Source organism: Flavobacterium resistens (assembly GCF_900182645.1).
Taxonomy (GTDB): Bacteria; Bacteroidota; Bacteroidia; order Flavobacteriales; family Flavobacteriaceae; genus Flavobacterium; species Flavobacterium resistens.
The window spans coordinates 1-115,343 of record NZ_FXTA01000001.1 but is presented as its reverse complement, the minus strand read 5'-3'; the positions used below and the strand labels follow the sequence as shown (position 1 = coordinate 115,343).

Here is a 115,343-nt window from a genome sequence, read left to right as displayed (position 1 = left end):
AAATATTAATTCCAGTCGGAAAGCCTACTGCGTAATAATCCCTGAAATTTACAGTCGTTTCATCTTTACTAAATGTAACTATTGGATGCATTATCCCAAAATATCCTGTTATTTTTGGATATGTTGTTTGAGATGAAACATTGATACTAAATAGTAATATTGCAAAAAGAAAGATTGATTTTGAGTACATTGGTTTTGTTTTAGTTATAAAAACAAAATTAAAAACCATGTACAGCTTAAAATAGAATCTTATTTACCTTTTGTATCAGGATTACTTTTTGCACTTTTTTTTCGATAAGCCGATGGATTTTTGCCCGTATGTGCTTTGAAAATCCTGGTAAAATGACTTTGGTCTGAAAATCCAGTCATATAGGCAATTTCGGTTAAGGAATGAGAGGAATTTGAAATAAGGCTGATTGCTTTTTCGATTCGGAGCTTTCTAACATATTCTCCAAAATTCAGATCTTCAAAATGTTTAGAAAATTCTCGCGATAAATAGGACGGATTTAGGTCTAATTCATTAGAAATTTTCTTTAAATCAAATGCGAATTGAGCATCAATCTGATCCTGAATTATTTCTTTTAAATCTTTTACCCAAGTTGGTGTTTTGGCTGAAGATTTTTTGTCTTTCAGAAATTTATTGTAAACTTCATGAAGCAAATTCTCAAAAGGGCTATTTTGCAAATGATTTTGTTTGTATAGATGAGTTGCCCAACTATACAAAGCATCGTAGAGAATCATTCCTGTTTCCAGCAATTTATAATCATCCGTAATATTATAAGAAAGTCCAGCTGAAATCGCCCAAAGTCCAGCTGATTCTTTTGCAATATCATGACGATCTGTATCTGCTCCTCTTACAATACCCGCGATAATTGAAATTGCGGGATCATCAATCTCATATTTTTTAATGATATAATCAAAAGTGCTTTGATCTTCATAATGCGTAAATTCAACATCTGGAATATCAAACGGAATTGCATTTAGTTCTTTTGCTTTTTGCAAAACGATATTAAACGGCACATAAATGAACTCAGCCTCAGCGTCAACAAATTTTCGAATTAGCCAAGGGCATGCAATTCTGTCTATTTTTGGACGTTCTCTGGTAATCCATTTCATTTGATAAAATTTTATAATTTCGGATGTTCAAATCTAATAAAATCATTTGGTTACAAATTATGCAGATTCTTCTTTTTACGAATCAATCTGAATAATAAAAACAGAAACCTATACAAAAGTAAATGAAAAATACCCAGATGGAAATGTTGTAATTGACTCAAATACCTGAATAATTTATGGTGAGAAATAAAAAAAACTCCTTGAGAAATCAGGGAGTTTTTTTTGATGCTATTTCATTATCTAATAATTTTTATAAATGCACTATAAACATCATCTTTAATTGAGGTTCGCATATACATCATGTTTTCGTCTTGTTCCTTTAAATCGTATGAAATAAGGCCGGCATCGCAATAATAAAGCAGTAGATTGTCATCAACTGGAAACTCGATATTTGAAATCGGCATGGTTGTTAACTTTTTGTCTAATACGATTTCTCCATTGTCTAAAAGTATTTGAAAAAGTTTCTTCTTTTGGGTATATCCCCATAAATTATCATTTTCCTGAGTGATGTATTCAATATTATCGTCTTTAAAATCAGTTTTCCATAACTGAGTTCCAGTTTTTGAATCAACAGCATATACAGAAGTCACATTTGAACCTTGGGCTGCAAAATATATTTTTTTATCCTTGCAAAAGATTCGATTCTTGATATTATTCTGGTTTTCATCAAATTTAAATTCCCATAAAATATCTGCTTTATTCGGACTTAAAGCAAAAAGTGTATTTTTTTCAGTTGCAACAAACACATTTTCTCCATCTGTAACAGGTTTTCCGGTTATAGCTTCATCAAAAGTTTTTTGATAAATGATTTTTCCTGTATTGGCATCAAAACAATAAAAAGTTGATCCGCTTTGAGTAAATACTTTATTATCAAAACTAAGAACCGGAGCATGATTCTGTAAAGCATCTAGTTTGCAACTCCATGCTAAACTTCCGTTTTTGATATCAAGAGCATAAATGCTGCTGTTTTGGGTTTGAGTTGTAATATACAGTTTTCCATTATTTATAGTTGGAGCCTGGTCTTTTAGTACAATTTGATCTGTTATATTGCCGATTCTTGATTTCCAAAAAAGAGTACCTGTTTGATTATCAATTGCGAAAATTTCGCCATTTACAAACGGTACATATACAACGCCATCCTGCAGCGTTACAGCATTTGCACACATTTCGGTATGCGAATCTGAAGCTTTTACAGTCCAAACAATCGTTTCAGATTCTAAATCAAAGGAAAAAAGAGTACCATCGTAATCATAAAGCAAGATTGAAGCTTCGTCTAATGGAACTTTTTTTAGTGGGCTTATCGATTTGTTAGAGACAGCGTCAGTGAGTGTTGACGCATTATTCTCAGCTGGTTTTGAATTGGTTGTCGTTTGTGCAAAAATATTTATAACACTAAATACAAACAAAAGAGTTATTAGATTTTTTTTCATTTTAAGATTTGGTTTGATGATTTGATTTATTTGTTCAGCAATAAATTTGCCAAAAAAATAAATTTCCATGTCAAATATAATTAAAATGTTCTAGAGGTTATTAGTTCTTTTTTTGTGAATTAGAATATCTACAGGTGCTGGCTTGTATTCCTAGTTCAAAGCAATAAAATGTTATAATTTTTTTTGAATTGCTATGTATTTTCTTTTTTATTAGATAACTGGAGTACTTTGTTTTGGATCAAAAAGCATCGCGGTACATAAGCAATTTTTTCTTTCCTTACTAATTAATATTGGACAGTTTACACATGATTTGCAGCTCTCCCAAAACATTTCATCTGAAGTTAATTCTGCAAAAGTAACCGGTTCAAAACCTAGTTCATGATTCATTTTCATAACGGCTAGACCTGAAGTTAAGCTGAATATACGAGCCTCGGGATACATTTCACGGCTTAGCTCAAAAATCTTTCTTTTAATTTTTTTTGCAAGTCCGGTATGTCTGAATTCAGGCGCTACAATTAGTCCGGAATTAGAAACAAATTTTCCATTCTCCCAAGAAGTAATAAAAGAGAACCCAGCCCATCTCCCGTCTGAGGCAAAAGCGATTACAGCTTCACCTTTATTTATTTTTGTTTCAAGAAATTCAGGAGAACGACCAGAAATTCCAGTGCCTCGGGCTACCGCAGAAGAAAATGTCACATCGCAGATTTCTTTGATCCAAAAAGTATGAGTAGATCTGGCTTTTTCAATAGTAAATTCAACTAATTCTTCTGTCTCTTCAGCAACTGAAAATGTTGTTCTGTTGCGAAATGAGCTTGAAAAAAAGAGATTTTTATTTGTTAGATTTATTTTAGGATCTATTATGGGGTTTACAATTTTCATGATAGTTTTAGATATTAAGATGCTGAAATACAAATTGAAAGTTTCAAGTTATATGAGTTAGACAATTTGAGAAATCAACAAAACAGCTGTAAAGAAAACTATGGCAAAGACCATTAAATTGATAAACCTATCTTTATTTTGCAAAGATTTATTTGATACATATAGTTTTGTAATCTCCTTGCTTCTTGTTTTATTTGTTTTCATATTTTTTTAATTTATATCCTGTTTTGGTGTTAATTTAAATTGATTTATCGAGTAAAAACAAAGGGCATGCCAGAATAAAAAAAAGAAAATAAGTGTTTAAATATCAATGTATTGCAAAATACAAAAGACCTATGTGTTTTAAAAAGCTATCAAAATGATAAGATTGGCCTTTCAAAATGAAAGGAATATTTTTATATCGTAACACTCGGCTTGGCTGGAGTAGTTCAAAATGCTTTTTCGCGATAGGACTAAGCGTAAAAAGACAAAATCTTTTTTATAAAATTAGGGATAAGGAAATTCAGTGTCAAAGTATTAATTTTAGAAATTTAACGTTATGAAAATAAACATAAAGCAGATATGAAGTCAAACCTTATTCTAACAACACTTTTTATTATTTTTTCTAATTTTATTTGTGCGCAAACTAATTTCTCTGACAATCCTTTAGATGCTGTTTTTGAAACAAAAGATTCAAAGAATTTTTGGGAAGCATTTGACAAAATGGGCAAATCAAAAGAAAATCCGTTTATTGAATACATGCAAAAAGGTTCTCAAGGTGTTAAAGGATTTACAGAAAACAGAATAATCAATGCCGATTCTCTTTTTACAGTTGTAAAAAAAAGAAAAGCAGATTATGAACTTTCAAGAAATGTTTTGGACGGTATTTCATCCAAAGAAAAGAGAGTTAGAGCCATTTATAGTGCTTTAAAATATTGGTATCCAAAGGCAAAATTTCCTCCAATTTATTTTGTTTATGGAAGATTTAATTCAGGCGGAACTTCTTCTCCTGATGGAATTATTATTGGAACTGAAAAACTTAAAAATCTGGATGGTGTTTCAGGTTTAATTGCACACGAACTTATTCATTATCAGCAAAAAATTGAAGGTAAAGATATGTTGTTGAAATGGTGTTTACTTGAAGGAGGCGCTGATTTTATTGGTGAACTTATTTCGGGAGAATCCATAAATAAGTTTGAATATAAATATGGAGACCAAAACCTAGATAAATTATGCGATGAATTTGTAACGAGATTAAAAAATCCTGAATATAAAGATTGGTTATATGAAACGACTAAGAAAGATGACAGGCCAAATGATTTAGGATATTGGATTGGCTATAAAATAATTGAATCTTATTTTAATAAACAGAAAGACAAACAAAAAGCAGTTGAAGAAATACTAAATATAAAAGATCCAATACAGTTTTTGAAACAAAGTGGTTTTTTAGATGTGTATATTGAAAGATATCAAAAATCAAAAAAAGAAAGTTTTGATGCGTTTTTTTAATAAAATGGTAAAAAAACTCCTTAAGAAATTAAGGAGTTTTTTTGTAAGCCTATCAAACCATTTTGGTTAAATATCTTTTTTAACTATTAATAAAATAGCTTATTTATTTTTCTCAATCAATTCAATAATTTTTAAAGCAACACTTTTTGAGGATTGAAAATTTTGTCCTGTAACAATTCGGCCGTCTTGTTCAACATAATCTTCATTTCTCTTTGAGAATTTAAAATCCCCTCCTCTTTCTTCAATTGTCTTCTGAATTAAAAACGGAAAGTGTTTAAAATATTCACCATCTTGTTTTTCAAAAGAGTCAGGATAACCGCTTATTTTTTTTCCTTCAACTAAGAATTTGCCATTTTTAGTTTTTAAGTTAGCAATCCCCGCCGTTCCATGACATACCGAAGAAATAATACCGTTATTATCTTCATAAATTTGCATAGTAATGTGCTGAATGTCCGAGTTTTCAGGAACATCATACATTGCGCTTCCGCCTCCAATATAATGAACGGCTTTATAAGTTTTATAATCAATTTCTTTTGGGTTTACAGTATGTTTTATCGCATACATAAAGTCTTCATTATATAAATATTGTTTTTGCAAGCTATCAGAGGTATCAATATAAGCTAAAGGAATAGCTCCACCTTTTGGACTCACAAAATCAACAATATAACCTGAATTTATAAAAGTGTTATAAGCGTTTACAATTTCGGCAAAACTATTACCAGTTGAAATTGTAGAATTTCCGTAATAATGTGCATTAGAAACAATGAATAATATTTTTTTACCTGATTTATTACTTGCTTTACTGCTTGCGGATTTACTAATTATTTTCCATTCACCTTCAATTTTTTTCAGTAAGAACAGATCCATAAATTCTTGTTTTCTTTCAGGAATAAGAATTTCGGCTTTTGCTACAGCGATATCATTAAAATATTCTATAGAGATGATTCTGCCTATACGACCGTTAAATTCTCCTTTGTTGCCTTTTTGAAACCAGGTTACATATTCTGAACTCGGAACTATCCATAAAGGTTTTTCTTTGTGGCTTAAAAAAAGATTGGCTTCAGAATAAAAAGCCTTACTAATACTGTCTGGTTTGTTATAAGATGTGCCTTCAATATAATTTTGAATGCAGTTCTCAATTAGAGACTGTTCTGATTGTGAAAAAGATAAATTTGATAGTAGAACAAGTAAGATTGCGGAAAAGATTTTTTTCATAAACTTTGGATTATAGATTTAAAAATGTTTCTCAAAACTATATTGATTAATTTTTAAATCATTCCATATTTATAATATCAGGAGTACGGATTTATAACTTCGGAGTAGTTTTTCTTGCAATTCAGAAACACAATGCCCACAATATATCTCGTGTTCATCTAATGTGTTTCTATCTGCAGTAATATTATGAAAATGTAAGACCTGAAATTCTTGAAACATATATAAAGTAAAAACCTCCAAAATCAAAAAACTTTGGAGGTTTTTAAATTCTGTGGTCTTTACAAACCTATTCATCGTAAAAAAAAGCCTATCACTAATATTAAGAATAAGCTTTAATTATAATATTTAATTAAAAATCAAGATTTCAGATCAATGGTAACTTTTTCAATTTTACCTTGAAAAGTAAACGGTGCATCGTAAGTTCTGTCTACCGGAGTACCAAAATCTTCTCCCACATCTAAAGTTTCATCGGCAGAGAATCTACTTGGGACCGTTTTAGGAATATCTCCGCTTGCCACTTTTTTGCCATCAACCAATATAGTCGCCTTTGCCGCTTTTCCGACACCACCGCCAGCATAATCGAAATTCACAACAATGGTATGTTTTCCTGCTGTTAAAGCTGTTGGCGATTGTATTCTCCATTTATGGTTAGGATAGTGAGAAAATGCATAAGCGAAAGTTGGTTTTCCTTTTTGAAGCATTAAAGCTAAACCGGCAAAATAACCACCTTGTGTGATAATCATTCCTTCTTGTCCGGCTTTTACATCAACTTCGGCAGTAATACTGAATGAAGTATTTTTCATATTTGGCGCCATTCCTTCTGTAATACGTGATGTACCTTGATGATAGGTAAATCGTGTTCTGCCTTTATTTAAATTCGGACGATTTTCAGGATTTACTCGATCAATATAGCGATCGTCAAAAGGAAAAACTTTATATTTTTCAGCTTCTTCCATAAAGGCTTTTTGCATTTCTTTTAGCTTCTCTGGATTTTTTGCTGCAATATCATTGGCCTGACTAAAATCTTTTGTAAGATCGTATAATTCCCATTTATAATCTTTTACAGGATCTTCAGATGGCACGGGATGACCTTGCCATGGAAGATTTTTTGGTGTAGTACTAGCCAACCAGCCATCTTTATAAAAAGCTCTATTAGCAATTACTTCAAAATATTGGGTTTTGTGTGTTTCAGGCGCGTTTGCATTGTCAAATGAATAGACAAGACTTTTTCCTGCCATCGGAGTTTGATCAAAACCGTCTACTTTCTTTGGCTGAGGAATATTTGCTGCTTCGAGAATGGTGGGTACAATATCTGTAATATGAGCAAATTGACTTCTAATCTGACCAGTTTGTTTAATTCTTGCCGGCCAGGAAATGACCATTCCGGTACGGCTTCCTCCTAAGTGAGAAGCAATTTTCTTATCCCACTGAAAAGGCGTATTCATGGCGTGTGCCCAACTTTGAGAATAATGTTCTGCCATCCAGGGACCGCCAAAATCATCCAAATGTTTTAGCATGAACTCTTCAGTATCAACTTCTCCATTGACCATAATACCAATTTCACTTGTCAGCCCCTGACCTGTCGGGTCTTCGGCACTCGCACCATTATCACCCATTATAAAAATAATCATGGTATTGTCCAGTTCTCCTAAATCTTTGATAGATTGTATTACTCTTCCAATCTGATTGTCGCAATAAGCCAACATTCCAGCGTAAACTTCCATTTCTCTTGCGGCTACTTTTTTCATGCCGGGAGACAGTGCATCCCATTTTTGATATTCTGGTGGAGTAGCGGCTAATAATGCATCAGGTGGGATAATACCTAGTTTCTTCTGATTTTCGTATGTCGCAATACGTTGTTTATCAAAACCCTGATCAAATTTCCCTTTGAATTTTGCAATCCATTCTTTTGGAGCCTGATGTGGCGCATGCGCTGTTCCAGGTGTATAGTAGGCAAAGAATGGTTTATTTGGTGAAACATTTTTTTGTGTTTGAATCCAATGAATGGCGTGATCTGCCAAATCGCGATCCAGAATATAATCCGGATCTACTTTTTCTTCTTTAAAGTACGGATCAACTGGCTTTGTTCCTTCAAAAAGCGCTGGTCTAAATTGATGTGCGTCGGCACCAAGGAAACCGTAAAAATATTCAAATCCTAAACCTGTTGGCCATAAATTAAAAGGTCCGGCTGGAGTGGATTGCCAGTCTGGAACGTTATGATTTTTTCCGAACCATGAAGTGCCATAACCATTATCAGTCAAAATTTTACCGATCGTGGCAACACTGCGCGGTACTAAACTGTTGTAACCAGGATATGGAGTCGAAAATTCCATAATAATACCGGTTGCTGCAGTGTGATGATTTCTACCTGTAATAAGAGCTGCTCTTGATGGAGAACATACTGCTGTTGTATGAAAACGATTGTATTTTAGTCCATTTTTAGCCAAAGCATCAAAGTTGGGAGTTGGAACAGGGCCTCCGAAAGTAGAACTTGCACCAAATCCAACATCGTCAATCATGATCAATAATACGTTTGGAGCTCCTTCTGGCGCACTTATTTCTTTTGGCCAATCTATTGGATCAGAATCTTTAATTGTAGGCGCTACTTTGCCTACCTTTTGATAGGGTTCAATCGGTAAAACAGTTCTGTCTGGCCAATTTTGTTGTGAAGAATTTTCCTGAGCATTTCCTGAACTAAATGCCAGTATTGCCAGGAGTGCTGTAAATAAAAAGCTTTTTTTCATGATCTTTTTTAGTTAAATTAGATTATTAGAAAAACAAAGGGAAGTAAGTCTTAATTGTTGAAATTCAGCAATTTGACGTATAAATTTACATTTTTTTTCTTAGATACAGCAAGTTTGATTTATAAAGTTATACTCAGATTGAGATAAGGAGAAAATAGAAATGATAGATAGTCCTAAATTTCACAAAATCTAACTAAATGTTTTCGAATCAAAAAAAAAACTCCAAAATCAATTGACTTTGGAGTTTTGGAATTTTTGGTAGTTTTTATTAACCTGTTTAGGAATTATTTTTTACAGCAGTTAAAAAGAATTTCAAATTAAGTTATCTTGGGAAAATTCTCTTTCTATTTGTTTTAATAAAAAAATAATGTAAAATATAACAATAAAAAAACTCCTTAATTTCTTAAGGAGTTTCTTGGTGGGCGATGAGGGGTTCGAACCCCCGACCCCCTCGGTGTAAACGAGGTGCTCTGAACCAGCTGAGCTAATCGCCCTATTTTATTAGGCTGCTATCATTTCGTGATTGCGAGTGCAAATATACAGCTAGATTTTGTATTTGCAAGTGTTTTTTAGAAAAAAATGAAAAATAATTTCAATAAAATATTTAGAAAGCTATTTATCAGTGTTTTAAAAAACTAAAAAAATCTTCATTTTCTTAAATTTAGTTAAAAACAGAAAACACAAACTCTAAATCATAATATTCTTTTGTATTCACTTGCTATAATCATACATTTGCATATCTTAATAGTATATTCAAATGGCTAGATTTCAAGAAAACGATTTACCGAAAGCTAAATTAGACTCTAACTCCCTTCAAAAAGCACTCCGAATTTTTAAATATGCCAAGAATCACAAATGGAAATTTTTCCTTGGCTTGATTTTCCTTTTATTGACCAGCGCCACTGCCCTCGCCTTCCCTAAATTAATGGGAATGCTTGTAGATTGTGTTACAAATAAAGATCTTGATAAAGCAAATGAAATTGCCATTGCATTAATGGGAATTTTGACATTACAAGCGATTTTTTCTTTTTTCAGAATTTCGCTGTTTGTCAATTTTACTGAAAATTCATTATCGAATATTCGTTTTGCATTGTATGAAAACTTGGTAAAATTGCCAATGTCATTCTATTCTCAAAAGCGTGTTGGAGAACTAAACAGTAGAATCAGCGCTGATATTTCGCAATTACAAGACACTTTTACAACAACAATTGCTGAATTTCTGCGTCAATTTATTCTAATCATCGGTGGATTTGTAATTCTAGGAAGCATCAGTCCAAAATTGACTTTAATGATGTTAGCGATTGTTCCAGTTGTTGCCGTTGCTGCTGTAATATTTGGAAGATTTATTCGTAAATACGGAAAAAAGACACAAGATAAAGTAGCCGAAAGCCAGGTAATTGTTGAAGAAACATTACAAGGAATAAGCAATGTTAAAGCTTTTGCAAACGAATGGTACGAAATTCAGCGTTATAAAAACAAGATCAAAGAAATCGTAAAAATTGCAATTAAAGGCGGGCAATACAGAGGTTATTTTGCATCGTTTATTATTTTATGCCTTTTCGGATGTGTTGTTGCTGTAGTTTGGTACGGAATTACACTAACTATAAAAGGTGAAGTTGAAGGCGTTGGAGATTTGATCTCGTTTGTTCTTTACACCACTTTTATTGGAGCTTCTTTTGGAGGAATTGCTGAAATGTATGCACAGATCCAAAAAGCCGTTGGGGCAACAGAACGTGTTTTTGAATTATTAGAAGAAACTCCTGAAGCAATCAATGCAAATCCTCATGCATCTTCTGTAGAAAAAATCAAAGGAAATGTAGTGTTTAAAAATGTTGCTTTCCATTATCCATCCCGAAAAGAAGTTCAAGTTTTGAAAGACGTTAATTTCTCAGCTGAATTTGGTCAAAAAATAGCGATTGTAGGACCAAGTGGCGCGGGGAAATCTACTATTTCTTCTTTATTATTGCGTTTTTATGATATTACAGACGGAGAAATTTTAGTTGATGGGAAAAATATTCACGACTATGATTTAGAAAATCTACGTGGCAATATGAGTATTGTGCCTCAGGATGTGATTTTATTTGGAGGAACAATCAGAGAAAATATTGCATATGGAAAACCAGATGCTTCTGAAGATGAAATTATAGCTGCTGCAAAACAGGCAAATGCATTCAATTTTATAGAAGGTTTTCCTGAAAAATTTGAAACTTTAGTTGGAGAGCGTGGAGTAAAATTATCTGGCGGGCAACGTCAGCGTATTGCGATAGCAAGAGCATTACTTAAAAATCCGAGTATATTAATTTTGGATGAAGCAACATCATCATTAGACAGCGAAAGCGAAAAACTGGTTCAGGAAGCGTTAGAAGTTTTAATGGAAGGAAGAACCAGCATCATAATAGCACACCGACTTTCTACTATTAGAAATGCAGATAAAATCCTTGTTTTGGACAATGGAAAAATTTCGGAAGAAGGAACGCATCAGGAATTGATAAATCTTGAAAACGGAATTTATAAAAACCTGAGTAATCTTCAGTTTAGTAATTCATAAGAGAAATTTAAATAAAATAAAAAAGCTCCAATTTACATTGGAGCTTTTTTTATATCTGTAAAACCTGATACAGAAAACGGAAAACTAAAATTATTTACCTTTTCTTCTGTTTCTTTCTGCTTTAATCATTGATAATTCACGGCTTGTTTGTCCTGCTACAGAAGTATTTTCTTCTGCACGACGAATCAAGTAAGGCATAACATCTTTTACAGGTCCAAATGGCAAGTATTTTGCAACATTATATCCATTTTCAGCTAAGTTGTAGCTAATGTTATCGCTCATTCCGTATAATTGACCAAACCAAATTCTGTTGTCGTTTTTAGCAATTCCTTTTTGAGCCATCATTTCCATTAGTTTGTATGAACTCAATTCGTTGTGCGTTCCTGCAAAAATCGCCATAGTATCTAAATGTTCCAACATATATTGAACAGCTGCATCATAATTTACATCTGTTGCTTCTTTAGAAACACAAATTGGAGAAACATATCCTTTTTCCTCAGCTCTTTTATGTTCTTTTTCCATATAAGCACCACGAACCAGTTTCATTCCAATATAAAAACCTTCTGTTTTTGCTACATCGTGCAATTTTTTCAAATAATCCAAACGATCCCAACGGTACATTTGTAATGTATTGAATACAATAGCTTTTTCTTTATTGTATTTGCGCATCATATCTGTCACTAAATCGTCAGCGGCGTCTTGCATCCAGCTTTCTTCACCATCAATCAATAACGCAACATCTTTTTTGTGTGCTTCACTGCAAATTTTGTCAAAACGAGCTACTACTCTATCCCATTCTGCTTGTTCTACCGGAGACAAAGTTTGTTTTTCTCCTAATTTCTCATACAATTCAAAACGACCTAAACCTGTTGGCTTAAAAACCGCAAACGGAATAGCAAGACGTTCTTTAGCAAACTCTACTGTCCTTAAAGTCATTTCTAAAGCGGCATCAAACTGCTCTTCTTCCTCTTTTCCTTCAACAGAATAATCAAGTACAGACGATACACCTTTTGTAAACATTTTATCTACTACAGTAAGGCAGTCATTCTCGTTTACACCACCACAAAAGTGATCAAAAACAGTTGCTCTAATTAATCCTTCAACAGGAAGATGCGCTTTAATTGCAAAATTTGTTACAGCTGTTCCAATTCTTACAAGCGGTTCACTGTCAATCATTTTAAAAAGAAAGTAAGCTCTATCAAGTTCTGTATCACTCTTTAGCGAAAATGCAACCTGAGTGTTATCGAATATTTTTTCCATTAAGTTTAGTTTTTATGCAAAGATATAGAGTGTTTTGAATATTCTTTACGAAATCGTGTGAAATTTTTCTAAATCATCAATGTAGAGAAAAGGAATATTAAATTATGAAGTAAAATTTTACTGCTTCTTTAGAATTATGCTTTAAATCCAGAAACATAGTAATGTTGCGCAATTTAGAATGATTCATTTTAAAACAAATTAGAGGTAAAGTTTGAATATTATTTAGCTTAAAATGCCTTATTTTTGCGCTTTCAAATAACCAAAGAAATTATGAAGTCTATACAAGCGAATAACTATCTGGTGCATTTCAACCAAAATGCATACGAAGCCTTAAATAAACACTTAAAAGAAAATAAATATTCAAACATCTTCATAATCGTTGATGATCAGACAAATGAACATTGTCTTCCTAAATTTATTCCAATGCTGGAAACAGATTTAGCAATTGAAATTATTGAATTTGAAGCAGGAGAAGCCAATAAAAATATTGAAACCTGTATTGAAATATGGAATATTTTAACAGAACTAGGAGCTGATAGAAAATCGCTTGTGATTAATGTCGGTGGTGGTGTCGTGACTGATTTGGGCGGATTTGTTGCTTCTACCTTTAAAAGAGGAGTTGATTTTATAAATGTTCCAACTACTTTATTATCGATGGTTGATGCTTCTGTTGGTGGAAAAACAGGCGTTGATTTAGGAAATCTTAAAAATCAGATTGGTGTAATTAATGTTCCGCAGATGGTACTTATCGATACCGAATATTTAGAAACTTTGCCACAAAACGAAATGCGTTCCGGTTTAGCTGAAATGTTAAAACACGGTTTAATTTATGATGCGCCTTATTGGAGACAATTCTCAGATTTAAAATCAATCGTTTTTGATGAACTAGATCAATTAATTTATCGTTCAGTTGAAATTAAGAATGAAATTGTTATTCAGGATCCCACAGAGAAAAACATTCGTAAAGCTTTAAACTTTGGTCATACTTTAGGGCATGCAATTGAAGGCTATTTTTTAGAAAGCGAAGAAAAAACAACTTTATTACACGGAGAAGCGATTGCTGCAGGAATGATTTTAGAAGGTTATATTTCATTAAAGAAGAATTTAATTTCTGAAGAAGAATATCGAGAAATCAAAACCGTAATTAAAGGAATTTATGATGACATTATTTTTAATGAAAATGACATCGATCCAATATTAGAATTGCTGATTCATGACAAAAAAAATGAATACGGTTTAATTCAATTTGCATTAATTGAAGGAATCGGAAAGATAAAAATTAACCAATCAGTTGAAAATAAATTAATTCTAGAAGCGTTTCAAGATTATAAATCTTAAATATTTTTTAATCAAAAGCATTGCTTTAGGTATATATTATTTTTTACATTTGCCTCGATGAAAACAAACAGAAAACAAAGACATTTCAGCTCTTACAGAAACAGACTCAACAGTTCTTTATTGAGAATGCTGAACCGTTTTTATAATAGTAAAAGTCCGTTTTGTTTTGATGTTTTCCTATGTTCAAAAGCCGAGCACGAAAAACTGCCGATTATTTTTGCCAATATTAGGGTTTGAATTTTAAATTTAGCGTCGTTTTTACTAAATTTAAATACAAATTAAAATATTGAAAATTAAATGAATACAAAATATTCTGATCTAATAAACCAAACATACTATTTCCCACAAGAGGAATTTAAACTTAACAAGGACAACCTTCAGTTTCATAATATCGATTTGATGAAATTGGTTGAACAATATGGTACACCTTTAAAGTTTACATATTTACCTCAAATTTCTGAAAACATCAACAAGGCAAAGTCTTGGTTCAGAAAAGCAATGGAAAAGAATAAATACGAAGCAAAATATTACTATTGCTATTGTACAAAAAGCTCTCATTTTGAATATATTATGAATGAAGCTTTTAAAAATAACATTCATATTGAAACTTCGTCTGCATTTGACGTTAATATTGTTGAGAATTTGTTGGAAAACGGAAAAATCAACAAAAGTACATACGTTATTTGCAATGGTTTTAAAAGAGACGAGTACATCAGCAATATTGCACGATTAATTAATAACGGACATAAAAATACTATTCCGATTATTGACAATTATGAAGAACTTGATTTGCTTCAGGGCGAAATCAAAGGAAAATTCAAAATTGGAATTCGTATTGCTGCTGAGGAAGAGCCTAAATTTGAGTTTTATACTTCAAGATTAGGTATTGGATATAAAAATATTGTTTCGTTCTATAAAAAACAAATTCAGGAAAATGACAAATTAGAGCTTAAAATGCTTCACTTTTTCATTAATACCGGAATTAACGATACTTCATATTACTGGAATGAGCTTGTAAAATGTATTAAAGTATACATTGCACTTAAAAAGGAATGCCCTACTCTGGATGGTTTGAACATTGGAGGTGGTTTCCCAATTAAAAATTCGCTTGCTTTTGAATATGATTATCAATATATGATTGATGAAATTATCAATCAAATTAAAATTGCTTGTGAAGAAGCTGAAGTGGATGTTCCAAATATTTTTACAGAATTTGGTTCGTTTACAGTTGGTGAAAGCGGCGGTGCAATCTATCAGATTTTGTATCAAAAACAACAAAATGATAGAGAAAAATGGAATATGATTGATTCGTCTTTCATTACAACTTTGCCAGATACTTGGGCTATAAATAAACGTTTTATTATGCTGGCAATCAATCGCTGGAATGATACTTACGAACGGGTTTTATTAGGTGGTCTGACTTGCGATAGTGACGATTATTACAACTCAGAACAAAATATGAACGCCATTTATTTGCCTAAATACAACAAAGAAAAGCCATTGTATATTGGTTTCTTTAATACTGGTGCGTATCAAGAAACAATTGGAGGCTACGGAGGTTTACATCACTGTTTGATTCCACAGCCAAAACACATTTTAATTGATCGTGATGAAAACGGAATTCTGGCAACAGAAGTTTTCTCAGAACAACAAACTTCTGATGATGTATTGAAGATTTTAGGATACAAGAAAAAAATGTAAAAAAATAATTGCAAATTAAATGTTAATATTTGAAAAATGATTAATTTGCATACAGCAGAAAGAGGTTAAAATCTTTAATTCAAAAAAAAACAAAAAAAAAGAGGAAATGAAAGGACCAATCAGTCAGTTTATTGAAAAACATTATTTACACTTTAATTCTGCTTCTCTTGTAGATGCAGCTAAAGAGTACGAGCAACAATTAGCTAATGGTGCTAAAATGCTTGTAAGTATGGCTGGAGCTATGAGTACAGCAGAAATTGGTAAAATTTTCGCTGAAATAATTAGACAAGATAAAGTACAAATTATTTCATGTACTGGAGCCAATCTAGAAGAAGATATCATGAATTTAGTAGCTCATTCTCACTATGAGAGAGTTCCAAATTACCGTGATTTGACACCAGAAGACGAATGGGCATTGCTTGAAAGAGGATTAAACCGTGTAACAGATACTTGCATCCCAGAACATGAAGCTTTCAGACGTTTGCAAAAGCACATCTATAAAATTTGGAAAGATGCGGATGATAAAGGAGAACGTTATTTTCCACATGAATTCATGTACAAAATGTTGCTATCAGGTGTTCTTGAGGAATATTACGAAATTGATTTAAAAGACAGCTGGATGTATGCAGCAGCTGAAAAAAATCTTCCAATCATCGTTCCAGGATGGGAAGACAGTACAATGGGTAACATTTTTGCTTCATATGTAATTAAAGGTGAATTAAAAGCGTCAACAATGAAATCAGGTATTGAATACATGACTTTCCTTGCTGACTGGTATTCAAAAAACAGCAGTAATGGTATCGGATTCTTCCAAATTGGTGGTGGTATCGCTGGAGACTTCCCTATTTGTGTTGTACCAATGTTATACCAAGATATGGAAATGCATGATGTTCCGTTCTGGAGTTATTTCTGCCAAATTTCTGATTCAACAACTAGTTATGGATCATATTCGGGAGCAGTTCCAAATGAGAAAATCACTTGGGGTAAATTAGATATCAAAACCCCTAAATTTATTATCGAATCGGATGCTACAATTGTTGCTCCGTTAATTTTTGCATATTTATTAGATTTATAGGATATTTTATGAAAAGAGTTATAGTAGACTACGCCAAACTGACAAACGAAATTTTAAACCTTTTGGTTGAAAAATTTCCTGATGGTTATGATGATTCGGATGTTATCCGTTTTAGAAACGCTAAAAACGAATTGGTAGAAGCTGTTGAAGTTCGTACCGAAGACACTATTTATTTAGTAAAAATCAGTACAAAACTTGCTGACAGAATTGAAAATTACGACGAAGATGACGATATTGATTTAGATGTTGATACAATCGAACCAGTAAAAGGACTTGATCTTGATGATGATGCAGCTGATGATGACGATGATGATGACAACCAAGATAAACCAGATACTGACGGTGCTGACGACGATGAAGATGACGAAGATAAAGATGATATCGCAGACGACGACGACGATGAAGATGATGAAGATTAATCTATATCTTTTAAAATAAATTTAAGGAACTCAGATTTGAGTTCCTTTTTTTATTACTCTAAATAATCTTTTCTTTAAATAATAATTTAAAAAACAATCAAAATTTGAAAGAAAATTCTTTAATTTTATTATTTAAAATATAATTGCAATATGACTAACGAATTACTACACGCCAAATTAAAAGAAAATTTTGGATTTGAAAAGTTTCGACCAAACCAGGAAACAATAATCAACACAGTACTTTCTGGTCAGGATACACTTGCAATTATGCCAACCGGTGGTGGAAAATCAATATGTTTTCAATTGCCAGCCCTCATTTTGCCAGGGATTACAATTGTAATTTCTCCTTTAATTGCTTTAATGAAAGATCAGGTTGATAGTTTGAAAACAAACGGAATTTCTGCTTGCTATATTAATAGTAGTCAATCTTCTCAGGAACAGCAATTTTATATAGATAATTTAAAATCAAATACATTTAAACTTGTTTATATTGCTCCGGAAAGTTTGTCTTATCTAGATGTTATTTTTAATGAACTAACAATCAGTTTAATTGCAATTGATGAAGCACATTGCATTTCTTCATGGGGACATGACTTTAGACCTGCTTATACAAATTTAGGGTATTTGAAAAACCGCTTCCCTTCTACTCCAATTCTTGCTTTGACAGCAACTGCAGATAAAGCTACTCGTACCGATATTACAAAACAGCTGAATTTAAAAAATCCTAAAACATTTGTTGCTTCATTCGATAGAAAAAATTTAAGTCTAGAAGTTCGACCAGCTTTAGATCGCGTAAAACAGATTATTGATTTTGTAGAGAACAAACCAAACGAATCTGGAATTATTTATTGTTTGAGTCGAAAGACAACAGAAGAACTCGCTGAAAAACTAGTCAAAAACGGAATTACCGCAAAAGCTTATCATGCAGGTTTAGATAATGTAATACGAGCAAAAACTCAAGATGAATTTATAAACGATGATTGTCAGGTGGTTTGCGCTACGATCGCATTCGGAATGGGAATTGATAAATCAAATGTTCGCTGGGTGATTCATTATAATCTTCCGAAAAACATTGAAGGTTATTATCAGGAAATTGGACGTGCAGGTCGTGACGGTTTACCTGCTGAAACCGTGATGTTTGAAAGTTATGCAGATGTAATTCAGCTTCAAAAATTTGCATCTGAAGGATTGAATTCTGATATTCAGCTTGCGAAACTAGATCGTATGAAGCAGTATGCAGACGCTGTAAGTTGCCGTAGAAAAATTTTGCTTTCTTATTTTGGTGAATTAGTAACTGAAAATTGCGGAAACTGCGATATTTGCAAAAATCCGCCAACTTTTTTCGATGGGACGATTCTCGCGCAAAAAGCATTGTCTGCAATTACACGTTTACAGGAATCTGAGCCATTGGCGGTAATTGTCGATTTTTTAAGGGGCTCGAGAAACGCGTATATCTACGAAAAAAATTATCAAACGCTAAAAACGTATGGAATTGGCGCTGATATATCTTGGTACGATTGGAATCAATATTTAATTCAATTGATAAATTTAGGTTATTGTGAAATTGCATTTCATCAACACAATAAAATTCTCCTTACTCCTTTTGCTAAAAAAGTTTTATTTGATGGTGAAAAAGTAAAACTGACAACTGTTGTCAAAAAAGTAATTGACAAAAATGAAATAAAACAAGAGAAAGCAAAAGCAGTTAAAAATTCTCTTTTTGAAACACTTCGGAAACTACGTTATGAAATTGCAAAAGAAGAAGAAGTTCCTGCTTATGTAATTTTCAGTGATGCTGCTTTAAGACAAATGGAACTCTTACGGCCAATGAGTGAAGATGAATTCCTTGCTATTGAAGGAGTTGGAAAGGTAAAACTTGAAAAATATGGCTCGGAATTTATTAATGTAATAGTGCAATTTCAAAGAAATAAGTCGGTTGTCAAAAAAGAAAAAAAAGACAGCACTTATAAAAAAACTTTAGAATTATTTGAAAACGGAATTTCTATTGAAGAAATCGCAGAAAGAAGAAATATCAGCCAAACCACTGTAATTTCACATTTAGCAAAATTATATGTTGATGGGCACAATTTAGATTTAAGCCAATTCGTTTCTGAAAAAGAAATAAATAAAATTCAAAAAGCTCAAATAGAATTAGAGAAACCAAATGCGTTAAAACCTTATTTCGATTATTTTGAAGAAAAAATGTCTTATGATAAAATTCGTTTTGGTTTGGCTATCATAGAGCGAAAAAATCAAACGCAACAAGTTTAAATAAAAAATCCTGTGAAAATTTTCTTCACAGGATTTTAGTTTTATAACGTTTAGACCTTTATAAATATCTTTCTTCAAAAACTTTTTGATGATGTTTTTGATGTCCGATTATTGCAAAACCTAAAGCACGTACTGAAATTGGATTGTTTGAAGCTGTTCCAATTCTCTTAAGTTGTTCTTCAGATAAACTTTTGTAGAACAATAAATTTGAATGTCTTAAGGCTGATAGCTCGGTCAATAATTCCTGGATACTTCTTCCGTTTGCATTTGTACTTTCTGCATAATCATTTTCTTCAAAACTTGGCAAAGGTGTTTTGTCGTTTCTTGAAAAACGTAATGCTCGATAAGCAAAAATACGCTCACAATCTATAATATGCTGAATAATATCTTTGATTGTCCACTTTCCTTCAGCATATCGATAGTCAAATTTATCCATTGGAATGTTTTGTACAAATCGGATGAAATCATGTAAAGAAATTTCCAATTCTTCAATCAAATTTACATTTCCAGCTTCACGAATATAAGTAGCAAATCCGCCCGAATATTCATTATCTAATAATTGATCTGCATTCATGTTTTAAATTTTTAAGCTGAGTTTCTACTTGCATTTGTATTTCCGAAAAGTGATCGAGTAACGATTTTTTCATAAACTTTAATCAAATCCTCGTTGCCTTCTTCTTTGTTCAATTCATTAATTCTTAACAATGCATATTGTTGTATTGTCAACAATGGCAATACAATACGCTCTCTTATCTGAATTGAAGCTATACCATCAGGATAATTTTCCATCAATGTTTTATGGCCGGCAATTTTCAGCAAAAGACGTTTTGTTTCTGAAAATTCATCGTAGATAATTTGCCAGAATTCACCAAATTCAGGATCTTTTCTCATATATGCTGTCAATGGTAAAAATGATTTTGCCAATGACATCATACTATTTTCAAGTAAAGTTTTAAAGAATAACGAATTATGATATAGATCACTTACTTTTTCCCATTGTCCAGATTCTTCAAAGTATCTTAAAGCAGATCCAACTCCAAAAAATCCAGGGACATTTTGTTTTAATTGACTCCAAGAACCAACAAACGGAATCGCTCTTAAATCAGCAAAATCCAATGATTCAGATTTGCTTCTTTTTGATGGACGACTTCCAATATTAGTTTTTGAGTAATATTTCAACGTGCTCATTTTTTCCAAATATGGAATAAATTTCGGGTGATTTTTAAAACTCAAATATTTATCATATCCTAAAGTTGCTAATTGCGTTAGAATTTGTGTCTCTTCTGGACTTAGTTCGTTTTCTTCTTTTTTGAATACCTGATTAGTAACTCCGGCAGTCAATAAATTTTCAATATTATATCGACAAGAATCCAAAGTTCCAAAATTAGAACTAATCGTCTGACCTTGAACTGTAATCTGGATTTCGTTATTTTCAATTTTCGGCCCTAGAGATGCGTAGAATTTGTGCGTTTTTCCACCACCACGCGCAGGAGGTCCACCACGTCCGTCAAAGAAAATAGCTTTGATTCCGTATTTTCTTGAAATTTCAGTTAATGAAATTTTTGCTTGATAAATACTCCAGTTGGCCATTAAGTAACCACCATCTTTTGTTCCGTCTGAGAAACCAAGCATAATAGTCTGCTTATTTCCTCTTGCCTGTAAATGTTTAGAATATTCCGGATTTGTATACAATTGTTCCATTATTGAATGCGCATTCTGCAAATCATCAACCGATTCAAAAAGCGGAATAATATCAACCGATGGATTTTCCCAATTATTCAAACGAATCATTGCAAAAGTTTCCATTACGTTTAAAGCACTTTCGTTGTTGCTGATAATGTAACGATTGGCTCCTTCTTCTCCGTTATTTTGTTGAATCGTTTTGATTGCCTGAACAGATTCTAATGTTGATCTTGTAATTTCATCTTCGAAATCACTCGGATTCAAATTACCTTTTACTTTTGATAAAACATCAATTTTTTGATCTTCATTCAATTCGTAGTAATTTTTCGGAAAAATATCAGAACCAGAATTCAGGTAATAATTTACTACATCCTTGAAAACAGCGTTGTGAATTTTACTATTCTGACGAATATCTAAAGTAGCAAAATGAAATCCGAATAAATTAATTTTTACTAGCAGCGCTTCTAATTCATCTAAATATAAAGACTGATGTTTCTCAATAATAATAGTTCTGATTTTGTTTAATTGCGTCAACAATTCATCTAAAGTGATAAAAATTTCACCTTTAGAATAAAACACAGAACGATAAAGTTTATGTTCAAGTTCGGCTACTAAAGTATCTACTCCTGAGAAAGTTAGCTTTCTTTTTAAGTTTCTCATTTCAACATAATAACACTTTAAAATAGAAGTACGCAAGCGGTCAGCAACTTTTAAAGTAATATCTGTTGTAACAAAAGGATTTCCGTCACGATCTCCTCCAGGCCAGAATCCAAGTTTGATCAATTGATTTTGAATCGCATTTCCGCCGAGGATATTTTTCTGTAAATAATGAACGATTTCTCCAGAAGTTGCATAAAAAACATTCTCCAGATACCAGATCAAACTTACAGCTTCATCATATGGATTAGGCTTTACATTTTGAATAAATGGTGTTTTGCCCAATTGCGCCAATAATTGTTTGATTTGCAATAAATCGTTTTGACGAATAGCTTCTGTCAAATCATTTATAATTCCTAATACAGGACCAGGATAAAATTGAGTTGGATGCGCTGTTAAAACGGTACGTACATTGAAGTTTTCTAAAAATTCGATTAATTCATCGTCTTTTTCTTTTGCATCCGTTTTTTCTTTAATATCACGAAGAGAACCACGCCCTTCCATATTATTAACTTCAGGAAAAGCAGCGTCTTCAATAGCATCAAACAATACAATTTGACGTTCTATATATTGAATAAATCGAAACATTAAATCGATTTTTTCAGTTTCAGAAGCATTATTAAGGAACTTATTTGAAAAAAAATCAAAAATCTCTTTAGGTGTCTCTTGTTTTTTAAATCCTGTTTCGCAAGTTTCTGTAAATAATGGTAGCAAAACTCCTGTATTATCAATAGAATCAAACGGTAATGTTATAAAAACACTATTATAAATGTAGTATTTAGAGAGAACGTCCTGATTAAAACGTTCAATTTTTGGTAACGTGTACATAATTGTGTTGTGTAGTTGGTTGGTTAATAGGTCATAAAAAAACCCCAAGAATAAACTTGAGGTTATATTTTATAATATAGCATTCAAGAAAATATTACATATTTTTGAAAATAGTATGCATCAAACGCTTCTTATCGTTTATACTTTCCTCTAATGAAATCATTGTTTCTGTTCTGTAAACACCTTCGATATCATCAATCATGAAGATAACTTCTTTTGCGTGTTTAGTATCTTTTGCTCTAATTTTGCAAAAAATGTTGAATTTACCTGTCGTTACAGAAGCTACTGTTACGAATGGAATTTGATTGATTCGCTCTAATACAAATTTAGTTTGAGACGTATTATTAAGGAATACACCCACATAAGCAATAAATGAATACCCTAATTTATCATAATCTAAGGCTAGTGAAGATCCCATAATGATACCGGCATCCTCCATCTTTTTTACTCTAACATGTACTGTTCCAGCAGATATCAATAGTTTTTTTGCAATGTCAGTAAACGGAACTCTCGTATTGTCTATTAACATATCTAAAATCTGGTGATCTACTTCATCTAAACGAAATTTACTCATAATTCTTTAATTAATATTACTAATTGCTATTACAAAGTATAAAAATATATATAAAAAACAACAAATTCACATAAAAATTAACTTTTTATCAACCCGTTAACAAATTTAATATTTTTATTTAAATAAAAATCTGCTTTTTGATTCAATTTCGGAAAATTATCATATTCATCTGAATAAATTGCACCTTTTGCGTCATATTCATAATGTCCAAAATAATTTTCTAATTCTCCTGCTTCAACGATGTAAGCATTAAAATGAATCTTATTTTCAATCAATTCTTCTTTGTATTGTGCGACAAAATTCGTAATAATTTCGATACCATCATAATTTATTTTGATATTTTTATACATAAAATCATAAAAAACCACTTTATTTTGTGAAATATTCAAATAATCATTAATTCTATTATCAACTAAATCGTTTTCGGAGATGAGTTTAAACGCCGTAATTAGTGAGAAAAATATGAACTTTCGCGTGATTTCTCTATTGTAATCGCCTGCATAGTGTCCTGCTTCAAATAATATTGTTGGTGCACCTAAAAATTGAAAAGTGTCTCCGATACAATTAATATTAAACGAATCATCAAAACGTCCTATTTGTCCAGGAATGTATTTTTGCAATTCATCATTAATTCCTGCAATCAAATTTATAGCCGTTAATCTATTTTCATTTACTTCTCTTTCTTCATTATATGATGGTGCTAAAAATGACACTGTTGCTGGTTTTCCCGTTTCACCTGCGCCAAATATAGTACGCTGATCATGGAGATTAAAGCAGAAATCTGGCTTAAATGTTTCAAAAACTTCTCTTAAAACATTGCTTTCCGGCTGAGTCAAATTCTGTGAATCACGGTTCAAGTCAACTTTATTAGCATTTTCACGGGTATATAACTTCGCTCCGTCTGGATTTAGTATAGGAATGCTGTAAAAAGTAAAAGTACTAAGCATTTTTTGAGCAAACTCTGATCCGTTATTAAGTACATTAATAAAATCAAAAAGGGCTTTTGTCGTTGTGCTTTCATTTCCGTGCATTTGTGACCAAAGATAAACACGCGTGCTTCCTGTTCCGATTTGGTAACTATATATAGGTGCACCTAAAACTGATTTGCCTATTACTGAAACTTGATTATCTGTATTTAATTTATTCAATAAAGGCTCGATGTTATCTAAAGTTAAATAACGTCCTGAGATGGATTCTTCTTTGTTCTGGTTAAATAATTCTTCTAAATTCATTGTCTTTTGATTTGTTTACAAAAGTAAACATCTTTATTTTTACAATTGTAAACTTTAAATTTTACTAATAATTCAGAATTGTAAACAGCAATTAGCCTTATTTCAAATAAATTCTAAAGTCTTAAGTTAACAAATGTTATAATTTAAATACTTAAATTAATATGTACTTGTTTTCAATTGGTTATGTATTTTTATATAAAGTTATTGTCTAATATAAATAGTCCTAATTTTATATTTTACAACTGTGTAATTGTTTATGCAATTCTTTTTTGTTACATTTGTAAACTAGTTACTACTTTAAAATAATTTACAATGGTAAACATCGATGATTTTGTAAAAAGACTTGAAATTATATTGGATTATTATGGGGTAAACGCCTCTTCATTTGCTGATAAAATTGGTGTTCAGCGCTCAAGTATGTCTCATCTCCTATCTGGCAGAAACAAACCAAGCCTTGATTTTGTCATGAAAATTATTGAAGTTTTTCCAGATGTAGATATATATTGGTTGCTGAATGGGAAGGGAAATTTTCCAAAAACTAATGAAGATTCAACTTTACAATTTGAAGTAATTTCAGAAATTGAAAAAACTATCCCTCCTACTTCATCAAATGAAAATTTTAATACAATCGATTTATTTTCTGAAATCAATCCAGAAAAAGAAAAAGTAGAAACCCAAAATACATCTTCAATAAAAAATACAATTTTCAATCCGGATGAAGATGAAGTCGAAAAAATCATCTTTTTTTATAAAAACGGTAAATTCAAGACTTATGTACCGTAAGTTTAAAAATTTCGCGTATTTGAAAATTTTTAAAAATATTTTTCATTTAAGAGATTCTCACGCAATCAAAAAAAATACTAAAATTTTAGATTTGAATTCCATTTTCTGGAATCTTTCCTAATACTCCTTTATAATGTTGTTTTAAAATTGTCCAATCAGCTTCATAATTTCCTGTTGGATAAAAAGGCTTTCCTAAATTAACCTCTTTCTTTCCCCAATCAAAAGCAACGGGAACAATTGGAACATTTGCTTTAAGTGCAATATAATAAAAACCAGTTTTGAGTTCTGTAACACCTTTTCGGGTTCCTTCTGGAGCAACGGCCAAACGAAAAGTTTCTTTGCGATCAAAAATCGCCGCAATCGAATCAACTTTATTCAATCCGCCAGAACGATCAAGCGGTTCGCCTCCAACATTTCTAAAATAATAACCAAAAGGAAATTTGAATAATTCCTTTTTTCCAACCCAATTCATTTGCAGTCCAGAAATTCCGCGAGTAAAAAGCCCAATGTAAAAATCGTGATTACTGGTATGAGGCATAACCATCAGAATGCATTTTTTTACCTCTGCATTTTCGATTCCCTTGATTTTCCAGCCCATTAGCTTGTAAAAGATGAATTTGTATAGCTGTTTTTTCATTAAAATTTTATTATTTCTGCAAAAATAACAGATTTAAAATGTATTTTTGAGTAAAAGCCTTATAAAATGATTCAAAAATTATTCAGTTATCTAATTCCAATTAAAATATTCAAAAAAAAGTCAGCTCGTAGCAAAACAATTGAAGTTACCTGGGCAAATGGAGAATTGGTTTTAGACTCTGAAAACACAAATTATTCTTATGGAAGCCTTCAGCGTATATTAAGGTATGGCTTGAGAAATATTGGCTATGATACGATTTTAAAAATGGATCATATTCTAGTTTTAGGAGTTGCCGGCGGTAGTGTTATAAAGACTTTGGTAGACGAAATTGATTATAAAGGAAAAATTACCGGAGTTGAAATTGATTCCGAAATGATTCAGATTGCGAATCAATATTTTAATTTAAATAAAATCGAACAACTTGAACTGATTATCGACGATGCATTTGAATTTGTTTTAAAAACTAAAGATCAATACGATTTAATCATAATTGACATTTTTGAAGATATCAAAATGCCAAATTTCCTGTTTGAACGGTTTTTTAGTGAACGTGTTTGTTCTCTGTTAAAAGATGACGGTTTCGTGCTTTTCAATACCATGATTTTAGACGAAGCACATAATGTGAGAAATAGGAAGTACATTTCAGAAATAAACACTACATTGTTTTCCTCAAAAATGCTTCCCCGCATTGAGGTTCACAATGAGTTAATTATTATAAAAAAAGTAGCTTAATTTTTATTTTTATGAAACCCCTTTCTGCCATTTTAAACGCCTTGCCGCCTACTAAAATTATCGATTCTAGTATTGATTTTTCAAAGTATTTACCTTTGGATTTATCTGCCAATAATGAAGAATTAATGGATGTCCGGCCAGAAAATGCTGCCGAATTTGAAATTTTTATTTCAGATTATTTGTCAAGAAATAATGCTGAAGTTGCTTTTGGTGGTTATATTGAAGGTCGTACATTATATAAAAGGAGTACTATTTTTAGAAATGATTCTATTCCGGAACGGAATATTCACATTGGCCTTGATTTATGGACAAAAGTAGGAACAACTGTTTTGGCAGCGTTGGATGGAAAAGTTCATAGTTTTAAAAATAATGTTGGACTGGGCGATTATGGTCCGACTATTATTTTGGAACATGAAATTCAAAATGAAAAATTTTATACTTTATATGGACATTTATCGTTAGAAAGTTTAGACGATTTAAGTGTCGGGAAACCTTTTAAAAAAGGAGAACAAATTGCAACTCTTGGAAATGCAGCTGTAAATGGCGACTATGCACCACATGTCCACTTTCAGATTATCAAAGATATCGAAGATTTTTGGGGAGATTATCCTGGAGTCTGCAATTCAAATGATCTCAATTTTTATATAGAAAACTGCCCCGACCCTAACTTATTATTAAAAATAACATAAATAGTTATGAAGAAAGCAGGATTGATTATATGTTTGTTGTTACTTATTGGATGCAAATCAAAAACAGTTAGTAGAGATACTGATGATTTGAAAATTAAGAAAATTGCAGTTTCAGAAATTAATTCGAACCAGCAAAAAAAAGCGTACGAATTAGGCAAACGCGTATTGGAAACCTGCAATACTTCTAAATTTAAACCATTTAATGAAACAGAAGTCACCAAATCAGTTATGGAAAACACGACTGAGGAACGACTGACTAAAACCTGTACAAGATTTAGACAGTATTATGGTAGTTTTATTGATTTGAAATTAGACGGCGTTTATAAAACCAAGCAAGAAGTTATTTATCGCTATCATGCTTTGTACTCCAAAAAAGTAGCCAACAAAGAACTTAGGATTTTTGTTGATGAAAACAATTTGATTTCGGCCATAAAATCAATGGATTGGGATGAAAAATTTGATGCTAAAATAAACGAATAATAAAGGAAATATATGAATTTAAAATTACCGCTTTTTTTATTGCTTTTAATGGCAAGCTTTGCCAATGCTCAGGAAACTATCAGTATAAAAGGCTCAAAACCTTATCCAGCAACACAGAATTATATTTTTATTTGCGAAAAATATGCTTTCTCCGGTGAAACTAATGTTCAGGTTGCAAAAACAGAAAAAGGAGGTGTTTTAAAATTAACTATTAATACAGCAAATGATCAGGCCCGAATTTCTGGTGGCGTTTATGTTGACTTGGCGAATGGCGATGTAATCCCTTGTGTAGACAAAAATGTAAAAGAAAGCGCCGACGGAAAAACAACTGCCTATTACTACTTCACTCCGGCAGAAATGATCAAACTAAAAAAAACAGATATCCAAGCAATCCGCTTTATAATTACAGGTGGCTCGAATTCCTTTGGCAATCAAACTGGATATTTTACAGCTGTTAACAAAAGCTCTTATTTTTCAACGGCCTACGATAAATCGAAAAAGACTTTCGATACTGCTAAAGAAATTAGCGTTTTATAAAGAAAAGACTTAAAATAATAAATCTTATATTTATACTTTAATTAAAATCTACATGAACGCCAACGAAAACTTAATTGCAAAATTCTATACCGCTTTTGCAAACGCCGATGCCAAAACAATGAGCGAATGCTATCATCCAAAAGTTCATTTTATTGATCCTGCTTTCGGATTATTAAAGGAAGAGCAGGTTTCAAAAATGTGGGAAATGCTACTTTTAAAAAGTAAAGGCAATATTAAAATTGAATTTTCAAATATCAAAGCCGATGATTTTTCAGGATCTGCGCGATGGGTAGCAACTTATAATTTTAGTAAAACCAATAGAAAAGTGGTAAACAGCATTTTTGCAGAGTTTGTATTTCAAGACGGACTTATTATTAAACATACTGATAATTTCGACGTGTGGAAATGGTCTAAACAAGCCTTTGGTATTACTGGACTTTTATTAGGTTGGACAGGATTTTTTCATAAAAAAATTCAAGAGCAGGCTTTGCTATCGCTAAAAAAGTTTCAGCAAGCCAAATAATCTTCTTAAACTGAATATTCAAAATTCAGATTAACTGGATATTAATAAAGTTTCTAAAATTTCAGAAACTGCGATCAGATAAAGATTTTAATTATTTTGTTGCCATTTATTATAAAGTTAATCAGGTTATAATTTTGAATAATCATGAAAGAAATTGTACACAAAAAATTAAATCAATTACAGGCAACAGCCATTTGTGGCAACGACATTAGTTCTTCTTGTCTGTATGTTTCAGCGCTTACGATTTTATATGCCGGACAATACGCTTGGATTTCTCTACTAATTGTAGCAGTTGTTTTATTTTTGTTCCGAAAAATTTATGGTGAAGTCGTTGGTGCAATTCCTTTAAACGGTGGCGCTTACAACGTATTATTAAATACTTCAACAAAACGATTGGCATCAGTTGCCGCAACATTGACTGTTTTATCGTATATGGCAACTGCCGTAATTTCAGCTTCAGAAGGAATGCATTACTTGCACGGGATTTTTGAAGGACTAAATATTACCATTGCAACTGTTGTTATCTTAATTATATTTACTTGTCTGGCAATTTTAGGAATTGGCGAATCGGCGTTTGTTGCGGTCATCATTTTTGTTACTCATATTACGACTTTGACATTGCTAGTTCTCGCATCCGTTTGGTTTTTGCTTTATAATGGACTGGAAACTTTCCATGTAAATTGGCAAACTCCTCTTGCAACAGGAAGTATAAAAACAGCACTTTTTCTAGGATTTTCTGCCGCAATGCTTGGAATTTCAGGTTTTGAAAGTTCAGCCAATTTTGTAGAAGAACAAGAACAGGGAATTTTTCCGAAAACGCTTCGTAATATGTGGGCAATTGTCAGTTTCTTCAATCCAGTAATTGCCATTTTATTGATTAGTGTAATTCCGCTAACTGAAGTTGGCGAAAACAAAGAATCACTTTTGGCACATTTGGGAGAAACAACCGGCGGTTCGTGGTTAGCTTGGTTAATTTCTATCGACGCTGTTTTAGTTTTATGCGGAGCCGTATTAACCTCATTTGTAGGTGTTTCAGGGTTATTAAACCGAATGACATTAGACCGAATTCTACCAAATTATTTCCTAAAACAGAACAAAAGAGGTTCTCATTACCGAATCGTAATTAGCTTTTTAATTCTTTGTATTTCAGTACTTTTCGCTACAAAAGGGCATTTAGAATCACTGGCTGGAGTTTATACTTTTTCATTCTTAGCAGTAATGGCACTCTTCGGAATCGGGAATTTATTATTGAAATTCAAACGTCGAAAACTTCCTAGACCTGAGCGCGCACGTGGAATTGCAGTGGTAACAGCGGTTATTTTTGTGATTGCGGCCTTTATCGGAAACATGGAATTAAACATTAATTCGTTTTATACCTTTTTAAAATATATGATTCCGTCGTTACTTTTTATCGGAATCATGCTCAATCGCGTAATTCTGATTAAACTTTTAATCGAAGCGCTTGAATATTTTTATCAGCCATTGCGGCGTATGGTAATTTTGAGCAATCGTTATCTCCAAAATTTAAGCTTAAAGATTAATTCACAGGAATTTGTTTTTTTTACTAAAGGCGATGATATCGCAATTTTGAACAAAGTTTTGCAATATGTTGAAAATAACGAAACAACCAAAAAACTTAAAATTGTTCATGTAAAAAAAGACGAAGAAAGCAATAATGCTTTGAAAAAAGATCTTGAAGTTTTAGACCGAGCGTACGACGATATCGACATCGAATATCTGGAAATAAAAGGAGAATTTGGCCCCGAAATGATTGATGAACTTTCTAAAAAATGGAATATCCCGAAAAATTTTATGTTCATTGCCTCGCCTGGAAATAAATTTTCGTACCGAGTTTCAGATCTCGGCGGTGTCCGATTGATAATGTAATCATAATTTTAAGGAGCAGAAAAATCTATTTTCAATTCATGCGTAGTCCCGCTATCCGTTACAATCTTTTGTACTTCCCGATAGCCATCGGGACTAGTACAAAAGGATTTTCACTTCTATCGGGGCTAAACGAGAAATTTCATTTTCACGAGAAACAACAAACTCATTTATACAATAAAACCCGACAGGTTTTAAAAAACTATCGGGTTTACTTTATTAAACTTTGTCGACTTTGCAATCAAAAAATCTTAAGATTTAAACCAACTTTCTACTAATTCATCTTCAAACGAAGTCGCATTTTTATGAATAAATTCGTTTGTATTTTTATTATAAGAATAATCCAAAGCCCAATTCTCATGGTTTTCAGCTAATTCTTTAATGCTTTTGCATACATAAGCAATTTCTTCATCAGTCGTTGTCGGATGAATTGACATTCTGATCCATCCTGGTTTTTTAATCAAATCACCAATCGTAATTTCATTAACCAATTTGTTAGAAGTTTCCTGATCAACATGCAATAAAAAATGCCCATAAGTTCCAGCACAGCTACATCCTCCACGAGTTTGAATTCCGAAACGATCATTCAACAATTTTACGCCTAAATTAAAATGAAGATTTTCAATAAAAAATGAAACTACACCTAGCCTGTCTTTATGCTGTCCAGCTAAAATTTTGATATTTTCAACTGGCTCCAATTGGCTAAAAACATAATCAACAATTTCATGTTCGCGTTGCAAAATATTTTCAATTCCCATTTCTTCCTTCAGTTCAATTGCAAGAGCTATTTTTATAACTTGCAAAAATCCCGGAGTTCCACCGTCTTCACGATCTTCGATGTTATCAATATATTTATGTTCACCCCAAGGATTTGTCCAGCTTACAGTTCCTCCACCCGGACAATCAGGAATCATATTGTTGTATAATTTTTTGTTGAAAATCAAAACACCAGAAGTTCCAGGTCCGCCCAAAAATTTATGAGGTGAAAAGAAAACTGCATCTAAATACGCCTCAGAATCTGCAGGATGCATATCAATTTCTACATAAGGCCCTGAGCAAGCAAAATCTACAAAACACACACCATGATATTGGTGCATCAATTTTGCAGCTTCATGAAAAGGAGTTTTTAATCCCGTTACATTCGAGCATGAAGTAATCGAAGCAATTTTAATTGTTCTTTCTTTATATTTTTCTAAAAGTTGTTCTAAATGCTCAAGACTGAAAAGCCCTTTTTCGCAAGACGGAATAATTTCAACATCGGCAATTGTCTCTAACCAAGAAGTTTGATTAGAGTGATGTTCCATATGCGAAATAAAAACAATCGGTTTTTTCTCTGCAGGAACAGTCGTACAACTTTTAAGATTTTCTGGAATCTTCAATCCTAAAATACGCTGAAATTTATTGATAACGCCAGTCATTCCAGTTCCATCGGTAATTAAAACATCATCCTGATTAGCATTTGCATGACGCTTGATAATATGTCTGGCATGATGATATGCTTTTGTCATGGCAGTACCTGACACAGTAGTTTCAGTATGTGTATTCGCAACAAAAGGCCCAAATTGGTTCAAAAGTTTCTCTTCTATAGGGCGATATAGCCTTCCGCTGGCAGTCCAATCCGTATAAATGATTTGTTTTTTGCCATAAGGCGAAGTAAATTCTTGATTTATGCCAACAATATTTTTACGAAAATCCTGAAAATAAGTTTCTAGAGTGATGGTACTATTTTTGCTATTCATTACAGTGAGAGTTTGAATGCAAATATAAAGGCTTTTTTATAAAATTGCGAATTTATCAATTGTAAACTTCAAATATTACATAACCGTTTAGTATATTTAACTAAATACACATTATTTTAGTAATTTATCATAATATTCTATCGGATTAATGGGGCAATAGAAACTTAAACAATACAAATTCTATGGAAAATTTAGCAACAGCCACTTTTGGTGGAGGATGTTTTTGGTGTATTGAAGCTGTGATTCAGCGATTAAATGGAGTAAAATCTTTAAAATCAGGATATTCTGGTGGTTTTATTAAGAATCCACCCTATCGAGAAGTATGTACTGGCAGAACCGGACATGCTGAAGTAATACAAGTCACTTTTGATCCTGACATAATTTCATATCACGATTTGATTTTTATATTTATGACAAGCCACGATCCTACAACGCTGAATCGTCAAGGTGCAGATGTTGGAACTCAATATCGCTCAATTGTCTTGTATCATGATTTGGAACAAAAAGAAATTGCAGAAAAAGTTTTTCAGGAAGTAAAACCTTTTTATGAAGATCCAATTGTAACTGAATTGACTTCTTTTGAAGTATTTTATGAAGCCGAAGAAGATCATCAAAACTATTACAACAATAATCAGGATGCACGTTACTGTCAGATTGTAATTGATCCAAAAGTGCAGAAACTGAAAAAAATGTACGCCGACAGATTAATTTAATTTTTAGTTACAGATTATTAGGATTTCTCATTTTAAAACTAAATCACTTTAATCCTTGCAATCTGTAGCAAAATAAAACAACAATGAAAAATCTTAAAATAAATAATCGATTTACAACCGAATTACCTGCAGATCCTGATTTAACAAATGAAGTTCGTCAGGTAAAAAACACTTTGTTTTCGTTTGTAAATCCAACAAAACCTTCAAATCCAAAACTGATTCATGCTTCAAAAGAAGTAACTGAATTGGTTGGAATTTCTGAAGATGAAATTCAGTCTGAAAGCTTTTTAAATGTATTTTCGGGAAAAGAAATTCTTCCTGAAACACAGCCATTTGCGATGTGCTACGCAGGGCATCAATTTGGAAATTGGGCTGGGCAATTGGGCGACGGTCGCGCTATCAATTTGACTGAAATTGAAAACAACAATCAGTTTTACACACTTCAATTAAAAGGTGCCGGAAAAACGCCATATTCCAGAACTGCTGATGGTTTAGCTGTTTTGCGTTCTTCAATAAGAGAATATTTATGTGCCGAAGCAATGTACAATCTTGGCGTTCCCACTACCCGATCGCTTTCTCTGATTCTATCAGGAGATCAGGTTTTGCGCGATATTTTGTATAACGGAAATCCTGCGTATGAAAAAGGCGCTGTCGTTTGTCGCGTTGCGCCATCTTTTATTCGATTTGGAAGTTTTGAAATGCTTACAGCTCGAAATGAGTTGAAAAATTTAAAACAGTTTGTAGAATTTACAATCAAACATTATTTCCCGGAAATAACTGGTGAGCCAAAAGAACAATATTTACAATTTTTCAAAAAAGTTGCCGATACAACGCGTGAAATGATTTTACACTGGCAACGTGTAGGTTTTGTACACGGCGTAATGAACACAGACAACATGTCAATTCACGGAATCACGATTGATTACGGTCCTTACGGCTGGCTTGAAAATTATGATCCAAACTGGACACCAAATACAACCGACAGTCAAAACAGAAGATATCGTTTTGGCAATCAACCTGGCGTTGCACAATGGAATTTGTTTCAGTTAGCCAACGCACTTTATCCGTTGATTAATGAAGCAGCACCATTAGAAAAAATATTGGAATCATTTATAAATGATTTTAATTCTGATTATAAAACAATGTTTTTAAGTAAATTAGGGTTATTTACTTCAATAGAAAGTGATGATCAGTTAATTACAGATTTAGAAAATATTTTGCAATTGACCGAAACTGATATGACGATATTTTTTAGAAATTTAAATTCTGTTGTGAAATCAGATTTTGCTCCAGAAGCAATTGAAAAAATTAAATATTCATTTTATAAACCAGAAGAAGTTTCGGGAGAAATTTCGGAAATCTGGGCAAAATGGTTTTCTGATTATTTGGAAAGATTGAAAGCAGAAACATTTTCAGATGAAGAGCGTTCTCAAAAAATGAATTTAATTAATCCGAAATATGTACTTCGAAATTATATGGCACAACTTGCCATTGATGCCGCTGAAAAAGAGGATTATTCATTAATTGATGAATTTTATACTCTTTTACAAAAACCATATGATGAACAACCAGAACATGAAAAATGGTTTGCAAAACGTCCAGATTGGGCTAGATCTAAAGTAGGTTGTTCAATGCTTTCTTGTAGTTCTTAAGTTTTTGTAAGTCACAAATTTCCAATAAATTATTTTATTAGTTTGTCACATTGAGCGAAGTCGAAATGTTTTATGAAGTTCTCGACTCCGCTCAAACTGACAAACTTTTTTATTTTGAAGTAATGTGATCCACAATCATTTTAGCATGAATTCTTGAATTTTCAATAAACCATTTGTGCGTCTGCATTCCGCCACAAACAACGCCTGCAAGAAATAATCCTTCAACATTCGTTTCCATCGTTTCTGAATTATACGTTGGAATTTTTAGTTCATCGTCTGAGAGCTGAATCCCAATATTTTCAAGAAAATTCAAATCGGGTTTGTAACCGGTTAATGCCAAAACAAAGTCATTTTCGATTGTCACTTTTCCTTCTGGAGTTTCAATTTCAACTTCGTTTTCTTTTATTTCAGTAATATTCGATGCAAAATAAGCTTTGATGCTTCCTTCTGCAATTCGATTTTCAATATCGGGTTTAACCCAATATTTCACTCTGCTGTTGATTTCATTTTTTCGAATGACCATTGTTACATTTGCACCTTTACGCCAACATTCCAATGCCGCATCAACAGATGAATTATTAGCGCCAACTACCAAAACATTTCTAAAAGCGTATTCATGCGCTTCTTTGTAATAATGACGAACTTTTGGCAACTCCTCTCCTTTTACATTCATTGTAATTGGAATATCATAAAATCCTGTCGCAATAATTACATAATTAGATTTATAAGAATTCTTGTTTGTTGTAATTTCAAAAACAGCATTTTCATTTTTGCGAATCTCGGTTACTTCTTCGAACAGATTAATTGTAAAATTGAAATAACGATGAATATTTCTGTAATATTCCAAAGCTTCCTGACGACCTGGTTTCGGCGCAAGACAATTGAACGGAATGTCACCAATTTCTAATCTTTCAGCGGTTGAAAAAAACGTCATATAAAGCGGATAATTAAAAATACTATTTACAATTGCACCTTTTTCAATAATCAAATATCGTAAGTTTTCCTTTTGAGCTTCAATTGCGCAAGCAAGTCCGATTGGGCCACCTCCAACAATAATCAAATCATAATCTGTCATAAATAAATTATTTTTCCCAGTCTTTAAATGGATTTTTGCTCAAATAAGCATTGTAATATCTTTCATCATTGGTAACTTCTTCTCCCAGCCAATCTGGTTTTTCGTAAACCTCTGTCTCTGATTTTAGTTCGATTTCGGCCATAATCAAGCCTTCGTTTTCACCATAAAATTCATCAACTTCAAAAACATGGTCTCCAGATTTAATTTCGAAACGAGTTTTTTCGATTTTTCCCTTTTCGCATAATTTCAACAATTCCTGTGCTTCTTCCAGCGGAATTTCATTTTCCCACTCAAAACGAGTCATTCCTCCTTGATGTCCAATACCTTTTATTGTCAAAAATCCTCTTTCTCCTTTAATTCGCACACGAACTGTTCTTTCAGGAATTGAACTTAAATAACCCTGAGCAATTTTATTTTGAGTAAAAGCCTGTTCTTTAAAATCTTCCGATTTCACAAGAAACTTTCTTTCAATTTCAACCATTTTGATTCTTCAATTAATTTTACTGCAAGTTACTCAATTTAATTCAGTCCGAAATTGCAATAAGAAAGTATTAGCGTGTTTTTCATTTAACCAAAATCAAAACATACCCAGCAAATTAACTGATTGTTAATATATTACGCTTTTATTTTTTGCTAAATTTGATAGACCCTAATACTGTTGTTGATTTATCAAATACTTTGATTTTTCAGACGTTTCTAAAACTTCTTAAAAAAGTTTAAGCAGATAAATTCCGACGGCCAATCTAATCATTTTAAAAATAACAGATCATGGATATAATGTGTTTTATAATACCGGCATTAGTAGGTTTGATCTTTGGGATTTTCGGTTACCTACTGGGGAAAATGAGCTCAAAAAAAGATGTTTTGCTCGCCGTATCTTTGCAAGAAGATTTAGATGTATGTAAGTCCACGGTGAAGAATTTAAATCAAAAAATAAATGCTCTTGATGTTGAATTAGCTTCAAAAACAAAAAATAACCCCGCACCACAATCATCTATATCACAATTTATATTTGACAAAGAAATCGCTTTAAATATTTTAGGTAAAAAAGTAAAAGAAAATGACTTGAAAATTGTTGAAGGAATTGGCCCTAAAATCGAAGCTTTATTTAATGAAGCAGGAATTGCGACATGGCAAGATTTATCAAAAGCATCTACTGAAAAACTGCAGAATATTCTAGACGCAGCAGGCGAAAATTTTGCCATGCACAATCCAAGTACCTGGCCCAAACAAGCATTAATGGCTCATCAAGGAAAATGGCAAGAACTCAAAGACTGGCAAGCTAATTTGTTGGGAGGAAAAGAGTGAAAAAAAGTAACAAAGCGGCAAAGTAACAAAGGGACAAAGGTTTTATTTCTTTGCAACTTTGTTACTTTGTATCTATTTCAAAAAAATCCCATTTTTTTGAAACATTATACCATAATTGTCCTTTAGAAACTTCTAACGGACAATCAAAATTATTGGTGTAAAGCGCTCCAGTTCCTAATCCCTGAGGCATTTTTGAATTTTGCAGGAATGTCCATTGCGCGATGGCATTTAGACCAATATTACTTTCTAACGCTGATGTGATCCACCAACCAATTCCGTATTTATCTGCTAAATCAATCCATTCTTTTGTTCCTCTGAAACCTCCGATAAAACTTGGTTTCAAAATGATGTATTGCGGTTTGATTTCCTGCAATAGCTTCTCTTTATCTTCAAATGAAAATACACCTATCAATTCTTCATCTAATGCAATTGGAAATGGTGTTGCTTTGCATAAATCATGCATTGCTTGAATGTTACCTTTTTTAATAGGTTGTTCAATACTATGTAATTGAAATTCTTTTAGTTGATTTAGTTTATCTAAAGCTTCATTTAATGAGAAAGCTCCATTTGCATCAACTCTAATTTCTATTTGTTCAGCTGAAAAATGAGTTCTAATGAATTGCAATAAATCTAATTCTCGTTGAAAATCTATTGCGCCAATTTTAAGTTTTATACACTTAAAACCATCAGCTAATTTGTCTTCGATTTGCTCCTTCATGAAAGACGCTTCGCCCATCCAAACTAACCCATTTATCTCAATTGATTTTAAATTATTGGTAAAATCAGAAGGAAACAATAAATGAGGATTTTCACTTTTTAAAGATAAAAAAGCCATTTCCAGTCCAAATTGAATAGAAGGAAATTCTAATAAAGCTTCCCAAAGTGCTGTTTCACCCAAATGAATATTTTGGCAAACCCACTGCAGTTTTTCTTCATAATCGTCGCGGTCATCAGCGCTTAAACCGCGCAAAATACCACACTCGCCTATTCCTTTTTTGCCATTTTCTTCTAAAATGATAAACCAGGTTTCTTTCTCGGTCATAACCCCACGCGACGTTCCAGATGGGCGTTTAAACTCGAGCATGTATTTGTGGTAAGTAGCAGTCATTTTTTTAAGGTGCTAAAAAGCTAAGGTTCTATGGTGCTGAAGCAAATGATGCTAAAAAACTTAGTATCTTAGCACCTTAGTAGCTTAGAATCTTTAATTATAAAGCTTTAGTATTTTTTCAAAATCTTTTGAGGACAGACCTGCTTTTTCGAAAATAACAAAATCTGATTTTGTTTTGTCTTTCCAACTTAAACTATCTGTCACATTTTGATCCTGATATTTTTTGTAGATCGCTTTTGCATCACTATAATTGTTGCTCACCAAATACAAATGTGCCAGGTTTAATTTGACTAATAATTCAGTATTATCTAGTTTTTCACCTTCTTGTAAAAACTTTTGTGCTTTCTCATATTGTTTTGTCAAAATATAGCAATAACCAATTGAACTGTAATCTAATGCGGTGGCTTTTCCTTCACCAATTATAGTATTTAATTTAGGAATTGCTTCATTGTATTTTTGCTGTTTGATTAATAAAGAAGCCTGTTTTCTAAGGTCGTTAAAAACATTTTTAGAAATATCAGCATCTTTATAACAAGCGTTTCCAAAGTCTTTATAAACTTTATTTTTTTCTATTGGAAGCAGTTTTTGAAATTCACTATAGCGATATTGCTTCATGATTTTATCCAAAATGCAAACGCAAAAATCATCAGAATTAGCCATTTTTTGTGCCATTGTCGATGTTTTACACAAACTGATTATTTCATTTTTGTTATCCTGATTCCAGCCACGATTTAATTTTGTATCCACCCAAGGCACAACTTCTAAAACAACTTTTTGATTTAATAGCCAGTTTTTGCTATGAAATCCAAACCAAATTGTGCTTACATTTTGCCCTAAACAAGTCGATTTATCTAGCGATAATCTTTTGGCATCCTTGCTTAAAGGTTCTTCTTGAGCATAACAAGCTTTGTCTGTTTTTCCGTCGTCAATGTATTTTTTTGCATTTTCTGCAGATGTAAATAAGGCGTAAGTACAAGTATCATCTCCTGAAATCTTGGACATTATAAATACAGCTCCAGCTGAACCCTGACTCACCCCAGTTGGATCTGGAATTGATTTTAACACAGAAACCAAACTGTTTGCCATTTGTTGATTTTCATCCAAAAGTGTGATTCTGTATACAATTTCAGTGGTTCCAACGGGAAGATCTTCTGTTTTTATTGTGATTCGGTCACGGGCAGAAACAATTATTTCTTTTGTTGTTGCGCGTTCTTTATCCCAATAACCATCTTTTTGTGCAAAAGCGCTAAAAGAAAAAGTAATTAAAAGTGATAGAATTATTTTTTTGAAAGTCATATTGAATGATTGTTTTTTGCCAAGAATTACACCAATTTCTCTACTTTTTATTTGTAGTTAATTTCATGGATAATCAATAATCTTAGTAAAAATTATGCCAAAATATTTCTTATGAAACCGAGTGCCCTAGCCCCGATAGAGGCGGTATCCTTTTTTGGGCAATTTTTCATTGCCTAAAAAAGATATAGCCGAAAGCGGGATTGGCTCCTTCTTTCGGCTATATTTAAATTGATAATTATAGTTCGATTGACTCTCCGATTCCTAACAACATCAAATCTTTTCCTTTATCGAAAAACTTTTTGATTGCTTCTTCGTGATTGATTTCGATATAGCCAAAAGTATCAAAATGATAGCCTAAAACTTTGTCGCATTCTACAAAGTCTGAAGCGATAATAGCATCTTCGACATCCATTGTGAAGTTATTTCCGATTGGAAGAATTGCCAAATCTAATTCTGTTCGCATAGGAATCAATTTCATATCCATTGTAAGGGCAGTATCTCCGGCGATGTAAATATTCTTGTGCTCACCTTCAATTACAAATCCACCCGGATTTCCTCCGTTAGTGCCGTCAGGAAAAGTACTTGAATGAATAGCATTTACATATTTAACTTTCCCAAAGTCGAATTTCCAGCTTCCGCCGTGATTCATCGGATGTGAATTAAAACCTAATTTTGCGTAATAACTTGCAATTTCTGCATTTGAAACAATAACAGCATTTGTAAGTTTTGCAATAGCCTGAACATCTAAAACGTGATCAGCGTGTGCGTGTGTAAGTAAAATATAATCGGCCTTTAAATCTCTAAGGTCGATTGCTGCAGCAGCTGGGTTTCCGGTAATAAAAGGGTCAACAATAATATGTTTTCCTCCAACTTCGATTCCTAAAGAAGCGTGTCCGTAAAATGTTATTTTCATGATCTTATTTTTTAAAATTGAACTTGGTTATCTTCCTCCAAGAAAAAGGTTAACGATAATATCTGAAATCAGTGAAATCATGCAGATTGTCAGTAATAATGAAAGCAGAAAAGTGCTTAGCGCTACTTTTTTTAATTCGGGATCTAAAAGCTTAGGGTCCTGATTTTTAGAAACAGTAATTAAATGCTTTGTTAAAGGAATATAGGCTAGTAAAAATAAGTATTGGTCAAAATTATAATCGCTCAAAATAGCAAAAACAACTACCAAAATCATAGCTGTAATAATCAATGTAAAATGGTAAATTTTAGCTTTTGCTCCACCAATTTGAACCACAATTGTGTTTTTTCCTGATTTTCTGTCTGATTCTTCATCGCGCATATTATTTAGATTTAAAACACCAACGCTAAGCAAACCAATTGAAATTGCAGGAAGAATCAACAGCGGATCAACTTCTTTGGAATACAAAAAATTAACCCCCAAAGTACTTACCAATCCGAAGAATACAAAAACAAAAACATCTCCAAATCCTTTGTAACCGTAAGCTGAATTTCCAACAGTATAACGAATTGCTGAAACAATTGCTGCAATTCCTAATAATAAAAAGAAAATCGAATACCCAAAGTTATCTTTTCCAAATGCAAAATAAATCAATATTATAGCCGATAAAAGTGTTAATAATGAAGTAATTATTATTGCTTTTTTCATGGCCTGAGGTGTAATTTTTCCGCTCTGAATAGCGCGTTGTGGCCCTACTCTGTCAGCGTTATCTGTACCTTTTACTCCATCGCCATAATCATTGGCAAAATTGGATAAAACCTGTAAACCTAATGTTGTTAAAAGTGCAAAACCAAAAATTTTCCAGCTAAATACTTCTGTCGGCGTATTAATTGTTTCTGTTGGGTTTGATAAAGCATAAATACTTCCAACGATAATTCCAGAAACTGATAAAGGCAATGTGCGCAATCTTGCGGCTTCAATCCAATGTTTCATTTATATTTTAGTTTATTTGGTTTCAAGTTTCAAGTTTCAAGTTCCGGGTTTCACGTTTTCTACAGAACATGTAACATGAAACTTGAAACCTGAAACAATTTTATTAATTTATGGCAACCATTTATTTTCGCCAAAGTTTGGTTTTCTTTTTTCTAAAAATGCGTTTCGACCTTCTTTCGCTTCTTCTGTCATGTATGCCAGACGAGTTGCTTCTCCGGCAAAAACTTGCTGGCCAACCATTCCGTCGTCTGTTAAGTTCATGGCGAATTTCAGCATTTTGATAGAAGTTGGTGATTTTTGCAGAATTTCCTGTGCCCATTCATAAGCTGTTGCTTCAAGCTCATCATGCGGAATAACAGCATTTACCATTCCCATTTCGAAAGCTTCCTGCGCTGAATAATTTCTTCCTAAAAAGAAAATTTCACGTGCTTTTTTCTGTCCTACCATTTTAGCTAAATAAGCAGATCCGTAACCGCCGTCAAAACTTGTTACATCTGCATCTGTTTGTTTAAAAATGGCATGTTCTTTACTTGCCAGCGTCATATCGCAAACAACGTGCAAACTATGTCCGCCTCCAACTGCCCAACCTGGAACTACAGCAATAACTACTTTTGGCATAAAACGAATCAAACGCTGTACTTCAAGAATATTCAAACGGTGTTGTCCATCATCTCCCACATAACCTTGATGTCCGCGTGCATTTTGGTCGCCTCCGCTGCAAAAAGAATAAACTCCATCTTTAGTTGACGGACCTTCTGCTGAAAGCAAAACGACTCCAATTGAAGTATCTTCCTGTGCATCATAAAAGGCCTGGTATAATTCTGAAGTTGTTTTTGGACGAAAAGCATTTCTCACATTTGGTCTGTTGAAAGCAATTCTGGCAACTCCATTACATTTTTTATAGGTTATATCTTCAAATTCTCTGGCAGTAATCCAATCCATTTTTATCTGTTTGTTTTAATAATTATAGTGTAAAAATAAAGCATTTTTACATTTTTACCTACTCAATTTGATTTAAGTCTTACCACAAAACAGCACTCAATGTTAACAATTGGTATTTACTTACAAAAAATAACACTTTTTAACATTAGTTTTAAAAAATAATAAGTAATTTTACACCCTAGAAATCAACGAGATACATTTTATTTTGTTGATATTAGATTGATTTTCTTTCACTGATTTATTAACCTAAAAAATGATTTTTTTGAGAAAATTTAAAAAATTTGTCGCTCATTTTTTTACGGTTCTGATTAGTAAAAAAACCTTAAATAGTGAGCAAATGATTTATGCGTTTGTTAAAACTTCAAAAAGGAGATAGTAGCACCTACGGTTAAACAATAGAATTGTTGAATGTAATTAGTATAGAAAATTGATTACGAAAAGAGGAAAAAAATACTAACTGAAACTTTCTAAAAGTTATTTTATCAAACCAAATGGATTAGCCGTGAAATCGAGATTTTGCTAATAAAAATGAATGTATTGATTATTTAAAAGACATACCCATGATGAAAAGTAATTTCTAAAATTAATAAAGCTATTATTTTTTAAATGGATTCGAATTATTTTATTTCTGTTTTTTTTTAATTACAATTTTTTTTAAAACTAGAATAAAAAGAGAAAGGCTGCTTGTAATGAGCGGCCTTTCTTGTTATATTAAATTTTAGAATTCTAATTCTCTTTTACAAGATAAATTCCGTCTTCTTTTATTTCAATAAGTTTTTCCTTGTATAAAGCTCCTACAGCCTTTTTAAAAGTCTTTTTACTCATTTTCAATACCGTTTTTATATCTTCTGGATGCGAATTATCATTTAAACGTAAGAAACCGCGATTGGCTCTTAATTCATCTAGAATTTTCTCAGCATTTGGCTCAATACTCTGATAACCCTGAACTTGCAAAGCAACATCTATTTTATTATCAGGACGAATGTTTTTGATATAACCGCGCATTCTGTCTCCAGTTCGTATTGAATCATCATATACTTCATCTTTGTATAAAAGACCTTTGTGCTGTTCATTGATAATTACATTGATTCCGATTTCAGTGATATGAGAAACAATCAAATCAACTTCCTCACCTTTTTCAACCGTCAAATGATCATTGTTTAAAAACTGATTCGTTTTACTTGAAGCTACTAAACGTTTCGTTTTTTCGTCTAAATATAAATATACCAAGTAACGTTTTCCTTTTTCCATTGGGCGCGCCTGCTCTTTAAACGGAACAAGAATATCTTTTTCCATTCCCCAATCCATAAAAGCACCAACCTGATTAATGTAATTTACTCTCAAAAGTGCAAATTCATTCAACAAAATATAAGGTTCAAGTGTTGTTGCAACTGGTCGCTGTTCATGATCCAAATAAACGAAAACAACAAGTTCTTCGCCTATTTCAAATTCATTCGGAACATATTTATTTGGAAGTAAAACATCGTGAATTCCATCAGGATCTTTTTCAGGATTTCCCAAAAACAAACCCACTTTAGTATCACGTAATATAGTAAGTGTATTGTATTTTCCTATTTCAAGCATATTCTTAAATTTCTATGCTGCAAATGTACGAAGTTTGAGAATGGTAATCCGAAAAATGTTTTAGATAAAAAAAGAAGCATACATTATATTGTAGTTTATTCCTTTTGGTTAAATTTGGAAACCTATAATTAATCCCAAATCAATGAAAAAGACCATTATTTATTCTGCTTTTGCCTTTTTATTATTCACTCAGGTTTCTGTTTCTCAAGTCTCTGAAGATCCTGAAATAAAGAAAATGATTAGTGAAATCAAAGCTGAAAATCTTGAAGCAACAATTCATAAATTAGTTTCTTTTGGAACCCGCCATACTTTAAGTGATCCTAAAAATAAAACCAAGGGAATTGGTGCTGCGCAGCAATGGGTAAAATCGGAATTTGACAAATTTGCTTTGGAATCAAACGGAAGATTAACTTCTGAGATTGATTATTTCACCGTTAAAGCGGATGGAAAAAGAATTAATGTCGACAGTCAGATTGGAAATGTAATGGCTACTTTAAAAGGAACTGATCCAACAGATAATCGCGTTCTGATTATTAGCGGACATTTAGATTCCCGAGTTACAGATGTTATGAATATAAAGTCGAATGCGCCGGGAGCAAATGATGATGGTTCTGGTGTTGCTGCAGTTATTGAGTTGGCAAAAGTAATGAGCAAAAGATCTTTTCCAGCCACTATTATATTTGTTGCTGTAACCGGCGAGGAACAAGGTTTAATTGGAGCACGTCATCTTGCTGAAAAAGCGAAAGAACAAAACTGGAATATTGTAGCAATGCTTAATAATGATATGATTGGTAACAGTTTATCAAGCGGAACTAATTTAAGAGATAACACTCAAGTTCGTATTTTTAGTGAAACAATTCCGTATTTAGAAACGGAGGAAGAAGCTAAAATGCGTAAAGCCATAAGCCGTGACAATGATAGTCCTTCAAGACTTTTGGCTAGATACATTAAAACGGCTACGGAACAATATGTAGATCAATTGAAAGTAAAATTAGTATATAGAAATGATCGTTTTTTAAGAGGCGGCGACCATACACCATTTAGCCAAAATGGTTTTACAGCAGTTCGCTTTTGTGAAATGAATGAAAATTTTGATCATCAACACCAAGATTTAAGAACAGAGAACAATATTCAATATGGCGATTTGCCTGAATTTATGGATTTTGATTATTTAAGAAAAAATACTTGTGCTAATTTGGCAACCTTGGCTAATCTTGCTTCATCACCAAAAGCGCCAGAAAATGTTGGAATTGAAGTTAAAAAACTTTCAAATTCATCTACTCTGATTTGGTCAGCTCCAGAAGGAAAAGCGCAATATGGTTATCAGATTCTAATGAGAGAAACTTCATCGTCACATTGGGAAAAAACAATTTTTGTGAAAGATACACAGGCAGAAATTCCTTATTCTAAAGATAATTACTTTTTTGCTGTGCAGACTGTAGATGCTTTAGGCCATGCGAGTTTACCAGTTTTTCCAATTCCAATTAAATAAACAAACTAAAAAAATAAAAGCGCCAAATTGGCGCTTTTTCTTTTAATTCTTATTTGTAAACACTTTCTTTTTTAAAGTGAAGCGTCAATAAATAATAAATTACAGCTCTGTACTTGTGCTTATTAGCATGACCGTATTTCTCAATCACTGCCTTAATACCTGCATCTAAATCTGGACCGTCTTTCAATCCTAATTTTTTAATCAAAAAGTTTTTCTTTACAGTATCTAATTCAGATTGTTGTGAAGATGCAACTGTAGATGAATCTGCATTATAAATTGATGGCCCACAGCCAATCGTAACTTTAGTCAACAAATCCATGTTTGGTGTTACACCGCATTTTTCCTTTAAGTCTCCAGCGTACTTCTTAATTAATTCTTCTCTAGCGCTCATAATTTTAAATATTGGTTACAATTAATGCAGCCAAATTTAAAATTAAAAATGTTTGTTTTGTAAATTTTAACAAAATTTAACTTACAAAAAAAATTAATTCAATTCTTTAAAATATTGCTTCAGAATAATATCGTTTTGAGCTGTTGGAGTGAAAATTTCTAAGATAACCGGTGAATTATTATCAGCATATAAATCAGAAATACCTTTTTCCAGTGATTCGTTATCACAAGCTTGCACATAATTGAATTGATACATTTTCGCCAAATGTTCTGCTGTCAAATTGTGCGAGGTTTCAAAATAAGTATTAAAAACAGGTTTTTCTTCATGTCCAGGCAAAATTCTGAAGATTCCTCCTCCTCCATTATTAATCAAAATAATTTTGAAGTTTTTCGGAATGTACGAATTCCACAAAGCATTACTATCGTATAGAAAACTAATGTCACCAGTAATAAAAATTCCTTGTTTCTCACTTCCTACTGCCGCACCAATTGCTGTTGATGTACTTCCATCAATTCCACTCGTTCCTCTATTGCAAAAAACCTCAATAGAATCATCAATATCAATTAATTGTGCATAACGAATTGCCGAACTATTACTAATTTGTAATTGGATGTTCTTAGGAAGTGATTCAATTATTTTTTCAAAAACTTTAAAATCTGAAAATGGAATTTTCTTTAAATATTCTTCTTTTCTTTTATTTCTTAGACTATAAATTTTATCGATTTTCTTAAAGTAATTACTAACTACAAATTCTGTTTTTGGAAGCAGATCTTTAAAAAAATCATTTGGCTCCATTACAAAATGTTTACTTAAAGCATTAAATGTATTATATGCACGTAAAGTATCTATGTGCCAGTGATGTGCAGGTTTATACTTGCGTAAAAAAGCTTTAATACGTTTTGATACAATCATACCTCCAAAAGTGATTAAAACTTCTGCTTCCAACTCTTTAAAATCACAATCGTCAAATGGTGTAATTAAAGTATCTATGCTATTAATAAAACTCGGATGATGTAAGTTCGAAGTAGTTTCTGTAAGTACAACAATTGATGGATCGTTGGCGAAATTTTCCAAAATTTCCTGTTCTATAGAGTTTACTTCATTTATTCCTCCAATAAGAATTAGTTTTCTTTTAGCCGAATTCCAAATGGAAGCAGTTTCTTCGCTATTATCAATAATTTTGGTTGGAACTTCTTCTTCCAAAGTTGTTATTTTTGGCTGAACAGAAAGCGTTTCAACAGTTTCATACAAAGGCTCTTCAAAAGGCGCATTGATATGAACCGGACCTTTTTGAAGTATTGAAGTTTCAATCGCTTTATTGATTTTCAAATCATTTTCAACAGAAGCTTCTTCTGTTAAATTGGCATTAAAAACCGAATGATTTTCAAAAACATTTTGCTGACGAATCGTTTGCCCGTCTCCAATATCAATTTTGTTTTGAGGACGATCTGCAGAAATAACAATTAATGGAATTTGGCTGTAAAAAGCTTCAGCCACAGCGGGATAATAATTCAATAAAGCTGATCCTGAAGTACAAACAATTGCTGTTGGCATTTTAGTTTGTTGTGCAATTCCTAAGGCAAAAAATGCTGCACAACGCTCGTCGGCAATGCTATAACACTTAAAATTCGAATTTTGGGCAAATCCTATCGTCAAAGGCGCGTTTCTTGAACCTGGAGAAATAATGATATTAGTGATTCCTTTTGCTGAACAAATTTCGATAATGCTTTGTGCAAGCGGTATTTTGGGGTAAATCATTCCTGTAGCGTATTACTTTTTTAAAGAAAATCTAAAATTCAGCATTTTCTTTTACTATTACAAAGTTACAAACTTCGTATTTGATTTAACTTATAAATAGGAAGATATTAAGGCGCTTTTTAGAAAAAGGGAATATATTTGTAAAAGTGAATTTGTAATAAAAATATACTTCGTATGCGTTTCCTATATATTGCAGTACTTTTTCTTTCGTTGCAAACTGTAAAATCTCAAAATCAGTTTATTCCGGATGATACGCCGTATAAAACTGCATTGGAAAATGCGAAAAAAGAAGGGAAACCACTTTTTATAATGCTGTATGCAGATTGGTGTCCACATTGCAATCAAATGAAAAAGGAAGTTTTTAGTGATCCAAACGTGATGTCTTTTTTAAAAGAAAACTATATCTGCATCTGGAAAAACATTGAAAAAGAAGAAGGAATTGCGCTGAAAAACAAATACAACACCAAATCGCTTCCAACTTTTTTGTTTTTGGATGCCAATGAAACGCTTTTATATGCACTAAAAGGCGAAATGAAAACGCCAGAGTTTATGTCCGAAGTAAAATATGCACTGAATTCAAAAATGCAATTGCCGTATTTAGAAAAAGAATTCATGTCGGATCCAAGCAATTCAGATAAGTTTTTTACTTATTTAAACAGTTTAAAGAAAGGAAAAGACAGAACAGATTTGTCGCCGCCAACTCATGTTTACCTGAATACACAATCTGATGCACAATTAATCAGCGAAACAAATTGGAGAATTATTGCCAATGGCGTTACCGATATTAATTCGAGAGAATTTCAATTCGTTTTAAAACATCAAAAAGAATTTGCTGCTGTTGCATCTCAAAATCGTGTAGACCGCAAAATTGAAAGTATTGTAACCGAATTACTTCGCCCTTATGTAGATAATTTAGATACCGTAAATTATTATAAACAAAGAGAAGTTGCAAAATCAATCCGTCTTCAAAAAACTGATTCTTTGGTTTTTAAATTTGACCTGACATTAGCCGAAAGAACCGAAAAATGGCAGTTTTACAAAAAAACAACTTTGGAAAACACACAAAAATTAGTTTGGAACGACTCAAGTTTTTTGAAAGATATCGGACAAACGTATCTAAAACATATTAACGACACTGAAAGTTTAAAAAAATCAATTTTCTGGGTAAAACATTCGTTGGAAATTAATGATTCATACGACGGAAATTTATTGCTGGCCCGACTTTATAATAAAATTAAAGACAAAAAAATGGCGCTGCAATATGCCAAAGATGCCAAAGTTATTTGCACCGAAATGACTTGGAACCCAAAAGAAGTTGACACTTTATTAGCTGAATTAAACACAAAATAACCAATTAAAATTACCAATACATTTAACATGGAAGTACAATTAAGGCCAGCAACAGAAAATGATTTAGAAAAAATTCTAGCGATTGTAAATCATTCTATTTTGCATACGACGGCAAATTATAGTTATGACATTCAAACTCTTGAAGTGCAGACCAAATGGTTTGAAGATAAAAAAGCTAAAAATCTTCCTATTGTTGTTGCCGATATAAATGGTGAAGTTGTAGGTTTTGGAAGTTATGGTCAGTTTCGGGAAAAAATTGGTTATCAATATACGGTCGAACATTCTGTTTATGTAGTTGATAATGTTATCGGAAAAGGAATTGGGTCAAAATTATTGACTGAATTAATTCGTTTAGCAAAAGAACAAGGTTATCATGTTATGATAGGCGCAATTGATGCAGATAATGCTGGAAGTATTGCTTTTCATGAAAGATTTGGTTTTGTTGCAACAGGAACAATCCGCGAAGTAGGTTACAAATTTGATCACTGGTTGGATTTGGTTTTCATGCAGTTGATATTGGTTTAACCGCAATGAGCGCAAAGACTTACGCAAGGTTCGCAAAGATTAAAAAATAATTGCTTTTTTGTCAGGCTGATCGAAGTCGAAGTCCCGATTGCTAAATAACTTTGTGAGACTTCGACTTCGCTCAGTCTGACAGCTAAAAAAAATCCACAAACTTGAATTTCTCAAATTTGTGGATTTTTGGGTTTCGGTCTTATGATTAGCTTTTAATCCAATTGATAACTTCAGGATCTGTAACTAAAGTTTTAGGCTTAATTACTTTAACTAATTCTCCTTTTTCATTAATTAAATATTTTTGAAAATTCCATTCTACTTCAGAATCTTGCAAACCGTTTTTAGATTTTTGAGTCAAGAATTTGTACACTTCGCACATATCATCACCTTTTACAGAAACTTTGTCCATCATTGGAAAAGTTACACCATAATTCAGCTGACAAAAAGTAGCGATTTCTTCATTTGTTCCAGGTTCCTGCCCTGCAAAATTATTTGCTGGAAAACCTACAATTACAAAATTTTTGTCTTTGTATTCTTTATAAACTGCTTCAAGGTCTTTGTACTGAGGCGTTAAACCACATTTTGATGCTGTATTCACAATCAGTACTTTTTTTCCTTTTAAAGAAGCAAAATCAAAAGTTTTTCCTGATAAATCTTCAACCTTAAACTGATAAATGGTTTCTTTTGCCATAGCTTTCTCTGTTTTCGATTTTTTATTACTCGTTTGAGCCTGAACTTGTGAAGCGAATAAAAAAGCAACACTGCAAGCTATAAATACTATTTTTTTCATTGTTTAATTTTTTATAAAATTAGTTAAAATCTGATTTACAAAAAGGCTTTGGCAATTTTATTTTATATTAAAGATTCGTTAAAAAAATGAAGCCTAACGTTAATCAGACGTTAGGCTTCCCCCCATACAAACAAATCAAACCATGAATTAATTATTATGCCTTATTGCGTTTTCATAAATTAAAGTGAGACCTTGTAAAAGAGCTTTAATCTTTATTCGGGCTCGTATTGTATTTTATAGTATTTCATATTATAGTTGATGCCTCTCGGTTATGGTGAAAATTAATTTTAAACCCTAATTCGCATTTTCATCTGATTTTTCAATGGCGTATATATGTGGATAATTTTACTCGTTTTTAAATTGAAAATACTTGCTTATAAATAAATTTTCTATTTGGAAGTCCGAGGACACCAACTATTAAACTTTAATCATTAAATAATATTCTTCAAAACTTCAAAATGAATATTCTGAATATCTTTTTTTAAATCATTTTTACTGAAATTCATAAGTGCCAAAACATTCGTAAGAGCAACAATCAATATTTTTAAAATATTTATCTTATTCATCGTCATATTTTTTATTTATTGAGATTTTATTTACGTTTTCAACTTCAATGAAATTTATTTTTTCTTAATGATTATAGAACTTTCAGACAGCTAATTTTTAGATTTTCCCTGTTAAATCAAGGTTTTTTGCTATTATTCTGCATCTTAATTTTCTTATATAATAGCATTTACGTAATTGGATGAATTTTGGTTTTAAAAAATCGAAAAAAAATTAAAAAAAAGTTGATTTTTTTTCCAAACCCTTATGTTTCTTAGGTTTTTGGCTGTTAAAAAATTTATAATTTTCACAAAAAAATAAAGTATCTTTATCTCAGGTAATAAAATAATGTGATATTAATTATTGTTTAAGCTTTAAAATCCCAATCTATGAGTCAAGAAGAATTATTAGTTTTAATTTACAAAAAAGACGAAAGAGCTTTTACCCATTTGTACGACATGTACTCGAAAAGTTTATTCTCGGTCATTAATGTACTCATCAAAAATCGCGAAGAGGCCGAAGATGTTTTACAGGAAGTCTTTGTTAAAATCTGGAAAAACATCGATTCTTATAACGAAAGTAAAGGCCGATTTTACACCTGGATCCTTAATATTGCTAGAAATACTTCTATCGATACATTAAGATCCAAAAATTTTAATAACACTCAAAAAAACCTTTCATCCGATAATTTCGTAAATCTGTTAGATGACAGTAATAAATTAAGCAATAAGCTTGATGCAATTGGAATCCAAGAGTTCGTAAAGAAACTAAAACCAAAATGTATCGAAATTATTAATTTATTATTTTTCAAAGGATATACCCAACAAGAAGCTTCAGAAGAATTGGCAATGCCATTGGGGACTATCAAAACACAAAACAGAAACTGTATTAATGACTTAAGAAATTATCTAAAAATATAATGGAAGCACAAGAATATATTGAATCAGGGTTATTAGAACTGTATGTATATGGTTTATTAACCGAAAAGGAAAACATAGAAATTACCGAATTAGCTAAAAAGAATCCAGAGGTCGATGCTGAAATAATTTCGATAGAGAAAGCTATTGTTGCTTTATCGTCAAGCTTCGCTCCTTTCCATTCTGTAGCTAATTTTGAAAAAATCAAAGCAAGACTAGAACTTAAACATGGCAAAGTAGTCGACATGAAGCCAGCATCAAACTGGTCGCAATATGTTGGCTGGGCAGCTGCTGTACTTTTATTGTTAGGTTTAGGATATCAGACTTTAGAATTGACAAAAACGAAAGAAGCAATTTCTACTGTTGGAACTGAAAAAAACAAAATTGAAAGAGATTTTGCTTTTTTAAGTCAACAGAATAAAGAAACTGAAAAAAGTTTAAACATCGTAAGAGACATCAAAAATACTGGTGTAACACTTGGCGGTCAAGCAGTTTCTCCAACCTCTTTTGCAAAAGTGTATTGGAATAAAGAAACTAAAACAACTTATATTGATGCGGCTGGTTTGCCAAAACCTCCAAAAGGAATGGTTTATCAAGTTTGGGCATTGAAATTAAGTCCGGTTTTAACTCCAACAAGTATTGGTTTACTGAGCGATTTTGAAGGAAATTCAAATAAAATCTTCGCTGTAGATCGTACAAACGAAGCTGAGGCTTTCGGGATTACACTTGAGCCTGCTGGCGGAAGTTTAACACCAACAATGACACAATTGTACACTTTAGGAAAAGTTTAAAATTAAACGTTGCATAAAAACAAAAAGCGCATATTAATATGCGCTTTTTTATTATTTTTAATTGATTAATAACCAAATACCACATCATGAACGGAAATTTACTCTTAAGAATTGCAGTTTCAATTATTCTTCTCACGCATTCTGTTTTCGGAATGTTTAATAATGGCATTAATGATTTTGGAAATTTATATTTAAACCAAATTGGTTTTGCTCCTTTTGGCGTTTTTCTGGCTTGGAGTATTAAATTATCTCATGTTATTGCGGCTGTACTTCTACTTCTTAATAAATATATTAAGCTCGCAGGTTTTGTAACGATTTTTGTTTTAATAATGGGAATTGTATTAGTTCATTTTAAAGAAGGTTGGTTTGTTGTTGGCGGAGGAAGAAATGGTGTTGAATATAACTTTCTGCTGATTGTTGTTTTGCTGGCAATTATGTTCCCGAATGGTTTTAAGAAAGTACAATCTAATTAAATTATCATAATGGAAATAATCTGTAAAAATTGTCATCATGTTTTTAAAGGGCATTATTGCAGTAATTGCGGACAGCCTTCGGCAACTCATAAAATAAATATTCATTTTTTATGGCACGATATTCAACATGGTTTATTACATTTTGACAAAGGAATTACATATTCTTTAAAACAGCTTTTTACGAGACCAGGACATTCAGTACGTGAATTTATTGAAGGGAAACGCGTCAGGCATTTTAAGCCGCTTTCTTTGGTTGTTGTTTTGGCAACACTTTATGGAGTGCTCTATCATTATTTCGACATCAATACATTTCCCGATTCAGTTGATAAAACTTTAGATTATCATGAATTTAATGAATGGGTCGCAACGCATTTTTCGTGGGTAACGATTGCTACAATTCCCATTTACACAATTGGAACTTATATTGTTTTTAGAAAACAGGGATATAATTTTGTTGAATTTTTTGTCTTAAATACTTTTAAAGCATCTCAAAGACTCTTTGTACAAATTTTGACATTTCCAATATTGCTTTATTTAAATGGCACATCAGAAATTCAAAAATTTTCATCAGCAACTTATTTCATCGGATTGATATTGATATTCTGGACTAACATTCAGTTTTTTAATAAAATTTCAAAAATAAAAGCTTTCTTTTTAAGCATATTAAGCCATATTATCTTTCTAATTTGCTTTTTTATCGTCGCGGCGATTGTACTTGCAATTATGGGTAAATTACCGGTTTAAATATTTTATTCTGATATAAAAAAAGGTTCAGTGTTTACTGAACCTTTTTTATTTGAATTAAATAATTACCCCAATAAATTATTTCTTCTTTACTTTTTTAGTTTTATAATATTTACGATACTTCGGATACGTTACAGCACCAATTACTGCAATTGTAGCCATTGAGTAATAAATCCAATTTAGAGAATGCGCCTCTCCGCTTGCGTATGAATGCAGACCAACTAAATGAAAGTTTACTCCATAATACGTGAACAAAATCGAAATAAAGGCAAACATAGTCATTAAATTGAAAAACCATTTTCCGCGTAAAGCAGGAACAAAACGAGCATGAATTACAAACGCATAAACCATAATCGAGATTAAAGCCCATGTTTCTTTTGGATCCCATCCCCAGTAACGTCCCCAGCTTTCGTTTGCCCATTGTCCGCCTAAGAAATTTCCAATAGTCAGCATGATCAAACCGATAGTTATGGACATTTCGTTGATATAAGTGATCTCTTTAATATTCAGTTCCATTTTAGCTTTGTTTTTCTCCGTTGTAAAGAAAATCAATACTAATGATACAAAACCTAGAATCATTCCTAATGCAGTCGGGCCATAACTAGCTACAATAACAGCAACGTGAATCATTAACCAATATGAGTTAAGAACTGGCTGTAAGTTTGCAATTTCCGGATCAATCCAGTTCATGTAGGCAGCCATTAAAATCATCGAAGTAACAAAAGCAGATGAAGCAACGGTTAATTTTGATTTTCTATCAAAAGCCAAACCAAAGAACATTGTTGACCAAGCCACATATACAATAGCTTCGTACGCATTACTCCAAGGTGCGTGACCCGAAATATACCAACGTGCTATTAATGCTATTGTATGAATCACAAATAACAATCCAACTATAACATGGAAAGCGTTTACTGTTATACGAAGCCATTTTTTCTCAAAAAAGATATTAAGAATCGTAAAAGTAAGCATCAATATTGCTACAGTAATATACCAATAAGGCAATTTTTGAAGAACATCATATTTGTTATAAGCAATCTCAGCATCAATTTTTTGCTCGCTTGGACGAACTTTTGCGCCAAATTTCTTTTGAAAACCATTAATACTTTCTACCAATTGGTCAGCCGTATCCCAATTTTTAGAAATAGAACCGTTGTTTAAAGCACTAAAATATAACGGAAGAATTTGCTTTACATAAGTAGAATCCATTCCTTTAAAATTGCTGTTCTCACGTTCTAAGAAAGAAACCCATTTATTGTTTGGATCATTTGGAACAGGGAAAATTTTTAAAATGCTTCCGCTTAAAGCGGATTCCATTAAATTTACTTTTTTATCCGTTTCAATATAATCTTTCTCAAATTGATTTGGATTTCCTGCTTTATAAGCAGCATCTAAATAAGGTGACAATTTATAATTTCCATTTTCATCGAAAAATTTTACAAATGGAGCATATTGATCCTTCGAATCAATTCCGATAATTTTACGAATACTATCATTCCCCATCTTTATATAAATAATCGGGATCTGTATCCAAACCTGAGCATATTGCGTCATAGATAAAAATACCTGATCAGAATTCATTCCGTTGTATTTATCGTTATGGCTTACTTTTCTAAGCAATTCAGATGAAAAAGTATTAATTGGTTTCATTCTTCCTCCCGCGTCCTGAATAATCAAGCGGCCAAATTTAGCGGCATGAGCTTCTGGAGCTTTATAAATTGTCAATAACGAATCTAATTGCTTTTGACTTGGCGGTGCTACAACATGATTGGCGTGATCGTTTGGATCAGCAGTATGATTATGATCGTGATCATGCGAATGAACATGAGGATTTTGCTGGGCAAAACCGCTCAAACCAATCATTAAAACAAGAATAGTAATAAACTTTTCTTTTTTCTTTTTAACACTTTCAAGTTTACGTTTTAGATCTCCAAAACGAGAATGCTTTGTAAACATAATAGCCATCAAACCGATGTAAAGCAGAAAATATCCAAAATAAGTGATATTAGTTCCCCAGAAATCATGGTTTACAGATAAAACAGTTCCTTTTTCATCTGGGTCAAATGAAGACTGGAAAAAACGATATCCTTTATGATCCAAAACGTGATTCATAAAAATATCGGCATCAAAAGTTTCTGTAGAATCTTGAACTGTTACTTTACTTTTAAATGCCGAATAACTTTTCTCAGTTCCTGGATATTTATCAGCAATAAAATCATTCAATTTTACTTTAAAAGGTAAAATATAAGCTTTGCTTCCGTAAAATAAGCTGTATTCAATTTTACCAATTTTAACCGTTTGAGGCTCTCCTATGCTACCTTTAGAACCTAAAAGACGAACTTGTTTCTCTTGTCCATCAGCTTTTATTTTTACAAATAAAGCATCAGTATGTGATTTTGCTTTAAAGTCGTTACTTGATTCATAATCCACAACTCCTTTAACAGCTGGATCTGGAAATACAATTCTAATATCGCCTATGCTGTATAACGAACGCATCATTAAAGGTTGTACATTATCTTTTGTAACAGTTCCTTTCAATTTATCGGCCATTCTCATAAATTCACCTTCAAATGGTGTTTGAATTGTGTATTTATCTCCAGTTGTATTTATATTAATTGCACCATCAGTTTGTTTATTTAAAGCAAACAAAACGTTGTGGATATTTTGAACTTCACCTTCTTTCAAGAAATGCTCTTCACGTCCGCCAGCTCCAGCTTCGACTAATTTTAAATAAAGTGTTCCTTTTGGATCTGGTTTGATAGTTTCTTTAGCTCCCATGATGTAGTTTACATAACTCACTTCAAAAGGAGTTTCGTCAAACTTTCCAGAAAGTGTAAAATCATTATTAGTTACTGGCGACAATAAAAGGTTTTTGTCAAAAACTCTTCGTTTCATTTCACCTTTATATTCTCCGTCAGCAAAAACGGTTATAAATGTCTTATCTGAATAAATTTGATTTTCTGCAGCGCCTTCGCGAATTGGCATCATTCCTTCATAACTAATATAACGAGTAATAAAAGCCCCTAAAATGATAAAAACAAAAGCTAAGTGAAGTAATAAAGTAGCCCATTTTTCTTTTTTAAGCAATTGGTAACGTTTGATATTTCCAAAGAAATTTAGCATGAAAATTGCCATTATAGCTTCAAACCACCATGTATTGTAAATTAAAATTCGGGCAGTATCTGTGTTGTATTTACTTTCGATAAAAGTTCCAACACCCATTGCAATTGCGAATGTTAAAAAAAGAACGGCCATTAAGCGTGTAGAAAACAAAAAAGAGAATATTTTTTTATCCATTTTTGAGGAATTACATTGTATAAAAGTGCCACAAAAGTACTTAAAAATGTTGACTTCCAATATTTGTCATTTGTTAATAAAAACTAAAATATGGCATGTTTTTTTATTGAAACAAAGCTTTTGCGTAAATTAATTACTACAAAACCAAACAGTTTAATAATTTCTTTGAATATTGATATTTTTTCATAGATTTGTGTAATCGATTACATTTTAAATTTATCTGTTTTTTAAGTTCTTATTATGATTTTTCGCAAAAAAAGAACTTTTAATTAAATATTCGACTATTAACTATCTCTTTACAAAATAATTAAAAATGAAAACCAAAACTATCAACATTATCCTTTTTCTCGCACTTATTGTGTCTGGATGGTCTTCCAAAACACTTGCGCAGAATTCAAAATCAAGTACTATTTACTCTGATATTGAGTTTAAAATGCAAAAAGTAAAAGAACCTGTCATTCCAAAAAACACAGTTAATCTAAAAGATTTTGGTGCCGTAAGTGGCGGTTATGTTTTAAATTCAAAGGCTTTCGCCGATGCTATAGATGCTCTTTCAAAAAAGGGAGGCGGAAAATTAATTATTCCACCAGGAATCTGGCTTACAGGTCCGATTATTTTAAAAAGCAATATTGAACTTCATGCAGAAACTGGTGCTTTGATTAAATTTTCGACTGATAAAAGTTTGTATCCAATTATTGAAACCAGTTTTGAAGGTTTAAACACATGGCGCTGCATCTCCCCTATTTATGGCAAAAATCTGGAAAACGTAGCCTTTACAGGAAATGGCGTTTGGGACGGTTCTGGAGAAGTTTGGAGACAGGTTAAAAAGAGCAAATTAACTGAGAGTCAATGGAAGAAATTTGTAGCTTCTGGCGGTGTTTTAAATGATAAAAAAGAAAGTTGGTATCCATCTGAAACTTTTATGAAAGCTTCTGTTGGAGCAGATCAGAATGTTCGTTTAGACTTAAAAACGAAAGAACAATTTGAAGAAATCCATGATTTTCTTCGTCCTGTAATGGTAAGTATTCAAAATAGTAAAAGAGTTCTTTTTGATGGTCCGGTTTTTCAAAATTCACCAGCGTGGAATATTCATCCTTTAATGGTTGAAGATTTGATTATTAGAAATTTGACTGTTAGAAATCCTTGGTATTCTCAAAATGGCGACGGACTTGATGTTGAATCTTGCAAAAATGTTTTAATAGAAAATTCAAGTTTTGATGTTGGCGATGATGCCATTTGCATTAAATCCGGAAAGGATAAAGACGGTCGTGACCGCGGTGTTCCTTGCGAAAATATCATTGTTAAAAATAATATTGTATATCATGGTCACGGCGGTGTTACAGTAGGAAGCGAAATGTCAGGAGGCGTTAAAAACCTTCATGTTTCAAATTGCACTTTTATGGGAACTGACGTTGGATTACGTTTTAAAAGTACTCGCGGACGTGGTGGTATTGTTGAAAATGTCTTTATTTCTGATATTTATATGACTGATATTCCTTCTCAGGCCATTTCTTTCGATTTATATTATGGAGGAAAATCAATTGCTGAAACATTAGCTGAAGGCGGAACTAAAGTAGCCAACAAAATGATGCCAGTGAATGTAGAAACACCGCAATTCAAAAATATTTTGATTAAAAACATCACAATCGCCGGTGCATATCAAGCAGTATTTTTACAAGGATTGCCAGAAATGAATCTTGAAAATATCGAAATTTCAAACTTAACTGCAAAAGCAGAAAATGGTTTTTCAATAATTGATGCAAACGGAATTAAAATCAGCAATGTTAAATTAGATATTCAAAAACCAGAAATTTTCGAAATTTACAACGGGAAAAATATGTCGTTTAAAAATATTGAATTCAATTCAAAATCAGAGAAAGCAATCTCAATTAATGGCGAAGTGAGTCAGAATATAGAATTTATTTCAAATCCAAATTTTGATTTATCTAAAAAAATTACTGTTGATCAAACAGTTCCGAAAGGCGCTGTAAAATTTTAAAAACATTAAAACCAATTAACTAAACCCGCTTTTTTAATTACAAAAAAGCGGGTTTTTAATTTTATCAGAATTAAATTAATAATTGAAATTTGAAATTGACCTTAAACGAAATTAAACCGAACTACATTTCAAAAAAATAATGTTAATTTTGTGCTATGATTCGACTATCGATAATTGGCTCTGGGAATGTTGCACAACATTTAATAAAGGCTTTCACAAAAAGTGAAGCTGTCGAAATTGTGCAGGTATTTTCGAGAAAAAAGGAAGTTTTGGTTTCTCTTATTAATGAAGACAAAATCACAACTGATTTAATTAACTTAAAACCAGCAGATTTATATATCATTGCAGTTTCGGATAATGCAATTGGTGAAGTCTCACAACAATTATCTTTTCAAAATCAACTTGTAGTTCATACTTCTGGCGCCGCGCCTCTTGATACTCTAGAATCCAAAAACAGACGAGGAGTTTTTTATCCGCTTCAGTCTTTTTCTAAAAACAAAGCCGTAAATTTTTCAGTAATTCCAATGTGTTTGGAAGCAGAAAATAGTGCCGATTTTGATTTATTGGAAAAAACAGCAAAAACCATTTCAAATGCTGTTTTTGCTATTGATTCGGAACAACGAAAAGCATTACATGTCGCAGCCGTTTTTGTAAATAACTTTACGAATCATTTGTATCAAATTGGACAGGAAATCTGTGATGAACACCGTGTTCTTTTTGAAGTATTAAAACCTTTAATTCAGGAAACCGCTGAAAAAATCAATACATTGGATCCAATCGATGCGCAAACCGGACCAGCAAAGCGAAACGATTCTAATACTATAGAAGCGCATTTAGCGTTTTTAAACAACGAAAATCAAAAAAACATTTATAATATACTCACACAATCTATTCAAAATAATGGCAAAAAGTTATAAAGAAATAATGAATGACATCACAACATTTGTTTTTGATGTTGATGGCGTACTTACAGACAGTTCTGTTTTTGTAACCAATGAAGGCGAAATGCTTCGAACAATGAACATTCGTGACGGTTATGCAATGAAAGCTGCGATTGAAAGCGGTTATAATGTCTGTATTATTTCTGGCGGAAGCAATGAAGGCGTTCGTATTCGTTTAAACAATTTAGGTATTAAAGATGTTCATTTAGGAACTCCTGATAAAGTTCAGACTTTTAAAGATTATACAAATAGTAATAATATTAAACCAGAACAAGTGCTTTACATGGGAGACGATATTCCTGATTTTCATGTAATGAAATTAGTAGGATTACCAACTTGCCCACAAGACGCAAGCCCGGAAATCAAAAACATTTGCCGATATATCTCACACGTAAAAGGCGGACGCGGTGCAGCACGTGACGTTATTGAGCAAGTAATGAAAGTACAAGGAAAATGGATGGAATATTTTAATGGAAAACACGATTAAATAGTTATCAATTATATAAAAAACTTAGCAACTTAGCCCCAAGCTACTTAGAACCTTTGAAAAAATGAAATACTTAAAACTCGTTCGATATCAAAACTTATTGATGCTTGCTTTTATGCAGGTTTTATTTCGTTATGCTTTTTTAAAACAGCAAAATATTCCATTGGCTTTGGCCGACTGGCAATACGGATTATTGATTTTAAGCACTGTTTTATTAGCAGCTGCAGGTTATGTAATCAACGATATTTTTGATGTCGCAACAGATTCGATCAACAAGCCAAATAACGTTATTATTGGCAAAGGAATTTCTGAAGCCAGAGCCTATAATATTTATATCGGACTGAATATTACTGGTGTAGCTATTGGTTTTTATTTGTCAAATGTCATTTTGAGACCGAGTTTTGCAACAGTTTTTATTTTGATTGCGTCTTTGCTTTATTTTTATTCTACAAGTTTAAAGCAAATCATGATTTTAGGAAACTTTATCGTAGCTCTTTTATTGGCTTTAAGCGTTATTATCATCGGAATTTTTGATTTGTTTCCTGCAACAAATGCTGAGAATCAAGCGCAAATGGCGAGTCTTTTTTCGATTTTGATTGATTATGCTCTTTTTGCATTTATGATCAATTTTATTAGAGAAATAGTTAAAGATATTGAAGATGTAAATGGTGATTACAACCAAGGAATGAACACTTTGCCAATTGCAATTGGGATTAGCAGAGCCGCAAAAATCGCTTTAGGATTTGCTATAATTCCATTTGTATTGTCTTTGCTTTATATCAATACTTATTTCATGCAGAACAAACTTTATATTGCCACTTTATATAGTTTCGCCTTTGTTCTTGCTCCCCTATTATATTTTATTGTAAAAATTTATACAGCAAAAACTCAAAAAGAATTCCATCATTTGAGTACCGTTTTAAAGCTAATCTTGCTTTTCGGAATTTTATCAATTCTTGTAATTACATTAAACATCAAGTACAATGCTTAAAGAAAAACTAAAAAAATATACTTTGATTCTTGCTTCAGGATCACCAAGGAGACAGCAATTTTTTAAGGATTTGGATCTTGATTTCGAAATTCGATTAAAAGATATTGAAGAAGTTTATCCGCCTGAATTAGAAGCTGCTGAAATTACAGATTATCTTGCAGCATTAAAAGCCAGTGCATTTGATGGTGAATTAAAAGAAAATGAAATATTGGTCACTAGCGACACTATCGTTTGGCATCAAAATAAAGCTTTAGGAAAACCAAAAAATGCTGAAGAAGCTTTTGAAATGATTAAATCGATGTCTAATGCAACACATGAAGTATTTACATCTGTTTGTTTTAGAACAGAAAATACTTCTACCGTGATAAACGATGTAACAAAAGTAACATTTAACGATTTATCAGACGAAGCCATTTTGTATTATATTGAAAATTACAAACCTTATGACAAAGCTGGAGCTTATGGCATTCAGGAATGGTTTGGTTTTATGGCTGTTGCAAAAGTTGAAGGCTCTTACACCAATGTTATGGGGCTCCCGACTGCTAAAGTTTACGAATATTTGAGTACTTTAGTATAAAAATTATCTTATGTTTTCTTTTAAAGAATATAGCCAGGAAATATTTGCTACCCTTATTCTTCTATTAATTTTAGTTGCTTTAAGAATAATCGTTGCGAAACTAATCAGACGCTATGCCAGCAGCAGTCAATTATTAGAACACAGAACAAATCTGGTTATTAAATATGTTCACATTTTAATGAATATATTGGTTACTATTAGTCTGATTGTAATTTGGGGCGTCGACACTAAGGATATTTTTATCACTGTTTCTTCTATTGCAACTGTAATTGGCGTTGCTATGTTTGCGCAATGGTCTATTTTAAGCAATATAACTTCCGGAATGATTTTGTTTTTTTCATTTCCTTTTAGAATCGGAGATACTATAAAAATCCACGATAAAGATTTCCCTATTGAAGCTGAAATTGAAGACATCAGCGCTTTCCATGTGAACTTAAAAACCAAAGAAGGCGAGCGAATTATTTTTCCAAATAATCTTTTGCTTCAAAAAGGAATTTCGATAATGCCAGTACAATACGAGGAAAAAGAGTTTTTTGACTAAATTTTGAATGGAAATTTTATAACGTAAATTAAAAAACCTAAAACAGAATTACTGATTTTAAATGTAATATTTGTTTAGCCAATTTACTTTATTCAAAATTCACAAAAATGACTCAGCCTATAAAATTACCTTTTTATGCAAAGCTTGCCTGCATATTAATAAGTTTGATTTCGTTTGCCTATATTTTCTGCATTGCAAAAGATGTTATCACGCCTGTACTCATGGCATTTTTATTTGCTGTTTTATTACTGCCGATATTTACCTTTTTTAATGTAAGATTAAAATTTCCAAGACATCTTGCCGCAATTATCTGTGTTTTGACTTTTGCTGCTTTTATTATTGGGATTTTGGTTTTTATCTCCTACGAAGTAACAGATATGGCAAATGATTTTGATACCATCAAAAAAAATGCAAATGCTTTTATCGTCGACATTCATAAATTCATTAAAGACAATTTTAATGTCAGCATTGGGGAACAAAAAAAATATATAGATAATGTAACTAAAGATTCGGTCAAAAATGGAAATGCGACAATTGGTTCGGCACTGATTTCCATAACCGATTTGCTTTTAGACTGCACTATAATTCCAATTTATACTTTTCTGTTTTTAATTTATAAAGATCATTTTATTCTTTTTTTAGCCAAATTGATCAGCAAAGAAAACCATTCGGCTCTAAAAGATATTTTATCGCAAATCAAAGTTTCTATAAATAATTACATTGTTGGTCTTTTGTTAGAAATGACTACAGTAGCCGTTTTAACAAGTTTAGGACTTTGGATCATTGGAATAAAATATTTCATTTTATTGGGATTGATAACCGGAATTTTAAATCTTATTCCCTACATCGGAATATTTATTGCAGGAATAATTACAGTTTTGGCTTCATTAACCGGAACTGGAGAAACGTCAATTATATTGGGGATTTTAATCGTAAATATTATTGTTCAGCTAATTGACAACAACTTATTAGTTCCGTTAATTATAAATTCTAAAGTTGAAATTAATGCTTTTGTTTCCATCATAGGAATTATTATTGGTGGCGCTGCTGCAGGGATTTCGGGAATGTTTTTAGCGATTCCGCTTTTGGCAATGTTAAAAATAATTTTTGACCGAATAGAATCAATGGAAGCCTGGGGTTATTTGATGGGAAATCATGTGCCAAGAAAATTTACCTGGAGGGTTCGAAAAGCTAAAATTGAAAGCTAAAAAACAGTTAATTTTAAAAATAGCACTAATATTTAGCCTATATTCATATTATAAATCGTGTTTAAATAAGAGAAAAGAATCTGAATGTTTCTAAACAAAAAAATAATCGTTTTTCTATTGTTTTGCTTTTGTTTACAAAGCATTCATGGACAATCAGATAAAACAAAAAAAGATCCTACAGTAAAAAAAGATTCAACTCAGGTTTATGACCGAATCCGAAATTATTCGAAAAAGAACAATTTCACAAAAGCCATGCATAAACTCTTTTTTAGAACCAATAAGCCAAAAAAGAAAGAAGAACTCCTAATACCAAGCGATACATCAAATTATGATGGTAAAATCATTCGTAAAATAAATATCGTTACGTTAGATCCATTTGGACATTCTGTTGTAGATACAACGCAAACGCCAAAAAATTGGGGAGAACGAACAGGAAACCGACTTCATTTAAAAACCAAAAAAATTGCCATTTACAATTTACTTTTATTCAAAAGAAATAGTGTTTACGACAGTTATAAAGTACAAGAAACAGAACGTTTAATTCGATCTCAAAAGTATGTAACAGCAGTTCGGATTACACATCAATTAGCCGGAATGGCATCAGATTCTGTTGATGTTACTATCAGAGTTTTGGATTCTTGGAGCACGATTCCGCGATTTTCAATTTCCAGTAATCAAGTTTCTGTTGGATTTAAGGAAAAAGATTTCTTTGGATCTGGCCAGCAACTCGAATATCGCTTTACAAATCGTTTTAGTGATGGTGCAAATGGTAACGATGTCACATATACGGTTCCAAATATTAAAAATACTTATATCGGAACAACGTTGAATTATAAAATGGATCTTGATAACAATTACACCAAAAGCATCAATATCGAACGATTGTTTTATTCGCCTTTAACCAAATGGGCTGGCGGAATTTATGTTGGACAGAACTTCAGGAAAGATACTTTGCAGGCTCCCGATATGTCTTATGCGTATCAACCTTTCAAATATAATTTTCAGGATTTTTGGGCAGGAAAAGCTTCTAAAGTTTTTGAAGACGAAGACAAAGGAATTACCAATTTAATTGTTTCCGGCCGATTTCTGAATGTAAATTATAGCGAAAGTCCAACAGATTTATATGATCCAACTCATTTTTATTCTGATCAAAAACTTATTTTATCCGGAATTGGAATTAATACACGAAAATTTATTAAAGACAATTATATTTTTAGAAATGGCCAGACTGAAGACGTTCCTATTGGCCGAATTTATGGTGTTACTTTAGGCTATCAATATAAAAATCAAATGTGGAGACCTTATGTTGGCGGTCAGTTTTCATTTGGTAATTATTATAGATTAGGATTTTTGAGTGCTAATTTTGAAGGCGGAACCTTTTTTCATGACTCAAAAACTTATGAAACAGCATTTTCTGTAGAAACCAACTATTTTACGAAGCTTTACAGCATTGGAACTTGGAAATTAAGACAATTTGTGAATCCAAAAATGGTTATTGGCATTAACCGTGAGGATATTATTGGAGATCAATTGAATATAAATGAAGAAAATGGTTTAGCTGGATTCAACAGCGCCATTTACGGAACCAACAAGATGATTTTATCATTACAGACGCAAACTTATTCTCCGAATGCACTTCTTGGATTTCGTTTAAATCCATTTTTCAATTATTCAATAGCCGTTTTAGGAAGTCCGAATAATGCGATGGGCAGAAACAAGGCCTATTCAAAATTTACGCTCGGTGTAATAGTAAGTAACGATTATTTAGTATTCAGTTCTTTTCAATTATCCTTGTCATACTACCCTACTATTCCATTTGAAGGAGATAATGTTTTTAAAACCAATACTTTTGAAACAACAGATTTTGGATTAATGAATTTTGAGCTGTCAAAACCAAGAATTGTAGATTATAAATAAAAAGATTTTTTTTGCTTTTTTTATCTTTTTTTAAAGTTTATGAAACATTTTGAAAATCAAAACATTACCGTATATTTAGCGCTTTCACACTCGTTGAACTGCTAATTTTATCCGACGAAATGCATTAGGTTTTTATTTTTGGCACAGTATATGAATATTACTAAGCAAGAGTAACATTAAAACTTTAGAAAAAATGAAAACGTTAAAAATAGCAATCGCCGGATTATTTCTTTTGGTTGCAAATGCCACGCAAGCCCAAGTATCAATTAATGTAAATATAGGCACACCACCAGCTTGGGGACCTGCAGGATATGCTGAAATGGAGTATTATTATTTACCAGACATTGAAGCTTATTATGATGTTCGAGCTTCACAGTTTATTTATTTTGGAGGCGGAAGATGGGTTAGAACCACTTATTTGCCAAGACAATATAGAAATTATGATTTATACGGAGGTTATAAAGTAGTTTTAACTGATTACCACGGAAGAACTCCATATACTTATTTTGACCGTCACAGAGTAAAATATTACAGAGGGTATCATGGAGAACCTCAAAGACCATACAAACCAAGACCGGTTTATGGATACAATGATCGTCATGACCATAGAGATTACAAACATTATGACAAACACCATGATAAACATGATCGCCACGACCATGATGACCACGACGATCATCGCGGACACGGAAGAAGATAATTGCTAAATATCTAATTTTCAACACAAAAGAGTATCAAAAATATTGATACTCTTTTTTTATGCATGCATAGTATAATCTGAATTTGTTAATTTGTTATGTAATATTTAAAAATAATCTCAAAATCAATTATATTTATAATAATTGTCTTATTCTATTATAATTGTGACTTATATTTGCACAATATTTTAAATCCCAGTTAATTATGAGAAATAATTTCTATCTATTCGCCTTTTTAACTATGTCACTTTTTATTTCGTGTGACAATAATGATGACAACTCTAATAACCAATCTGCTGGAAATGGCATTACAATTAATTCCGACGCCACTTCTTTAAATCAAAGACTTGATTACACTAATTCTGGAGTTATCTCAATCACTAACACTTCAACGGCAAAAGGACTAGCAACTCAGTCAACAACCGATTTGCCAATGGTTCAAATTGCAGAAATTAATCCTCCAACAGACAGTAATGGTAGGACTTTACAAGCAAATCATGTTGCTGTAAATGGAAATTATGCTTATGTAGCCTATACAATGATGGGTGAAGCTTATTCTGGAGCGATTGATGTTATTGATGTTACAGATCCTTACAAGCCAAAATTGCTTACATCTGCATTAATTGCTAATACAGACATTACTTCTCTTACTTACTCTAACGGAAATTTAATTATCGCCGGAGCAAAAGATATTGACAAAGATGCAACTTTGACAAATCCTGCAATTGTAATCAATATGCAATTAAGCTCTGGAATGCTTACAGATAAATATACAGTAACAAAACTTGAAAGCCATGCAACAACTGATGTTGCTGCTAACTCATCTTCTTACTTTGCAGTAACTGGAGATACAGGAAGCTTGTTTAAAATCAGTAATTCTACTAAACAAGTAACTTCAAAAGTAGCTGTTCAGGATTTACGTACTGTGGCAATCAGCGGTGACAAAATTGTTACCTTAAGCGGTACAAAAGGTGTAAATATTTATAACGAATCAACTCTTGCCCTTCAAAAGTCTTTCACTACAAGCACTGATGTAAGTGCTGCAAAAAGAACAATTGATTTTGACGGAACAAAATTATTAGTTTCTGAAGGATACAATGGATTAGGAGTTTATGATATCAACAGCGGTTCTAAGCTTCAAACAATTGGATTGGCTTCTGCAGGAGGAGATAATGTAACCAATGCGGTTTCTGTAAACGACGGATATGCTTTTGTTGCAAACGGAGCTGCAGGATTAAATGTTTACAAATCTGGAACTTCATTAAGTCTGGTTGGAACTGTTGGAATTACTGGTTCATCTAATTATGTAAAATCTAGCGGAGACTATATTTATGTTGCTAGCGGAAAAGGTGGTTTGAAAATCATTAAGATGGAAAAACCAAATGCAACTTTCGCAAATTGTTCTTCTTACGGAGTTTACAATCAAGGAAAAGATTTGATTTTGAATTCTAACGAAGTAAAATCATATAATGGTTCAACAGCAATTAATTCTATAATCGTAAATTCTGGAGGTGTGTTAACACACTGTGGATCAATTTCTGTTCAAAATACTTTGATTTTAAACAGCGGAGGAACTTTTAATATGACTGGAACTTTGGCACAAGGAAAATACCAGCAATCAAACCCAACAGAACTTATTATCAATAGCAATGCTTTATTGCAAATTGAAGGTTCTGTAGTAATCTGGGGCGACCTAAGATTGAACAGTGGTGCAAAAATTAATTTTATTGGAAACAATTCGTCGATTACCATTTATGGTAAAGTGACTAAAAATAGTGGCGTTACCATTACTGGAACGTACAAAGACACAGAAAACAAATTGAAATAATTTTCTGTAATCCTAAGAAATACCACCTGATTTAATTTATTAAATCAATTCTTTAAAAAAAATGCTGTCGGAGACAATCTGATGGCATTTTTTTTGTGGAGTAGTTTTTCTTAAAAAAGGAAATCAATAACCAAACATTAACAATTCATTTAAATAGTCTTCAAAAATATAATTACTATTTTTGAAGCACTTTCAAAAACATCAAACTACGCTATGCGAAAAATTCAATTACTAATTCTTTCATTTTTTTTAACCGGGATTTCAATTTCTTTTGCACAACAGCCACAAAAACCGAGTTCTGTAGAAATTTATAATCAAATCAAAAAATTAAATTTTTTAGGTTCGGTCTTATATGTTGCCGCACATCCTGATGATGAAAACACTCGTTTGATTTCTTATATGGCAAACGAAATGAATGCAAGAACTGGGTATTTGTCTTTGACACGCGGTGATGGCGGGCAAAACTTAATTGGTCCGCAATTGCGTGAATTATTAGGTGTAATCAGAACTCAGGAATTAATTGAAGCCCGTAAAATTGACGGTGGTGAACAGTTTTTTTCACGCGCGAATGATTTCGGTTTTTCAAAAAATCCAAGCGAAACTTTAGAAATCTGGGATAAAGACAAAGTTCTTGCCGATGTTGTTTGGACTATCCGAAAATTTCAACCAGACGTAATCATAAACCGTTTTGATCATCGTTCACCAGGAACAACGCACGGACATCATACGTCATCGGCAATGTTGAGTGTTGAAAGTTATAAATTGACAAATGATCCAAAAATATATCCGGAACAATTAAAATATGTTGCACCATGGCAGGTAAAACGCCAGTTTTTTAATCCGTCTTGGTGGTTTTACGGAAGCCAGGAAAAATTTGATGCTGCTAATAAATCAAAATTCACCAAATTAGAAACTGGAGTTTATTACACCGGAATCGGAAAATCAAATCAGGAAATTGCTGCTTTAAGCCGAAGCCGCCATCAATCACAAGGTTTTGGAAGTACAGGAGCACGTGGAGAAGAAACTGAGTATTTGGAACTAATTAATGGAGAAACTCCAAAAGAAAGAGACAATTTATTTGATGGAATCGATACTTCCTGGAACCGAGTTAAAAACGGAAAACCAGTTGGCGAATTAATTTCTAAAATCATTTCAAAATACGATTTCAGCAATCCGTCGGCAAGTATTCCTGATTTGATAAAAGCATACACAATGATTGAAGCTTTAGAAGATGATCATTGGAAACCTTTAAAAGCCAATGCAATTAAAAACATTATAGCATCTTGCTCAGGTTTATATCTGGAAGCAGTAGCCACCGAACAAGAAGCTACTCCAGGAAGCACTATTAAATTAAATCTTGAAGCTATTAACAGATGTGCTGTTGAAATGCAATTAGTTAGCATAACAACATTGCCAGACAATAAAACAACGGCTCAAAATAGTGTTTTGAAGAATAACAATGATCAAAAATTGAGTATTCAATTACAACTTCCTGAAACAATTGAATATACACAGCCGTATTGGTTAAAAGAAAAAGCAACTGTTGGAATGTACACGGTTTCAAATCAGGAAAATATTGGAATTCCAGATATTATTAGAGAAGTGAAAGTTGTTTTTAACGTAAAAATAAATGGTGTTGAAATTCCGTTTGAGCGTACTGTTGTTTACAAATACAATGACGGAGTTAAAGGCGAAATGTATAATTTTCTTGATATAGTGCCTGAAGTTACAACTTCAATTCTTGAAAAAGTATTGATTTTTAAGGATACCAAAAGCAAAATGATTCCGGTAAAAGTTCGTGCCGGAAAAGACGGAATAAAAGGAAATCTTCAATTAGAATTACCAAAAAGCTGGGTAATTTCACCAAAACAGATTCCGTTTTCTTTGGATAAAAAAGGAAGTGAGCAAACTTTTTATTTTGAAGTTACACCTCCAGTAAACCCTGAAGAAGCGGTTGCAAAAGCGGTTGCTATTACGGAAAATAAACGTTTTGACAAAGATGAAACGATTATTGATTACAGTCATATTACGAAACAAATGGTTTTAAAATCGGCTGAGTCAAAATGTATTAGAATCGACTTAAAAACTTCTGGTGATGCTATTGCTTACATTATGGGCGCTGGCGATGAAGTTCCAGAAAGTTTAGCTCAAATGGGATACAAAGTAACGATTCTGAAGCCAGAAGAAATTACACCAGAACGTCTGGATTCTTTCAGTACAGTTATTACCGGAATTCGCGCTTACAATACTGTAAATGCTTTAGCACACAAACAAAAAATACTTTTTGATTTTGTAAAAAACGGTAAAAACATGATTGTACAATACAATACATATGGCAAAATGGTTACGGATCAAATTGCACCATATCCGTTAAAAGTTTCAAATGATCGCGTAACTGAGGAAAATGCTAAAATAACATTTTTAGCACCAAATCATCCGGTTTTAAATACTCCGAATAAAATTACTGAAAAAGATTTTCAAGGCTGGACTCAAGAACAAGGCTTATATTACCCAGATCAATACGACGCTGCCTTCACTCCTATTATATCATCGCATGACAAAGGTGAATCTCCAAAAGATGGCGCATTGTTAGTAGCACCATATGGAAAAGGATACTATATTTACACTGGGTTAAGCTTTTTTAGAGAATTGCCAGAAGGCGTAGCCGGCGCTTACCGATTGTTATCTAATATCATTTCGCTGAAACAGCCAATTGAAGCTCCTAAACAAGAATTAAAGCAATAATACATTTGTAAAATGGAAGCCAAAAAAACAAAAAAATGGAAAAAAAGCTACACCTATGTTTTGGTGGCTAATGCTATTTATATTCTTATTTTTCTCTTAATCATGCAATTATACTCATAACCTATGCAACTATTTGATTGGATCGTACTTATTGTTACACTTTTATTCATTGTTGGATATGGTTCATGGAAAACCAAAGGAAGCAAGAATGTTGAAGATTTCATTTTAGGGAACAACGAAACGCCGTGGTACACTGTTGGGCTTTCAGTAATGGCAACTCAGGCAAGTGCAATTACTTTCCTGTCAACGCCCGGACAAGCATATCATGATGGGATGGGATTTGTTCAGTTCTATTTTGGATTGCCAATTGCTATGATTGTCATTTGTGTGACTTTTATTCCGCTTTATCATAAAAATAAAGTTTTTACCGCTTACGAATTTCTTGAAAAACGATTTGATGTAAAAACACGTTCGCTTGCGGCAATCTTGTTTTTAGTACAGAGAGGATTAGGAACCGGACTAACAATTTATGCTCCTGCAATTATTTTGTCGGCCTTATTGGGCTGGAATCTTACTGTAATGAATATCATAATTGGTGTTATGGTAATTATTTACACATTTTCTGGTGGAACAAAAGCGGTGAATGTAACACAGAAACAACAAATGTTTGTGATTATTTCAGGTATGTTTATTACTTTTTTCCTGATTTTACATTATTTGCCAAACGATATGACTTTTACAAGTGCCATGCATATTGCAGGCGCAAATGACAAAATGAATATTGTCGATTTCTCTTTTGATCCCGAAGAAAAATATACTTTTTGGAGTGGAATTACTGGTGGATTTTTCCTTGCACTCTCCTATTTTGGTACAGATCAATCGCAAGTTGGACGTTATTTATCTGGAAAATCGGTTAAGGAAAGTCAGATGGGATTAATCATGAACGGACTTTTAAAAGTTCCGATGCAGTTTTTTATTTTATTGACTGGAGTTATGGTTTTTGTTTTCTTCCAATTCAATCCAGTTCCTTTAAATTTTAATCCGAATAATAAAATTGTTATTGAAAAATCGGCATTTAAAGAAGAATATCATGCTCTGGAGAAGAAATTAGATAAACTTTCTGAAGATAAAAAAGTAATAAACCTATTATATATCGATCAGCTGAATCAGGATTATGACAATCCGATTTTACGAAAAGAATTAGTTGCTTTATCAAACAAAGAAAAAGATTTGCGCGATAAAGCAAAAGAAATCATTTCGAAAGCTGACAGCAATAGTGAAACAAATGATAAGGATTATGTTTTCTTCCATTTCATTTTGCATTATTTACCAAAAGGGCTTATAGGTTTATTGCTTGCCGTTATTATTTCTGCAGCAATGTCGTCAACAGCTTCGGGACTGAATGCTTTGGCCTCGACAACGGCAATTGATATTTACAAACGAAATGTAAAAGGTGAAAAATCAGAAAAACATTTTTTAATGGCAACGAAGTTTTTCACGCTTTTTTGGGGAGTTGTAGCTATTCTTTTTGCTTGTGTAGGAACTTTGTTTGAGAATTTGATTCAGCTTGTAAATATTATTGGTTCTATATTTTACGGAACCGTTTTGGGAATTTTCCTTGTTGGATTTTACTTAAAACGAGTTCAGGCAAAGCCAATGTTCTACAGCGCAATCATAAGTCAGGTGACTATTTTTATCATTTATTATTTCATGATTTATATTTATCCGAGCGATCAGGAAAAATTGGGTTATTTATGGCTGAATTTCATTGGAGCGAATCTTACCGTTGCATTATCACTTATCCTTCAATTTTTATTTTTTAAAGGAAACCCGGATTCTGATAATGTAATTTTGGAATAAATTTCAAGTAAACAAAAGACTTCTTAGAACGAGGATGCCCTAACCCTAATGGAAGCGGCATCCTTTTTTATTGCTTTTTCTGCCATAAAAAAGATATTAATTCCGATAACTATCGGGACAGGAAATAGCTCTTAAAAATTACGAGCACTTTATTCCTAATTCAATTCTTCTACATTTGTAAGTAAAAAATGTTATTTTAGTAAGTTTAAAAGTCATCAAAAAACAAACTAAAAAACTGCGAATGAAAATTTCAGACGATATCCAAAAACTACTTCCTTTTGGTTACCTTTTTCTTGTTATAATGGGAATTGTAAAAGAGTGCTTTTTTCATTATCAATTAGGAATAAACATATTGAAATATTCTACAATCATGGACATATTAATTAGTCCAATTGCTACTTTTACTTCAAATCCAATAGTTTTAATTTTTATACTTTCACTATTTATATTTCACTATAATTTACCGTCGTTGATAGCAAAATATAGAGATAGGAAATTTATCATAAGAACATTTGAATTAAAAAATATTAAAGGTCTATCTCCGGCAGAAACTAAAAGTTATTTTAATAGTATTGCAATAAAAACACTTGCCGTGATACTTTGTTCATTTTTCTTTGGTTACGGGCTCGCAGGTGGTTATGGTACTTCAAAAAAAATTAGAGAACATAAAGAAAAGTATAATTATAAAATCAATTATAGTAGTGGCGAATCTGAAGAAATCTTTTTAATAAACACCAACAGTCTCTATTATTTTTATACTGCTAAAGGAAGCAAAACCATAAAAATAACGCCTTTGGGAGCTGTTAAAAGTATTGAACTTATAGATAATAAAATGGTAAACAAAGGATTATTTCTTTATAATACATCATTATGAGAGATTTGAAAAAATATAGCAACAAAACTAAAGCTGCATTTATTTTGCTGATTGTGATGCTGATTATTATTTTGAACAATTTCAACACGCTTCAAAATTCGAAAAAAGTGAATGAGAATATTAATGCAATCTACAATGATCGATTGGTTGTGGCACATTATATTTTTCAATATTCTAAAGAACTGCATTTTATAAAAGCGGAAGCTGAAAAACTGGATTTGAGTGATAATATTAAAAAAGATGAAATTATTCATACACTTGATATTATTCACAATATCGATGATCTTTATGCCAAAACAGTTTTGACAAATAAGGAAAAAGAGTATTTTGATGCTTTTCTGGCTTCCTGCAAAGAAATAAATAATCAGGTTGAGAATAAAAATTGGAGCAAAATCGCCTATGCGAGCGAACAGGCCTTGAAAACATTAGAATCTTTATCCCAAATTCAGATTAAAGAAGGAAAAGCAAAATTGGCAAGTGCAAATGCTATGTATAATGATAATAATAGTTTGGGACAGCTTGAAATAGCGCTTCTTATAATTCTGGGTGGAATTACGTTTTATTTGCTGATTGTAAAAAAAACAAAAAGAAACATCAAAATTCCTGAACCGCCTAGTATGAATTAAGTTGTTTCAGGTTTCAGGTTTCAGGTTTCAAGTTTCAGGTTAAATTAAACGTAAAAAAAATCCAAAACTATAAAGCTTTGGATTTTGAAATTTAAATATTTAAAATTTTAAAGACTTATCTGCTCCATTCAGCGATACTGTCTTTGTTCATTTTTACGTAATCTTGATTGTTAGCTGTTTCAGCCGCTGCCAATGAAGCTTTTGCTGTTTCAACTGCTCCTTTTTTATCTCCTTGTTTTGCCTGGATAATTGATTTAAGTCTCAAGATATAATAAGGTTTATCAGTTACCATATCTAAAGATTTGTCAACATATGTTCTTGCAGTTTCGATATTTCCATTTGATGAAAATAAATATTGAGCAGCTGCATAATAATCGTTTGATGTTGGTCCAGCCAAAGTTTTTTCGATACTTGCAGTTGCAACTTTTGCAGTTGGAACTTCAAATTTAAGTGCTACATGAGAATTTTCCCAAGCCATTTCCAAATAAGCGAAATTTGGATCTAAACCATTAATACCAATAGTGAAAGTTTCAACCGGAGTTGGCAATGCTTCTTCTTTTACTGTAGTTCTCAACGCAACATAAGCATCGCTCCAATTTTCTGGCAATCCCCAATTATCTGTAGATAAGTAAAAAATAATTTCCCAGCTTTCAATTTTAGGAATCGTATAAATTGAGTATTTTCCTTTTTTCAAAGTTTTTCCATCAATTACAACATCATCGCTAAAATTAATAATCGTATTTTCATTAGCTCCTGTTCTCCATAATTTACCAAACGGAACTAAATTTCCAAAAACTGCTCTTCCTCTTGCACCTGGTCGCGAGTATGTCACTTCAACATCAGTTAAACCAACAGTTTGTTTGATGTATGCTTTTGGACTTGCTTGTGGTGTTTTTATCTGTGCTTCAGAAGCAAAAGGCGCTAATAAAATAGCAAATGCAATAAGTATTTTTTTCATTTTAGTTTTTTATTTGTTTCTGTTCAAATTTACAAATTCAATTACCTAACAAATGTTAAATTTAACTTAATTCAGACTGTGATCTGTGATATTTTTTGCGCGTTTAATTCATTGAAATGATTAATTATTAAATCGGCATCTGAAAGATCTTGCAAATTAGAGTTCTCACTTCTATAACCAACACAATAAATTCCTGCTGCTTTAGCTGCTTTTACACCATTTGTACTGTCTTCAATAATAATACATTCCTCTTTTGGAGCAATTGACAAAGAAGCTGCGTGGATAAAAATTGCCGGATTTGGTTTTGACTGTGGAAAATCTTCGCCGCTCACGATATGCGAAAAATACTGATGCAAGTTGAACCTTGTAAAAACTCTTTCAATAGTAACTTTTGATGCAGATGAAGCCAAAATAATCTGAATTCCGTTAGCATGTAAATCTTTAATCAAATCTTCAACTCCCTCCAATAAAAATAAATCTTCTTTTGTATCAAAAGCATCATTAAAAATATTTCTTTTTCTCTGAATCAACTCTTCAACTTCTTGGTCGATTACAGGAAAAAAACCTTTCAGTGTCTGAAAAGTATTTCGAGTTGAAAATCCTGTAAACGAAGTATACATTTCTTCTGAAACTTCAATATTTAATTCCGAAAATTGTTTGTAATAAGCATAACGATGAACGGGTTCTGTATCTACAATTACGCCGTCCATATCAAAAATTACTGTTTTAATCATTTTTTTTAAAAGGTGCTAAGGTTCTGAGGGACTAAGGTTCTAAGGTTTTTTTTTAAGAGGCTAATCTTTTAAAGTTCTGTTTTTTTTTTTAATCTTAGAACCTTAGAAACTTAGCATCTTAGTACCTTTTTTATTCTTTTTTGTTTGCAATCAAATAGCGAATTACTGTTTCTGCTGCGTGAAGTCCAAATAAACCAGGCATGTAGCTGTTTGTTCCGTAGAAAGATTTTTTGAAATTTTTTCCGTCAGTTAGTTTTAAGCTTTTTTCATCCTGAATTTCAGATGAGAAAACCACTTTCAATTTATTGATTTTGGCTGCTTTTAATCGCTTACGGATTGTTTTTGAAAAATAACAGTTGATTGTTTTCGAAATATCTGCAACCTTTACTTTAGATGCCAACATCTTTCCTCCTGCACCCATGCTGCTTATAATTTTAACTCTTTTGCGTTTTGCCGCAATAATCAAATTCAATTTTGGAGTAATACTATCGATGCAATCTAAAACATAATCAAACTCTGTTGAAACGATTTCAAAAGCACGTTCCGGTGATAAAAATTCTTTTACACGAGTTAATTTCAATTCTGGATTAATATCCATCAAACGATCACCAACGATTGTAATTTTTGGTTCACCTACAGTAGAATGTAAAGCTGGTAATTGTCTGTTAATATTTGTAATATCAACCACATCGCCGTCAACAATTGTCATACTGCCTACTCCGGCTCTCGCTAAAAATTCAGCTGCAAATGATCCAACTCCGCCTAATCCAACTACTAATACATTTGCATTCTGCAAATTTTCTAATCCTTCTTTTGTAAATAAAAGCTCGGCTCTTTCTGTCCACTCTGCCATATTATATTTTTTATTTTTTGTTTTCTTTTGTTTCAGGTTTCAGGTTTCAGGTTTCAAGTTTGTCAGGCTGAGCGAAGTCGAAGCCCGTGTACTATTGGAGTGTGCCCTTCGACTTCGCTTAAGGTGACATATCTAAAAACCTTCTTACTTCTTACTTCTTACTTCTTACTTCTTACTCTTCACTTCTTCTCAAATATTCTTTTATAATTACTTGAAATAATACTTTGTAATTCCTTTAAATTTAAACCTTTATATTCTGCTGCTAAATCATAAACCTGTTGAATATTTTCTTCAATTGTATCCGTTTCCAACAGAAATTTTTCATTTGGAACATTCTGAAAAACTGTTTTTAATTCTGGATTTCTAAGCAAATATTTTCCAAATGAAATATAAAATGCTGCTGCAATTAGCTGATTCGCAAGCTGACTGTTTTTTGAAAATCCGTGAATAATCATTGGAACTGAAATTTTCAATTTCTTTTTGATTTCTATCACTTCTTGAAAAGCCGCAACGCAATGAATTACGACTGGCTTTTTATATTTTTCGGCCAAAACCAATTGTTTTTCAAATACTGAAATCTGAATTTCGAAAGGCTGTTCTATTCGTTTATCTAATCCGCATTCGCCAATTGCCAAACAATTTTCTGTTTGAAGTTTTTCTTCAATAATTTTCAAATCTGTTTCTAATCTTTCTTCAGAAATATACCAAGGATGAATGCCAATCGAATAAAACGGAATTGAAGCATCAAATTCATGTGGGTATTGATTAACCAATTCCAATACATTGGATTGATTCGTAAACTGATGTGTATGAAAGTTAAAGAATTCCATTAATGAAATGTTTTCACTCCCGCTTTGATTTCTACATTTAAATCATTCTCTAAAGGAACAAGTGGGCAAGAATATTTATGATTGTAAGCACAATATGGATTATAAGCCTGATTAAAATCGATTGCAATTGTGTTTCCTTTCGGAATTTTCAAATCAATATATCTTCCACCTATATAGCTTTCTTTTCCGCAGGTTAAGTCTGAAAAAGGCAAAAATAAATGATCCTTATATTGTTCTTGTTTCGAAAGATCAATACTTCTGTAAACATTCAGTTTCAGTGCTTTTCCTTCTAAAGTAAAAGACAGCGTTCCGTATTTTATATACTTTGGAGTTCTGGTTCCTGTAGTTTTCATTTCGAAAGCTTTTTCGTTTTTCGCTTTTTCAAATTTTGCAACTACAAAATATTTCCCATTAATCGGATAAAAATCTAAAGACTTAAAAGTCTTCAAATCCTCTTCCATTAATGGACTAGTCTTAGCGTCAGCATATTCAGAATTGATCGTAGTCTGGAAATTTGCAACATTTGCGTAACTGAATTTTTTTTGGCTATAACCAAAATTAAAAATCATCAACACAACAAGTACAATTACTTTTTTCATCTTAGAAATTTTACGCAAAAATAGTTCAAAAGTAACAAAGCAACAACGGTAAAACGTGACAAAGTTTCCTAACTTTGTTGCAAATAAGAATAATTCTACAATGCTTAAAACTGCCTTAGGTCGCTACATTAATAATTTTAAGGGTTTCACTCACGAAGTTTGGATTCTTGCATTAATTACTTTTATCAATAGAGCAGGAACAATGGTTTTGCCCTTTTTATCTAAATATTTAAAAGAAGATTTACAATTTACTTATGGCGAAGTGGGCTGGATTATGGTTTCCTTTGGATTAGGTTCTATGTTAGGTTCCTGGTTAGGAGGAAAATTGAGCGACAAAATCGGGTTTTACAAAATCATGATTTTCAGTCTTTTTACTAGCGGAATTCTATTTATCTTATTACAATTTGTCACAACATTTTGGGGATTATGTTTTGCCATGTTTATAATAATGGCAATTTCAGATATGTTTCGTCCTGCTATGTTTGTGTCACTAAGTGTATATGCAAAACCAGAAAACAGAGTTCGTGCATTGTCTTTAGTACGCTTAGCAGTAAATCTTGGCTTCACTGCTGGTCCGGCATTAGGCGGATTAATAATTATAGGAATGGGATATCAAGGCCTATTTTGGGTTGACGGTATTACTTGTATGATTGCGATTTCAATTTTCGCATTTTATATTAAGGAAAAAAAGAAAACATCAATAAATAAAGATAATATCGTTTTATCAGATTTGCCAAAATCCATCTATAAAGACAAACCTTTTTGGTTACTGCTTTTTATCAGTTTTGTTACATTTATGGTTTTTCTGCAAATATTTTCAACTTTGCCTTTATATCATAATGAGAAGTTTGGACTTAGTGAATTTCAAACTGGTATGCTTTTATCTATAAATGGTTTATTAGTATTTCTATTAGAAATGCCCATTGTAAGTACTCTGGAGCGAAAAGGAGTAAATAAAATTAAAAATATTGCTTACGGTTGCTTTTTTATTGCCGCTGGCTACTTTATTTTACTGTTTGATTCCTGGGTTGGAATTCTTGTCATCAGTATTGTATTACTCACATTTGGAGAGATTTTCTCTTTCCCGTTTGTGAATGCGGTAGCATTAAGTCGCGCACCAAAAGGTCAGGAAGGCCAATATATGGGTTTTTACACCATGAGTTTCAGTCTGGCTCATATTGTCAGTTCTAAAACGGGACTGGAAATTATTGCGCATTATAACTACCAAATCAATTGGTTGATTATGGGAACACTTGGTTTACTAGCATTACTTTGCTGTTTTTGGCTTAATGAATTGGTACATACCAAAAAAAAATCATAAAGTTTATTTTTTACCTAACTCATTTAAATTCAATTTATTAATTTTAAATTGAAATAATTTCACGCGCCTAAATGGTAATTCAAACTTAAAAAATAGTTAAATAACTAGTTTTATAGTTGTGTAACTAAAAAAATAGTTGTAGGTTTGAATTAAAATTAGGAGACATGCAGAAGTTAACAAATAAAGAAGAAGAAATTATGCAGATTTTATGGAAGCTTAAAAAAGCTTTTGTAAAAGAGATTCAGGCAGAAATTACTGAAGACCAACCGCATTACAATACACTTTCGACTATTGTTCGCAATCTTGAAGAAAAAGGTTTTGTTGCGCACAATGCTTTTGGAAACACGCATCAATATTACCCAACTGTAACTTTAGAAGCGTATAGTAAAAAGTATATGAAAACTGCTATTGATAATTACTTCAATAGTTCTTATAAAAATATGGTTTCGTTTTTTGCTAAAGAAGAAAAAATTTCAGCAGCAGAATTACGCGAAATCTTGGCTATGATAGAAAATCCGAAAGAAGAAAAATAGTCGTTTATGGAAGCACTTTTCATATATATAGCAAAATCAGCAGGTTTAGTTGTAATGTTTTATTGTGTTTATCATTTTTTACTTCGCAAAGAGACATTTTTCAATACCAATAGATGGTTTTTACTGGCAGGTTTAGGAACGTCAGCTTTATTGCCGTTTTTAGTTTATACCAAAACAATTTTGGTCAACCCTACTCCAGTTTCGAACTTTAATCTAAGTCAAATTGAAGTACCTCTTTCTCACAATATTCCAAATGAAACTTTTGAAATCAATTGGAATTACGTTATTCTAGCAATTTATGCCCTTGGTTTTTTAATCTTATTAATAAAATTTGCCTTAGATTTTTATAGTCTGCAATCTGTTTTAAAAGGAAAAAAAATCCAACAACAAGCTGATTTCAAATTCATCGATACCAATGAAAATATTGCTCCTTTCTCCTATTTTGAATATATAGTTTACAACTCATCAATGTACACTTCATCAGAATTAGAGAATATTATTGAGCATGAAAAAGTGCACAGCGATCAAAATCATACTGCAGATATTTTGGTGGCCCGCATTTTTTGTCTGCTATTTTGGTTCAATCCAGTTATCTGGCTTTACAAAAAAGCAATCGCTCAAAACCTGGAATTCATTGCCGACAAAGAAGCCGCAAAAAAATTATCAGACAAAAGAGCGTATCAATACACGCTTTTAAAAATCACAACTCACGAAAGCTGTATTGCAATCACCAATCATTTTTATCAATCATTAATCAAAAAACGAATTGTTATGTTAAACAAGAATCAATCACGAAAAAGGAATTCTTGGAAATACTATGTTGTAATTCCAGCACTTGCCGCTTTTGTTTTGTTATTTCAAGTCGAAGTAATTGCAAAAGAAAGGCAAGCCAGCAAAAAAGAAATTCTAAAGGAAAGCAAATCTGTAGACAATTATAAAATTACAAAAACATCTACAGATCAACAATTAAAAGAAATTGCAGAAAATTTAAAGAAGAAATATGATGTTGTAGCTTCTATTTCTGATGTTGAAAGAAACTCAAACAACGAAATTACTGCTATAACAATTGAAGTTAAAAAAGGCTCAGAACAAAACCAAACTTTTATGGTTAACGGAAGCAAAGCCATTAAAGATTGCCAAATTATTGTTACAACAGAAGATGACGGATCTATAAAAATTGATTTTGCTTCTGAAAATTCAGAAAATCAGATAAAAGTTGTCAATAAAGAAAGAAAAGTTAAAGTAAAAAGTGTTGAAAATTCTAAAATAAACTCTGATGTTAAAACTACTGATAATACTCATACAAGCGTTACTACAAGTAGTAGCACAAATACTAGCGATAATGTAAATGTAAATGTTAACGCTAATACATCTGTCAGCGTAAGCACAAATAGTGACGGTAAGTCAAATAGCAGTATTATGATTTTAAGAAATGGCACAAATGTTTCTAATAATTTGCCACCATTAGTAATTGTTGATGGAGTTATAACGAAAAACATAGTTACTGTTGATGATATGAATAAATTAAAGATGGAAACTGTAACAGTATTTACTGGAAAAGATGCCATAAAAAAATACGGAGAAGAAGCAAAAGACGGTGTTGTTATTATAGAAACAAAAAAATAAATACATCTAAACCATTAATTAACAGCCAAAACCAAAATAATGCAAAAACTAACCAACAAAGAAGAAGAAATAATGCACATTTTATGGAAGCTTAAAAAAGCTTTTGTAAAAGAAATTCAGGCTGAAATCACTGAAGAACAACCGCATTACAACACGCTTTCGACTATTGTGCGCAATCTTGAAGAAAAAGGATATGTGAGTCATAATGCTTTTGGAAATACGCATCAATATTATCCGATCGTGAGTATTGAAGAATACAGAAAAGGTTTTATGAGCACCGCAATTGATAATTATTTCAACAGCTCTTATAAAAGTATGGTTTCATTTTTTGCCAAAGAAGAAAAAATTTCGGCAAACGAATTACGAGAAATCTTAGCAATGATTGAAAATCCAAAAGAAGAAAAATAATCGTTATGGAAGCACTTTTCACCTTTATCATCAAATCAGGTAGTTTAATAGCTTTATTCTATTTTGCTTATTATTTTTTACTGCGTAAAGAAACTTTTTTCACCAGTAACAGGTATTTTTTATTGGCTGGATTAATCACTTCAGTTGTTTTGCCTTTTGTGATTTATACAAAAGTTGTTTGGGTTGATCCCGCTCCTATACTTTATTCACCTGTTGTTCAAACTGCAACTGCTTCTGTTAATCATAATTATGTTTCAACATATAATCAGTTGCCGATTGTTGAAGAAGAGCCTTTTGAAATAAACTGGAATCTGATTTCACTCGCGATTTACGCAATCGGATTTGCTGCTTTTATGCTAAAATTCGCAATTGATTTCTACAGTTTAAACTCTGTTTTAAAAGGAAAAAAAGTAAAACAGCAAGAAGATTTCAAGTTTGTTGATGTTACTGAAAACATTGCTCCTTTTTCTTATTTTGATTACATCGTTTACAACTCATCACTGTATAGCGAAACAGAATTGCAAAGTATTTTAGAACATGAAAAAGTGCACAGCGATCAGCATCATACTGTTGATGTAATAATTTCCAGAATTTTTTGTATTCTTTTTTGGTTCAATCCAATTATCTGGCTTTACAAAAAAGCAATTTTGCAAAATTTAGAATTTATTGCCGATAACGAAGCTTCAAAAAAATTATCAGACAAAAAAGCGTATCAATACACGCTTTTAAAAATAACAACACATGAAACTTGTGTTGCAATCACCAATCATTTTTATCAATCATTAATCAAAAAACGAATTGTCATGTTAAACAAAAATCAATCAAAAAAATGGAATTACTGGAAATATTATGCTGTAATTCCAGCGCTTGCAGCTTTTGTATTTTTATTCCAAATAAAAACGATTGCTCAGGAGAAAAAAGCTTTGGCAGAAAAAACTGCTCTAACAAAAAACGAGGACACTCAAGTTTTTAAAATTACTAAATCGACTACAGATCAGGAATTAAAAGACTTAACAGCAAAACTAAAATCAGAACACAATATTGATGTAGTAATTTCAGATTTAAAAAGAAACAGCAATAACGAAATTACAAGTATCAAAATTCAGATTGTAAAAGAAAACGGCAAAAAACAAATTATACAAGTAAACAGCACAAAAGCAATAAAAGATTGCAGTATTGTGTTAGACACTAATGATAATGGTGCTAAAAATGTCACTTTGACTACTGAAGAAAGTCCTGAAGCGCCAACAATGGTTAAAACTCAAAATGTAGTTATAACAGATTTTAAGAGTTCAGCCGATGCTCCCGAAGCTCCAGATGCGCCTGCTCCACCAAGTGCTCCAGGTATGGTTGCGCCAGTTCCTCCTACACCACCAGTATTCCCAGCAGGAGCACTTCCTCCAGCTCCAGCAATTGATATGTCAAAAATGCCAAAACCACCTAGAGCACCAAGAGATCCAAAAGATAAAGTTGCAATGGCTCAGTTTGAAAAAGATATGGCTGAATTTGAGAAAAAAATGGAAAAATTTCAACCTAACATCGATGCTATGTCTGCATATGGTGACGCAGTAGAAGAAATTATGTCTAAACGTGAAGCCATTTTTGAAAAACAAATGGAACAATATGAAATTGCCATGCAAAAATTCAATATGAATATGGATAAATTTAATATTGATATGAAAATGAAATTTGGCAATGACTCAGATTACGAAAATAACATGAAGCAATATGAGTTAGACATGAGACGATATGAGCTTGACATGAAACAGCATGAAAAAGATATGAAGGAACATGCAAAACAAATGAAACAGCATGCTAAGGATATGAAGATGCAAGAAAGAGACCGAAGAGCGGCAGAGAAAGCAGATAAGAAAGCTTAATATTTTCAAACAACAATGTAAAAACCAGTGCAAAAACACTGGTTTTTCTATTAATATTTAATTTTAAAACAGTAAAATGAAAAAATATTATTTAGTCCTGTTCTTACACTTTTCGCTATCCATTTTCGCACAACAAAAAAACGCTGAAAAGAGCATCTTTACAGCAATGGACAAAGCGGCTTCAGTTTTAATGCAAAAATCAAAAGCAAATTCTATTTCGATTGGAGTTGTAAAAAATGGTCAAACCTACACTCGTCATTATGGCGAAATTGATAAAGGAAAAGAGAATATTGCTAATAACAATACTGTTTTTGAAGTTGCATCAATAACTAAATTGTTTACAGGTTTACTTGCCGCTCAAGCAGTTTTAGAAGGAAAACTTAATCCAGATGATGATATCCGAAAATACATTACTGGTTCTTATCCTAATTTGGAATATCATGGAACACCAATTACCATTAAGGATTTAGTTTCTTTTAAAACTGGTTTTAACAAAGATCTTCCTGACACTGCGGAGTTACGCAAAAATCGAAACGACAGCAGTTATTTGGCCTTCAAAAAATTAGACGAATCATATAGTCGGGAAAAATTCTTTGAAGATTTAAAAACAATTCAATTGGATACTTTGCCTGGAACCAAATTCAAATACAGCAACGGAAGCTTAAACCTGACAGCTCATATTTTAGAAAATGTTTACCATAAAAGTTACGAAACACTTCTAAATGAACATATTCTTTCAAAGCTGAAAATGACATCAACCGGAATAAATTTGAGCCCGAATGTTGTTGTTGCGAATGGTTATAATCTAAAAGGCGTTTTAATGCCACAAATCTCAGATAATCTTTGGGGAGCTGCCGGACGTTTAAAATCTACTTTAGGTGATTTAACCAAATTCATTGCTTATGAATTAAATACAAAAGATAAAATTGTTCAGGAATCACAGCGAAATCTCTTAAATAGTCCTACAATCTGGAACGGCTATTTTTGGGATCATATTGAAGTTGACGACAATGGAAAAAACTGCTGGAAACACGGCGGCGCTTTTGGAACTCAAAATATGCTTGTTGTATATCCAGAACGACAATTAGGGCTTTCGATCATTGTAAATATAAGCGATGAAAATACGGGAAATGCTTTAGGCGACGCCATTGTGAGTCTTTCAAATGATTTATTGAATGAGTACAAAAAGCAAACTGGAATTTACGGATATAAAATAGTCAATGACAAAGTAGTTTTTAGCTATATACACGATAAGGCTTTAAATGCCGACTTAGTAAAAAGCGTTTCAATTGCAGGTTCATTCGACAATTGGAATCCCGATGATAAAAATTTCCAAATGATTCAAAAAAACAAAAATACATTTGAATTAGCTGTTCCTATATCTCAGTTTGAAAAAAACAAAACGCATTTGTTTAAATTTGTAATCAACAAAAGTGGCTGGATGGAAGCGCCAAAAAATGCCATAAATAAAGAAACAGAAGGAGATCAAAATCTTATTCTAAAAATTTAAACTTTCAATTTTTATACCCTAAAAGACTTTGTTTTAACGCAAAGTCTTTTTTCATATCTTTGAAGAAACAAACCTACTATGTATAAATTTCTAGCCAAATTAAACAAAATGCTTCTACCTAGTTTTACGAAACAAGGTTTAGATATTTCAAAAGCCAAAAAATGGCAAATGGCAATTATCGGATATCGTGCTTATGTTACCAAGAAAGCATTAGGCAATTAAAAATAAATACTTTTAAGCAGAAAATGTTTTATGCTTTTCTGCTCTTCGATTCATGAAAAACAAAAAAATCAACCTTCCTCCTGTTCAGGCTGTATTGCTTGCAATTATTAGCGTACAATGTGGTGCAGCAATTGCTAAAACTTTATTCCCAACACTTGGAGCAGCAGGTACAGCATCTATCAGAATTGGTGTTTCTGCAATTATTCTTTTATTGGTTTACAGGCCAAATTTAAAAGCAATTACAAAAACTCAATGGAAAGTTGTCATTCCGTATGGACTTTCTTTAGGTGCAATGAATTTGATTTTCTATTTTGCAATCGAAAGAATCCCAATTGGACTTGCAGTTACTTTAGAATTTATCGGTCCGTTATTGCTTGCGATTATTGGATCAAAACGTCTGATTGATTATTTATGGGTTTTATTAGCTGGAATCGGCATTCTTTTGATTGCCCCCTGGACAAATGAACGCTTAGATACTTTAGGTGTTCTTTTTGCCTTAATTGCTGGAGCTTTATGGGCAGCTTATATCGTTTTTGGAGGTAAAATTTCAAAAATAATGAATGAGGGTACAGCTGTTTCAACCGGAATGTTGTTAGCGGCAATTCTGGTTTTACCTTTTGGAATTTTCGAAAACGGACTTGCTAATCTTACTCCAAGGCTTTTCGGAATGGGTGTTGCTCTTGCATTATTATCAAGTGCAATTCCGTTCACTTTAGAAATGAAAGCTTTAGGAAAACTTCCTCCTCGTACTTTCAGTATTTTAATGAGCTTAGAACCGGCTGCGGCTTCAATTTGTGCTTTTATTTTTTTAGAAGAAAACTTAAGTTTCTATGAAATTTTGGCTGTTGTTTGTGTTGTAATCGCTTCTGCCGGATCAACTTTAACAACTAAAAAATAAAAAAATCCTAATCTTTAAAATTCCAAATTCCAACTTTTAAATTGAGATTTGGAATTTTAAAAATTGGAATTTGATTAAATATTATTTTTTCGGAAGCAAAACAGCATCGACAACATGAATCACACCATTAGATTGGTTCACATCTGCAATTGTTACTTTTGATTTATTTCCGTTTTCATCTGTTATATACAAATCTTTTCCATCCATCCAAGCAGTAAGAGTCCCACCGTTGACAGCTTTTATAGTTGCTTTTCCTTTACCAGCTTTAATTGCTTTTGCAATATCTGATGCATTCCATTTTCCTGAAGCAACATGATATGTTAAAATGTTTTGAAGCATTTTTTTGTTCTCTGGTTTCAATAAAGTTTCAACAGTTCCTGCTGGTAATTTATCAAATGCCGCATTTGTTGGAGCAAAAACAGTAAACGGTCCTTTGCCTTGTAATGTTTCTACTAAATCAGCAGCTTTTACAGCGGCTACTAACGTAGTATGATCTTTTGAATTTACTGCATTTTCAATAATATTTTTACTAGGATACATTGCTGCACCGCCTACCATTACTGTTTTTTGAGCAAATGATACAAATCCGAATGTTAAAGCTAAAATTGCTGTCGTTAAAAATTTTCTAGTTTTCATAATTAATATTTTAAGTTATAAGCTCATTTACGCTGGAATATTGCTTTTGGTTTTAATAAAAATTAAAATAATTTCAAAAAACACTGAAATATTCTCAAAATACACTGTAAAACAAGCAATTAATAATTACAATTATTTTTGATTATTTTTAAGCTGTGATAGATTTCACATCTTTTTATTATTAAATTCAAAACATATTTATTATATAAAAATCTATAAAAAAACAAGAAACTAAAGCTAAGAACATTCCATAATTTAACCTCAAAATGATAATTAATAACCACACAAAAACGATTTTTTCTATTTTTATTTTACTCACTTTTATTCAATGTAAATCCCCGGCTTATAAAATGAATTACCAAGAAAATTATCTTTCGGAAGCAGATAAAGCAATTAAACAATATACAATTCCACCTTATCTTAAAAAAGGTGATTCAATAATGATCGTTGCTCCAGCGGGTTTTCTAACCGACTCAACAGAAATTGATCAGGGAATCGAACTTGCAAAAAGCTGGGGACTTAATATTAAATTAGGCAAAAATCTTTTCAAAAAACACAATCATTTTGCTGGAACAGACCTTGAAAGACAAAATGATATGCAAGAAGCTTTAGATAATAAAAACATTAAAGCGATCTGGTGCTCCAGAGGAGGCTATGGAACTGTTAGAATTATTGATCAATTGAACTTTTCAGCTTTTAAGAAAAATCCAAAATGGATTATTGGTTATTCAGATATTACTACTCTTCACGAACAAGTTCATAGATTGGGATTTGCATCTATCCACGCTACAATGCCTGGCGGAATGAGACGAGCTACACCTGAAGCCAAAGAAACACTTTATAAATCTTTGTTTGGTGAGGATTTAAGTTATGAGGTAACTACTAATCCACTCAATAAATTAGGCACAAGTAAAGGTGTTCTTATAGGTGGAAATTTATCAATTATTATGTCGATGTTAGGTAGTAATTCTGATATTGATCCAAAAGGGAAAATTTTATTTATCGAAGATGTTGGTGAAGATTTATACCGAGTAGACAGAATGATGTATACGCTGAAAAGAAATGGCTTTTTGAAAGATCTAAAGGGAATTATAGTTGGCGATTTTGATTATAAAACAGAAGAAAATATTTTGTTTGGCGGAACACACCGTGAAATCATTCTAAATGTTGTAAAAGAATATGATTATCCCGTAATATTTGATTTTCCGGCAGGACACATCAGAAACAATCATGCACTGATTTTCGGTAAAAAAGTTAAGTTAGAATCAAATGCAGCATCTGCTATTATTTCTTACCAATAAGCCTGAAAAAATATTCTAATTTAAACTAGATTTATTTTCCGAATAAAATTTTCATTAACTTTAATATAAAATCGTATTCCTATGAAAAATCTACCCCAAAAAGTCAGAAGCAAAAAGTTAAGTTCACGAGTTGATTTAACTGCAATGGTAAGCGTCTCTTTTTTGCTGATTATCTTTTTTATGATTGTTGGAGAATTGTCAAAGCCTAAGATTATAGAACGAAATTTTGGTGAGGGAGGTTGTGGACCAATAATAGAATGCAATAAGCCAGACGAAAATCGAGTAATGACAATATTGCTAGATGATAACAACAAAATAATCACATACTCCGGATTACTTTACAATGCTATAGAATCTCCAAAAAATGTAAAATATGGCAAAAATGGAATTCGAAAAGAATTAATTAAAAACAACAAAAGAGTTTTAGAATATTCTTCTCAATTTGGAAAACCTAGAAAAGGCGTACAAATTGTTATTAAACCAAGCAAAAATTCAAATTATGGCAACTTAGTTGACATATTAGACGAAATGAAAATAACAGGAATAACTTCTTATTCAATAGTTGATTATTACACTCCAGAAGAATCAAAATTACTAGCTTCAAAATAAAAGAAATCATTTTGAAAAAAAAATATCGACTCAGTCCGAACTGACAAACGGATGAAACTTGAAACCTGAAACAAAGAAAACTATAAAAACAAAAAAAGTCCCACATTGCTGTGGGACTTTCTATTTAGAGGAAACTAAGAATTATTTTTTCTCAGTTTTTTCCATTTTAGCTTTTAAAGCAGCTAATACATCATTGTTATCACCTAAAGTCGCAGCTGGTGCGTTAGTAGATGCAGATGTAGTAGTTTCAGCAGCAGCTTTCACGTTTTTCTCTTCTTCTTCACGGAAGATAGCAGTATGAGAAGCAACTACTCTTTTGAATTCTTTGTTAAATTCAATTACTTTGAAATCAGCAGTATCACCTTTTTTCAATTTCTTTCCGTCTTCTTTTTCAAGGTGACGAGTTGGAATGAAAGCAACGATATCATCTCCGAATTCTACAGTAGCTCCTTTGTCAACGATTTCAGAAATCTCACCATTGTGGATAGTTCCTACAGCGAAAGAATCTTCGTATTGATCCCAAGGATTAGCAGTAGTTTGTTTGTGACCTAAAGATAATTTACGTCCTTCAACATCTAATTCTAATACTACAACATCAAGTTTTTCACCAACGTTTACAAACTCAGATGGGTGTTTGATTTTCTTAGTCCAAGAAAGGTCAGAAATGTAGATTAATCCATCAATTCCTTCTTCTAATTCTACGAAAATACCAAAGTTTGTAAAGTTTCTAACGATACCTGTATGTTTAGAACCTACTGGGTATTTAGAAGTAATGTCAGTCCATGGATCTTGAGTCAATTGTTTGATACCTAATGACATCTTACGATCATCTCTGTCAAGAGTTAAGATAACTGCTTCAACAACATCTCCAACTTTCACGAAGTCCTGAGCAGAACGTAAGTGAGTTGACCATGACATTTCAGAAACGTGGATTAAACCTTCAACACCTTCAGCAACTTCAATAAATGCACCGTAATCAGCGATTACAACTACTTTACCTTTAACTTTATCACCAATTGTTAAATTAGCATCTAAAGCATCCCATGGGTGAGCGTTTAATTGTTTCAATCCTAATTGAATTCTTGTTTTCTCATCATCGAAATCAAGGATTACAACGTTTAATTTTTGGTCTAATTCAAGAACTTCACTTGGGTGGTTGATTCTACTCCAAGAAAGGTCAGTAATGTGAATTAATCCATCAACACCACCTAAGTCAATGAACACACCATAAGAAGTAATGTTTTTAACAACACCTTCTAATACTTGTCCTTTTTGTAATTGACCAATGATTTCTTTTTTCTGTACTTCAATATCAGCCTCGATAAGCGCTTTATGAGATACAACAACGTTTTTGAATTCGTGGTTGATTTTTACCACTTTGAATTCCATCATTTTGTTTACATATACATCGTAGTCTCTAATTGGCTTAACGTCAATTTGAGATCCTGGTAAGAACGCCTCGATACCGAATACGTCAACGATCATACCTCCTTTAGTTCTACATTTAACAAAACCGTTAACGATTTCTCCAGTTTCATTAGCTGCAATAACTCTATCCCAAGATTTGATAGTACGTGCTTTTCTGTGAGATAATACTAATTGACCTGTTTTGTCCTCACGGATGTCGATTAATACTTCAACTTTGTCACCTACTTTTAAGTTTGGGTTGTAACGGAATTCATTTAAAGAAATAACACCTTCAGATTTAGCATTGATATCAACGATAACGTCTCTATCTGTAATTCTAACAACAACTCCTTCAACTACTTCTTCTTGATCTGTAGCGATGAAAGTTTTTGATACTAGTTCTTCAAACTCTTGTAAGTTTTTCTCATCTACTGCATCAATTCCTTCTTGGAAGTTATGCCAGTTAAAATTTGCTAAAAACTCTTCTTGTGATTTTAATTGTTCAGACATGCTGATAAAAAATTTGTATTCTGTTTTTCTCGAGTTTCTTCATGCGATAGAAAATACAGAAGTTGTTTTACATAAATGGTTGATACCTAAAGGAAACTCTTCTCTGCCAAAAGGTTTGCAAAATTACTACAAATATTTGGACTTACAAAATAATTCCGAGTTGATTATCAGTGAATTGTTTAGAAGCAGAAGTTTTTAGGTTTTTCGAGACGTCAAGTCCCGCTATCCGTTACAATCTTTTATGTCCGCCCCAGCGGACATAAAAGGATTTCCACTTCTATCGGGGCTAGATTAGAAGTTTTGTTTTCATGAGAACCTTGAAAAACGAAACCCGACAGGTTTAAAAAAAACTGTCGGGTTTAATTCCGATTACTATCTATAAAATCTTAATGACTCAAATTCTCAATTTCCTTCGGATCATGTTTATGTTTAAACAAAACAGCAAAAGCAATAGCAATAACCAAAGCATAAGCTGCAAAAGACAACCAGATGGTATGCCAGTCTTTCATCAAAATTGGATTAGCAAAAATTCCATCTGCAGAGATTGAATTTCCTTGACCTTTTACAAATTCCAACATTTTAGAGTTCGTTGTATCTGTTTGCAAAAATCCAGCCAACTCAGTTGTATTAGCAAATGACTTTGTAAAGAAACGATCAATTGCCCAACCTGAAGTCAAACTTCCTAAAACCGCTCCTACTCCATTAGTCATCATCATAAATAAACCTTGTGCAGAAGAACGAATTTTAGAATCAGTATTACTTTCTACGAATAATGAACCTGAAATATTAAAGAAATCAAATGCCATTCCGTAAACGATACAAGAAAGTATAATCATCCATAAACCATTTACAGGATCTCCAAAAGCAAATAATCCAAAACGTAAAACCCATGCCAACATACTAATCAACATAACTTGTTTAATTCCAAAACGTCTTAAGAAAAACGGAATCGCAAGAATAAACAAAGTTTCAGAAACCTGAGAAATTGACATAATAATAGTCGAATACTTAATTACAAATGAATCGGCATATTTCGGAAAATGCTTAAATTCATCTAAAAACACATCTCCATAAGCATTTGTCAACTGAAGCGCTCCTCCTAAAAACATAGAAAAAACAAAAAACAAAGCCATTTTATAATTAGCAAATAGCTTAAAAGATTCTAAACCAAAAGTTTCAATCCAAGTCGCATTTTCTTTAATTAGGCGCTGTGGCTCGCATTTTGGCAACGTAAAAGCATAAACTCCAAGAATTAAAGCACCAATTCCAGCAATATAAAATTGATATTCTGTCGCTTTACTTCCGCTCAAATTAGTAATCCACATGGCAACAATAAAACCAATTGTCCCCCAAACACGAATTGGCGGAAAATCTTTTACTATATTTTTATTATTTAGTTTTAATGAGGTATAGGATATAGAGTTACTTAAAGCGATTGTTGGCATATAGCAACACATTGCCAAAAGCATTACAATAATAAAAGTATCTGGAGTTGTAACTTGTGCAATTGCAAACAAAACCACCGCATAAATTATATGAAGAGCGCCATATAATTTTTCAGCATTAATCCATCTGTCTGCAATAATACCTGTAAGTGTAGGCATAAAAAGAGAAGCAATTCCCATGGTTCCAAAAACGAGTCCAAATTGAGTTCCTTCCCAGTTTTTTGTCCCAAACCAATAATTTCCTATTGTTATAAGCCAGGCTCCCCAAACAAAAAATTGAAGAAAGCTCATTATAATCAATCTGTTTTTAATCCCCATATGATAAAATTGTCTTTAAAATAAAAATGAAGCGGTAAAACTAACATTTAAAATAATATCTGCAAAAATTTAAGCTGTTTTTACAACATCATTTATTAATTCTAAAACAGCTGCAAACTGTTCTTCTTTATTTAAGTAAGAATTATCAATTTCAATTGCGTCATCGGCAATTACCAATGGAGAATCTTCACGGTGTGTATCCATATGATCACGATCAACAACATTTTTCAAAACTTCCTCATAGGTCACGTTATCACCTTTTTGCTGTAATTCATCAAAACGTCTTTGCGCGCGTGTTTCGGCACTAGCGGTCATAAATATTTTAAGTTCGGCATCAGGAAAAACTACAGTTCCTATATCTCTTCCATCCATTACAATGCCTTTATTTTTTCCCATTTCCTGTTGTTGCTCTACTAATTTAGAACGAACTTCAGAAACAGCCGCTACTGCGCTTACAAAATTAGAAACCTCAATTGTCCTAATTTGCTTTTCAACATTTTCACCATTCAAATACATTTCGGCAAAACCTAAAACAGCATTATACTTAAACTCTAACTGGATTTTTGGCAAAGACTCAATCAAAGCTTTTTTATTAAAAGAATCAGCATCAATAAATTGATTTTTCATAGCAAAATAAGCTACTGCACGGTACATTGCACCAGTGTCAACATAAACATACTCAAGTTCTTTTGCCAATTGTTTTGCCAAAGTACTTTTTCCTGTTGATGAAAATCCGTCGATAGCAATTGTAATTTTTTTCAATTTTATATTTTTAAATTTATTTTTATTTTTTAAGTCTAATGCTCGGCTCTGACAATATAATTTATTTTTCCGGTCTCAGTATATTCCATGTCTTTAGCAACAAATCCTTATTAAACATTGACTAATTGCAAGCGTTGCAAATGTAACCATCTTTCTTTTCATATGGAAGATTTATAACAATTATGAAATCATTATAATCAAATAAGTTTTGAACAAAAAAAAACTTTTCATCATCGAAAATCAAAATTAATCTCGACAATAAAAAGTTTATTTTTCTTTTTAATATTTTATTTAATGCTGCTTTTTAATAGTAAATATCCATCAGAATATTCGTCTTAGAACTATCAATTATTTTTTGAATTCTTTTGAAAAATTCCTCGTTTACCATTGGACATCCATGGCTGTTGCTGATGTAATAATCCTGCTCCTGTAATGGAACCGCAGAATAAGCATGCAAAACAATAGCTCTTTCTAAAGCTTTATTATTAGTCTCATCTAAACCTGCTAATCTGTATGCTTTTCCAAAAATACCTTTGTAAGTTTTACCTACTGAATATCTTCCTAAAGCTGTACAGTTAGAATTTGGCATATTGCTAAACTTAAGCATACCTTTAATACCTGTTTCAGAACCAGAACCATGAGCTACAAGACCTTGGTCTATAATTTCGTTCTTTTCTAAATCATACACAAAAAAACGATTTTTCCCTGACGGAACTTTCATATCAATCAAAAATGCGATTTTAGAATTGTATCTGCGATCGGCATTAATCATGTTTTTTATATCCGTTATTCTGCTGTTAATTCTTTCGATCTCTACATTGGTTATCGTAGATTCTTCTTCGCTGAAGTAGTGTTTTGCTCCCGTAAAAACACTTACTGTCATAAATAAAAATAAAGTAAATATTTTCATTAATTATTGAAAATTTAAAGTTAGACCAAAAAGACTTGTACTAGCTGCCAATGTATATCTTGAATAGGAATAGTTGAATTTTATCTTATTCATTCTTAAACCAAACCCTAAAGACACTCCGGAAAAATTACGTTGTTCATCAATTCGTAGTTCTTCCCCTCTTCTAAAATTATATCCTAAACGTAAATTAAATGCTTTTTGTGGAAACAGTTCCACCCCAAAAACGACATGTCGTAAAGCATTATTTACAAATGAAACTTTTTCATCACTTGTTGATCCATCAATATTAGTTTCTCCTCGAACGGGATTCGAAAAAGAAATGTTCCATTGCTGCAAATTTTCTAACGAAAGATGCCAGCGAAGTGGTACATGTTCTAATTCTTGCGAAACACCTGCTATTATTTCAAAGGGCAAATTTTCCTGTATTCCTGAATAAGTAGTAAACTGCGTACCAATATTACGAAATACTAACGCCAAATTTACATCATTTTTTTCAATTTGATACATAATTCCCACATCAATTGCACCACCAATAGAATTATAACTTTCTAAAGTCGAAGTTATTAGCTTCCCATTTACCCCAATATGTACATCTGTATAAGGAATATTATAAGCATATCCGAGTGTTAGCGCGCCTTCACTCCCTGAAAAATCTGAGGTTGCCTGACCATTTTCATCATAACCCTCAAAGCTTCCGTAGTTTACATAACTCACACCAGCATAAAAAGTTTGAACGTGCCTGTCATATGTATAAGCATACGAAGCAGTTCCATAAGATGCTTCTCCGTAATAACTTCCGTAATTCATCGCCAGATGATTATCCATATCTTCATTTAAAACCGCGGGATTAAACATCACCTGATTAACATCTTCATCATAAATCGTAATAATTTTTCCTCCTAGCGCTGCCTGCCTGGGCGACGATGTTAAATTGAGAAATTGATAGGTGTAGCGCCCTCCAATTTGCCCGAAAGACATCGAACAAATTAGTAACATTAAAAATAAAACAATCTGTTTTAACATGTTTTTGGAACGTTCCTATGTGGGAATAACGTAAATACAAAGATAAAATTATATAATTGAAAAAATAATTTCTATAATTACCTTAAAATCAACAACTATGCCAGAAAACAAACTTTAAATTCCATATTCAAACCATAAAAAAAATCCAAATTCCCATCGAAATTGGAATTTGGATTTTAGATTTTTATAATTAAAAATTAATGCTTATTTCAGTTGTTTAGCGTTTTTTACACTTTGATCTGTTAAAGCCAAGGCTAAAACTTCGCTCATTTCCTTTACATAATGAAAAGTAAGTCCTTCTAAATATTCAGCTTTAATTTCATCAATATCACTTTTGTTTTCGTGACATAAAATAATCTCTTTAATACCTGCTCTTTTTGCAGCTAAGATTTTTTCCTTAATTCCGCCTACAGGCAAAACTTTTCCACGAAGTGTAATTTCTCCAGTCATGGCAAGGCTTTTCTTCACTTTTTTCTGCGTTAATAAAGAAACTAAAGAAGTAAGCATAGCGATACCCGCACTTGGCCCATCTTTTGGAGTTGCTCCTTCCGGTACATGTAAGTGAATATTGTATTTTTGGAAAATTTCTGTGCTTAAACCTAATTTCTTCGCATTAGCCTTAATATATTCCAACGCAATTGTAGCCGATTCTTTCATGACATTTCCAAGATTTCCTGTAATTGTCAACGAACCTTTTCCTTCAGAAATTAATGATTCAATAAATAAAATATCACCACCAACACTTGTCCAGGCTAAACCTGTAACAACTCCTGCAATATCATTATTTTCGTATTTATCGCGCTCTAATCTTGGCACACCTAAAACAGTTACAATATCTTCATCTGTAACTTTTTTATTGTACTCTTCTTCCATCGCTACTGCTTTTGCGGCATTACGAATTACCTGAGCAATTTTTGTTTCCAGATTTCGAACACCCGATTCACGTGTATAACCTTCAACAATTTTTTCTAATTGTTTTTTGCCAATTGTCAAATCTTTAGAAGTTAATCCGTGTGCTTCTAATTGTTTTGGGAATAAATGTCTTTTTGCAATTTCAACTTTCTCTTCAATTGTATAACCTGACATTTTAATCACTTCCATTCTGTCACGCAATGCTGGCTGAATAGCAGCCATATTATTTGATGTCGCAATGAACATTACTTTAGATAAATCATATCCCATTTCAAGGAAATTATCATAAAAAGCATTGTTTTGTTCCGGATCTAAAACTTCTAATAAAGCAGAAGATGGATCACCACTGTTTCCGTTCGAAAGTTTATCAATTTCATCTAAAATAAAAACAGGATTTGAAGTTCCCGCTTTTTTCAAGCTTTGAATAATTCTTCCTGGCATTGCACCTATATATGTTTTTCTGTGTCCGCGAATTTCTGCTTCATCGCGTAAACCTCCTAATGAAATACGCACATATTCACGTCCTAAAGCTTCAGCAACAGAACGACCAATAGATGTTTTACCAACTCCTGGAGGCCCAGTTAAACAAATAATTGGTGATTTCATATCATTTCGCAATTTTAAAACTGCCAAATGTTCAATCATTCTTTTCTTAACTTCATCAAGTCCGAAATGATCTTTATCTAATATTTTCTGAGCATGTTTCAAATCGAATTTATCTTTAGAATATTCGCCCCAAGGCAATTCTAAAAACAACTCTAAATAATTACGCTGAATTCCGAAATCTGGTGATTGTGGATTCATACGGCGCATTTTAGACAATTCTTTTTCGAAATGTTTCTGCGTTTTTTCGTCCCATTTTTTGGTTTTCGCCTTCTGTCCCATTTCGTCCATTTCCTCTTCTTGCGAAACGCCTCCCAATTCTTCCTGAATGGTTTTCATTTGCTGATGAAGGAAATATTCACGCTGTTGCTGATCTAAATCAAAACGAACTTTTGACTGAATATCGTTCTTCAACTCTAATTTTTGAAGTTCGACATTCATATAACGTAAAGTTTCTAAAGCGCGTTCTTTTAAACCATTTATCGATAAAAGACCTTGTTTTTCTTTTACGGATAAATTCATATTTGAAGAAACAAAATTGATTAAAAACGACTGACTTTCAATGTTTTTAATAGCAAATGTAGCTTCAGATGGAATGTTTGGACTTTCTTTAATAATCTGAATCGCTAGTTCTTTAACAGAATCTAAAATTGCTGTAAATTCAGTATCATTTTCATCCGGACGTTCTTCTGAAACCTCTTTGATGGTAGCTGTCATGTACGGATCTTCAGAAACTACTTCGTCTATTTCAAAACGTTTTTTTCCTTGCAAGATAACCGTAACATTTCCGTCAGGCATTTTTAAAACACGCAGAATTCGGGCTACAGTACCAATTTTATGAATATCATCTTTAGACGGGTCTTCGTCTTCTTCATTGATTTGTGAAACTACTCCAATGATTTTTCCGCCAGCATTGGCATCATTAATCAGTTTAATAGACTTATCTCTTCCTGCTGAAATTGGAATAACAACACCTGGAAACAAGACAGTATTACGCAAAGGCAAGATTGGCAGAGAAACCGGAAGTTCCTCATTATTCATTTCTTCTTCGTCTTCGGGAGTTAATAAAGGAATTAATTCTGCTTCAGAATCAAATTCCTGAAGTGACAGATTGTCAATAGTAAGTATTTTATGATTTGACATAATAATATATAAGTCGTTTTGTCATTAAATGATTAATACAACTTGCAAATAAAGCTTGAAATTCATTATTTTCTAATAAAAACAAGCTAAAACTTAATTTACAAGATACATCTTATAAAATAGACAATCACTATGCCAAGAATGGAATGTATAATATCTATTTAATTAGCCAAACTAATAAAATCAAATTGTTTTACCAAAAAAAATCCGCACAAGGCGGATTTTAAGTGAGTTCATAAATTATTATAAACCTTCTATATCTATATCAAAAGATCCTGTAATTGTCTTTTCATCATTTATACTAAAATTTTGAACGACCAAATCAAAAGTACCCACTAGTTTTGTTGCTGTTTTTGAAGTAATTGTGATTGAACCTGATTTAGATGTATATAAATAATCATTTATTTTGAAAGTACCTGCAATAACATTTATCAGAGCGCCACCCGTATTCGATGAATTAGTTGAAACCTGATAAGTTCCAGCTCCATATGATTTATTAATACTCAAACCAACACTTACACTATCATCATTCTTTTTTCCAACTATACTATAATATGGATTACTACCAGATGCACTTACAGCAGTTACATCAACTTTATCATTAATAAAATCAACTCCATTTACTTTTGCCTTCAAAATTTGATCTGAATCATCTGCAGGAATATCTTCTGTGTAAGGTACATTTGTAAAAGTACCGTCTGTAACCACTTTAGTTTCAGTTGAACCATTATCTGTCTCTCTAAATCCTGTAAATTGAAAAGTTCCTGAAATTGTTTTTTTTGTTTTATCTACAGCAGTAATTTTAATGATTGCTGTATCCGTATAGTTTTTTACTTCCAAAAATGCCGCATCTTCGTTTGAAGCACTAATAAATCCATATCCATCAACTTTTTCTGCGTAAGCTAAAACAAAACGATCTGCATTTTCTTTGCTGTTTGCCCATGTATATGTTCCTATTTTATTGCTTGGCAAAATTATTTGGATTAAATCTCCTTTTGAAGATCTAGTACCTGCTATTAATACATAGTCACTTGTTACGACAGCAGTTGTGGTATTTGCAATAAATTCTTCTCCGCCAATTTTAGCTTTAAAAATCGGTTTTTCTTCTACATTACCACTTCCATTTCCATTCCCGTTATTCTCAGAACCTGAAATATCACGACCATCATCAAAAGGACTGCAAGAGCTAAAAAGACTGCTTATTGCGAAAAGCAAGAGAAATACAATATTGATTTTCTTCATATGAATTTTAATTTATGTACAAATATAGATTTTATACGAAGAAATAAAAATCTTACACAACCTAATAATTTGAAAAAAAATAAAATTAATTTTATAGAAACTGTAACAAATAAAAAAAAGCAAAGTCATTATAAAAAACTAGCAACCATTACTTGAGTATAACCAATCAAAATATCGAAGAATTAATCGCGCTTTGTAAAGAGAATAATCAAAAAGCCCAATTTGAAATTTACAACCGTTACAGTAAAGCTATGTACAACGTGGCCTATCGTATTGTAAAAGACGAACATTTTGCACAAGACGTCATGCAAGAAGGTTTTTTGAAAGCATTTACAAAAATAAACGACTACAAACAAGAAGTTGCTTTTGGCGCGTGGCTGAAGAAAATTATCATCAATTATAGTATTGATTTTTACAAAAAGAATAATGCATTTCAGGTCGAAGATCTGAGCAAGACACTTTATAAGATCGAAGAAAACGATGATTTTTATTCGGAAAGCATTGATTTTAACACTTTAAAAGTGAAACAGATTTTGGACACTATTTTAGCGCTGAAAGACAGCTACCGAATGGTTCTGACACTTTTTTACATAGAAGGTTACGATCAGGAAGAAATAAGCGAAATTTTAAATATTAGTTATCAAAACTGCCGAACTACATTAAGCAGGGCAAAAGAAAGTTTGCGAAAAAAATTAGAGGAGATATGAAAAAGGAAAATGACAATTTAGATCAATTATTCAACAAATTTGAAAACCAATGGGATGTTCAGGAATTAAATTCAGATCATCAGGACGTTTTTTTAAATAAATTAAACAAGAAACAACCCAAAAAGAAAAATTACTGGTTTGCAGCATCAATTGCAGCAACGATAGTTTTAATGCTTGGAATAACTCTTTTTTATAAAAATGAAAAACCAAAGGAATTCAAATTTGCGTCTAAAGAAACACAACGTACTGATTCTATTTTCAACATTCTAATTGATAACGAACTGGTTAAACTGAAGGAAAAAAGTTCACCTCAAAATGAGCAGATTATTAATGATGCATTAAAACAAATGAAAGTTTTTGATGCCGACTACCAAAAAATCATTAATGAGCTACAAAAAAACGGTGAAAACAAACAAATCATTTATGCCATGATAAGCAATCTGCAAACCAGAATATCTTTTTTGCAGACGGTTTTAAAAAGAATTGAAGAAAACGAAAATTTAAAAAACACAAGCCATGAAAAAACATTATAAAATATTAATCCTGTTCATCTTGATTCCTTTTTTGGGATTCTCAAATGATGACACTGCTATTTCAAAACAAAAAAATATCAAAAAAACCTTTATTGTAAATTCGAATGCAGGAATTGACATTGATAACAAATATGGAAACATTACGGTATCAACCTGGGATGAGGATAAAATAGATCTTGACATCACAATCAAAGTCACAGGCTCAAATGAAAATTGGGTAAACGAAAAACTAAATACTATCGATGTTGATATTACAGGCTTAAAATCTATGGTTACCGCTGTTACCAAAATTGGAAATTCAACCAATAAAGGAAGAGGAAGCAGCAACAGCTTTGAGATTAATTACGTAATTAAAATTCCTAAAAACGGAACCGTAAAATTGATGAACAAGTACGGAAATATTACGACCTTAACTATAGAAGGTTCAACAGATATTAGTTGTAAATATGGAAAAGTCAATATTGGAAAACTGAACAATCAAACCAATAGGCTTCATATTGAATATTGTCAAAACTCATCGATCGATTACATAAAAAATGGCACAATCGAGGCGCGTTATTCAGGATTAAAAGTAAACGATTCAGGTAATTTAAATTTTGATGCTAATTATACAGATTTAGTTGTTTCTGATTCTCAAAACATTAAATACGACTGTAGTTACGGAAATTTGAAATTTCAAAAAGTAAATTCGTTTACAGGTTCAGGAAATTATTTAACCGTTTCTGTTGCAGAGGTTTCAAACAATTTGAGCATTGATACCAATTACAGCAAAGTTAACATTGGCACATTGACTGAAAAAGCAAAAAATGTAAACATTAATTCAGGATATACCGATATTACAGTGGGTTATAATTACAATTACGCTTTCGACTTTAACATCAACACTAAATATGCTAATATTAAAAACGGTGATGATTTAGAAATCAATGTGAACGAAACCAAAAACAGTTCAAAAAACATTAGCGGTTTTCATAAAAAGAAAGGTCAGAATAAGGTAATAATTAATTCAACTTACGGAAACGTATCATTAATCAAAAAACAATAATTTTAAACAATCAAAAACCATGAAAAAAATTATTCAATCAGTAGTTTGCGCAGCATTTTTAATCGGCTTTACAGCTAATGCACAAGAAAAAATTAACGGAAATGGAAATGTTGTAACGGAAACAAGAACAACTTCAGAATATGATGCGATTAAGATCTCAGGCTTTTTTGATGTTGATTTGGTTGCAGGAAAAGAAGGAAAAATTACGATTAAAGGAGAACAAAATATCTTATCAGCAATTATTGTTGAAGTTGAAGACAATGCTTTAAAAATTTACGCGAAGAAAGGCACCAATTTGCGTCCAAGCACAGGAAAAAAAGTTGAGATTACAGTTCCATTTGAAAAAATATCTGAACTTAATTTGTCAGGTTCAGGTGATATTGTTACTAAATCTCAAATCAAAAACGATAAATTTTCAGCAAAATTATCTGGCTCAGGAGATATTGATTTAGATGTTGCGGCAAATTCTTTTGATTTCAGTTTGAGCGGTTCAGGAGACATCAAATTAAAAGGAAATTCAAATGACTTAGTTATTAAACTTTCTGGATCTGGCGATATTGAAGCTGCGAATTTGAAATCCAAAAATGCTAATGTAATGGTTTCAGGTTCTGGTGATGTCAAAATCAATTGCAATGAAAGTTTAACAGCAAGAGTTTCGGGCTCAGGAGATATTAAATATACTGGAAATCCTGAAAAACGTGATGTAAAAGTTTCAGGTTCAGGAAGTATTTCAAAAGCATAATTCTAAATAAAGCTCAATAATAAAAGATTTTTCAAATCATCAAATCAAAAAACGAACTAATCATTCCTCTTTTATTATTGAGCTTTTATTTTCTTCATACTTTATTAAATTAAAAGAGGCACTTAAAGTGCCTCTTTTTTATGAACTCTTCTTAAAAGGAAAATCGATGTAACGAAGAAAATTGCGAGAACAACAATTGCTTTACGAGGACTTCCCGTTCTTTGGTCAATTATGCCATAAATACACATCCCTATTACAATTCCGATTTTCTCGGCAACATCATAAAAACTAAAAAACGAAGCTGTATCTTCAGTTTCTGGCAATAATTTTGAATACGTTGATCGCGAAAGTGCTTGAACTCCGCCCATTACAAATCCTGCAATTGTTGCCATAACGTAAAAATGCATTGGCAAAGTAATAAAATAAGCTAATGCGCAAAATACTGCCCAAATTCCATTAATAAAAATCAAAGTTGGAATATTTCCAAATTTTGCAGAAGCTCTCGAAGTGGCAACTGCACCAATTACAGCAACCAACTGAATGATTAGAATACAAATAATTAAACCAATTGTTCCCTCTTCTTTAGATGACCATTGAATTTCTTGTGCTCCAAAATAAGTAGCTACCAGCATTACAGTTTGCACTGCCATACTTGAAACGAAAAAACCACCTAAATAACGTCTTAAGGGAACATTATCTTTCAATAGGCCCCAAACTTTTTTTAATTCTTTAAAACCATTAAAGACAACATCTTTAGTCAACTTTTGACCATTTTCTTTACTTCCTTTTGGTAAATAGTAATAAGTATATTGACTAAAAAGAATCCACCAAATACCAACCATAATGAAAGAATAGCGCATTGCTTCCATTGCTGTGATATTAAAAGTTTTTGGAAACATAATCATCCCGAGATTAATCAGCAATAAAATCACACTACCAATATATCCCAAAGAATAACCTTTGGCACTAATCCTATCCTGCTGATCCTCAAAAGCGATATCCGGCAGATAAGAATTATAAAAAACCAAACTTCCCCAATATCCTATCAATCCTAAGAAATAAAAAGCTAATCCAACATAAATATTCCCAAGATCAAACCAATATAATCCTACGCATGACAAAGCTCCTAAATAGCAGAAAAACTTCATGAAAGCTTTTTTATTCCCCACATAATCTGCAATTCCAGATAATAATGGAGAAATAAATGAAACAACTAAAAATGCTGCCGCCGTGGTAAAACTAATTAAAGCTGAATTTTTAAGACGCATGCCGAAAACATCAATATAATGACCGCGATCCGTAAATAGAGCTTCGTAGAATATTGGAAATACCGCCGATGCAATAGTCAGTGTATAAACTGAATTTGCCCAATCATAAAATGCCCAGGCATTTAATAATTTCTTATCTCCTTTTGGTAGGTTTTTCATAGAAATGGTTTTGTTAATGCGCTACGAATTTATCCAATTTTTATCATAATCAAATACAAATTATTCGATTCATATATTATTAAATTATGAACTACAAAAAAAGCTACTCGAAAAACGAATAGCTTAAATTTGATTTATTCTGATATTCAGAATTTTATTTTACAGTTCCCACTTTTAGCGCAATTGCTTTAGCTTCAGGAACCAGTGCTTTTATATTAGCAATTCTTGTTGCATCTGATGGGTGTGTACTCATAAATTCAGGAGTTCCTGCCGCTCCAGATTTTGCAGACATTCTACTCCAGAAAGCAACAGCATCTTCAGGGTTATATCCTGCAATCGCCATTAAAGTTAAACCGATTTTATCTGCTTCACTTTCATTACTTCTGCTGAAAGGAAGCATCACTCCTACTTCTGATCCAATTCCGTACGCTTGGGCAAAAATTTGTTGAGTTGCTTCAGATTTTCCACTTGTTGCTGCTCCCAAAGCTGCTCCTCCAATTTGTTGCAATTGTGCTGCAGACATTCTTTGTGCTCCGTGATTTGCTAATGCGTGTGAAACTTCGTGCCCCATAACAGTTGCTAAACCAGATTCATTTTGCGTTACAGGCAAAATACCTGAATAAACAACAATTTTCCCGCCGGGTAAACACCATGCATTAACTTCTTTGTTATCAACAAGTTTATATTCCCATCGATAATCTTTCAAATATTGTGTTTGCCCTAAATAATTTAGATATTTCTCGGCTGCCAATTTAATTTTATACCCTACTGTTTCAACAAGTTTTGCATCCGATGTTCCTGTAACAACCTTATTTTCAGTTAAAAATTGATTGTATTGCTGAAAAGAAGATGGAAATAATTCACTATTTGAAACAAAATTTAAATTCTGCTTTCCCGTTATTGGATTTGTCGCGCAGCTACACACTAAAACTGCCGTAAAAAGTCCTGTGATTAGATGTTTTTTCATGATTTTACAAATTTAGCACTAACAAAAATACAACTAAATTTGATTTCACTTTTACATAATTTTCAAAAACGATATCAGAATTTACTTATTCGCCAACAATGTGAAGTTCATTGAACTCTTTATCAATAATTAAGCAATTATTTTGTTCGAAGCTTATTTTATCAAATTCGATTTTTTCATTATCGATTTCAATTTCAGTAACTTTAAATGGAAGACCGATTAAATTAATTTTATACTTAGAGTACGGCGTATCATATTTTCCTTCTTTATGAAGCTGAATGATCAATTCTTTCTCTTTTCCGATTGTTCTGAAAGACAAAAAGCTATATCGTCCTTTTTTATAATCATAACCGTCTTGTGCATCTTCATAAACTACGGACTTTTCTTTGCCTTTCTTAAAATATACGTCTAATGTCAATTCATCAAATTCCAATTCTCCAACATATTGCTGAACCGGATATTTAGGAATAATAGCGCCTGCTTTTATAAAAACTGGAATTTCATCAAATTTGGTGTCTATCCAAATTTCTCTTCCTCCTGAGAAAAGTTCATTTGTCCAGAAATTATACCACTCACCTCTAGGAATATACATTCGTCTACCTACAGCATTAGGTTCAAGAATTGGACAAACTAAAATTTGATTTCCGAAGATAAACTCATCATTGCGATAATGTGTTTGTGTATCGTCCTGATCATAATAAACCAAAGGTTTCAACATCGGAATACCCTCTTCTATATATTGCCAGAACATCGTATATAAATACGGCAACAACTGGTAACGAAGATTCACAAATTTTCGGGTAATATTAATTACTTCTTCATCAAAAGCCCAAGGTTCCTGATTTCCATGATCTCCAGAAGAATGCGTTCTGCAAAACGGATGAAAAACCCCCAACTGAATCCAACGTGCATATAATTCACCTGTAGGTTGTTCCGCAAAACCACCAATATCAGAACCTGTAAAGCCCATTCCGGAAATTGACATTCTCTGAACCTGAATATTCGCAATCCATAAATGTTCCCAAGTTGCAACATTATCTCCTGTCCATGAAGAAGTATAACGCTGAGCACCAGAATATGCCGATCTTGTGATTACAAAAGGACGTTTTGGATAAACAAATCGTTTTACACCATGATAAGTAGCCCTTGCCATTTGGGTTCCATAAATATTATGCGCTTTTCTGTGACTGCATGGATTTCCGTCGTAAACATGGCGAACATCCATTGGGAAAGTCTTATTTGGAACCTCCATAACGGCCGGTTCATTCATGTCATTCCAAACTCCTTTGACTCCAATATCTGAAATTAATTCTTTAAATAATCCTGCCCACCATTCTCTTACTACGGGATTTGTATAATCTGGAAAATTACATTCTCCGGGCCAAACTTTCCCTTTCATATAAGGACCATCGGCACGCTTACAGAAATAGTCTTTTTCTAAGGCTTCTTTATAAACCCAGTAATCTTTATCAATTTTAATTCCCGGATCAATAATGACAATTGTCTTAAAACCGTCTTCAGCTAATTCACTGACCATCTTTTTAGGATCAGGAAAATATTCTTTATTCCATGTAAAACATCGGAAACCATCCATATAATCGATATCCAGATAAATAGCATCACACGGAATTTTAAGTTCTCTAAATTTTGAAGTAATTTCTTTTACTTTGCTTTCCGGATAATAACTCCATTTACATTGATGATAACCTAAAACCCAAAGTGGTGGCAGTTCAGGTTTTCCTGTTAAATCTGTATATGTTGTAACAACATCCTGCATTTGAGGACCATAAATGAAATAATAATTCATTTCGCCTCCTTCAGCCCAAAAACTAGTTACATTTCTTCTTTCCTGACAAAAATCAAAAAAGGTTCTAAAAGTATTATCGAAGAAAACGCCGTAGGATTTTTGATTATGCAATCCAATGTAAAACGGAACTACTTTATAAAGTGGTTCCTGATCTTTTTGATACGCATACTGATCGGTGGCAAAATTTTCTACTCTTTTGCCTTTTAAGTTCATTTGAGTGGCTTTGTCACCAAGACCGTAAAAACATTCTCCATCTTTTGAGGATTTGCTCATTTTGACAACGTTTCCGCCATACTCATAACTTTCTTCCCAATGAAATCCAAGCTCATCCTGAAGAATTAAGCAATTATCCAAATCATAAATTGACAAACGGACATCAGCTTTTTTAATTTTACAAATTACTTTACTGGTTCTGATTTCAAAATAATTTTCGTCTTCACTAACCTGCAAAAAATTATAACCATGCAATTGCGTTTTATCAATTGCATACGAAAAATCATTGCTAAAATATCCTTTTGTGGTAAAACGAAAACGAAGTAAACTGTCTCTAAGAACCGTGACTTTTAAAATTACATTGTTGTCAGTGTAAAAAGAAATGGAATCTCCCTCATGCTCATACGAAACTATTTTTGACGGAAATAAATTGCCTTTATGTTCTAGTGATGTATTTGTAATCATATCGCTATTGTCTTAATTATATAACTCAATCCTTACTTCAAACATACAAAAAAACTTGGTAAAGCACTATGAATAAAAGGTTTATTCACGAAAACGTTTTTTCTGAATGAGTATTAAATTAGTTTACAAAAAATCAATAATTCGATAATTTAAAAACACAAAATTGATAAAACAGCATTATTAAAAATCATATTTAATTTTCTACTCAAAAGAATAAACGGCAACGCTCAAAGGAGGCAAAATTAATTCGACAGAATAATCTCTTCCGTCGTAGGGGGAAGCATCAATTTTTATGGTGTTAGGATTCTCGACACCACTTCCTCCATATATTTTAGCATCACTATTAAAAATCTCTTTTAATTTTCCTTTTTTAGAAATACCAATCCTATAATTTTCCCTAACTACTTGCGTAAAGTTGCAAACAACAACCAGATTTTCATCTGAATTATTTCCTTTTCTGATATAAGAGATAACAGCATTTTGATGATCAAAATAATTAATCCATTCAAAGCCTTCGTCTGTAAATTGTTTTTCGTACAATGCCGGCTGAGATTTATAGAGCTGATTCAAATCTGTAATTATCTTTTTAATTCCAGAATGATAATCATATTGAAGTAAATGCCAATCCAGGCTTTTTTCAAAATTCCATTCATCGCTTTGTCCAAACTCAGATCCCATGAACAATAATTTTGTTCCTGGATGCGTAAACATATACCCGTAAAGCAATCTTAAGTTAGCAAATTTCTGCCATTCATCTCCAGGCATTTTACTAGCAATTGATTTTTTCCCATATACTACTTCGTCATGCGAAAACGGAAGCATGAAATTTTCCGTAAAAGCATACGTCATTGAAAAAGTCAAATCATTTTGATGATATTTTCTGTAAACAGTTTCTTTTTGAAAGTATTTTAAAGTATCGTGCATCCAGCCCATCATCCATTTCATTCCAAATCCTAAGCCACCAGTAAATGTTGGTCTTGAAACCATGGGAAACGAAGTACTTTCTTCTGCAATAGTTTGAACTCCAGAAAAATTAGCATAAATAACTTCATTAAATTCTTTAAGAAAACTTATAGTTTCCAAATTTTCTCTTCCACCATACATATTAGGTTCCCATTCGCCTTCATTTCTCGAATAATCAAGATACAACATCGAAGCTACTGCATCAACTCGTAATCCGTCAACATGATAATTTTGGAGCCAAAAAACAGCATTACTGATTAAAAAAGCACGAACTTCATTTCTTCCATAATTAAAAACCAAACTTTTCCAATCCGGATGATAACCTTTTCTCCGATCTGGATGCTCATATAAATGTGAACCATCGAAGAAACCTAAACCATGTGCATCATCAGGAAAATGAGATGGAACCCAATCCAAAATCACACCGATACCAGCCTGATGCAGCTTATCAACCAAAACCATAAAATCCTGTGGTTTTCCAAAACGAGAAGTCGGCGCAAAATAGCCTGTTAACTGATATCCCCATGAAGGATCATATGGATACTCCATAATTGGCATAAATTCAACATGCGTAAAACCCGTTTCTTTTACATATTTTACTAAATCATCTGCCAATTCCAAATAAGTCAAAAATCGGTTATGTTCTGCTCGTTTCCAAGATCCCAAATGCACTTCATATACTGAATATGGTTTATCTAAAGCATTTTTCTCATGGCGAGATTCCATCCAATTTTTATCTTTCCAAGTGTAATCCAGATCCCAAACAACAGATGCTGTGTGTGGTGGTTTTTCGCAATATAACGCAAAAGGATCCGCCTTTTCAGTTACAACTCCATCAATATTTGATTGAATTTTATACTTATAAAGTGAACCTTTTGAAATGTCCGGAATAAATCCTTCCCAAATTCCCGAAGAATCCCAGCGGACTTGCAATTCATGCTCGCCTTGTACCCAATAATTAAAATCGCCCACTACAGAAACCGACTTAGCAGTGGGTGCCCAAACAGCAAAATAAACTCCTTTAACTCCATTTACTTCAATTAAATGTGCTCCTAACTTTTCATACAATTTGAAATGTTTTCCAGCTTTGAATAAATCGATATCAAAATCAGTAAATAAAGAATGCGTAATTACTTTTGTCATATTTGGTTTTTAAGGCAACAATTGGAATTTGGGTTTTTGGCTTTTTTTTTTATTCAATTCTAAAATTGTCAGAAAGAATCGCACCTTTTTTAATCACAACAATACCATCTTTTATGCTGTATAATTCATTGGTGAAATTATCTAAATGTTTTCCTCCGCTAATATGAACGTTATTTCCAATACGAACATTTTTATCGACTAAAGCATTTTTTATGAAACAATTTTCACCAATTCCAACATGAATTTTGTTTACACTTGCCTCATGATTGAGTTCGTCCAAATCTTGATAGAAATCATTTCCCATTACATAACAGTTTTCAAGAACAGTTCCAACACCAATTCTGGAACGAATTCCAATTACTGAACTTTTAATTTCTTTAGCATTGATAATGCATCCCTCAGAAATCAATGATTGATTGATGATTGAATTTCTAAATTTTGATGGCGGAAGCAATCTTGGTCTTGTGAAAATTTTATTGTCATTATCAAACAAATTAAATTCCGGAATATCTGCTGTTAAGCCAATATTTGCTTCAAAAAACGATTCAATATTTCCAATATCTGTCCAATAACCTTCATATTGATAACTCAATATTTTATGCTTCCCAACGGCTTGCGGAATAATTTCTTTTCCAAAATCTTTCGTATCTGGATTCGCCATTAATTCCTCCAATAATGGTTTATTAAAAATATAAATTCCCATTGAAGCTAAATATTTTTTGCCCTGTTCCTGCATTTGTTCACTTACTTCAGATTCCCATTGTGGTAATAATGAAGCATCAGGTTTTTCGATAAAAGCTTCAATAACACTTTCATGATTGGTTTTCAAAATTCCAAATTCTGGAGCGTCCTTGGCATTAACAGGCAAAGTTGCAATAGAAATTTCAGCATCAGCAGCAATATGGGCTTCTAACATTTCGTTAAAATCCATTTGGTACAATTGGTCTCCAGAAAGAATTAAAGCATGATCAAAATCGTGTTTCAAAAAGTGAGACATACATTGTCTTACAGCATCAGCAGTTCCTTGAAACCAAGTTGGATTATCCGGAGTTTGTTCAGCCGCCAAAATATCAACAAACGACTGGCTGAAAATACTAAAGTTAAAAGTATTTTTAATGTGAGCATTCAGAGATGCAGAATTAAATTGTGTCAAAACAAATATTTTAAAAATATCTGAATTTATACAATTTGAAATTGGAATATCAACCAAACGATATTTACCTCCAATCGGAACAGCTGGTTTTGATCTTGTTTCTGTCAATGGGAACAAGCGAGATCCCTGTCCTCCTCCTAAAATAATGGCAACTACATTTTTCTTTTTAAACTTCATTTTGCTGAATTATTAAGTTGTATATTTCGATATATTCTTGGCACACACTTTCCCAGGAATGATCTGCTGACATTCCTCTTTTTAATACTTTATTAAAATTTATTTTATCATCGTACAGTTTAACCGCACGATTTATCGAATAACAAACATCTCCAACTGAAGCCTGATCGTGACAAACTCCATTTCCTTCATCTCCAAAATCAATAACGGTATCTCGCAATCCTCCTGTTCTTCTCACAATAGGAATTGTACCATAACGCATGGCATACATTTGATTCAAACCGCATGGTTCAACTCTCGAAGGCATTAAAATATAGTCGGAACCTGCATAGATGAAATGTGCCAATTCTTCATTATAACCAATAAAAACATTGTAATTGCCTTTATAATCATTTCGCAATTGTGTCAATTGCTTTTCAATTTCAGCATTTCCAGATCCTAAAATCAGAATATTAATATTTTCGAAATTTTCCGATAATGCTAATGCAGAAGCTTGTGGTAATAAATCACCTCCTTTTTCTTCAAATAAACGCCCAATAAAACTAAATAACGGCTTTGTTGGATCTAAATCAAATTGTTCACAAAGCTTCTCTTTATTTTTTTGTTTACCGATTTCAAAAGTTTCAATCGAATAATGATGTTCAATCATTTTATCTTTTAATGGATCCCAAACTTCAATATCAATTCCATTTAAAATTCCTTTTGATTTATTTCTAACCGAATTAAACAATGCTTCTAATCCATTTGCAGCATAATTAATTTCATTTAAATAACTAGGAGAAACCGTAGTAACAGCATGTGCACATTTTACACCAACTGCCAAAGAATTAATAGAATGATTCCACTCCAAAAATCCAACATGAATCAGATCAAATTCTGGTAAATAATGCAGTTTATCAAAACCAAACCAGCCTTGATATAAACCATTGTGAATAGTAATTACAGTTTTAACGCTTCTTAAACTTTCGTATTTGTAAGCATATTTAACTAAAAAAGGAACCACTCCAGTATGATGATCATGGCAATTTATAACATCTGGAACTTCATTTCGCGCGGTAATCCAATCTAAACTTGCAATTTGAAAAGATAAAAATCGTTCAATGTCATCTTCATAGCCATAAACATTTGGTCTATCAAATAATTCCTTAATTTCAATCAAATAAAGTTCGTACCCAAGTTTGTTAGAAGTCTCTTTCAAAACACTAAAAGAAAAATTAAAATTTCCCAATTTGACATTTCCCCAATGAACGCATTCAAAATCATTTTCTTTTCTGAATTTTGTATCATAACAAGGAACAACCACCCTAACCTGATGTCCTGCGTTAGTCTGATATTTTGGCAACGCTCCAACAACATCGGCCAATCCACCAACTTTTGCCATTGGATAACACTCTGCACTTAAATGAAATATTTCCATCCTAAAAATTAATTACAGCATTCAATACTAATTTATGATTTATTTTTTTCTAGAAACAATCATTAATATGCTACTTTTATGTTTCCTAAATTTAGGAAAAAATAAGCATAATCTAGCCTTCAAAAAAAAATTATTAATATGGCAAAAAAGGAAAGTAATCCTACTAAATCATTAAAAATTCCACAGTTTATTATTGTATCCTGTAAAATTTGCGCGTTTATTTCAACCAAATTGGTTACAAAATATGCGGCAAAACTATTTACAACGCCAATAAAACATAAGATTCCCAAACGAGAACTTCAGATGGATTCTGAAAGTGAACAAATAACGATTAACGTTCCAGCAATAGACAAGAATATTGTCACTTATCATTATGGTAAAAGTGATCATAAAATTTTATTAGTTCACGGGTGGTCTGGAAGAGGTACACAATTGTTCAAAATAGCTGATGAACTTTTAAAAAATGGCTATGCAACTGTAAGTTTTGATGCGCCAGCACATGGAAAATCTAAAGGAAAGTCAACTATTATGTCTGAATTTATTGCTTCAATATTAGAAATCCAAAAGCAGTTTGGGCCATTTGAAATTGCAATTGGACATTCTTTAGGCGGAATGTCAGTTTTAAATGCTATAAAAGACGGATTACAGACAAACAAAGCAATTATTATAGGAAGCGGTGATATTGTTCAGGATATTTTAGACGAGTTTATCTTAAAATTAGAATTAAAACAAGAAATAAGCGAACGTCTTCGCAATCTTTTTGAAGAAAAATACCAAGTAAAAATGGATGACTTTTCGGCTTATAGAGCAGCGCAAAAAGTAAAAATACCAGTTTTAGTAATTCATGACAATGATGATCCGGAAGTTTCTGTAAAAGCAGGAATTCACATTCATCAACAACTTGAAAATGGAACTTTGTATTTAACTGATGGTTTAGGTCACAGAAAAATACTTGGCAATCAAAATGTTATCAAAAAAATTATAAATTTCATCAAAACCAATTAATTTTGTGACAGTTACACTTTCATATATCTAACTTAAAATAATATCAAAATGGATTTATTTGGAGAAACATCAGATTGGGAAATAAAGCTAAAACCTATTTTGGATAAATATAAGGGAAAAACACATCCTCTAGAATATCAAAATACCTATCAGCTATTAGTAATGGTAATTTTGTCCGCACAAGATTCTGATGCAAATATTAATAAAATAGCACCAGTATTATTTGAAAAGTTTCCCACACTGAGCAGTTTATCCAAAACCGATTTTGAAACATTTATCCCTTATATAAGCAAAGTTCGGAACTTTGGAACAAAAGCAAATTGGTTATTAGAAATTGCTAAAACAATTCAAAATGATGACGATATTCCGTTAAATATGAAGGAATTAACAGCCTTAAAAGGAGTTGGAAGAAAATCAGCCAATGTTATATTAAGAGAAACTGGAAAACCCGCAGAAGGAATTATTGCCGATTTGCATGTTATTCGTGTAGCTCCCAGAATTGGAATAATAAAAGAAGCAAAAGACGGAAATAAAGTTGAAAAAGATTTAATGCAAGTGCTGCCAAAAAATATTTGGTCAGAAATTGGAATGGCAATTTCTTTTCTAGGAAGAGAAACCTGTAGACCAAAACCTAAGTGTGAAGAATGTATTTTAGCAGATATTTGCTTTTATTATTCTACAGAAGTTGCTTAAAATCTCTACTTTCTTCTAGTATCAATTAAATAAATAATTTTCCAGGAATCTTTCTCTTTAAATAAAGTAAAAGTATTTACACCTGAATGACTCAACTTATCATTCAAATAAAATTCATATGGCGCCCAAACATGAGCCATTGTTCCATCAATTTGAATATTATAAATCAAAATTTTTTCTTGAAATTTCATATTTGCCGGAATTGAAGCAATAGATTTATAAAATTCCCTTGCTTTTTCATCAGACAATTTATTTCCCTTCGTAACACTCTCACTAATGGATTGCAAAATTATTTTATCTGCACAAACCGATTTTATCTTCAATGTGTCTTTTTGATGGAATCCTTCAAAAAATATTTCAATACTTTTTTGAACCTCTTGTTTTTGCGCATTCGCACATAATCCTGATAGCAGAAAACAAATAATTACATAAAATCTCATAATCATAAAATTTAAACACCAAATTGAGAAAGATGATGGTCCAAATGTTTGGCAAACATATTATTCCATTCTTTAGATGTTAATTTTCCAAAAGAAAGAGATTCTTTATCTTCAAATTCCTTTTCACCTAATTCTTGTGTTTTATTAATGTAAGCAATTAATCGACTTTTTTCAATTTCAAAATTACGATCATTTTTAATGATAAACTGTGGTGCTGTACCAACATTTCTAGGATAAGGTTTGTCACCTACCACTGTTTTTTTTGCTAGCAATCTTAAAATAAATTTCATAAATCCGTTAGGTTTCGGATGGATATTATCATAAACCATTTCGTAAGTAACATTACAATGTGCAAGCATCTGAGCAACAGTCATTTTTCCCCAAAATCCCTTTGTATCAGGCGTAAGAAGATTAATTCTCTTTACAAATTGATCACAATCCTCTTTCTGAAATATATTTTGCATAGTTTGGAAATTAGTATTCTATAGAATAACAAAAATATAAAATTTACTTTGAAATTACATTTTAACGAGAAATTTATTCTTTAAACAACAGCTTATGGCGTTTCCCTCCGGGCCGTGCTGTCCGCTGTATCTTTTGCGGGAGTAGTTCCATGGAAATAGAGCAGCTGGCGGTTTCCCGCAAAAGGATGCCGCTCCCATCACTAACGCGCTTCGGGGCAAATGATAAGTTTCAGTTTCCAGAGGATTCCTCCAAAAGGTTTATAAACAAAAAAATCCCCATCAAATGAATGATGAGGATTCTCAAAAGAAAGGCGACGACATACTCTCCCACATAATTGCAGTACCATCTGCGCAGGCGGGCTTAACTTCTCTGTTCGGGATGGGAAGAGGTG

Annotated in this window: 101 protein-coding genes, 1 tRNA gene and 1 rRNA gene (1 of these 103 running past the window's edge); 54 read left to right on the top strand and 49 right to left on the bottom strand. The window is 32.2% G+C overall.

Going from position 1 to position 115,343, the window contains the following annotated elements:
• From FN795_RS00510 to FN795_RS00495, 4 genes are all read right to left on the bottom strand, one after another.
• Positions 1-190, bottom strand: partial view of a hypothetical protein gene (locus FN795_RS00510; RefSeq protein ID WP_142448776.1) — the 5' end (the start) only. The gene continues 308 nt to the left of window position 1, outside the view; 190 of the gene's 498 nt are visible here — the first part of the coding sequence; it begins with the start codon at positions 188-190; the stop codon falls past the left edge of the window.
• 59 nt (positions 191-249) lie between these two features.
• Complete coding sequence (locus FN795_RS00505) at positions 250-1,116, bottom strand: chromate resistance protein ChrB domain-containing protein (protein ID WP_142448775.1); 867 nt, start codon at positions 1,114-1,116, stop codon at positions 250-252.
• A gap of 236 nt (positions 1,117-1,352) precedes the next feature.
• Positions 1,353-2,546: an outer membrane protein assembly factor BamB family protein gene (locus FN795_RS00500; RefSeq protein ID WP_142448774.1), complete on the bottom strand. Its 1,194-nt coding sequence runs from the start codon at positions 2,544-2,546 to the stop codon at positions 1,353-1,355.
• Between the two features lie 210 nt (positions 2,547-2,756).
• Positions 2,757-3,425, bottom strand: coding sequence for a GNAT family N-acetyltransferase (locus tag FN795_RS00495; RefSeq protein ID WP_244289929.1), 669 nt, complete (start codon positions 3,423-3,425; stop codon positions 2,757-2,759).
• 561 nt (positions 3,426-3,986) lie between these two features.
• Here FN795_RS00495 and FN795_RS00490 point away from each other — a divergent pair.
• Positions 3,987-4,913, top strand: coding sequence for a DUF2268 domain-containing putative Zn-dependent protease (locus FN795_RS00490; RefSeq protein ID WP_142448773.1), 927 nt, complete (start codon positions 3,987-3,989; stop codon positions 4,911-4,913).
• Positions 4,914-5,012: 99 nt separating this feature from the next.
• On the opposite strand, the gene FN795_RS00485 is transcribed toward FN795_RS00490, so the two are convergent.
• The 3 genes from FN795_RS00485 to FN795_RS00475 form a co-directional block, all read right to left on the bottom strand.
• Positions 5,013-6,128, bottom strand: a complete 1,116-nt coding sequence (locus FN795_RS00485) for a nuclear transport factor 2 family protein (RefSeq protein WP_142448772.1) — start codon at positions 6,126-6,128, stop codon at positions 5,013-5,015.
• A 356-nt stretch (positions 6,129-6,484) separates the two neighbouring features.
• Positions 6,485-8,872 (bottom strand): arylsulfatase, encoded by a 2,388-nt coding sequence (locus FN795_RS00480; RefSeq protein WP_142448771.1) that lies wholly within the window; start codon positions 8,870-8,872, stop codon positions 6,485-6,487.
• Between the two features lie 416 nt (positions 8,873-9,288).
• Positions 9,289-9,366 (bottom strand) — tRNA-Val (locus tag FN795_RS00475).
• Between the two features lie 263 nt (positions 9,367-9,629).
• On the opposite strand from FN795_RS00475, the gene FN795_RS00470 reads away from it, so the two are divergent.
• On the top strand, positions 9,630-11,420 hold the full coding sequence (locus FN795_RS00470) for an ABC transporter ATP-binding protein (protein ID WP_142448770.1): 1,791 nt from the start codon (positions 9,630-9,632) through the stop codon (positions 11,418-11,420).
• 90 nt (positions 11,421-11,510) lie between these two features.
• Here the strand turns inward: FN795_RS00470 and FN795_RS00465 are convergent, their stop codons facing one another.
• Entirely contained in the window at positions 11,511-12,680 is a 1,170-nt protein-coding gene (locus FN795_RS00465) for a proline dehydrogenase family protein (RefSeq protein WP_142448769.1), read from the bottom strand.
• Positions 12,681-12,950: 270 nt separating this feature from the next.
• Between FN795_RS00465 and aroB the strand changes: the two genes are divergently transcribed.
• From aroB to recQ, 5 genes are all read left to right on the top strand, one after another.
• Positions 12,951-14,018, top strand: a complete 1,068-nt coding sequence (gene aroB / locus FN795_RS00460) for a 3-dehydroquinate synthase (RefSeq protein ID WP_142448768.1) — start codon at positions 12,951-12,953, stop codon at positions 14,016-14,018.
• 297 nt (positions 14,019-14,315) lie between these two features.
• A complete protein-coding gene (locus tag FN795_RS00455; protein ID WP_035643715.1) occupies positions 14,316-15,719 on the top strand; it encodes a type III PLP-dependent enzyme domain-containing protein in 1,404 nt (467 codons plus the stop codon).
• Between the two features lie 106 nt (positions 15,720-15,825).
• On the top strand, positions 15,826-16,794 hold the full coding sequence (locus FN795_RS00450) for a deoxyhypusine synthase family protein (RefSeq protein WP_035643712.1): 969 nt from the start codon (positions 15,826-15,828) through the stop codon (positions 16,792-16,794).
• 8 nt (positions 16,795-16,802) lie between these two features.
• Entirely contained in the window at positions 16,803-17,213 is a 411-nt protein-coding gene (locus FN795_RS21365; RefSeq protein ID WP_154275389.1) for a DNA primase, read from the top strand.
• A gap of 150 nt (positions 17,214-17,363) precedes the next feature.
• Positions 17,364-19,484 carry a DNA helicase RecQ gene (gene recQ / locus FN795_RS00440; protein ID WP_142448767.1) on the top strand — a complete coding sequence of 707 codons (2,121 nt, stop codon included), beginning with the start codon at positions 17,364-17,366 and terminating at the stop codon, positions 19,482-19,484.
• A 58-nt stretch (positions 19,485-19,542) separates the two neighbouring features.
• On the opposite strand, the gene FN795_RS00435 is transcribed toward recQ, so the two are convergent.
• The 4 genes from FN795_RS00435 to FN795_RS00420 form a co-directional block, all read right to left on the bottom strand.
• Positions 19,543-20,058 (bottom strand): DinB family protein, encoded by a 516-nt coding sequence (locus FN795_RS00435; RefSeq protein WP_142448766.1) that lies wholly within the window; start codon positions 20,056-20,058, stop codon positions 19,543-19,545.
• A gap of 11 nt (positions 20,059-20,069) precedes the next feature.
• Positions 20,070-22,652 carry a phosphoenolpyruvate carboxylase gene (locus tag FN795_RS00430; protein WP_142448765.1) on the bottom strand — a complete coding sequence of 861 codons (2,583 nt, stop codon included), beginning with the start codon at positions 22,650-22,652 and terminating at the stop codon, positions 20,070-20,072.
• Positions 22,653-22,746: 94 nt separating this feature from the next.
• A complete protein-coding gene (locus tag FN795_RS00425; RefSeq protein WP_007805990.1) occupies positions 22,747-23,226 on the bottom strand; it encodes an Lrp/AsnC family transcriptional regulator in 480 nt (159 codons plus the stop codon).
• A gap of 77 nt (positions 23,227-23,303) precedes the next feature.
• A complete protein-coding gene (locus FN795_RS00420) occupies positions 23,304-24,458 on the bottom strand; it encodes a M14 family metallopeptidase (RefSeq protein WP_142448764.1) in 1,155 nt (384 codons plus the stop codon).
• 312 nt (positions 24,459-24,770) lie between these two features.
• Between FN795_RS00420 and FN795_RS00415 the strand changes: the two genes are divergently transcribed.
• The gene (locus tag FN795_RS00415) at positions 24,771-25,241 is read left to right on the top strand and encodes a helix-turn-helix domain-containing protein (protein ID WP_142448763.1); all 471 of its coding nucleotides are present in this window, start codon (positions 24,771-24,773) and stop codon (positions 25,239-25,241) included.
• An 85-nt stretch (positions 25,242-25,326) separates the two neighbouring features.
• On the opposite strand, the gene FN795_RS00410 is transcribed toward FN795_RS00415, so the two are convergent.
• A complete protein-coding gene (locus FN795_RS00410) occupies positions 25,327-25,878 on the bottom strand; it encodes a 1-acyl-sn-glycerol-3-phosphate acyltransferase (protein WP_142448762.1) in 552 nt (183 codons plus the stop codon).
• 66 nt (positions 25,879-25,944) lie between these two features.
• Here FN795_RS00410 and FN795_RS00405 point away from each other — a divergent pair, with 66 nt between their 5' ends.
• The 6 genes from FN795_RS00405 to FN795_RS00380 all read left to right on the top strand — a co-directional run bounded on the left by FN795_RS00405 (position 25,945) and on the right by FN795_RS00380 (position 30,726).
• Positions 25,945-26,610 carry a spermidine synthase gene (locus FN795_RS00405; RefSeq protein WP_142448761.1) on the top strand — a complete coding sequence of 222 codons (666 nt, stop codon included), beginning with the start codon at positions 25,945-25,947 and terminating at the stop codon, positions 26,608-26,610.
• Positions 26,611-26,621: 11 nt separating this feature from the next.
• The gene (locus FN795_RS00400; protein ID WP_142448760.1) at positions 26,622-27,299 is read left to right on the top strand and encodes a peptidoglycan DD-metalloendopeptidase family protein; all 678 of its coding nucleotides are present in this window, start codon (positions 26,622-26,624) and stop codon (positions 27,297-27,299) included.
• Positions 27,300-27,305: 6 nt separating this feature from the next.
• Positions 27,306-27,779: a hypothetical protein gene (locus FN795_RS00395; RefSeq protein ID WP_142448759.1), complete on the top strand. Its 474-nt coding sequence runs from the start codon at positions 27,306-27,308 to the stop codon at positions 27,777-27,779.
• A gap of 12 nt (positions 27,780-27,791) precedes the next feature.
• The gene (locus tag FN795_RS00390) at positions 27,792-28,316 is read left to right on the top strand and encodes a hypothetical protein (protein ID WP_142448758.1); all 525 of its coding nucleotides are present in this window, start codon (positions 27,792-27,794) and stop codon (positions 28,314-28,316) included.
• A gap of 52 nt (positions 28,317-28,368) precedes the next feature.
• Positions 28,369-28,839, top strand: a complete 471-nt coding sequence (locus FN795_RS00385; RefSeq protein WP_142448757.1) for a nuclear transport factor 2 family protein — start codon at positions 28,369-28,371, stop codon at positions 28,837-28,839.
• Between the two features lie 144 nt (positions 28,840-28,983).
• Positions 28,984-30,726, top strand: a complete 1,743-nt coding sequence (locus FN795_RS00380) for an APC family permease (RefSeq protein ID WP_142448756.1) — start codon at positions 28,984-28,986, stop codon at positions 30,724-30,726.
• A 248-nt stretch (positions 30,727-30,974) separates the two neighbouring features.
• On the opposite strand, the gene FN795_RS00375 is transcribed toward FN795_RS00380, so the two are convergent.
• On the bottom strand, positions 30,975-32,462 hold the full coding sequence (locus tag FN795_RS00375; RefSeq protein WP_142448755.1) for an aminotransferase class V-fold PLP-dependent enzyme: 1,488 nt from the start codon (positions 32,460-32,462) through the stop codon (positions 30,975-30,977).
• 182 nt (positions 32,463-32,644) lie between these two features.
• On the opposite strand from FN795_RS00375, the gene msrA reads away from it, so the two are divergent.
• The gene (gene msrA / locus FN795_RS00370) at positions 32,645-33,175 is read left to right on the top strand and encodes a peptide-methionine (S)-S-oxide reductase MsrA (RefSeq protein WP_142448754.1); all 531 of its coding nucleotides are present in this window, start codon (positions 32,645-32,647) and stop codon (positions 33,173-33,175) included.
• 83 nt (positions 33,176-33,258) lie between these two features.
• Positions 33,259-34,827 (top strand): protein adenylyltransferase SelO, encoded by a 1,569-nt coding sequence (locus FN795_RS00365; protein WP_142448753.1) that lies wholly within the window; start codon positions 33,259-33,261, stop codon positions 34,825-34,827.
• Positions 34,828-34,936: 109 nt separating this feature from the next.
• Here the strand turns inward: FN795_RS00365 and FN795_RS00360 are convergent, their stop codons facing one another.
• Positions 34,937-35,902 (bottom strand): YpdA family putative bacillithiol disulfide reductase, encoded by a 966-nt coding sequence (locus tag FN795_RS00360; protein WP_142448752.1) that lies wholly within the window; start codon positions 35,900-35,902, stop codon positions 34,937-34,939.
• A 7-nt stretch (positions 35,903-35,909) separates the two neighbouring features.
• Positions 35,910-36,383 carry a CYTH domain-containing protein gene (locus FN795_RS00355; protein WP_142448751.1) on the bottom strand — a complete coding sequence of 158 codons (474 nt, stop codon included), beginning with the start codon at positions 36,381-36,383 and terminating at the stop codon, positions 35,910-35,912.
• A 287-nt stretch (positions 36,384-36,670) separates the two neighbouring features.
• Between FN795_RS00355 and FN795_RS00350 the strand changes: the two genes are divergently transcribed.
• Positions 36,671-37,210, top strand: a complete 540-nt coding sequence (locus FN795_RS00350; RefSeq protein ID WP_142448750.1) for a hypothetical protein — start codon at positions 36,671-36,673, stop codon at positions 37,208-37,210.
• Between the two features lie 61 nt (positions 37,211-37,271).
• Here FN795_RS00350 and menC read toward each other — a convergent pair whose 3' ends face one another.
• From menC to FN795_RS00320, 6 genes are all read right to left on the bottom strand, one after another.
• A complete protein-coding gene (menC, locus tag FN795_RS00345) occupies positions 37,272-38,318 on the bottom strand; it encodes an o-succinylbenzoate synthase (RefSeq protein ID WP_142448749.1) in 1,047 nt (348 codons plus the stop codon).
• Between the two features lie 93 nt (positions 38,319-38,411).
• Positions 38,412-39,614: a tetratricopeptide repeat protein gene (locus FN795_RS00340; protein ID WP_142448748.1), complete on the bottom strand. Its 1,203-nt coding sequence runs from the start codon at positions 39,612-39,614 to the stop codon at positions 38,412-38,414.
• A 235-nt stretch (positions 39,615-39,849) separates the two neighbouring features.
• The gene (locus FN795_RS00335) at positions 39,850-40,527 is read right to left on the bottom strand and encodes a metal-dependent hydrolase (RefSeq protein WP_035643662.1); all 678 of its coding nucleotides are present in this window, start codon (positions 40,525-40,527) and stop codon (positions 39,850-39,852) included.
• A gap of 27 nt (positions 40,528-40,554) precedes the next feature.
• Positions 40,555-41,517 carry a 1,4-dihydroxy-2-naphthoate octaprenyltransferase gene (gene menA, locus FN795_RS00330; RefSeq protein ID WP_035643660.1) on the bottom strand — a complete coding sequence of 321 codons (963 nt, stop codon included), beginning with the start codon at positions 41,515-41,517 and terminating at the stop codon, positions 40,555-40,557.
• Between the two features lie 108 nt (positions 41,518-41,625).
• Positions 41,626-42,459, bottom strand: a complete 834-nt coding sequence (locus FN795_RS00325) for a 1,4-dihydroxy-2-naphthoyl-CoA synthase (RefSeq protein ID WP_012024845.1) — start codon at positions 42,457-42,459, stop codon at positions 41,626-41,628.
• 726 nt (positions 42,460-43,185) lie between these two features.
• Positions 43,186-44,043, bottom strand: a complete 858-nt coding sequence (locus tag FN795_RS00320) for a CvfB family protein (protein WP_035643656.1) — start codon at positions 44,041-44,043, stop codon at positions 43,186-43,188.
• Between the two features lie 142 nt (positions 44,044-44,185).
• Here FN795_RS00320 and FN795_RS00315 point away from each other — a divergent pair, with 142 nt between their 5' ends.
• Positions 44,186-45,535 carry a M28 family metallopeptidase gene (locus tag FN795_RS00315; RefSeq protein ID WP_142448747.1) on the top strand — a complete coding sequence of 450 codons (1,350 nt, stop codon included), beginning with the start codon at positions 44,186-44,188 and terminating at the stop codon, positions 45,533-45,535.
• A 49-nt stretch (positions 45,536-45,584) separates the two neighbouring features.
• On the opposite strand, the gene FN795_RS00310 is transcribed toward FN795_RS00315, so the two are convergent.
• Together FN795_RS00310 and menD are read right to left on the bottom strand one after the other, a co-directional pair.
• Entirely contained in the window at positions 45,585-45,926 is a 342-nt protein-coding gene (locus FN795_RS00310; protein WP_142448746.1) for a DUF2853 family protein, read from the bottom strand.
• Between the two features lie 93 nt (positions 45,927-46,019).
• Positions 46,020-47,684, bottom strand: a complete 1,665-nt coding sequence (gene menD / locus FN795_RS00305; protein WP_142448745.1) for a 2-succinyl-5-enolpyruvyl-6-hydroxy-3-cyclohexene-1-carboxylic-acid synthase — start codon at positions 47,682-47,684, stop codon at positions 46,020-46,022.
• 174 nt (positions 47,685-47,858) lie between these two features.
• On the opposite strand from menD, the gene FN795_RS00300 reads away from it, so the two are divergent.
• Both FN795_RS00300 and FN795_RS00295 read left to right on the top strand, forming a co-directional pair.
• On the top strand, positions 47,859-49,034 hold the full coding sequence (locus FN795_RS00300; protein WP_142448744.1) for a thioredoxin family protein: 1,176 nt from the start codon (positions 47,859-47,861) through the stop codon (positions 49,032-49,034).
• Positions 49,035-49,061: 27 nt separating this feature from the next.
• Entirely contained in the window at positions 49,062-49,559 is a 498-nt protein-coding gene (locus tag FN795_RS00295; protein WP_142448743.1) for a GNAT family N-acetyltransferase, read from the top strand.
• 196 nt (positions 49,560-49,755) lie between these two features.
• Here FN795_RS00295 and FN795_RS00290 read toward each other — a convergent pair whose 3' ends face one another.
• Both FN795_RS00290 and FN795_RS21600 read right to left on the bottom strand, forming a co-directional pair.
• Positions 49,756-50,340, bottom strand: a complete 585-nt coding sequence (locus tag FN795_RS00290) for a glutathione peroxidase (RefSeq protein ID WP_142448742.1) — start codon at positions 50,338-50,340, stop codon at positions 49,756-49,758.
• Positions 50,341-50,771: 431 nt separating this feature from the next.
• On the bottom strand, positions 50,772-50,906 hold the full coding sequence (locus tag FN795_RS21600) for a hypothetical protein (protein WP_262711377.1): 135 nt from the start codon (positions 50,904-50,906) through the stop codon (positions 50,772-50,774).
• A 366-nt stretch (positions 50,907-51,272) separates the two neighbouring features.
• Here FN795_RS21600 and FN795_RS00285 point away from each other — a divergent pair, with 366 nt between their 5' ends.
• The 4 genes from FN795_RS00285 to FN795_RS00270 all read left to right on the top strand — a co-directional run bounded on the left by FN795_RS00285 (position 51,273) and on the right by FN795_RS00270 (position 53,808).
• Entirely contained in the window at positions 51,273-51,803 is a 531-nt protein-coding gene (locus FN795_RS00285) for an RNA polymerase sigma factor (RefSeq protein WP_142448741.1), read from the top strand.
• Complete coding sequence (locus FN795_RS00280) at positions 51,803-52,591, top strand: anti-sigma factor (RefSeq protein WP_142448740.1); 789 nt, start codon at positions 51,803-51,805, stop codon at positions 52,589-52,591. Before FN795_RS00285 ends, FN795_RS00280 begins: the two co-directional genes overlap by 1 nt.
• An 86-nt stretch (positions 52,592-52,677) precedes the next feature.
• Positions 52,678-53,064, top strand: a complete 387-nt coding sequence (locus FN795_RS00275) for a DoxX family protein (RefSeq protein ID WP_142448739.1) — start codon at positions 52,678-52,680, stop codon at positions 53,062-53,064.
• A gap of 9 nt (positions 53,065-53,073) precedes the next feature.
• The gene (locus tag FN795_RS00270; protein WP_142448738.1) at positions 53,074-53,808 is read left to right on the top strand and encodes a DUF3667 domain-containing protein; all 735 of its coding nucleotides are present in this window, start codon (positions 53,074-53,076) and stop codon (positions 53,806-53,808) included.
• A 78-nt stretch (positions 53,809-53,886) separates the two neighbouring features.
• Here FN795_RS00270 and ccsA read toward each other — a convergent pair whose 3' ends face one another.
• On the bottom strand, positions 53,887-57,105 hold the full coding sequence (gene ccsA / locus FN795_RS00265; RefSeq protein WP_142448737.1) for a cytochrome c biogenesis protein CcsA: 3,219 nt from the start codon (positions 57,103-57,105) through the stop codon (positions 53,887-53,889).
• A 313-nt stretch (positions 57,106-57,418) separates the two neighbouring features.
• On the opposite strand from ccsA, the gene FN795_RS00260 reads away from it, so the two are divergent.
• The 14 genes from FN795_RS00260 (at position 57,419) to FN795_RS00195 (ending at position 74,397) form a co-directional block, all read left to right on the top strand.
• Positions 57,419-59,104, top strand: coding sequence for a glycoside hydrolase family 28 protein (locus tag FN795_RS00260; RefSeq protein ID WP_142448736.1), 1,686 nt, complete (start codon positions 57,419-57,421; stop codon positions 59,102-59,104).
• 155 nt (positions 59,105-59,259) lie between these two features.
• Positions 59,260-60,021 carry a Rossmann-like and DUF2520 domain-containing protein gene (locus FN795_RS00255; protein ID WP_142448735.1) on the top strand — a complete coding sequence of 254 codons (762 nt, stop codon included), beginning with the start codon at positions 59,260-59,262 and terminating at the stop codon, positions 60,019-60,021.
• A complete protein-coding gene (locus tag FN795_RS00250) occupies positions 60,005-60,532 on the top strand; it encodes a KdsC family phosphatase (protein ID WP_142448734.1) in 528 nt (175 codons plus the stop codon). The genes FN795_RS00255 and FN795_RS00250 overlap by 17 nt, the downstream gene beginning before the upstream one ends.
• A 64-nt stretch (positions 60,533-60,596) precedes the next feature.
• Positions 60,597-61,523 (top strand): geranylgeranylglycerol-phosphate geranylgeranyltransferase, encoded by a 927-nt coding sequence (locus FN795_RS00245; RefSeq protein WP_142448733.1) that lies wholly within the window; start codon positions 60,597-60,599, stop codon positions 61,521-61,523.
• Complete coding sequence (locus FN795_RS00240; protein WP_142448732.1) at positions 61,516-62,100, top strand: Maf-like protein; 585 nt, start codon at positions 61,516-61,518, stop codon at positions 62,098-62,100. The genes FN795_RS00245 and FN795_RS00240 overlap by 8 nt, the downstream gene beginning before the upstream one ends.
• A gap of 10 nt (positions 62,101-62,110) precedes the next feature.
• Positions 62,111-62,641, top strand: a complete 531-nt coding sequence (locus tag FN795_RS00235; protein WP_142448731.1) for a mechanosensitive ion channel domain-containing protein — start codon at positions 62,111-62,113, stop codon at positions 62,639-62,641.
• A gap of 107 nt (positions 62,642-62,748) precedes the next feature.
• Positions 62,749-63,849 carry an AI-2E family transporter gene (locus tag FN795_RS00230; RefSeq protein ID WP_142448730.1) on the top strand — a complete coding sequence of 367 codons (1,101 nt, stop codon included), beginning with the start codon at positions 62,749-62,751 and terminating at the stop codon, positions 63,847-63,849.
• Between the two features lie 84 nt (positions 63,850-63,933).
• Positions 63,934-65,766: a hypothetical protein gene (locus FN795_RS00225; protein ID WP_142448729.1), complete on the top strand. Its 1,833-nt coding sequence runs from the start codon at positions 63,934-63,936 to the stop codon at positions 65,764-65,766.
• A 193-nt stretch (positions 65,767-65,959) separates the two neighbouring features.
• The gene (locus FN795_RS00220) at positions 65,960-66,466 is read left to right on the top strand and encodes a hypothetical protein (RefSeq protein ID WP_142448728.1); all 507 of its coding nucleotides are present in this window, start codon (positions 65,960-65,962) and stop codon (positions 66,464-66,466) included.
• A 203-nt stretch (positions 66,467-66,669) separates the two neighbouring features.
• The gene (locus tag FN795_RS00215; RefSeq protein ID WP_142448727.1) at positions 66,670-68,292 is read left to right on the top strand and encodes an LVIVD repeat-containing protein; all 1,623 of its coding nucleotides are present in this window, start codon (positions 66,670-66,672) and stop codon (positions 68,290-68,292) included.
• Positions 68,293-68,505: 213 nt separating this feature from the next.
• Positions 68,506-71,037, top strand: a complete 2,532-nt coding sequence (locus FN795_RS00210; RefSeq protein WP_142448726.1) for a PIG-L family deacetylase — start codon at positions 68,506-68,508, stop codon at positions 71,035-71,037.
• Between the two features lie 123 nt (positions 71,038-71,160).
• A complete protein-coding gene (locus FN795_RS00205) occupies positions 71,161-72,897 on the top strand; it encodes a sodium:solute symporter (protein ID WP_142448725.1) in 1,737 nt (578 codons plus the stop codon).
• A 241-nt stretch (positions 72,898-73,138) separates the two neighbouring features.
• A complete protein-coding gene (locus FN795_RS00200; RefSeq protein ID WP_142448724.1) occupies positions 73,139-73,771 on the top strand; it encodes a hypothetical protein in 633 nt (210 codons plus the stop codon).
• Positions 73,768-74,397, top strand: a complete 630-nt coding sequence (locus tag FN795_RS00195; protein ID WP_142448723.1) for an MCP four helix bundle domain-containing protein — start codon at positions 73,768-73,770, stop codon at positions 74,395-74,397. The genes FN795_RS00200 and FN795_RS00195 overlap by 4 nt, the downstream gene beginning before the upstream one ends.
• Positions 74,398-74,512: 115 nt before the next feature.
• On the opposite strand, the gene FN795_RS00190 is transcribed toward FN795_RS00195, so the two are convergent.
• The 5 genes from FN795_RS00190 to FN795_RS00170 all read right to left on the bottom strand — a co-directional run bounded on the left by FN795_RS00190 (position 74,513) and on the right by FN795_RS00170 (position 78,371).
• Positions 74,513-75,355, bottom strand: coding sequence for a DUF2911 domain-containing protein (locus FN795_RS00190; protein WP_142448722.1), 843 nt, complete (start codon positions 75,353-75,355; stop codon positions 74,513-74,515).
• Positions 75,356-75,426: 71 nt separating this feature from the next.
• On the bottom strand, positions 75,427-76,089 hold the full coding sequence (locus tag FN795_RS00185) for an HAD family hydrolase (protein ID WP_142448721.1): 663 nt from the start codon (positions 76,087-76,089) through the stop codon (positions 75,427-75,429).
• Positions 76,090-76,219: 130 nt separating this feature from the next.
• Positions 76,220-76,942, bottom strand: a complete 723-nt coding sequence (locus FN795_RS00180) for a tRNA threonylcarbamoyladenosine dehydratase (RefSeq protein WP_142448720.1) — start codon at positions 76,940-76,942, stop codon at positions 76,220-76,222.
• A 179-nt stretch (positions 76,943-77,121) separates the two neighbouring features.
• Positions 77,122-77,772, bottom strand: a complete 651-nt coding sequence (locus FN795_RS00175; protein ID WP_142448719.1) for a TatD family hydrolase — start codon at positions 77,770-77,772, stop codon at positions 77,122-77,124.
• Positions 77,772-78,371: a DUF1684 domain-containing protein gene (locus tag FN795_RS00170; protein WP_142448718.1), complete on the bottom strand. Its 600-nt coding sequence runs from the start codon at positions 78,369-78,371 to the stop codon at positions 77,772-77,774. Before FN795_RS00170 ends, FN795_RS00175 begins: the two co-directional genes overlap by 1 nt.
• A 100-nt stretch (positions 78,372-78,471) precedes the next feature.
• Between FN795_RS00170 and FN795_RS00165 the strand changes: the two genes are divergently transcribed.
• The 8 genes from FN795_RS00165 to FN795_RS00130 all read left to right on the top strand — a co-directional run bounded on the left by FN795_RS00165 (position 78,472) and on the right by FN795_RS00130 (position 86,769).
• Positions 78,472-79,692 (top strand): MDR family MFS transporter, encoded by a 1,221-nt coding sequence (locus FN795_RS00165; protein ID WP_142448717.1) that lies wholly within the window; start codon positions 78,472-78,474, stop codon positions 79,690-79,692.
• Between the two features lie 164 nt (positions 79,693-79,856).
• The gene (locus tag FN795_RS00160; RefSeq protein WP_035643575.1) at positions 79,857-80,225 is read left to right on the top strand and encodes a BlaI/MecI/CopY family transcriptional regulator; all 369 of its coding nucleotides are present in this window, start codon (positions 79,857-79,859) and stop codon (positions 80,223-80,225) included.
• Between the two features lie 6 nt (positions 80,226-80,231).
• On the top strand, positions 80,232-81,851 hold the full coding sequence (locus FN795_RS00155) for a M56 family metallopeptidase (protein WP_142448716.1): 1,620 nt from the start codon (positions 80,232-80,234) through the stop codon (positions 81,849-81,851).
• A gap of 39 nt (positions 81,852-81,890) precedes the next feature.
• Positions 81,891-82,259 (top strand): BlaI/MecI/CopY family transcriptional regulator, encoded by a 369-nt coding sequence (locus tag FN795_RS00150; RefSeq protein ID WP_132990905.1) that lies wholly within the window; start codon positions 81,891-81,893, stop codon positions 82,257-82,259.
• A 5-nt stretch (positions 82,260-82,264) separates the two neighbouring features.
• Positions 82,265-84,139 (top strand): M56 family metallopeptidase, encoded by a 1,875-nt coding sequence (locus tag FN795_RS00145; protein ID WP_142448715.1) that lies wholly within the window; start codon positions 82,265-82,267, stop codon positions 84,137-84,139.
• 76 nt (positions 84,140-84,215) lie between these two features.
• On the top strand, positions 84,216-85,649 hold the full coding sequence (locus tag FN795_RS00140) for a serine hydrolase (RefSeq protein ID WP_142448714.1): 1,434 nt from the start codon (positions 84,216-84,218) through the stop codon (positions 85,647-85,649).
• Between the two features lie 78 nt (positions 85,650-85,727).
• A complete protein-coding gene (locus FN795_RS00135; RefSeq protein ID WP_142448713.1) occupies positions 85,728-85,871 on the top strand; it encodes an SsrA-binding protein in 144 nt (47 codons plus the stop codon).
• Between the two features lie 52 nt (positions 85,872-85,923).
• Entirely contained in the window at positions 85,924-86,769 is an 846-nt protein-coding gene (locus FN795_RS00130; RefSeq protein WP_142448712.1) for an EamA family transporter, read from the top strand.
• Between the two features lie 81 nt (positions 86,770-86,850).
• Here FN795_RS00130 and FN795_RS00125 read toward each other — a convergent pair whose 3' ends face one another.
• The gene (locus tag FN795_RS00125; RefSeq protein ID WP_142448711.1) at positions 86,851-87,405 is read right to left on the bottom strand and encodes a fasciclin domain-containing protein; all 555 of its coding nucleotides are present in this window, start codon (positions 87,403-87,405) and stop codon (positions 86,851-86,853) included.
• Positions 87,406-87,755: 350 nt separating this feature from the next.
• Here FN795_RS00125 and FN795_RS00120 point away from each other — a divergent pair, with 350 nt between their 5' ends.
• Positions 87,756-88,706 carry a S66 peptidase family protein gene (locus tag FN795_RS00120; protein ID WP_142448710.1) on the top strand — a complete coding sequence of 317 codons (951 nt, stop codon included), beginning with the start codon at positions 87,756-87,758 and terminating at the stop codon, positions 88,704-88,706.
• Between the two features lie 81 nt (positions 88,707-88,787).
• On the top strand, positions 88,788-89,315 hold the full coding sequence (locus tag FN795_RS00115; protein WP_142448709.1) for an ExbD/TolR family protein: 528 nt from the start codon (positions 88,788-88,790) through the stop codon (positions 89,313-89,315).
• A gap of 141 nt (positions 89,316-89,456) precedes the next feature.
• Here FN795_RS00115 and rpsA read toward each other — a convergent pair whose 3' ends face one another.
• From rpsA to FN795_RS00080, 7 genes are all read right to left on the bottom strand, one after another.
• The gene (gene rpsA / locus FN795_RS00110) at positions 89,457-91,232 is read right to left on the bottom strand and encodes a 30S ribosomal protein S1 (RefSeq protein ID WP_115887268.1); all 1,776 of its coding nucleotides are present in this window, start codon (positions 91,230-91,232) and stop codon (positions 89,457-89,459) included.
• 386 nt (positions 91,233-91,618) lie between these two features.
• On the bottom strand, positions 91,619-92,995 hold the full coding sequence (locus FN795_RS00105; RefSeq protein WP_142448708.1) for a nucleoside permease: 1,377 nt from the start codon (positions 92,993-92,995) through the stop codon (positions 91,619-91,621).
• A gap of 69 nt (positions 92,996-93,064) precedes the next feature.
• Positions 93,065-93,757: a (d)CMP kinase gene (cmk, locus tag FN795_RS00100; protein ID WP_142448707.1), complete on the bottom strand. Its 693-nt coding sequence runs from the start codon at positions 93,755-93,757 to the stop codon at positions 93,065-93,067.
• Between the two features lie 304 nt (positions 93,758-94,061).
• On the bottom strand, positions 94,062-94,667 hold the full coding sequence (locus tag FN795_RS00095) for a murein L,D-transpeptidase catalytic domain-containing protein (RefSeq protein WP_142448706.1): 606 nt from the start codon (positions 94,665-94,667) through the stop codon (positions 94,062-94,064).
• Between the two features lie 3 nt (positions 94,668-94,670).
• On the bottom strand, positions 94,671-95,690 hold the full coding sequence (porQ, locus tag FN795_RS00090) for a type IX secretion system protein PorQ (RefSeq protein ID WP_142448705.1): 1,020 nt from the start codon (positions 95,688-95,690) through the stop codon (positions 94,671-94,673).
• 204 nt (positions 95,691-95,894) lie between these two features.
• On the bottom strand, positions 95,895-98,348 hold the full coding sequence (gene lon, locus FN795_RS00085; RefSeq protein ID WP_142448704.1) for an endopeptidase La: 2,454 nt from the start codon (positions 98,346-98,348) through the stop codon (positions 95,895-95,897).
• A 243-nt stretch (positions 98,349-98,591) separates the two neighbouring features.
• Positions 98,592-99,590 (bottom strand): DUF6252 family protein, encoded by a 999-nt coding sequence (locus FN795_RS00080; protein ID WP_142448703.1) that lies wholly within the window; start codon positions 99,588-99,590, stop codon positions 98,592-98,594.
• Positions 99,591-99,742: 152 nt separating this feature from the next.
• On the opposite strand from FN795_RS00080, the gene FN795_RS00075 reads away from it, so the two are divergent.
• From FN795_RS00075 to FN795_RS00060, 4 genes are read left to right on the top strand one after another with little or no spacing between them, the layout of a single operon-like run.
• Entirely contained in the window at positions 99,743-100,297 is a 555-nt protein-coding gene (locus FN795_RS00075) for an RNA polymerase sigma factor (RefSeq protein ID WP_142448702.1), read from the top strand.
• Positions 100,294-100,830, top strand: a complete 537-nt coding sequence (locus FN795_RS00070; protein WP_035643441.1) for an anti ECF-type sigma factor — start codon at positions 100,294-100,296, stop codon at positions 100,828-100,830. The genes FN795_RS00075 and FN795_RS00070 overlap by 4 nt, the downstream gene beginning before the upstream one ends.
• The gene (locus tag FN795_RS00065; protein ID WP_142448701.1) at positions 100,814-101,875 is read left to right on the top strand and encodes a hypothetical protein; all 1,062 of its coding nucleotides are present in this window, start codon (positions 100,814-100,816) and stop codon (positions 101,873-101,875) included. Before FN795_RS00070 ends, FN795_RS00065 begins: the two co-directional genes overlap by 17 nt.
• A gap of 19 nt (positions 101,876-101,894) precedes the next feature.
• Positions 101,895-102,617, top strand: a complete 723-nt coding sequence (locus tag FN795_RS00060) for a head GIN domain-containing protein (RefSeq protein WP_142448700.1) — start codon at positions 101,895-101,897, stop codon at positions 102,615-102,617.
• 122 nt (positions 102,618-102,739) lie between these two features.
• Here the strand turns inward: FN795_RS00060 and FN795_RS00055 are convergent, their stop codons facing one another.
• From FN795_RS00055 to FN795_RS00030, 6 genes are all read right to left on the bottom strand, one after another.
• Entirely contained in the window at positions 102,740-104,044 is a 1,305-nt protein-coding gene (locus FN795_RS00055) for an MFS transporter (protein ID WP_142448699.1), read from the bottom strand.
• Positions 104,045-104,198: 154 nt separating this feature from the next.
• Positions 104,199-105,011 carry a M48 family metallopeptidase gene (locus FN795_RS00050; protein ID WP_142448698.1) on the bottom strand — a complete coding sequence of 271 codons (813 nt, stop codon included), beginning with the start codon at positions 105,009-105,011 and terminating at the stop codon, positions 104,199-104,201.
• An 85-nt stretch (positions 105,012-105,096) separates the two neighbouring features.
• A complete protein-coding gene (locus tag FN795_RS00045; RefSeq protein ID WP_142448697.1) occupies positions 105,097-107,496 on the bottom strand; it encodes a glycoside hydrolase family 31 protein in 2,400 nt (799 codons plus the stop codon).
• 201 nt (positions 107,497-107,697) lie between these two features.
• Positions 107,698-109,602, bottom strand: coding sequence for a 1,4-alpha-glucan branching protein GlgB (gene glgB / locus FN795_RS00040; RefSeq protein WP_142448696.1), 1,905 nt, complete (start codon positions 109,600-109,602; stop codon positions 107,698-107,700).
• A gap of 49 nt (positions 109,603-109,651) precedes the next feature.
• The gene (locus FN795_RS00035) at positions 109,652-110,932 is read right to left on the bottom strand and encodes a glucose-1-phosphate adenylyltransferase (protein ID WP_142448695.1); all 1,281 of its coding nucleotides are present in this window, start codon (positions 110,930-110,932) and stop codon (positions 109,652-109,654) included.
• Positions 110,922-112,349 (bottom strand): glycogen synthase, encoded by a 1,428-nt coding sequence (locus FN795_RS00030; protein WP_142448694.1) that lies wholly within the window; start codon positions 112,347-112,349, stop codon positions 110,922-110,924. The genes FN795_RS00035 and FN795_RS00030 overlap by 11 nt, the downstream gene beginning before the upstream one ends.
• A 138-nt stretch (positions 112,350-112,487) precedes the next feature.
• On the opposite strand from FN795_RS00030, the gene FN795_RS00025 reads away from it, so the two are divergent.
• Together FN795_RS00025 and FN795_RS00020 are read left to right on the top strand one after the other, a co-directional pair.
• Positions 112,488-113,354 carry an alpha/beta hydrolase gene (locus tag FN795_RS00025; RefSeq protein WP_142448693.1) on the top strand — a complete coding sequence of 289 codons (867 nt, stop codon included), beginning with the start codon at positions 112,488-112,490 and terminating at the stop codon, positions 113,352-113,354.
• Between the two features lie 48 nt (positions 113,355-113,402).
• On the top strand, positions 113,403-114,047 hold the full coding sequence (locus FN795_RS00020) for an endonuclease III domain-containing protein (protein WP_142448692.1): 645 nt from the start codon (positions 113,403-113,405) through the stop codon (positions 114,045-114,047).
• 5 nt (positions 114,048-114,052) lie between these two features.
• Here the strand turns inward: FN795_RS00020 and FN795_RS00015 are convergent, their stop codons facing one another.
• From FN795_RS00015 to rrf, 3 genes are all read right to left on the bottom strand, one after another.
• Positions 114,053-114,487, bottom strand: a complete 435-nt coding sequence (locus FN795_RS00015; protein ID WP_142448691.1) for a nuclear transport factor 2 family protein — start codon at positions 114,485-114,487, stop codon at positions 114,053-114,055.
• Between the two features lie 11 nt (positions 114,488-114,498).
• Entirely contained in the window at positions 114,499-114,951 is a 453-nt protein-coding gene (locus FN795_RS00010; protein ID WP_142448690.1) for a DUF1569 domain-containing protein, read from the bottom strand.
• Positions 114,952-115,257: 306 nt separating this feature from the next.
• Positions 115,258-115,343, bottom strand: a 5S ribosomal RNA gene (rrf, locus tag FN795_RS00005); the annotation flags it as partial.

Coding starts and splice junctions, on each gene's coding strand:
- FN795_RS00505 (WP_142448775.1), bottom strand. CDS start 1,116: ATGAAATGGATTACCAGAGAACGTCCAAAAATAGACAGAATTGCATGC.
- FN795_RS00500 (WP_142448774.1), bottom strand. CDS start 2,546: ATGAAAAAAAATCTAATAACTCTTTTGTTTGTATTTAGTGTTATAAAT.
- FN795_RS00495 (WP_244289929.1), bottom strand. CDS start 3,425: ATGAAAATTGTAAACCCCATAATAGATCCTAAAATAAATCTAACAAAT.
- FN795_RS00490 (WP_142448773.1), top strand. CDS start 3,987: ATGAAGTCAAACCTTATTCTAACAACACTTTTTATTATTTTTTCTAAT.
- FN795_RS00485 (WP_142448772.1), bottom strand. CDS start 6,128: ATGAAAAAAATCTTTTCCGCAATCTTACTTGTTCTACTATCAAATTTA.
- FN795_RS00480 (WP_142448771.1), bottom strand. CDS start 8,872: ATGAAAAAAAGCTTTTTATTTACAGCACTCCTGGCAATACTGGCATTT.
- FN795_RS00470 (WP_142448770.1), top strand. CDS start 9,630: ATGGCTAGATTTCAAGAAAACGATTTACCGAAAGCTAAATTAGACTCT.
- FN795_RS00465 (WP_142448769.1), bottom strand. CDS start 12,680: ATGGAAAAAATATTCGATAACACTCAGGTTGCATTTTCGCTAAAGAGT.
- aroB (WP_142448768.1), top strand. CDS start 12,951: ATGAAGTCTATACAAGCGAATAACTATCTGGTGCATTTCAACCAAAAT.
- FN795_RS00455 (WP_035643715.1), top strand. CDS start 14,316: ATGAATACAAAATATTCTGATCTAATAAACCAAACATACTATTTCCCA.
- FN795_RS00450 (WP_035643712.1), top strand. CDS start 15,826: ATGAAAGGACCAATCAGTCAGTTTATTGAAAAACATTATTTACACTTT.
- FN795_RS21365 (WP_154275389.1), top strand. CDS start 16,803: ATGAAAAGAGTTATAGTAGACTACGCCAAACTGACAAACGAAATTTTA.
- recQ (WP_142448767.1), top strand. CDS start 17,364: ATGACTAACGAATTACTACACGCCAAATTAAAAGAAAATTTTGGATTT.
- FN795_RS00435 (WP_142448766.1), bottom strand. CDS start 20,058: ATGAATGCAGATCAATTATTAGATAATGAATATTCGGGCGGATTTGCT.
- FN795_RS00430 (WP_142448765.1), bottom strand. CDS start 22,652: ATGTACACGTTACCAAAAATTGAACGTTTTAATCAGGACGTTCTCTCT.
- FN795_RS00425 (WP_007805990.1), bottom strand. CDS start 23,226: ATGAGTAAATTTCGTTTAGATGAAGTAGATCACCAGATTTTAGATATG.
- FN795_RS00420 (WP_142448764.1), bottom strand. CDS start 24,458: ATGAATTTAGAAGAATTATTTAACCAGAACAAAGAAGAATCCATCTCA.
- FN795_RS00415 (WP_142448763.1), top strand. CDS start 24,771: ATGGTAAACATCGATGATTTTGTAAAAAGACTTGAAATTATATTGGAT.
- FN795_RS00410 (WP_142448762.1), bottom strand. CDS start 25,878: ATGAAAAAACAGCTATACAAATTCATCTTTTACAAGCTAATGGGCTGG.
- FN795_RS00405 (WP_142448761.1), top strand. CDS start 25,945: ATGATTCAAAAATTATTCAGTTATCTAATTCCAATTAAAATATTCAAA.
- FN795_RS00400 (WP_142448760.1), top strand. CDS start 26,622: ATGAAACCCCTTTCTGCCATTTTAAACGCCTTGCCGCCTACTAAAATT.
- FN795_RS00395 (WP_142448759.1), top strand. CDS start 27,306: ATGAAGAAAGCAGGATTGATTATATGTTTGTTGTTACTTATTGGATGC.
- FN795_RS00390 (WP_142448758.1), top strand. CDS start 27,792: ATGAATTTAAAATTACCGCTTTTTTTATTGCTTTTAATGGCAAGCTTT.
- FN795_RS00385 (WP_142448757.1), top strand. CDS start 28,369: ATGAACGCCAACGAAAACTTAATTGCAAAATTCTATACCGCTTTTGCA.
- FN795_RS00380 (WP_142448756.1), top strand. CDS start 28,984: ATGAAAGAAATTGTACACAAAAAATTAAATCAATTACAGGCAACAGCC.
- FN795_RS00375 (WP_142448755.1), bottom strand. CDS start 32,462: ATGAATAGCAAAAATAGTACCATCACTCTAGAAACTTATTTTCAGGAT.
- msrA (WP_142448754.1), top strand. CDS start 32,645: ATGGAAAATTTAGCAACAGCCACTTTTGGTGGAGGATGTTTTTGGTGT.
- FN795_RS00365 (WP_142448753.1), top strand. CDS start 33,259: ATGAAAAATCTTAAAATAAATAATCGATTTACAACCGAATTACCTGCA.
- FN795_RS00360 (WP_142448752.1), bottom strand. CDS start 35,902: ATGACAGATTATGATTTGATTATTGTTGGAGGTGGCCCAATCGGACTT.
- FN795_RS00355 (WP_142448751.1), bottom strand. CDS start 36,383: ATGGTTGAAATTGAAAGAAAGTTTCTTGTGAAATCGGAAGATTTTAAA.
- FN795_RS00350 (WP_142448750.1), top strand. CDS start 36,671: ATGGATATAATGTGTTTTATAATACCGGCATTAGTAGGTTTGATCTTT.
- menC (WP_142448749.1), bottom strand. CDS start 38,318: ATGACTGCTACTTACCACAAATACATGCTCGAGTTTAAACGCCCATCT.
- FN795_RS00340 (WP_142448748.1), bottom strand. CDS start 39,614: ATGACTTTCAAAAAAATAATTCTATCACTTTTAATTACTTTTTCTTTT.
- FN795_RS00335 (WP_035643662.1), bottom strand. CDS start 40,527: ATGAAAATAACATTTTACGGACACGCTTCTTTAGGAATCGAAGTTGGA.
- menA (WP_035643660.1), bottom strand. CDS start 41,517: ATGAAACATTGGATTGAAGCCGCAAGATTGCGCACATTGCCTTTATCA.
- FN795_RS00325 (WP_012024845.1), bottom strand. CDS start 42,459: ATGGATTGGATTACTGCCAGAGAATTTGAAGATATAACCTATAAAAAA.
- FN795_RS00320 (WP_035643656.1), bottom strand. CDS start 44,043: ATGCTTGAAATAGGAAAATACAATACACTTACTATATTACGTGATACT.
- FN795_RS00315 (WP_142448747.1), top strand. CDS start 44,186: ATGAAAAAGACCATTATTTATTCTGCTTTTGCCTTTTTATTATTCACT.
- FN795_RS00310 (WP_142448746.1), bottom strand. CDS start 45,926: ATGAGCGCTAGAGAAGAATTAATTAAGAAGTACGCTGGAGACTTAAAG.
- menD (WP_142448745.1), bottom strand. CDS start 47,684: ATGATTTACCCCAAAATACCGCTTGCACAAAGCATTATCGAAATTTGT.
- FN795_RS00300 (WP_142448744.1), top strand. CDS start 47,859: ATGCGTTTCCTATATATTGCAGTACTTTTTCTTTCGTTGCAAACTGTA.
- FN795_RS00295 (WP_142448743.1), top strand. CDS start 49,062: ATGGAAGTACAATTAAGGCCAGCAACAGAAAATGATTTAGAAAAAATT.
- FN795_RS00290 (WP_142448742.1), bottom strand. CDS start 50,340: ATGAAAAAAATAGTATTTATAGCTTGCAGTGTTGCTTTTTTATTCGCT.
- FN795_RS21600 (WP_262711377.1), bottom strand. CDS start 50,906: ATGAATAAGATAAATATTTTAAAAATATTGATTGTTGCTCTTACGAAT.
- FN795_RS00285 (WP_142448741.1), top strand. CDS start 51,273: ATGAGTCAAGAAGAATTATTAGTTTTAATTTACAAAAAAGACGAAAGA.
- FN795_RS00280 (WP_142448740.1), top strand. CDS start 51,803: ATGGAAGCACAAGAATATATTGAATCAGGGTTATTAGAACTGTATGTA.
- FN795_RS00275 (WP_142448739.1), top strand. CDS start 52,678: ATGAACGGAAATTTACTCTTAAGAATTGCAGTTTCAATTATTCTTCTC.
- FN795_RS00270 (WP_142448738.1), top strand. CDS start 53,074: ATGGAAATAATCTGTAAAAATTGTCATCATGTTTTTAAAGGGCATTAT.
- ccsA (WP_142448737.1), bottom strand. CDS start 57,105: ATGGATAAAAAAATATTCTCTTTTTTGTTTTCTACACGCTTAATGGCC.
- FN795_RS00260 (WP_142448736.1), top strand. CDS start 57,419: ATGAAAACCAAAACTATCAACATTATCCTTTTTCTCGCACTTATTGTG.
- FN795_RS00255 (WP_142448735.1), top strand. CDS start 59,260: ATGATTCGACTATCGATAATTGGCTCTGGGAATGTTGCACAACATTTA.
- FN795_RS00250 (WP_142448734.1), top strand. CDS start 60,005: ATGGCAAAAAGTTATAAAGAAATAATGAATGACATCACAACATTTGTT.
- FN795_RS00245 (WP_142448733.1), top strand. CDS start 60,597: ATGAAATACTTAAAACTCGTTCGATATCAAAACTTATTGATGCTTGCT.
- FN795_RS00240 (WP_142448732.1), top strand. CDS start 61,516: ATGCTTAAAGAAAAACTAAAAAAATATACTTTGATTCTTGCTTCAGGA.
- FN795_RS00235 (WP_142448731.1), top strand. CDS start 62,111: ATGTTTTCTTTTAAAGAATATAGCCAGGAAATATTTGCTACCCTTATT.
- FN795_RS00230 (WP_142448730.1), top strand. CDS start 62,749: ATGACTCAGCCTATAAAATTACCTTTTTATGCAAAGCTTGCCTGCATA.
- FN795_RS00225 (WP_142448729.1), top strand. CDS start 63,934: ATGTTTCTAAACAAAAAAATAATCGTTTTTCTATTGTTTTGCTTTTGT.
- FN795_RS00220 (WP_142448728.1), top strand. CDS start 65,960: ATGAAAACGTTAAAAATAGCAATCGCCGGATTATTTCTTTTGGTTGCA.
- FN795_RS00215 (WP_142448727.1), top strand. CDS start 66,670: ATGAGAAATAATTTCTATCTATTCGCCTTTTTAACTATGTCACTTTTT.
- FN795_RS00210 (WP_142448726.1), top strand. CDS start 68,506: ATGCGAAAAATTCAATTACTAATTCTTTCATTTTTTTTAACCGGGATT.
- FN795_RS00205 (WP_142448725.1), top strand. CDS start 71,161: ATGCAACTATTTGATTGGATCGTACTTATTGTTACACTTTTATTCATT.
- FN795_RS00200 (WP_142448724.1), top strand. CDS start 73,139: ATGAAAATTTCAGACGATATCCAAAAACTACTTCCTTTTGGTTACCTT.
- FN795_RS00195 (WP_142448723.1), top strand. CDS start 73,768: ATGAGAGATTTGAAAAAATATAGCAACAAAACTAAAGCTGCATTTATT.
- FN795_RS00190 (WP_142448722.1), bottom strand. CDS start 75,355: ATGAAAAAAATACTTATTGCATTTGCTATTTTATTAGCGCCTTTTGCT.
- FN795_RS00185 (WP_142448721.1), bottom strand. CDS start 76,089: ATGATTAAAACAGTAATTTTTGATATGGACGGCGTAATTGTAGATACA.
- FN795_RS00180 (WP_142448720.1), bottom strand. CDS start 76,942: ATGGCAGAGTGGACAGAAAGAGCCGAGCTTTTATTTACAAAAGAAGGA.
- FN795_RS00175 (WP_142448719.1), bottom strand. CDS start 77,772: ATGGAATTCTTTAACTTTCATACACATCAGTTTACGAATCAATCCAAT.
- FN795_RS00170 (WP_142448718.1), bottom strand. CDS start 78,371: ATGAAAAAAGTAATTGTACTTGTTGTGTTGATGATTTTTAATTTTGGT.
- FN795_RS00165 (WP_142448717.1), top strand. CDS start 78,472: ATGCTTAAAACTGCCTTAGGTCGCTACATTAATAATTTTAAGGGTTTC.
- FN795_RS00160 (WP_035643575.1), top strand. CDS start 79,857: ATGCAGAAGTTAACAAATAAAGAAGAAGAAATTATGCAGATTTTATGG.
- FN795_RS00155 (WP_142448716.1), top strand. CDS start 80,232: ATGGAAGCACTTTTCATATATATAGCAAAATCAGCAGGTTTAGTTGTA.
- FN795_RS00150 (WP_132990905.1), top strand. CDS start 81,891: ATGCAAAAACTAACCAACAAAGAAGAAGAAATAATGCACATTTTATGG.
- FN795_RS00145 (WP_142448715.1), top strand. CDS start 82,265: ATGGAAGCACTTTTCACCTTTATCATCAAATCAGGTAGTTTAATAGCT.
- FN795_RS00140 (WP_142448714.1), top strand. CDS start 84,216: ATGAAAAAATATTATTTAGTCCTGTTCTTACACTTTTCGCTATCCATT.
- FN795_RS00135 (WP_142448713.1), top strand. CDS start 85,728: ATGTATAAATTTCTAGCCAAATTAAACAAAATGCTTCTACCTAGTTTT.
- FN795_RS00130 (WP_142448712.1), top strand. CDS start 85,924: ATGAAAAACAAAAAAATCAACCTTCCTCCTGTTCAGGCTGTATTGCTT.
- FN795_RS00125 (WP_142448711.1), bottom strand. CDS start 87,405: ATGAAAACTAGAAAATTTTTAACGACAGCAATTTTAGCTTTAACATTC.
- FN795_RS00120 (WP_142448710.1), top strand. CDS start 87,756: ATGAATTACCAAGAAAATTATCTTTCGGAAGCAGATAAAGCAATTAAA.
- FN795_RS00115 (WP_142448709.1), top strand. CDS start 88,788: ATGAAAAATCTACCCCAAAAAGTCAGAAGCAAAAAGTTAAGTTCACGA.
- rpsA (WP_115887268.1), bottom strand. CDS start 91,232: ATGTCTGAACAATTAAAATCACAAGAAGAGTTTTTAGCAAATTTTAAC.
- FN795_RS00105 (WP_142448708.1), bottom strand. CDS start 92,995: ATGGGGATTAAAAACAGATTGATTATAATGAGCTTTCTTCAATTTTTT.
- FN795_RS00095 (WP_142448706.1), bottom strand. CDS start 94,667: ATGAAAATATTTACTTTATTTTTATTTATGACAGTAAGTGTTTTTACG.
- porQ (WP_142448705.1), bottom strand. CDS start 95,690: ATGTTAAAACAGATTGTTTTATTTTTAATGTTACTAATTTGTTCGATG.
- lon (WP_142448704.1), bottom strand. CDS start 98,348: ATGTCAAATCATAAAATACTTACTATTGACAATCTGTCACTTCAGGAA.
- FN795_RS00080 (WP_142448703.1), bottom strand. CDS start 99,590: ATGAAGAAAATCAATATTGTATTTCTCTTGCTTTTCGCAATAAGCAGT.
- FN795_RS00070 (WP_035643441.1), top strand. CDS start 100,294: ATGAAAAAGGAAAATGACAATTTAGATCAATTATTCAACAAATTTGAA.
- FN795_RS00065 (WP_142448701.1), top strand. CDS start 100,814: ATGAAAAAACATTATAAAATATTAATCCTGTTCATCTTGATTCCTTTT.
- FN795_RS00060 (WP_142448700.1), top strand. CDS start 101,895: ATGAAAAAAATTATTCAATCAGTAGTTTGCGCAGCATTTTTAATCGGC.
- FN795_RS00055 (WP_142448699.1), bottom strand. CDS start 104,044: ATGAAAAACCTACCAAAAGGAGATAAGAAATTATTAAATGCCTGGGCA.
- FN795_RS00050 (WP_142448698.1), bottom strand. CDS start 105,011: ATGAAAAAACATCTAATCACAGGACTTTTTACGGCAGTTTTAGTGTGT.
- FN795_RS00045 (WP_142448697.1), bottom strand. CDS start 107,496: ATGATTACAAATACATCACTAGAACATAAAGGCAATTTATTTCCGTCA.
- glgB (WP_142448696.1), bottom strand. CDS start 109,602: ATGACAAAAGTAATTACGCATTCTTTATTTACTGATTTTGATATCGAT.
- FN795_RS00035 (WP_142448695.1), bottom strand. CDS start 110,932: ATGAAGTTTAAAAAGAAAAATGTAGTTGCCATTATTTTAGGAGGAGGA.
- FN795_RS00030 (WP_142448694.1), bottom strand. CDS start 112,349: ATGGAAATATTTCATTTAAGTGCAGAGTGTTATCCAATGGCAAAAGTT.
- FN795_RS00025 (WP_142448693.1), top strand. CDS start 112,488: ATGGCAAAAAAGGAAAGTAATCCTACTAAATCATTAAAAATTCCACAG.
- FN795_RS00020 (WP_142448692.1), top strand. CDS start 113,403: ATGGATTTATTTGGAGAAACATCAGATTGGGAAATAAAGCTAAAACCT.
- FN795_RS00015 (WP_142448691.1), bottom strand. CDS start 114,487: ATGAGATTTTATGTAATTATTTGTTTTCTGCTATCAGGATTATGTGCG.
- FN795_RS00010 (WP_142448690.1), bottom strand. CDS start 114,951: ATGCAAAATATATTTCAGAAAGAGGATTGTGATCAATTTGTAAAGAGA.